Source organism: Acidovorax sp. GW101-11A03 (genome assembly GCF_059424825.1).
Genome location: NZ_JBWKZU010000009.1, coordinates 1 through 102003, shown reverse-complemented (window position 1 = coordinate 102003; position 102003 = coordinate 1). Strand labels below are relative to the sequence as shown.

The 102003-nt window shown below is 66.1% G+C and carries 89 protein-coding genes and 1 riboswitch; of the genes, 30 read left to right on the top strand and 59 right to left on the bottom strand.

Annotated features, from left to right (window positions below; all coding sequences use genetic code 11):
* Positions 1–167, bottom strand: a 167-nt coding sequence (locus tag AC07Z7_RS06470; protein WP_494765721.1) for a hypothetical protein, incomplete at its 3' end; no start/stop codon positions are given.
* 402 nt (positions 168–569) lie between these two features.
* Between AC07Z7_RS06470 and AC07Z7_RS06465 the strand changes: the two genes are divergently transcribed.
* Positions 570–860: a co-chaperone GroES gene (locus tag AC07Z7_RS06465; RefSeq protein WP_056173280.1), complete on the top strand. Its 291-nt coding sequence runs from the start codon at positions 570–572 to the stop codon at positions 858–860.
* A 95-nt stretch (positions 861–955) separates the two neighbouring features.
* Entirely contained in the window at positions 956–2602 is a 1647-nt protein-coding gene (groL, locus tag AC07Z7_RS06460; RefSeq protein ID WP_094286405.1) for a chaperonin GroEL, read from the top strand.
* A 123-nt stretch (positions 2603–2725) separates the two neighbouring features.
* Here groL and AC07Z7_RS06455 read toward each other — a convergent pair whose 3' ends face one another.
* The 3 genes from AC07Z7_RS06455 to edd form a co-directional block, all read right to left on the bottom strand.
* The gene (locus tag AC07Z7_RS06455; protein WP_094286403.1) at positions 2726–3025 is read right to left on the bottom strand and encodes a DUF805 domain-containing protein; all 300 of its coding nucleotides are present in this window, start codon (positions 3023–3025) and stop codon (positions 2726–2728) included.
* 223 nt (positions 3026–3248) lie between these two features.
* The gene (gene eda, locus AC07Z7_RS06450) at positions 3249–3905 is read right to left on the bottom strand and encodes a bifunctional 4-hydroxy-2-oxoglutarate aldolase/2-dehydro-3-deoxy-phosphogluconate aldolase (protein ID WP_494765715.1); all 657 of its coding nucleotides are present in this window, start codon (positions 3903–3905) and stop codon (positions 3249–3251) included.
* Positions 3896–5665 carry a phosphogluconate dehydratase gene (edd, locus tag AC07Z7_RS06445; RefSeq protein WP_494765714.1) on the bottom strand — a complete coding sequence of 590 codons (1770 nt, stop codon included), beginning with the start codon at positions 5663–5665 and terminating at the stop codon, positions 3896–3898. The genes eda and edd overlap by 10 nt, the downstream gene beginning before the upstream one ends.
* Before the next feature lie 99 nt (positions 5666–5764).
* Here edd and AC07Z7_RS06440 point away from each other — a divergent pair, with 99 nt between their 5' ends.
* The gene (locus tag AC07Z7_RS06440; RefSeq protein WP_494765713.1) at positions 5765–6694 is read left to right on the top strand and encodes an SMP-30/gluconolactonase/LRE family protein; all 930 of its coding nucleotides are present in this window, start codon (positions 5765–5767) and stop codon (positions 6692–6694) included.
* 48 nt (positions 6695–6742) lie between these two features.
* On the opposite strand, the gene AC07Z7_RS06435 is transcribed toward AC07Z7_RS06440, so the two are convergent.
* From AC07Z7_RS06435 to pgi, 3 genes are all read right to left on the bottom strand, one after another.
* Positions 6743–7258: a GNAT family N-acetyltransferase gene (locus AC07Z7_RS06435; RefSeq protein ID WP_494765720.1), complete on the bottom strand. Its 516-nt coding sequence runs from the start codon at positions 7256–7258 to the stop codon at positions 6743–6745.
* 46 nt (positions 7259–7304) lie between these two features.
* Positions 7305–8546, bottom strand: coding sequence for an AGE family epimerase/isomerase (locus AC07Z7_RS06430; RefSeq protein ID WP_494765712.1), 1242 nt, complete (start codon positions 8544–8546; stop codon positions 7305–7307).
* Positions 8547–8657: 111 nt separating this feature from the next.
* Positions 8658–10220 carry a glucose-6-phosphate isomerase gene (gene pgi / locus AC07Z7_RS06425; RefSeq protein WP_494765719.1) on the bottom strand — a complete coding sequence of 521 codons (1563 nt, stop codon included), beginning with the start codon at positions 10218–10220 and terminating at the stop codon, positions 8658–8660.
* Positions 10221–10401: 181 nt separating this feature from the next.
* Between pgi and zwf the strand changes: the two genes are divergently transcribed.
* Positions 10402–11856, top strand: coding sequence for a glucose-6-phosphate dehydrogenase (gene zwf / locus AC07Z7_RS06420; protein WP_462388861.1), 1455 nt, complete (start codon positions 10402–10404; stop codon positions 11854–11856).
* A 47-nt stretch (positions 11857–11903) separates the two neighbouring features.
* On the opposite strand, the gene gloA2 is transcribed toward zwf, so the two are convergent.
* The 7 genes from gloA2 to AC07Z7_RS06385 all read right to left on the bottom strand — a co-directional run bounded on the left by gloA2 (position 11904) and on the right by AC07Z7_RS06385 (position 18983).
* The gene (gene gloA2, locus AC07Z7_RS06415) at positions 11904–12341 is read right to left on the bottom strand and encodes an SMU1112c/YaeR family gloxylase I-like metalloprotein (RefSeq protein ID WP_205734084.1); all 438 of its coding nucleotides are present in this window, start codon (positions 12339–12341) and stop codon (positions 11904–11906) included.
* Positions 12338–13315 carry a glucokinase gene (glk, locus tag AC07Z7_RS06410; RefSeq protein ID WP_252659232.1) on the bottom strand — a complete coding sequence of 326 codons (978 nt, stop codon included), beginning with the start codon at positions 13313–13315 and terminating at the stop codon, positions 12338–12340. Before glk ends, gloA2 begins: the two co-directional genes overlap by 4 nt.
* Positions 13316–13544: 229 nt before the next feature.
* Positions 13545–14612, bottom strand: coding sequence for an ABC transporter ATP-binding protein (locus AC07Z7_RS06405; RefSeq protein WP_094286391.1), 1068 nt, complete (start codon positions 14610–14612; stop codon positions 13545–13547).
* A gap of 14 nt (positions 14613–14626) precedes the next feature.
* Complete coding sequence (locus AC07Z7_RS06400; RefSeq protein WP_494765711.1) at positions 14627–15496, bottom strand: carbohydrate ABC transporter permease; 870 nt, start codon at positions 15494–15496, stop codon at positions 14627–14629.
* Positions 15486–16367 carry a carbohydrate ABC transporter permease gene (locus AC07Z7_RS06395; RefSeq protein WP_094286387.1) on the bottom strand — a complete coding sequence of 294 codons (882 nt, stop codon included), beginning with the start codon at positions 16365–16367 and terminating at the stop codon, positions 15486–15488. Before AC07Z7_RS06395 ends, AC07Z7_RS06400 begins: the two co-directional genes overlap by 11 nt.
* A 123-nt stretch (positions 16368–16490) precedes the next feature.
* Complete coding sequence (locus AC07Z7_RS06390; protein ID WP_494765710.1) at positions 16491–17675, bottom strand: carbohydrate porin; 1185 nt, start codon at positions 17673–17675, stop codon at positions 16491–16493.
* Positions 17676–17732: 57 nt separating this feature from the next.
* Positions 17733–18983, bottom strand: a complete 1251-nt coding sequence (locus AC07Z7_RS06385; protein WP_094286382.1) for an ABC transporter substrate-binding protein — start codon at positions 18981–18983, stop codon at positions 17733–17735.
* A gap of 168 nt (positions 18984–19151) precedes the next feature.
* Here AC07Z7_RS06385 and AC07Z7_RS06380 point away from each other — a divergent pair, with 168 nt between their 5' ends.
* Both AC07Z7_RS06380 and AC07Z7_RS06375 read left to right on the top strand, forming a co-directional pair.
* Positions 19152–19868, top strand: a complete 717-nt coding sequence (locus AC07Z7_RS06380) for a response regulator transcription factor (protein WP_063460119.1) — start codon at positions 19152–19154, stop codon at positions 19866–19868.
* A gap of 137 nt (positions 19869–20005) precedes the next feature.
* The gene (locus tag AC07Z7_RS06375) at positions 20006–21400 is read left to right on the top strand and encodes a sensor histidine kinase (protein WP_094286380.1); all 1395 of its coding nucleotides are present in this window, start codon (positions 20006–20008) and stop codon (positions 21398–21400) included.
* A 195-nt stretch (positions 21401–21595) separates the two neighbouring features.
* Here AC07Z7_RS06375 and tal read toward each other — a convergent pair whose 3' ends face one another.
* From tal to AC07Z7_RS06355, 4 genes are read right to left on the bottom strand one after another with little or no spacing between them, the layout of a single operon-like run.
* Entirely contained in the window at positions 21596–22546 is a 951-nt protein-coding gene (tal, locus tag AC07Z7_RS06370) for a transaldolase (protein WP_494765709.1), read from the bottom strand.
* A 7-nt stretch (positions 22547–22553) separates the two neighbouring features.
* Entirely contained in the window at positions 22554–23636 is a 1083-nt protein-coding gene (locus AC07Z7_RS06365) for an ABC transporter ATP-binding protein (protein ID WP_494765708.1), read from the bottom strand.
* Positions 23637–23662: 26 nt separating this feature from the next.
* Complete coding sequence (locus AC07Z7_RS06360; protein ID WP_494765707.1) at positions 23663–25894, bottom strand: ABC transporter permease; 2232 nt, start codon at positions 25892–25894, stop codon at positions 23663–23665.
* Positions 25894–26919, bottom strand: coding sequence for an ABC transporter substrate-binding protein (locus AC07Z7_RS06355; RefSeq protein ID WP_494765706.1), 1026 nt, complete (start codon positions 26917–26919; stop codon positions 25894–25896). Before AC07Z7_RS06355 ends, AC07Z7_RS06360 begins: the two co-directional genes overlap by 1 nt.
* Positions 26920–27155: 236 nt before the next feature.
* On the opposite strand from AC07Z7_RS06355, the gene AC07Z7_RS06350 reads away from it, so the two are divergent.
* Positions 27156–28001 (top strand): MurR/RpiR family transcriptional regulator, encoded by an 846-nt coding sequence (locus tag AC07Z7_RS06350; RefSeq protein WP_063460113.1) that lies wholly within the window; start codon positions 27156–27158, stop codon positions 27999–28001.
* Positions 28002–28124: 123 nt separating this feature from the next.
* Here AC07Z7_RS06350 and AC07Z7_RS06345 read toward each other — a convergent pair whose 3' ends face one another.
* The 9 genes from AC07Z7_RS06345 to AC07Z7_RS06305 form a co-directional block, all read right to left on the bottom strand.
* Positions 28125–30047 (bottom strand): bifunctional metallophosphatase/5'-nucleotidase, encoded by a 1923-nt coding sequence (locus tag AC07Z7_RS06345; RefSeq protein ID WP_494765718.1) that lies wholly within the window; start codon positions 30045–30047, stop codon positions 28125–28127.
* 284 nt (positions 30048–30331) lie between these two features.
* Positions 30332–31369: an ABC transporter ATP-binding protein gene (locus AC07Z7_RS06340; protein WP_494765705.1), complete on the bottom strand. Its 1038-nt coding sequence runs from the start codon at positions 31367–31369 to the stop codon at positions 30332–30334.
* Entirely contained in the window at positions 31366–32370 is a 1005-nt protein-coding gene (locus AC07Z7_RS06335) for an ABC transporter ATP-binding protein (protein ID WP_494765704.1), read from the bottom strand. Before AC07Z7_RS06335 ends, AC07Z7_RS06340 begins: the two co-directional genes overlap by 4 nt.
* Before the next feature lie 29 nt (positions 32371–32399).
* Complete coding sequence (locus AC07Z7_RS06330) at positions 32400–33311, bottom strand: ABC transporter permease (RefSeq protein WP_094286368.1); 912 nt, start codon at positions 33309–33311, stop codon at positions 32400–32402.
* Positions 33312–33428: 117 nt separating this feature from the next.
* Entirely contained in the window at positions 33429–35009 is a 1581-nt protein-coding gene (locus AC07Z7_RS06325) for an ABC transporter substrate-binding protein (protein ID WP_094286366.1), read from the bottom strand.
* A gap of 89 nt (positions 35010–35098) precedes the next feature.
* Positions 35099–36316, bottom strand: a complete 1218-nt coding sequence (locus AC07Z7_RS06320) for a M20 aminoacylase family protein (RefSeq protein ID WP_094286364.1) — start codon at positions 36314–36316, stop codon at positions 35099–35101.
* A 171-nt stretch (positions 36317–36487) separates the two neighbouring features.
* The gene (locus AC07Z7_RS06315; protein WP_094286361.1) at positions 36488–37468 is read right to left on the bottom strand and encodes an ABC transporter permease; all 981 of its coding nucleotides are present in this window, start codon (positions 37466–37468) and stop codon (positions 36488–36490) included.
* A gap of 138 nt (positions 37469–37606) precedes the next feature.
* Entirely contained in the window at positions 37607–39187 is a 1581-nt protein-coding gene (locus tag AC07Z7_RS06310) for an ABC transporter substrate-binding protein (protein ID WP_494765703.1), read from the bottom strand.
* Between the two features lie 513 nt (positions 39188–39700).
* The gene (locus tag AC07Z7_RS06305; protein WP_094286357.1) at positions 39701–40747 is read right to left on the bottom strand and encodes a porin; all 1047 of its coding nucleotides are present in this window, start codon (positions 40745–40747) and stop codon (positions 39701–39703) included.
* A 314-nt stretch (positions 40748–41061) separates the two neighbouring features.
* Between AC07Z7_RS06305 and coq7 the strand changes: the two genes are divergently transcribed.
* Positions 41062–41679, top strand: coding sequence for a 2-polyprenyl-3-methyl-6-methoxy-1,4-benzoquinone monooxygenase (gene coq7 / locus AC07Z7_RS06300; RefSeq protein ID WP_494765702.1), 618 nt, complete (start codon positions 41062–41064; stop codon positions 41677–41679).
* Between the two features lie 36 nt (positions 41680–41715).
* Here the strand turns inward: coq7 and AC07Z7_RS06295 are convergent, their stop codons facing one another.
* The gene (locus AC07Z7_RS06295; RefSeq protein ID WP_494765701.1) at positions 41716–42165 is read right to left on the bottom strand and encodes an OsmC family protein; all 450 of its coding nucleotides are present in this window, start codon (positions 42163–42165) and stop codon (positions 41716–41718) included.
* Positions 42166–42523: 358 nt separating this feature from the next.
* Between AC07Z7_RS06295 and ilvA the strand changes: the two genes are divergently transcribed.
* The 3 genes from ilvA (at position 42524) to AC07Z7_RS06280 (ending at position 45559) form a co-directional block, all read left to right on the top strand.
* Complete coding sequence (ilvA, locus tag AC07Z7_RS06290) at positions 42524–44083, top strand: threonine ammonia-lyase, biosynthetic (protein ID WP_494765700.1); 1560 nt, start codon at positions 42524–42526, stop codon at positions 44081–44083.
* Between the two features lie 85 nt (positions 44084–44168).
* The gene (locus AC07Z7_RS06285; RefSeq protein WP_494765699.1) at positions 44169–44975 is read left to right on the top strand and encodes an adenosylcobinamide-GDP ribazoletransferase; all 807 of its coding nucleotides are present in this window, start codon (positions 44169–44171) and stop codon (positions 44973–44975) included.
* On the top strand, positions 44972–45559 hold the full coding sequence (locus AC07Z7_RS06280; RefSeq protein WP_494765698.1) for a histidine phosphatase family protein: 588 nt from the start codon (positions 44972–44974) through the stop codon (positions 45557–45559). The genes AC07Z7_RS06285 and AC07Z7_RS06280 overlap by 4 nt, the downstream gene beginning before the upstream one ends.
* 46 nt (positions 45560–45605) lie before the next feature.
* Here AC07Z7_RS06280 and AC07Z7_RS06275 read toward each other — a convergent pair whose 3' ends face one another.
* Entirely contained in the window at positions 45606–46061 is a 456-nt protein-coding gene (locus tag AC07Z7_RS06275; RefSeq protein WP_494765697.1) for a type II secretion system protein N, read from the bottom strand.
* A gap of 72 nt (positions 46062–46133) precedes the next feature.
* Between AC07Z7_RS06275 and gspG the strand changes: the two genes are divergently transcribed.
* The 10 genes from gspG to AC07Z7_RS06225 all read left to right on the top strand — a co-directional run bounded on the left by gspG (position 46134) and on the right by AC07Z7_RS06225 (position 55850).
* Positions 46134–46574, top strand: coding sequence for a type II secretion system major pseudopilin GspG (gspG, locus tag AC07Z7_RS06270; RefSeq protein WP_094286345.1), 441 nt, complete (start codon positions 46134–46136; stop codon positions 46572–46574).
* A gap of 137 nt (positions 46575–46711) precedes the next feature.
* Positions 46712–47143 carry a prepilin-type N-terminal cleavage/methylation domain-containing protein gene (locus tag AC07Z7_RS06265; RefSeq protein WP_494765696.1) on the top strand — a complete coding sequence of 144 codons (432 nt, stop codon included), beginning with the start codon at positions 46712–46714 and terminating at the stop codon, positions 47141–47143.
* The gene (gene gspI / locus AC07Z7_RS06260) at positions 47140–47514 is read left to right on the top strand and encodes a type II secretion system minor pseudopilin GspI (protein WP_252659216.1); all 375 of its coding nucleotides are present in this window, start codon (positions 47140–47142) and stop codon (positions 47512–47514) included. The genes AC07Z7_RS06265 and gspI overlap by 4 nt, the downstream gene beginning before the upstream one ends.
* Positions 47514–48332, top strand: coding sequence for a PulJ/GspJ family protein (locus tag AC07Z7_RS06255; protein WP_205734083.1), 819 nt, complete (start codon positions 47514–47516; stop codon positions 48330–48332). The genes gspI and AC07Z7_RS06255 overlap by 1 nt, the downstream gene beginning before the upstream one ends.
* A gap of 98 nt (positions 48333–48430) precedes the next feature.
* The gene (gene gspK, locus AC07Z7_RS06250) at positions 48431–49408 is read left to right on the top strand and encodes a type II secretion system minor pseudopilin GspK (RefSeq protein WP_494765695.1); all 978 of its coding nucleotides are present in this window, start codon (positions 48431–48433) and stop codon (positions 49406–49408) included.
* A gap of 83 nt (positions 49409–49491) precedes the next feature.
* Complete coding sequence (gene gspL / locus AC07Z7_RS06245; RefSeq protein WP_494765694.1) at positions 49492–50778, top strand: type II secretion system protein GspL; 1287 nt, start codon at positions 49492–49494, stop codon at positions 50776–50778.
* Positions 50775–51332, top strand: coding sequence for a type II secretion system protein M (locus tag AC07Z7_RS06240; RefSeq protein WP_494765693.1), 558 nt, complete (start codon positions 50775–50777; stop codon positions 51330–51332). The genes gspL and AC07Z7_RS06240 overlap by 4 nt, the downstream gene beginning before the upstream one ends.
* 128 nt (positions 51333–51460) lie before the next feature.
* Entirely contained in the window at positions 51461–52192 is a 732-nt protein-coding gene (gene gspN / locus AC07Z7_RS06235; protein ID WP_494765717.1) for a type II secretion system protein N, read from the top strand.
* 4 nt (positions 52193–52196) lie between these two features.
* On the top strand, positions 52197–54443 hold the full coding sequence (gspD, locus tag AC07Z7_RS06230) for a type II secretion system secretin GspD (RefSeq protein ID WP_494765692.1): 2247 nt from the start codon (positions 52197–52199) through the stop codon (positions 54441–54443).
* Between the two features lie 18 nt (positions 54444–54461).
* Positions 54462–55850, top strand: coding sequence for a GspE/PulE family protein (locus AC07Z7_RS06225; RefSeq protein WP_494765691.1), 1389 nt, complete (start codon positions 54462–54464; stop codon positions 55848–55850).
* 97 nt (positions 55851–55947) lie between these two features.
* Here AC07Z7_RS06225 and AC07Z7_RS06220 read toward each other — a convergent pair whose 3' ends face one another.
* The 4 genes from AC07Z7_RS06220 to lpxC all read right to left on the bottom strand — a co-directional run bounded on the left by AC07Z7_RS06220 (position 55948) and on the right by lpxC (position 61092).
* Complete coding sequence (locus tag AC07Z7_RS06220; protein WP_494765690.1) at positions 55948–57600, bottom strand: methyl-accepting chemotaxis protein; 1653 nt, start codon at positions 57598–57600, stop codon at positions 55948–55950.
* Positions 57601–57792: 192 nt separating this feature from the next.
* On the bottom strand, positions 57793–59697 hold the full coding sequence (gene thiC / locus AC07Z7_RS06215; protein WP_494765689.1) for a phosphomethylpyrimidine synthase ThiC: 1905 nt from the start codon (positions 59695–59697) through the stop codon (positions 57793–57795).
* A gap of 113 nt (positions 59698–59810) precedes the next feature.
* Positions 59811–59934: riboswitch (TPP riboswitch) on the bottom strand.
* 50 nt (positions 59935–59984) lie between these two features.
* Positions 59985–60161, bottom strand: coding sequence for a hypothetical protein (locus AC07Z7_RS06210; RefSeq protein WP_165773891.1), 177 nt, complete (start codon positions 60159–60161; stop codon positions 59985–59987).
* A 7-nt stretch (positions 60162–60168) separates the two neighbouring features.
* Positions 60169–61092: a UDP-3-O-acyl-N-acetylglucosamine deacetylase gene (lpxC, locus tag AC07Z7_RS06205; RefSeq protein ID WP_494765688.1), complete on the bottom strand. Its 924-nt coding sequence runs from the start codon at positions 61090–61092 to the stop codon at positions 60169–60171.
* 219 nt (positions 61093–61311) lie between these two features.
* Here lpxC and AC07Z7_RS06200 point away from each other — a divergent pair, with 219 nt between their 5' ends.
* The gene (locus AC07Z7_RS06200; protein ID WP_494765687.1) at positions 61312–63087 is read left to right on the top strand and encodes a methyl-accepting chemotaxis protein; all 1776 of its coding nucleotides are present in this window, start codon (positions 61312–61314) and stop codon (positions 63085–63087) included.
* A 180-nt stretch (positions 63088–63267) separates the two neighbouring features.
* On the opposite strand, the gene ftsZ is transcribed toward AC07Z7_RS06200, so the two are convergent.
* The 21 genes from ftsZ to AC07Z7_RS06095 all read right to left on the bottom strand — a co-directional run bounded on the left by ftsZ (position 63268) and on the right by AC07Z7_RS06095 (position 88691).
* A complete protein-coding gene (gene ftsZ, locus AC07Z7_RS06195; RefSeq protein WP_494765686.1) occupies positions 63268–64509 on the bottom strand; it encodes a cell division protein FtsZ in 1242 nt (413 codons plus the stop codon).
* A 151-nt stretch (positions 64510–64660) separates the two neighbouring features.
* Positions 64661–65890, bottom strand: a complete 1230-nt coding sequence (gene ftsA / locus AC07Z7_RS06190; protein ID WP_063460085.1) for a cell division protein FtsA — start codon at positions 65888–65890, stop codon at positions 64661–64663.
* Between the two features lie 107 nt (positions 65891–65997).
* Entirely contained in the window at positions 65998–66816 is an 819-nt protein-coding gene (locus AC07Z7_RS06185; protein WP_094288641.1) for a cell division protein FtsQ/DivIB, read from the bottom strand.
* The gene (locus AC07Z7_RS06180; protein WP_494765685.1) at positions 66816–67805 is read right to left on the bottom strand and encodes a D-alanine--D-alanine ligase; all 990 of its coding nucleotides are present in this window, start codon (positions 67803–67805) and stop codon (positions 66816–66818) included. Before AC07Z7_RS06180 ends, AC07Z7_RS06185 begins: the two co-directional genes overlap by 1 nt.
* Positions 67802–69235, bottom strand: a complete 1434-nt coding sequence (gene murC / locus AC07Z7_RS06175) for a UDP-N-acetylmuramate--L-alanine ligase (protein WP_494765684.1) — start codon at positions 69233–69235, stop codon at positions 67802–67804. Before murC ends, AC07Z7_RS06180 begins: the two co-directional genes overlap by 4 nt.
* Positions 69232–70302: an undecaprenyldiphospho-muramoylpentapeptide beta-N-acetylglucosaminyltransferase gene (gene murG, locus AC07Z7_RS06170; RefSeq protein WP_494765683.1), complete on the bottom strand. Its 1071-nt coding sequence runs from the start codon at positions 70300–70302 to the stop codon at positions 69232–69234. Before murG ends, murC begins: the two co-directional genes overlap by 4 nt.
* Positions 70299–71567, bottom strand: coding sequence for a putative lipid II flippase FtsW (gene ftsW, locus AC07Z7_RS06165; RefSeq protein WP_094288650.1), 1269 nt, complete (start codon positions 71565–71567; stop codon positions 70299–70301). Before ftsW ends, murG begins: the two co-directional genes overlap by 4 nt.
* Complete coding sequence (gene murD / locus AC07Z7_RS06160; RefSeq protein WP_494765682.1) at positions 71564–73573, bottom strand: UDP-N-acetylmuramoyl-L-alanine--D-glutamate ligase; 2010 nt, start codon at positions 73571–73573, stop codon at positions 71564–71566. The genes ftsW and murD overlap by 4 nt, the downstream gene beginning before the upstream one ends.
* Positions 73570–74748: a phospho-N-acetylmuramoyl-pentapeptide-transferase gene (mraY, locus tag AC07Z7_RS06155; RefSeq protein WP_094288654.1), complete on the bottom strand. Its 1179-nt coding sequence runs from the start codon at positions 74746–74748 to the stop codon at positions 73570–73572. Before mraY ends, murD begins: the two co-directional genes overlap by 4 nt.
* A gap of 39 nt (positions 74749–74787) precedes the next feature.
* On the bottom strand, positions 74788–76227 hold the full coding sequence (locus AC07Z7_RS06150) for a UDP-N-acetylmuramoyl-tripeptide--D-alanyl-D-alanine ligase (RefSeq protein ID WP_494765716.1): 1440 nt from the start codon (positions 76225–76227) through the stop codon (positions 74788–74790).
* 17 nt (positions 76228–76244) lie between these two features.
* Positions 76245–77756: a UDP-N-acetylmuramoyl-L-alanyl-D-glutamate--2,6-diaminopimelate ligase gene (locus tag AC07Z7_RS06145; protein ID WP_240515655.1), complete on the bottom strand. Its 1512-nt coding sequence runs from the start codon at positions 77754–77756 to the stop codon at positions 76245–76247.
* Positions 77753–79498, bottom strand: coding sequence for a peptidoglycan D,D-transpeptidase FtsI family protein (locus AC07Z7_RS06140; protein WP_494765681.1), 1746 nt, complete (start codon positions 79496–79498; stop codon positions 77753–77755). Before AC07Z7_RS06140 ends, AC07Z7_RS06145 begins: the two co-directional genes overlap by 4 nt.
* A complete protein-coding gene (gene ftsL / locus AC07Z7_RS06135) occupies positions 79495–79803 on the bottom strand; it encodes a cell division protein FtsL (RefSeq protein ID WP_494765680.1) in 309 nt (102 codons plus the stop codon). The genes AC07Z7_RS06140 and ftsL overlap by 4 nt, the downstream gene beginning before the upstream one ends.
* Position 79804: 1 nt before the next feature.
* A complete protein-coding gene (gene rsmH / locus AC07Z7_RS06130) occupies positions 79805–80734 on the bottom strand; it encodes a 16S rRNA (cytosine(1402)-N(4))-methyltransferase RsmH (RefSeq protein ID WP_094288663.1) in 930 nt (309 codons plus the stop codon).
* A gap of 2 nt (positions 80735–80736) precedes the next feature.
* The gene (gene mraZ, locus AC07Z7_RS06125) at positions 80737–81165 is read right to left on the bottom strand and encodes a division/cell wall cluster transcriptional repressor MraZ (RefSeq protein WP_063460073.1); all 429 of its coding nucleotides are present in this window, start codon (positions 81163–81165) and stop codon (positions 80737–80739) included.
* Between the two features lie 252 nt (positions 81166–81417).
* A complete protein-coding gene (gene hslU / locus AC07Z7_RS06120) occupies positions 81418–82743 on the bottom strand; it encodes an ATP-dependent protease ATPase subunit HslU (protein WP_494765679.1) in 1326 nt (441 codons plus the stop codon).
* Positions 82744–82842: 99 nt separating this feature from the next.
* On the bottom strand, positions 82843–83406 hold the full coding sequence (gene hslV / locus AC07Z7_RS06115; RefSeq protein ID WP_094288667.1) for an ATP-dependent protease subunit HslV: 564 nt from the start codon (positions 83404–83406) through the stop codon (positions 82843–82845).
* A 47-nt stretch (positions 83407–83453) separates the two neighbouring features.
* Entirely contained in the window at positions 83454–85202 is a 1749-nt protein-coding gene (locus tag AC07Z7_RS06110; RefSeq protein ID WP_494765678.1) for an STAS domain-containing protein, read from the bottom strand.
* Between the two features lie 58 nt (positions 85203–85260).
* A complete protein-coding gene (gene dksA, locus AC07Z7_RS06105; protein ID WP_094288671.1) occupies positions 85261–86088 on the bottom strand; it encodes an RNA polymerase-binding protein DksA in 828 nt (275 codons plus the stop codon).
* 179 nt (positions 86089–86267) lie between these two features.
* On the bottom strand, positions 86268–87329 hold the full coding sequence (locus tag AC07Z7_RS06100; RefSeq protein WP_494765677.1) for a CobW family GTP-binding protein: 1062 nt from the start codon (positions 87327–87329) through the stop codon (positions 86268–86270).
* 126 nt (positions 87330–87455) lie between these two features.
* Positions 87456–88691, bottom strand: a complete 1236-nt coding sequence (locus AC07Z7_RS06095) for a class I SAM-dependent rRNA methyltransferase (protein ID WP_494765676.1) — start codon at positions 88689–88691, stop codon at positions 87456–87458.
* A gap of 202 nt (positions 88692–88893) precedes the next feature.
* Here AC07Z7_RS06095 and AC07Z7_RS06090 point away from each other — a divergent pair, with 202 nt between their 5' ends.
* The 3 genes from AC07Z7_RS06090 to AC07Z7_RS06080 all read left to right on the top strand — a co-directional run bounded on the left by AC07Z7_RS06090 (position 88894) and on the right by AC07Z7_RS06080 (position 92940).
* The gene (locus AC07Z7_RS06090) at positions 88894–89421 is read left to right on the top strand and encodes a chemotaxis protein CheW (RefSeq protein WP_494765675.1); all 528 of its coding nucleotides are present in this window, start codon (positions 88894–88896) and stop codon (positions 89419–89421) included.
* Positions 89422–89453: 32 nt separating this feature from the next.
* Entirely contained in the window at positions 89454–91229 is a 1776-nt protein-coding gene (locus AC07Z7_RS06085; RefSeq protein WP_494765674.1) for a methyl-accepting chemotaxis protein, read from the top strand.
* Between the two features lie 73 nt (positions 91230–91302).
* Positions 91303–92940, top strand: a complete 1638-nt coding sequence (locus AC07Z7_RS06080; protein WP_494765673.1) for a methyl-accepting chemotaxis protein — start codon at positions 91303–91305, stop codon at positions 92938–92940.
* 31 nt (positions 92941–92971) lie between these two features.
* Here AC07Z7_RS06080 and AC07Z7_RS06075 read toward each other — a convergent pair whose 3' ends face one another.
* From AC07Z7_RS06075 to dapF, 3 genes are all read right to left on the bottom strand, one after another.
* Positions 92972–93955: a tyrosine recombinase XerC gene (locus AC07Z7_RS06075; RefSeq protein ID WP_494765672.1), complete on the bottom strand. Its 984-nt coding sequence runs from the start codon at positions 93953–93955 to the stop codon at positions 92972–92974.
* 119 nt (positions 93956–94074) lie between these two features.
* Entirely contained in the window at positions 94075–94767 is a 693-nt protein-coding gene (locus tag AC07Z7_RS06070; protein WP_494765671.1) for a DUF484 family protein, read from the bottom strand.
* Positions 94764–95645 (bottom strand): diaminopimelate epimerase, encoded by an 882-nt coding sequence (gene dapF / locus AC07Z7_RS06065; protein WP_494765670.1) that lies wholly within the window; start codon positions 95643–95645, stop codon positions 94764–94766. The genes AC07Z7_RS06070 and dapF overlap by 4 nt, the downstream gene beginning before the upstream one ends.
* A 94-nt stretch (positions 95646–95739) precedes the next feature.
* On the opposite strand from dapF, the gene AC07Z7_RS06060 reads away from it, so the two are divergent.
* Together AC07Z7_RS06060 and AC07Z7_RS06055 are read left to right on the top strand one after the other, a co-directional pair.
* On the top strand, positions 95740–96444 hold the full coding sequence (locus AC07Z7_RS06060) for a glutathione S-transferase N-terminal domain-containing protein (RefSeq protein WP_494765669.1): 705 nt from the start codon (positions 95740–95742) through the stop codon (positions 96442–96444).
* A 113-nt stretch (positions 96445–96557) separates the two neighbouring features.
* Positions 96558–96755, top strand: coding sequence for a hypothetical protein (locus tag AC07Z7_RS06055; RefSeq protein WP_494765668.1), 198 nt, complete (start codon positions 96558–96560; stop codon positions 96753–96755).
* A gap of 25 nt (positions 96756–96780) precedes the next feature.
* On the opposite strand, the gene AC07Z7_RS06050 is transcribed toward AC07Z7_RS06055, so the two are convergent.
* Entirely contained in the window at positions 96781–97665 is an 885-nt protein-coding gene (locus AC07Z7_RS06050) for a LysR substrate-binding domain-containing protein (RefSeq protein WP_494765667.1), read from the bottom strand.
* Between the two features lie 123 nt (positions 97666–97788).
* On the opposite strand from AC07Z7_RS06050, the gene AC07Z7_RS06045 reads away from it, so the two are divergent.
* Positions 97789–98991: an MFS transporter gene (locus AC07Z7_RS06045; RefSeq protein WP_494765666.1), complete on the top strand. Its 1203-nt coding sequence runs from the start codon at positions 97789–97791 to the stop codon at positions 98989–98991.
* 7 nt (positions 98992–98998) lie between these two features.
* Here AC07Z7_RS06045 and AC07Z7_RS06040 read toward each other — a convergent pair whose 3' ends face one another.
* Positions 98999–99868: a LysR substrate-binding domain-containing protein gene (locus tag AC07Z7_RS06040; protein WP_494765665.1), complete on the bottom strand. Its 870-nt coding sequence runs from the start codon at positions 99866–99868 to the stop codon at positions 98999–99001.
* 101 nt (positions 99869–99969) lie between these two features.
* Between AC07Z7_RS06040 and AC07Z7_RS06035 the strand changes: the two genes are divergently transcribed.
* Positions 99970–100932 (top strand): Bug family tripartite tricarboxylate transporter substrate binding protein, encoded by a 963-nt coding sequence (locus AC07Z7_RS06035; protein WP_494765664.1) that lies wholly within the window; start codon positions 99970–99972, stop codon positions 100930–100932.
* Between the two features lie 92 nt (positions 100933–101024).
* On the top strand, positions 101025–101777 hold the full coding sequence (locus AC07Z7_RS06030; RefSeq protein ID WP_494765663.1) for a maleate cis-trans isomerase family protein: 753 nt from the start codon (positions 101025–101027) through the stop codon (positions 101775–101777).
* Positions 101778–102003 lie beyond the last annotated feature (226 nt).

Here is a 102003-nt window from a genome sequence, read left to right as displayed (position 1 = left end):
TGGCAGTCAGGCAGAAAGGCGACCGACGTCTGTCGGGTTATCAGCACCTTCTTCGGCCCCTCGTCGGTGGCCAGCCAATACTCGATCTCGGTGCCGTCTGGGAGGTCCCGCCAGTTGCGAGTGAGAAGGAAGCCCCGGAGTTCGGTGGTTGCGAGGGCTGAGGGCATCAGGTGGAGCAGGGGACGCTGGCGCGGCAATTCTGATGCCTAGGGCGAGATGGTGGAGAGGTGCGGTGGCTCTTGTGCATGATACTGATTTTTTATACAGTATCGTAAAACTGCCACCAAGAAGGCCATGCACAAACCATCGCGCTATGTATTCCGCCCTGCCCGGCCAGCACCCGCATTGCTACGGCGCATTTGGGCGTGGTTCTGAGGCGGCGCTGCTGCGCTACAGCACTTCTCCCCCATGTTCTGAGGGGGTGTCTTGAAACGGCCACAAATGCCCGTATCATTAGCACTCACCGCAGACGAGTGCTAACACCGCACTCGCATGCCGGAAGTTTGGGAGCGCCTGGGCATCCAGGCGCTGAGTACGTCAGCTTTTTTACTGAAAACAGGAGCATTGCAATGAACCTTCGCCCTCTGCACGATCGCGTGATCGTCAAGCGTATCGAAAGCGAAACCACGACCGCCTCCGGCATCGTGATCCCTGACAACGCCGCTGAAAAGCCCGATCAAGGTGAAGTGCTGGCCGTAGGTCCCGGCAAGAAGAACGACAAGGGCGAAGTGCTCGCCCTGAACGTGAAGGTCGGTGACCGCGTTCTGTTCGGCAAGTACTCGGGCCAGACCGTCAAGGTCAACGGCGACGAGCTGCTGGTCATGAAGGAAGACGATTTGTTTGCTGTGGTCGAGAAGTAATTTCTCATCCCTGCGTTACTCATCTTTTCATAGCTGCTGACGCTTGATTGACAGGCACCAGCAGCAAATTTGAACCTAATTTTCAGGAGCCAAAAATGGCAGCAAAAGACGTAGTTTTCGGCGGCGAAGCCCGCGCTCGCATGGTTGAAGGCGTGAACATCCTGGCCAACGCGGTCAAGGTCACGCTGGGCCCCAAGGGCCGCAATGTGGTGCTGGAGCGCTCGTTCGGCGCCCCCACCGTGACCAAGGACGGTGTGTCCGTGGCCAAGGAAATCGAACTCAAGGACAAGCTGCAGAACATGGGCGCCCAGCTCGTGAAGGAAGTGGCTTCCAAGACCAGCGACAACGCTGGTGACGGCACCACCACCGCTACTGTGCTGGCCCAGGCCATCGTGCGCGAAGGCTCCAAGTACGTGGCCGCTGGCCTGAACCCCATGGACCTGAAGCGCGGTATCGACAAGGCCGTGCTGGCCCTGACCGAAGAGCTGAAGAAGGCTTCCAAGCCCACCACCACCTCCAAGGAAATCGCCCAAGTGGGTTCGATCTCCGCCAACTCCGACGAATCCATCGGCAAGATCATTGCTGACGCCATGGACAAGGTCGGCAAGGAAGGCGTGATCACCGTGGAAGACGGCAAGTCCCTGCAAAACGAGCTGGATGTCGTGGAAGGCATGCAGTTTGACCGCGGCTACCTGTCGCCCTACTTCATCAACAACCCAGAAAAGCAAGCCGCTCTGCTGGACAACCCCTTCGTGCTGCTGTTCGACAAGAAGATCAGCAACATCCGCGACCTGCTGCCCACGCTGGAACAAGTCGCCAAGGCTGGCCGTCCGCTGCTGATCATTGCTGAAGAAGTCGAAGGCGAAGCCCTGGCTACGCTGGTGGTCAACACCATCCGCGGCATCCTGAAGGTCGTGGCTGTGAAGGCTCCTGGCTTCGGTGACCGCCGCAAGGCCATGCTGGAAGACATCGCCATCCTGACGGGCGGCAAGGTCATCGCTGAAGAAGTGGGCCTGTCGCTCGAGAAGGTCACGCTGGCCGACCTGGGCCAAGCCAAGCGCATCGAAGTGGGCAAGGAAAACACCATCATCATCGACGGTGCTGGTGCCGCTGCCGACATCGAAGCCCGCGTGAAGCAAATCCGCATCCAGATCGAAGAAGCGACCAGCGACTACGACCGTGAAAAGCTGCAAGAGCGCGTGGCCAAGCTGGCTGGCGGCGTGGCAGTGATCAAGGTGGGCGCTGCGACCGAAGTCGAAATGAAGGAAAAGAAGGCCCGCGTGGAAGACGCCCTGCACGCTACCCGCGCTGCGGTGGAAGAAGGCATCGTGGCTGGTGGTGGCGTGGCCCTGCTGCGCGCACGCCAAGCGGCTGGCGAGATCAAGGGCGACAACGCTGACCAAGACGCTGGCGTGAAGCTGATCCTGAAGGCCATCGAAGCCCCTCTGCGCGAGATCGTTTACAACGCTGGTGGCGAGCCATCGGTGGTGGTGAACGCCGTGCTGAACGGCAAGGGCAACTACGGCTTCAACGCTGCCAACGACACCTATGGCGACATGATCGAAATGGGTATCCTGGACCCCACGAAGGTGACCCGTACAGCCCTGCAGAACGCCGCTTCCGTGGCTTCGCTGCTGCTGACGACCGAAGCCATGGTGGCCGAGGCTCCGAAGGACGACGCACCTGCTGCTGGCATGCCCGACATGGGCGGCATGGGTGGCATGGGCGGCATGGGCATGTAATTGCCCGGCCCCTGCGCAGCAGCCCGGTGCTCGCTGCGCAGTCCACAACACAAAAGCCCGCAGGCCTTACGGTCTGCGGGCTTTTTTATGGCGGCCTTGTTGGGGCCGCTTGCAGCGGTGGCTTTACTCCCCGCTGGGCTGCACCCACCAGTAGATCAGCACCAGCGAACCGATACCGGTGAGTGACAGCAGCTGCCACCAGCCCGACCGGCCAATGTCATGCAAGCGGCGCGCCCCCACGGCCAGGGCGGGCAACAACAGGGCCAGCGCCACAATGCCGTACAGCACCTCGCTCACAAAGCCGGTCACCACCAGCACCACCACCTGGAACAGGGCAAACCACCAGAACTCCGAGCGTGGTGCGCGGCCCGAAAAGCCCGCGTACTGCGCGAAGCAGCTTTTGACAGCAGAAACAAAATCCATAGTGCACTCCCTCTCTTGGTTGAAAAAACAAACCAGCGATGTGGGGGACCGAGCCCCCCGCGCCATGATAGGGGCGCTCTACGTCAGATCCGGGTGGAAATTGACTGGCGCTACCGCGTGGTGCGGGTGGCACGCAATACGCTTGAAGTACTTACTATGTTTTTTATAGCTACAAAGGCTTACTCATCAGGCGCAAGCAGCCATTTTTTCTTGGGTTTCTAACTCAATCCGCGTTGCGCAGCGCCTGCGTGGCGCGTGCCAGCTCGGTGATGCGCGCCCAGTCGCCCGCGCGCACCGCATCGGTGGGCGTGAGCCACGAGCCGCCCACGCAGCGCACATTGGGCAGCGCCAGGTAGTTGGGGGCGGTGGCGTTGGTGATGCCGCCCGTGGGGCAAAAGCTCACCTGGCCAAACGGGCTGGCCCAGGACTTGAGCAGCGGAATGCCCCCCACGGCCTCGGCCGGGAACAGCTTGAGGAACGAGAACCCGTCGGCCAGCGCCGCCATGATCTCGCTCGACGTGGCCACACCGGGCAGCAGCGGCAGGTTCAGGCCCTTGCAGGCACTGCCCACTGCCGACGTGTAGCCGGGGCTCACGGCAAACCGTGCACCGGCTTCGCTCGCGCGGCGGGCGTCATCGGCGTTGAGCACTGTGCCCACGCCCACCACGGCCTCGGGCAGATGGCGGGCGATGGTTTCGATGGCGGGCAGGCCCGCAGCGGTGCGCAGTGTCACCTCCAGCACCTTCACGCCACCGGCCAGCAGGGCCTCGGCCAGGGGCAGTGCGTCTTCCACGCGGTCGATCACGATGACGGGGATGACGGGGCCATGGCTGGCGATGTCGAGAGGATTCATGGGGGTGGAAGCAGGGGTTACAGCCATGTGCAGGCTCCTTGTTCGGCACCGCCTGCGTGGCGGCGAAAGTTGGTGAAGAGTTCGCGGCCAAAGCCGGTTTGCGCAGGTGCGTTGTAGGGCGAGGGTGTGCGTGCGGCCCAGGTGGCGTCATCGACCAGCACATCGAGAGTACCCGCCACTGCATCGACGCGCACCATGTCGCCATCGCGCACCTTGGCCAGCGGGCCACCGGCCAGCGCCTCGGGCGTAACGTGGATCGCGGCGGGCACCTTGCCCGATGCGCCGCTCATGCGCCCATCGGTCACCAGCGCCACCTTGAAGCCCTGGTTCTGCAGCACAGCCAGCGGGGGCGTGAGCTTGTGCAGCTCGGGCATGCCATTGGCCTGCGGGCCCTGGAAGCGCACCACAGCCACCATGTCCTGGTTCACATCGCCTGCGCTGAAGGCGGCGAGCAAAGCCTCTTGCGAATCGAACACGCGGGCGGGTGCTTCGACGATGTGGCGATCTTCCGGCACGGCAGAGACCTTGATCACCGCACGGCCCAGTCGCCCCTGCAACAGGCGCAGGCCGCCCGTCGGCGAGAAGGGCTTGAACACAGGGCGCAGCACGCTTTCGTCGCCCGACTGGGCCGGTGCGCCCTGCCCGCCTGCGGCAATGCCACCTGCGTTCACGCTCATCACATCGGGGTGCATGAAGCCACCCGCCAGCAGCTCGCGCAGGATCCACGGCGGGCCGCCCGCTGCCTGGAACTGGTTCACGTCGGCATCGCCATTGGGGTACACGCGGGCCAGCAGCGGCACCACGGACGAGAGTTCGTCAAAGTCCGTCCAGTCGATCAGGATGCCCGCGCTGCGCGCAATCGCCACCCAGTGGATCAAGTGGTTGGTGGAGCCACCCGTGGCCAGCAGGGCCACCATCGCGTTGACGATGCAGCGCTCGTCCACCAGCTTGCCAATGGGCGTGAAGCGGTTGCCGCGCTTGCCGATGTCGAGCACCGTGCGCAGCGCCTGGCGCGTGAAGGCCTCGCGCGCCTCGGTGCCGGGCGATTCAAACGCCGCGCCGGGCACATGCAGGCCCATGGCTTCCAGCAGCATCTGGTTGCTGTTGGCCGTGCCATAAAACGTGCAGGTGCCGGGGCTGTGGTACGCGGCCGACTCGGCCTGAAGCAGTTCGTCGCGGCCCACCAGGCCCTGTGCGTACTGCTCGCGCACCTTGGCCTTGTCCTTGTTCGACAAGCCCGTGCCCATGGGGCCTGCGGGCACAAACACGCAGGGCAGATGCCCGTAGTGCAGCGCGCCAATCAGCAGGCCCGGCACGATCTTGTCGCACACGCCCAGCAACAGCGCGCCATCGAACACATCGTGGGACAGCGCTACCGCCGTGGCCATAGCAATGGCGTCGCGGGAGAACAGCGACAGCTCCATGCCGGGCGTGCCCTGCGTCACGCCGTCGCACATCGCAGGCACGCCGCCCGCCACTTGCACGGTGGCCCCCAGCCTAGCGGCTTCATCGCGCAGGATGGCAGGGTAGCCCTGGTACGGCTGGTGGGCCGAGAGCATGTCGTTGTAGGCCGTGACGATGCCGATGTTGGGGGCCTTCTCGACCGTGACCTTGAACTTGTCAGAGCCCGGCAGCGCCGCATAGGCGTGGGCCAGGTTGGCGCAGCCCATGCGGTCTTGGGCGGGCTTGCGGGCGATCATGGCGTCAATGCCAGTAAGGTAGGCGCCGCGCGTGTCTGCGCTGCGCTGGACAATGCGCTGGGTCACGCGCGCTACAACTGGGTGCATGGAAGTCTCCATCGGTGGGTGGCAAGGCCCCGTGCATGGCGCCGGGGCTCAGTATCTGAGGCCCTAGAATGTAACTCGATAACCACCCCGCTTCAACCCATGTCCCTGCAAACCTTGCCCTTGCCGCCGTCCGAACTGGGCGAATCCCCCTTCTGGCACCCCACGGAAAAATCCCTTTACTGGTGTGACATTCAGGGACAAGCGGTGCACGCATGGCATCCCGACAGCGGCCGCCACCGGCAATGGCGCATGCCCAGCGAGCCCGGCTGCTGCGCGCCAGCGGCGGGTGATCGATTGGTAATCGGGTTACGAAACGGTTTCTATCTTCTGGATATCGCGAAGGACAGCGCCGACCCCACCGCCCTCACCTGCCTGGCCTTGCTGCCCGCTGACCTGCACGACACCGCTGTGCTGCGCCTGAACGATGGTCGCTGCGACACGGCAGGCCGTTTCTGGGCGGGCTCGGTCATCACGCCTCGCACCGCGCCGAATGCGGCACTTTGGTGCCTGCAGGCCGACCCGACCAGCGCCACCGGCTACCGCGTGCGCCACATGGCAGGCGACAACTTCACCGCCAACGGCCTGGCCTTCAGCCCCGACAACCGCACGATGTACTGGTCGAACACGCCGGAGCACCGCATTGACCAGTTCGACTTCGATGTAGCCACGGGCGAAATCACCAACCGCCGCCCTTGGGTGCAGTTCGATCGTAAGGTGGAAGGCCAGCCCTACGGAGGGCGGCCCGATGGTGCGGCGGTGGATGTGGAAGGCAACTACTGGGTGGCGATGTACGAAGGCGCGTGTGTGTTGCAGCTTTCGCCAGCGGGTGAGGTGCTGCAGCGCATTTCGGTACCGGTGCAGTGCCCGACCATGGTGTGTTTTGGGGGGGAGGACTTGCGGACGTTGTTCATTACATCGGCGCGGGCGGGAAGGCCTCTTCAAGAACAGCAGGCAGCGGTTGCGGCAGGGTCACTGTTCAGCAGGCACGTGGAAGTGGCGGGGCTACCGGTGAATTTCTTCAAGGGGTGAAAAGCGACGGGCAACTGATCACAGTGGGACACCAAGGCCAGCGCGCCACTACCAAGCCGCCAACGCGCCGATCTCCTCACGCACGATCCGATAGCTGAGGCGGTCGCTGACTAGCCTTGCACCCAGGCTCTCGTAAAACGCTATGCCCCGGGCGTTGGACGATTTGACCGACCAGTCGATGCGGCCACAGCCGTTGTCCAGCGCGTATCGCGCCGCCCATTGCATCAAAGCCAGGCCAACGCCTTGGCTCCGATGGGCCGGAGAAACAAACAGCTCTTTGAGTACGCACTGCCGCTGGTGGGCAGGCTCGGGCTCCACGAGCGAATACACCAGGTAAATGGCCGCAAACCCCAACAACTCGCCGCCAAGTTCTGCTGTCACCAGTCGAATCTGAGAGTGAGGTCCACACAGGTTGTCCACCAGGTGGTTGCGCACAAGGGCCCGGTCGAGCGCACGGCCTGGGTGGTAGTGGTCATGCAGCGCGAGCAGCAAGTCCACCATCTGCTCTTGTTGCGCCGGGGTCAGCAAACCGACTTCCATGTTTCCTCTCCTGCTGGACCGGATGGTTTCGATGGGGTGAGCTTACGTCGACCAGGCGACTCTCTGGCGCTTAGCCCGTCTCAGCCCCCATCCCGAGCACTCCCAACACGTCATAACACGCACCCATGTTGTGATAGTCCACCTTCCCCGCATTGCTCTTTTCGCGAGTGGTGTTGCGGTTGTCGCGGTACAGGATGCGAAACCATGCGCCGTGTTCGTGGTCAACAAAGTGCTCCCAACAGTAGGCCCAGATGCGGTCGTACCACTGCCAGTAGCGGTCATCCCCCGTGCGCACGGCCAGCACCGCAGCGGCGGCCAGGCTTTCGGCCTGCACCCAGTGGTATTTGCCATCGTCGCAGATGCTGCCGTCGGGCGCCATGCCGTAATACAGGCCGCCGTGTTCGGCGTCCCAACCTCGCGCCACGGCGGCATCAAACAGGCGCTGCGCGCAGGGCAGGTGCCAATCAGCAGGGTGCAGGGCATTCAGTTGCAGCAGCAGCTTGGCCCATTCGGTCTGGTGGCCGATCTGGTAGCCCCAGGGGCGGAAGATGTTGCTGCGGTCATGGCGGTTGTAGTCCCAGTCCACGGACCAGTCGGCATGGAAGTGCTCCCACACCCAACCTTCGGCAGCGGGCGCAAGGGCGCGGGTGGACAACGCGGCCTGCCGCTGGCAGATACCTTGTGCCAGTTGTTCGGCACGCTCGATGTAGCGACGCTCGCCCGTGGCGCGGAAGGCAGAGATCATGGCCTCGCAGGCATGCATGTTGGCGTTCTGGCCCCGGTAGCTGGTGAGTTGCCAATCGGGGCTGGCCTCGTCGGCATACAGGCCTGCGGCGGGTTGCCAGAAATGCTGTTCGGCGGTATCAAAGGCCTGGGCCAGCCACGCGCGGGCTTCGGGTACTCCGGCCTCAAAAGCGCGGGCGTAAGCCAGCATCACAAAGGCCATCCCGTAGCAGTGGCGCGTGGCGTCTTGCACGGTGGCGCGGCCGTCACTCCAGTCGATCAGCCACGCGTAGCCGCCCGTGGCGGGGTCATGGAACGCAGTGCGCAGAAACTCCAGCGCGTGCCGCATGCCCACCTGGTAGCGTGCCTCGCCCGTGGTGCGGTAGAGCATGGCGTGCGTGACCACAAAGCGCGTTGCGCTGACGAGGTGGCGGGTGCGCGTGTTGTAGACCGTGCCATCGTCCAGAAAGAAGTGGTACTGCCCGCCGCTCGCGTCGGTGGCCACGGGGTCGTAGAACGCCATGGTGGCCCGCAGATGCTGGCGCAAAAAGGCTGCGGAGCGGAAGTCCGGATAGGGCGGAATCGCCATGGGGGGTGTCTCCTGATGCGTTAGCTGTAGGCCAGAAACCGTGCCGGTCTCTGCCGGTGGGGGGCCTGGTCTACCGCCAGCGCTGCCCCAAGAAAAGCAATGTTCCGGGGGTCAGGCCGCGCTGCGCAACAGGCCCAGCAGGCCCGCCGTGGAGCCATCGAGCCCGGCCACATCGCCGCTCTCCAGCCGTGCCTCCAGGTCCTTGGCCAGCACCTTGCCCAGCTCCACGCCCCACTGGTCAAAGCTGTTGATGCCCCACAGGCTGCCGCTCACAAACACGCGGTGCTCCTGCAGCGCAATCAGCGCACCCAGCGATGTGGGGGTGAGCGATTCGAGCAGCATCAGGGTGCTGGGCCGGTTGCCCGGAAAGTGCCGGTGGCCGTCGTCGCTGGCCTTGCCCACCATCAGCGCCTGCGTTTGCGCCAGCGCGTTGGCCAGCAGCTTTTGCTGGTGGCCCGGCAGCGGGTGCGATGCCTTGCGCACGGCCACGATCTCCAGCGGCAGCACGTCGGCGCCCTGGTGCAGCATCTGGAAGAACGCATGCTGGCCGTTGGTGCCGGGCTCGCCCCACAGCACGGGCGATGTGACGCAGGCCAGCGTGCTGCCGTCTTGCGCCACGCGCTTGCCGTTGCTCTCCATCTCCAGCTGCTGCAGGTAGGCCGAGTAACGGCCCAGCGCGGCGTGGTACGGCGCGATGCAGCGGCTGGTAAAGCCATGGAAATTGCGGTACCAGACATCGAGCAGACCCAGGCGCACCGGCAGGTTCTGCACCAGCGGCGCGGTGCGGAAATGCTCGTCCATGGCATGCGCCCCCGCGAGGAAGTCGCGGAAGCCTTGCGCACCAATCGCGATAGCAATGGGCAGGCCAATGGCCGACCACAGCGAGTAGCGGCCGCCCACCCAGTCCCAGAAACCAAAGGTGGTGGTGATGCCCAGGGCCGCTGCGGCTTCGATGTTGGTGGTGAGTGCGGCAAAGTGGCGCGCCACATCGCGCCCGCCCTGGGCGTCGAACCACGCCAGCGCAGAGCGCGCATTGGTCATGGTCTCGGCCGTGGTGAAGGTCTTGGATGCGACCAGGAACAGCGTGCTCTCGGGCCGCAGACCCTTGAGCACATGGTGCAGCTCATGCCCGTCCACATTCGACACAAAGTGAAAGCGCTTGCCCGGTGTACGGAACTCTTCGAGCGCACGCACGGCCATGTGCGGGCCCAAGTCCGATCCGCCGATGCCAATGTTCACCACGTCGGTGATGGCGGCATCGCTGCGCACCTGCTCGGCGTACTGCAGCATCGCATCGAGCGTGTGGTGCACGTCGGCCAGGCGCTGCGCGGTTTCGGGCACATCACCGGGCAGGGCCACGCCGGCCGGACGGCGCAGCAGCGTGTGCAGCACGGCGCGGTTTTCGGTGGTGTTGATGGCCTCGCCCGCCAACATCGCATCGCGGTGCTGTTCCACCCCGCAGGCGCGGGCCAGATCCAGTAGCAGGGCTTCGGTCTCGCGGCTCCACAGGTTCTTGGAGAGGTCGGCAAACACGTGGGGCGCCTGCTGGCTGAAATGCGCAAAACGGCCCGCGTCTTGCGCAAAGGCCTGGCGCATGTCCAGGCTGCGGCCCTGGGCGTCAAAGTGGGCCGCCAGCAGGGGCCAAAGGGCAGTCTGGTCGCAACGGGTGGGCATGAGGGTCATGTCGTCTGGGGTTGGAAATGCGCCGGAATGGTAACTTGATTACAGAAATTCAACGAGTTTTACGGATTCTTTTGGGTTACAAGCAGCAGGAACATAGCAAAGAAGGCCACAAATTTATGTAACGTGATTACAATTCCACGCAGCAAAACGACACACCCACCACGGAGACACCATGAGTTTTGACCTCGTCCTGTTCGGCGGCACCGGCGACCTTGCCTGGCGCAAGCTCATGCCCGCATTGTTTCAGGCATTCCGCCATGGCACGCTGCCCGAGGGCGGGCGCATCATCGCCGTGGCGCGCGACGACCTGAGCGACGAACAATACCGCAGCCTGATCCAGTCGCGGTTCGACAGCGTGGAACTGGCCAAGCGCCCCACACCGGACGAGTTTGCGCGGTTTGCGGCCTTGCTGAATTACCTGCGCATGGACCTGTCCAAAACCCAGGACTACGAACGCCTGGCCGAGACGCTGAAAGCGCGCGGCGCCGACTCGGTGGTGATGTATGTGGCCACCGCGCCCAGCCTGTTCACCAACGTGTGCGAGCAGATCGCCGCCGTGGGCCTGAACGGCCCCACCACCCGCGTGGTGCTGGAAAAGCCCCTGGGCCACGACCTGCAGTCCAACCGCGCCATCAACGACACCCTGCGCCGCGTGCTCAAGGAAGAGCAGGTCTTCCGCATCGACCACTACCTGGGCAAGCCCTCGGTGCAGAACCTGTTTGCGCTGCGCTTTGGCAACGCGCTGTTCGAACCCCTGTGGCGCCGCGAGACCATTGCCAACATCCAGATCACGATTGCCGAGGAGCTGGGCGTGGAGTCGCGCGGCGCGTTCTACGACCAGACCGGTGCGATGCGCGACATGGTGCAGAACCACGCGCTGCAGCTCTTGTGCGCGATCGGCATGGAGCCGCCCATCAACTCCAGCGCCAACGCGATCCGCGACGAAAAGCTCAAGGTACTGCAGTCGCTCAAGCCCTGGACGCTGGAAACCATTGGCCAGCATGTGATCCGCGGCCAGTACGCGGCGGGCAACCACCAGGGCCAGCCCGTGCCCGGCTATGCACAAGAAAAAGGCGTGGCCCCCGGCAGCGCCACCGAGACCTTTGTGGCGCTGCGCACCGAAATCAGCAACTGGCGCTGGGCGGGTGTGCCGTTTTACATCCGCACCGGCAAGCGGCTGGCGGGGCGCGACGCGCACATCGTCATCAACTTCCGCCCCGTGCCCCACCCCATCTTCAAGACGCCTGCAGGCGCTGCCAACCGCCTGGTGATCAACCTGCAGCCCAAGGACGGGCTGGAGCTGCACCTGATGGCCCAGGGCGCCGCCCAGCACCAGACGGAACCCGCGCTGTCGCAGGTGCACCTGAACCTGGACTTTGACCAGCGCTTTGGCACCGAGCGCGTGGGCGCCTACGAGCGCCTGCTGCTTGATGTAATTGCAGGCCGCCTGAACCTGTTCGTGCGCAGCGACGAGCAGGAAGAAGCCTGGCGCTGGGTGGAACCCATCCTGCAATACTGGAAGAACGACCCGGCAGGCCCCCGCCCCTACCCTGCGGGCAGCTGGGGCCCGCGTGCGGCCAGCGCGATGATTGCGCGCGACGGGTATTGCTGGAGTGAAGAGATGTGACACGGAAAAAGGCCCACCAGGGCCTTTTCTTTCTTGGGTGAGTGCAATCAGCGCGGCATGGCGCTGGTCGCAGGCCCGACCAGCTCGATCGGCAGCCCGTCCGGGTCGGCAAAAAAGGTGAACAGTGCACCGGTGAACGGATCCACCCGCACCGGCTCCACGGCCACGCCATGCGCCACCAGCGCGGCCACGCTGGCCTCCATGTCGGCTACGCGCAACGCCAGATGGCGCAGGCCACAGGCCTCAGGGTAGGACGGGCGCGGCGGCGGGTTTGGAAAGGAGAACAGCTCCACCTGCGTGCCATCGGGCAGTTGCAGGTCGAGCTTGTGCGACTGCCGCTCGGCGCGGTAGTGCTCGTGCACCACCTGCAGGCCCAGCACCTCGGTGTAGAAGTGGCGCGAGCGCGCGTAGTCACTGGCGATGATGGCCACGTGGTGCACACCGGTGGGCCGGAGCATGGGCGGTGCTGCGCTGTCGCTACTCATGCGTCCGAGCCCGCAATGTCCAGCGCGCGCGATGCACCGTGCAGCGCGGGCGTGGCGCCGGGGTCGATCACCCAGCAGGGAATCGTCGCCAGGTAAGACTGGAAGCGCCCCTTGGATTCAAACCGCGCGCGGAACGGCGACTGGTCAAACCAGGTGCCCAGGCGCGGCACCATGCCGCCGCCGATGAACACGCCGCCGCGCGCCCCCAGCGTGAGCGCCAGGTTGCCCGCCACGCTGCCCAGGAAGCCACAGAACAGCTCCAGCGCCTCCAGCGCCAGCGGGTCGTTGGCTTGCAGGGCCAGCTCAGTCACCTGTGCGGCCGAGCTGATCTCTTTGCCGCCACGCTGGGCCAGCCGGCGCAGCGCGTGGTACAGGTCCACCAGCCCGGCGCCACACACGGCGCGTTCGGCCGACACATGGCCGTAGCGCTCTTGCAGGATGCCCAGCACATCAAATTCGCGCTGGGTCTGCGCGGCCAGCGTGACATGGCCGCCCTCGCCCGACAGCGGCACCCCCAGGCTGGAGCCCGGCGGAAACACCAGGCCCGACACCCCCAGGCCCGTGCCCGGGCCCAGCAGCGCAATCGCGGCGCCCGGCACGGCCGCGCCGCCGCCCACGGGGCGCAGCTGATCGGGCGTGAGCAGTGGCAGCGCCAGCGCGAGTGCGGTGAAGTCGTTGATGACCACCAGCCGCTCAAAACCAAACGCCTCGCGCACGGCGCGTTGCGAGAAGCTCCAGCTGTGGTTGGTCATGCGGATGGCGTCGCCAGTGACGGGGTTGGCGATGCCAAACGCTGCCTCGCGCGGCGTGGGCACGCCCACCTCTTGCAGGTAGGCCGATAGCGCTGCGTCCACCGTGGGGAACTGCGCACAGGGCAGCACCCGTGTGTCGTTGAGCGGGCCCGTGGGCGATGCCTGCCAGGCCAGGCGGATGTTGGTGCCGCCAATGTCGGCAAGAAGGCGCTGCGGGTGCATAGATCGACGAAAAGAATCCCAAACGGTCCGAAGAAAGGCCGGGCGGGCAGAACGTGCCACCCGCCCGGCTGTAGGAGAGCCAGCGGCTGTGGCCCTCATTAGCTATATTATTGATAGCTTAAAAAGCATGCCGGCCGCGCGCAGAAGCCTGTTTTTACTTCAAATCCTTGCGCTGACAAAGACCAAAGTCGGGTGGCGGCGCCTGCGCCGCAGGTTCACGCGTTTTCTCTCAGGCCACCAGCCGCTCTTCGGACTGCGCATCGAACCAGTGGGCATGCGCGGGCGCCAGGGCCAGGCCCACATGCTCGCCGGGCTGCACGCGGGTCTGGGCGTCGGTGCGCAGCGTGACGCTGCCTGCGGCGGTGTCCACCATCACATAGGTGTCCGGGCCCGTGGGCTCCACCACGCTGACCCGGCCGCGCCAGGGGGCGGTCTCCTGCATCACCAGGTGCTCGGGGCGCACGCCCAGCAGCACCTCGTTGGCACTGGATGGTGGAGGCGCCAGGTTCAACGCCGCACCCTGGATGCCAAACTGCCCGCCCGTGACCGCGCCGCGCAGCAGGTTCATGGTGGGCGATCCGATGAAGGTGGCCACGTAGGTGTTGGCCGGGCGGTTGTAGATCTCGTCGGGCGTGCCCAGCTGCTGCACCACGCCGCCCTTCATCACCGCGATGCGCGAGCCCAGCGTCATGGCCTCGACCTGGTCGTGCGTGACGTACACGCTGGTGATGCCGCTGGCCTGGTGCAGGCGCTTGATCTCGGCGCGCATCTCCACGCGCAGCTTGGCGTCGAGGTTGGACAGCGGCTCGTCAAACAGGAACAGCTGCGGCTGGCGCGCCAGCGCCCGGCCCATGGCCACGCGCTGGCGCTGGCCGCCCGAGAGCTGGCTGGGACGGCGGTCGAGCAGGTGGCTGATCTGCAGCATGGCGGCCACTTCGTCGATGCGCTTTTGGCGCTCGGCCTTGGGCATCTTGCGCATCTCCAGCGCAAAGCCGATGTTGTCGGCCACGGAGAGCGTGGGGTACAGCGCATAGCTCTGGAACACCATGGCGATGTCGCGGTCGCGCGGGGGCATGCCCACCACGTTTTTGCCGCCGATGCGGATCTCGCCCTCGGTGGGCTCGTCCAGCCCAGCAATGATGTTGAGCAGCGTGGACTTGCCGCAGCCCGAGGGGCCGACGAGGATGAGGAACTCGCCGGGCGCGACGTGGATGTCCACCTTGCGCAGCACTTCCACGCTTTTGTCGCCCTTGCCAAAGCGCTTGTTGATGCCTGCGATGTCGAGTGATGACGCCATGATTTCTTACTCTCTTAACCTTTGACGGCGCCAGCAGTGAGCCCGCGCACAAAAAACTTACCGGCCAGCACGTAGATCACCATGGTCGGCAAGCCCGCGATGATCGCGGCCGCCATGTCCACGTTGTAGGCCTTCACACTGCTGCTGGTGTTGGCCAGGTTGTTCAGGCCCACGGTCACCGGCTTGGAGTCGGTGCCCGAGAACACCACGCCGAACAGGAAGTCGTTCCAGATGTTGGTGAACTGCCAGATCAGCGTGACCATGATGATGGGCGTGGACAGCGGCAGCACGATGCGCCAGAAGATCTGGAAGAAGCTGGCGCCATCCATGCGCGCCGCGTTCACCAGCTCCTTGGGGATGGCCGCGTAGTAATTGCGGAAGAACAGCGTGGTGCCCGCCAGCCCTGCCAGGCAGTGCACCAGCACAAGCCCGGTGATGGAGCTGGACAGACCCAGCCAGCCCAGCACCTGGCTCATGGGCAGCAGCACCACCTGGAAGGGCATGAACACGCCGAACAGCAGCAGGCCAAACAGCGCATCGCTGCCGCGAAACTTCCACAAGCTCAGCACATAGCCGTTGACGGCGCCCCACACAGTGGAGATCAGCACGGCGGGCACAGCCATGGCCACCGAGTTCATGAAGAACGGGCGCAGGCCATTGCAGTCCACGCCAGTGCAAGCGCTGGACCAGGCCGTGCCCCAGGCCGACCAGTTCAGCGAGCCCGGCAGCGCCAGCAGCGAGGTGCTGCGGATCTCTTCTGCGTCCTTGAACGAGGTGACCAGCATCGCGTAGAGCGGCAACAGAAAGAAGGCGGTGGCCAGGGCCAGCACCGCGTAGACGAGCAGACGGCCCACGGAGGGGAACAAAGAGGGCTTAGCGGTCATGGGCTTTGGTCCGCAGTTCGCTGTAAAGGTAAGGAATCACCAGGGCTGCCACGGTGGCCAGCATCATGGTGGCGCTGGCCGCGCCCAGGCCAATCTGGCCCCGCGAGAACGACATGGTGTACATGAAGGTGGCGGGCACGTCGGTGGCAAAACCGGGGCCGCCAGCCGTGAGCGCCATCACCAGGTCAAAGCTCTTGATCGCCAGGTGCGACAGCACCATGAGCGTGGAGAAGAACACCGGCCGCAGCGCGGGCAGCACGATGCGCCAGTAGATGCGCGGCAGCGAAGCGCCATCGACCTGGGCGGCCTTGATGATGCTGTCGTCGATGCCGCGCAGGCCCGCCAGGAACAGCGCCATCGCAAAACCTGCGCTCTGCCAGATGCCCGCGATGACCACGCAGTAGATGGCCATCTCGGTGTCCACCAGCCAGCCAAATTCAAAGTTGGGAAAGCCCCAGTCGCGCACCATTTTCTCGATGCCCAGGCCCGGGTTGAGCAGCCACTTCCAGGCCGTTCCGGTCACCACAAACGACAGCGCCATGGGGTACAGGTAGATGGTGCGCAGCGCGCCTTCGGCGCGGATCTTCTGGTCCAGCAGCACGGCCAGCACCACGCCGATGGCGAGCGAGCCACCCACATAGCCCACGCCGAAGATGCCCAGGTTCTTGAGGGCCACCCACCAGCGGTCCATCTCCCACAGGCGCTCGTACTGCGCCAGGCCCGCCCATTCGTAGTTGGGCAGCATGCGCGAGACGGTGAGGCTGAGCACGCCGTTCCACACCATCAGGCCATAAATGAAGGCGAAGCCCAGCACAAAGGCAGGCGCTACGACCAGCTTGGGCAGCCATGTTTCAAAGGTGTTCTTGCTCATGGCCACGGTATGTGTTTGTCATCGTCCTGCATGGAAAAAAAGCGGGGGACACGCAGGAGTGCCCCCCCAAACTGAACAAAGTAACCTCTGGATAACTCGCTATCTCACTACCTCCTCAACGGATCACCACCACACCTCGTACTGCACGCCCACCAGCGTGCGCGAGGTCTTGCCATTGGCGCCAAAGCTGCCCGCGTTGGCTGCGGCGGCGGCCTGGTTCCAGTTGGCCTTGGTCACGTACAGACGCAGCTCGGGGCGCGACCAGAAGTCTTCCGACAGCGCCAGGGCACCTGCCAGCGTGGCCTTGGACAGGCGCTGGTCCGGGCCGCTGCCCTTGCGGGTGGTGGTGGACAGTTCCACCAGGCCCTTGAAGTTCTTGCTGAACGCATACGAGCCCCGGCCGCCCAGCGAGAAGTCCTTGGTCTCCACACCGGTCAGGTCGGCCTTGTTGGTCTGGTAGCCAATGAGGGCCTGGCCGCCAAAGGGGCCGCTTTGCCAGTTGATGGAGTCGGCAATGCGCGTGGAGCGGCGGCCAGCGCGCGTGCCGTCGATGGCTTCGAACTCGCCGTCGATGCGGGCATGGCCGCGCGAGGTCTGCAGGTAGAAGGTGTTGCTGATGCTGGGCAGCAGGAATTCCTTTTGCGTGTGCATGAAGGAGATGCCCGAGCCCGAACCACCGTTGACCTGGCCCTTGCCGCCCACGGCCGTGAGCAGCACGCGCAGCTTGCCGCCGGGGTTGGTGTTGATCTCGGACAGGTCGGCGTTGATACGGTGCGCCTTCACATTGTTGGGCAGGCCGCCGTCGAACTTGTCGCCGGTGAACACACCCACGCCCAGCTTCATGCCGCCCACGGGCACATCCGTCACACCGGCGCCGATGTTGTCGCCGTAGTTCAGCAGAAAGTAGTCAACGATGTGCACATCCTGGATGCGCAGGCGGCGCTGGCCGGCCCAGAACTTGGCTTCGGGGGCGAACGAGAAGCCGCTCATTTCCACAAACGCCTGCTCGGTGCTGATGTCGCCGCTGCCCCACTTGGCGGGCATGTAGTTCACCTTCCACTTCACGCCACCGGCTTCGAAGGTGCGCGCAAAGTTGACTTCGATGCCGTTGTCGCCCTCGTTGCCCAGGCGGAACTTCTGCAGCTCGCCGCCGAGCGACAGGTTGCCCTTGACGCCGTCGGAGTGGTTGAACACCGGGCCACCGCGCGAGTAGCCGTTGAACTCAAAGCCTGCTACTTCCATAGCAAAGGCGCCATTCGCGCATGCGGCGGCCAAAGCCACCGCCGTGAGGCGGTTTCTTGTCTTCATGATGGGATCCCTCTGGGGTTGGTTTTAGTGCGTGTGTGCGCGTGTGTCTGGCACGGCTTACTTGGTTTTCGCGGCGGCCGCGATCTTCTTCATGGCATCGGCGACGCTGACCTTGTCGTCGTTCCAGAACTGGCTGACCACGTCCTTGATGGCGCCTTCGGTGGCCGGGGCAATCGCCATGCCGTGGGCCGCGCTGGGCACCAGGCCGCCGCTCTTGGCGGTGTCCACAAAGTCCTTGGCCGAGGCCTTGGCGCAGTCGTCGAACTTGTCCATCGGCTGGCCCGCACGCACGGGGATGGAGCCCTTGTTCAGGTTGAACACTTCCTGGAAGGCCGGGCTCATGATGGAGCTGGCCAGGTCGCTCTGCGCCTTCTGTGCGGCTGCGTCCTTGAGCTTGAACAGGATGAACGAATCGACGTTGAAGGTGAACGCGTTGGCCGAGCCCGGGGCAGCGGAGCACAGGAAGTCCTTGCCCGGCGCCTTGCCTGCCGCCAGGAACTCGCCTTTGGCCCAGTCACCCATCAGCTGAAAGCCCGCCTTGCCCTGGATCAGCATGGCCGTGGCCAGATTCCAGTCGCGGCCGGGTGCGCCGGGGTCGGTGTAGCCCTTGATGCGGCGGAAGGTCTCGAGCGACTTCTTCATGTTGTCGCTGGTGAGCGCAGAGTTGTCGAGCTTGACGAGCGCGTCCTGATAGAACTTGGGTCCACCCACGCCGAGCACCACGGACTCAAACGTGGTGAAGTCCTGCCAGTTCTGGCCGCCATGGGCCACCGGGATCAGGCCAGCAGCCTTGAGCTTGTCGGCGGCGGCGAAGAACTCGTCCCAGGTCTTGGGCATGGCGGCCACGCCAGCCTTCTTCAGGGCCTCGGAGCTGCCCCACATCCAGTTGACGCGGTGCACATTGACGGGGGCGGCCACGTAGGCGCCCTTGTACTTCATCACATCGGCGACCACCTTGGGCAGCAGCTCGTCCCACTTCTCGGCCTTGGCCAGCGTGTCCATGTTGGCCAGCACGCCTTCCGACGCCCATTCCTGGATGGCCGGACCCTTGGTCTGCGCGGCCGAAGGGGGGTTGCCCGAGATCACGCGGCTTTTCAGCACCGTCATGGCGCTGTCGCCACCACCACCGGCCACGGCAAAGTCGCGCCAGGTGTGGCCCTTGCCCTGCATGATCTTCTTGAGTTCGGCCACCGACTTGGCCTCGCCGCCCGAAGTCCAGTAGTGCAGAACCTCGACCTCCCCCGCGCTGGCCGACATCGCTGCCGCCAGGCCCACCGCCACTGCGGCGATTTTTGTCATCTTCCACATACCCGTGTCTCCTCGATGTTTGAATCCGTTTGGTGCGCCGCAATTCGGTGCTGTTCAGCGCAGTCGGTACTTTAATTACAATAATTAATTTAATTCTCAGGGCTTTCCCTGAGAGTCGCAACCGGGCCACAAAGGCTTGGCTGCGGGGCCCTTTGATATGCTCAATCCATGGCCACGCTACTCATTGTCGAAGACGACGCTCTCTTGCTCGACGCACTTTCCGGCCAACTCAAGCAACTCGATTACAGCGTCTGCACCGCCAGCAGCGTGCCGCAGGCCATGGCGCTTTTGCAGATGCAGGCAGTGGACGGGATCATCCTGGACCTGGGCCTGCCGGGCGCCGATGGCATTGAGCTGCTGACCTGGGCGCGCGCCCACATTGCGGGCCTGCCCGTGCTGATCCTCACCGCCCGCGACGGCGTGGAAGACCGCGTGCAGGGCCTCAACGCCGGGGCCGACGACTACCTCACCAAGCCCTTCAACATGCAGGAGTTGCAGGCCCGCCTGCAGGCCATGCTGCGCCGCGCGCGCCAGCCGGCATTTACCCAGGCCAGCAGCACCCAGGGCCCGCAACTCACCACCCTGGGCCCGCTGGTGCTGGACCACGCGGGCCAGGCAGCCGCGCTGAACGGCGACCCGCTGGACCTGACCCAGCGCGAGTGGGAACTGCTGGCCCTGCTGGCCCACCGTGTGGGCGAGGTGGTCACGCGCGACGACGTGCTGGCCGCCTGGCGCGCCAGCCCCACCGAACCCGGCCAGGCCGCAGCGCCATTGGCCTCGAATGCGCTGGAGGTGTATGTGCACCGCCTGCGCAAGAAGCTGGACGCCTCGCCCCTGAACATCCGCAATATCCGGGGGCTGGGGTACATGCTGAATAGACCATGAAGCCCCCCCTGAGATGCTTCGCATCTTCCCCCCGTGGGGGGGACGCCGCCAGCGCGGCGGGGCGGCCCTTGCGCGGCGGCACTGGCCTCGGTCGCGCCAGTTGCAAGCCGCGCGCCACTTGATTTTTACGGTCATTCATGCGCCACGTTCCCGGGGTTTCTCTTCAACGCAAGCTGCTGCTGTGGCTGTTGCTGCCGCAGCTGGTGTTGTGGCTGTCCGGCGGGTTTCTGGCGTGGCGCATTGCGCTGCAGAACGGCGAGAAGGGGATTGACCAGACGCTGACGCAGTCGGTGCGGGCGCTGGCGCGGCAAATCAAGCCGATTGGCGACGGGCTGCTGGTGGACTTTCCGAAGGCCGCGCAGGACATCCTGGAGCAAGACCCGGCCGACCGCATTACCTACATGGTGTCGTCCCCACCCGGGCGCTTTCTGCTGGGCAACGCCCAGCTGCCGCCGCCGCCGCCCGTCGATGTGCGCGTGGGCGACCCCTACCTGTACCACGCCCGCGTGGACGACCGCCCCGTGCGCGTGGCCCTGCTGGACGTGGACTACGGCACCGCCTCTACCCGCCAGCGCCTGCGCGTGCAGGTGGCCCAGAGCCTCACGGTGCGCGAGCGCATTGCGCAGGAGCTGCTGGAGCAGATGGTGTTCCCGATGGGCCTAATGGGCCTGGCCCTGAGTGCCGTGGTGTACGCCGGCGTGCTGCGCGGCCTGCAGCCCCTCAAGCGCCTGGAGGCGCAGATCGAACGCGCGGGCGCCCAGCCCCACACGGGCACCACACCGCTGCTGCCGATCGAGCTGACATCGGCCCCGCAGGAGGTGCATTCGCTGGCCAGCACCATCAACCGGCTGCTGGAAACCGTGGCACGCGGTCAGCAAAAGGAAAAGCGTTTTCTCAACGACGCCGCCCACCAGTTGCGCACCCCGCTCGCAGGCCTGATCGGCCAGACCGAGCTGGCCTTGCACGAAAGTCACGAACCGGCAGTGCAGGCCCGCCTGCAGAAGGTGCTGTCGGCCGCCCAGCGCAGCGCCCACCTGGTGCACCAGCTGCTGCAGCTGGCGCGATCTGAGTCGAACGTGGAGATGCAGTCCATCGACCTGGCCGCCCTGGCCCGCGAGGTGGCCCGCGAATGGGCCGCCCGCGCCCTGGCCCAGGGCATGGACCTGGGCTACGAGGGCGACGACAGCCTGCCCGTGCAGGGCCACCCGCTGCTGCTGCGCGAGGCGCTGAACAACCTCATCGACAACGCCCTGCACTACGCAGGCCCCGGCGCCACCGTGACGGTGCGCGTAGGCCACGAGGAGCCCGGCCGCTGGGCCTTGCTGGTGGTGGAGGACGACGGGCCGGGTGTACCGGCCGAGCACCTGGGCGATCTGTTTGCGCGGTTCTGGCGCGGGTCCGACAAGGCGGGCGGCTGTGGGCTGGGCCTGTCGATCGTGGAGGAGATTGCACTGCGGCACGGCGGCCGGACGGTGGCCGAGGGGGTGGTGCCGAAGGGATTGCGGGTGGGGATGCGGGTGCCTGCGGGGTGATTTTTTGAGATTTTTTGGGCTTCTCCGCGCTCTGGATATATCTTTACAGCTCTTTTTTTGATAGCAGATAGATCTAAAAGGCTGAGTTTTCGAAGCCTGGGCGCCACCTCGGAACCGTTCGGGCTGAGCTACAAAAAACAAAGCGGCTGGCGCTCCCAAAACAAGCACCAGCCGCCCAAAAAACCAAAAGCAACTTCAAGCAGCCAGGATCAGCTTCTCCAGCTTCACCGCATCCGCAGCAAACGCCCGAATCCCCTCAGCCAGCTTCTCCGTCGCCATCGCGTCCTCATTCAACGCATAACGGAACCCCGCCTCGTCATAGTTCACCGCAGGCAAGTCCATCGCCTTGGCAGCCTCCGCATCCAGCGCCCGCTGCAACGGCGCCTCGCTCGCCGCCAACTGCGCCAGCAGCTCAGGCGCAATGGTCAGCAGGTCGCAACCAGCCAGCGCCGTGATCTGCCCCACGTTGCGGAAACTCGCCCCCATCACCTCGGTGGCAATGCCAAAGCGCTTGTAGTGGTTGTAGATCTGCGTGACCGACTGCACCCCGGGATCGTTGGCACCGGCGCGCGCGGCCTCGTCCCAGCTGGCGCCTGCCTGCTTCTTGTACCAGTCGTAGATGCGGCCGACAAAGGGCGAGATCAGCTGCACCTTGGCGTCGCCGCAGGCCACGGCCTGGGCAAACGAGAACAGCAGCGTGAGGTTGGTGTGGATGCCCTTGCGCTCCAGCTGGGCGGCGGCCTGGATGCCTTCCCAGGTCGAGGCGATCTTGATGAGCACGCGGTCGATGTGGATGCCTTCGGCCTGGTACAGCTCGATGATGCGTTCGGCACGTGTGACGGTGGCGCTGGTGTCAAAGCTCAGGCGGGCATCCACTTCGGTGGAAACACGGCCAGGCACATGGGTCAGAATCTCGCAGCCAAAACGCACCAGCAGGCGGTCGATCACCTCGTCCATCGCGCGCCCTTGCCATTTGGCGACGGTGTCCTTGAGCAGCGGCGCGTATTCGGGCTTCTGCACCGCCTTGAGAATCAGCGAGGGATTCGTCGTGGCGTCCTGCGGACGGAACTGGGCCAGTTGCAGAAAGTCGCCGGTGTCGGCAACCACGGTGGTGAACTGTTTGAGGGCGTCGAGTTGGTTCGTCATGGCGCCATTATTCCGCATTGGTCCGGACAACTTCGGTACTACCAACCACCGATACGCCGTGGGCACCCAGGCTCAGTTGCACCTCGTCGCCAACGGCCAGCACATCGTCCAGGTCGGACGAGACCACAAAGATATGGCCCAGCGCGGTGTCGAAGGTGTATTCGTGCACCGCGCCCAGGTAAGCGCGCTTGGCCAGCCGTGCGGGCAGCAGGCCCGCGCCCTGGCGGTGAATGCGCCAGGCCTCGGGGCGCACCGCCACCTTCACCGGGCCGCTCTTCACCTCCACGCGCGGGCGCAGCACCAGCGGGCCGAGCGCCACCGTGCCGTCAGCGTCGGCCACGGCCGGGAACAGCATGGCCTCACCCATGAAGCCCGCCACAAACTCGCTGTGCGGGGTTTCGTACAACGCGCGGGGCGAGCCCTTTTGCGCAATCAGGCCCTGGTTCATCACGATGATCTGGTCGCTCACGGCCATGGCCTCGGCCTGGTCGTGCGTGACGTAGGCCACGGTGAGCGACAGGCGCTGCTGCAGCGCGCGGATTTCTTCGCGCATCTCGCGGCGCAGGCGGGCGTCGAGGTTGGACAAGGGCTCGTCGAACAGCAACACCTCGGGCTCCAGCACCAACGCGCGGGCCAGCGCCACACGCTGCTGCTGCCCACCCGAGAGTTCGCTGGGCAGGCGGTCGTCAAACCCCACCAGGCCCACGCCGCGCAGCGCCTCCACGGCTTTGGTGCGCGCCTGCTCCTTGGGCTGGCCTGACATGCGCAGGCCGTACATCACGTTCTCCACCACATTCATGTGCGGGAACAGCGCGTAGCTCTGGAACATCATGCTCACGTTGCGCTGCGCGGGGCCTAGCGTGGTCACGTCCTTGCCGCCGATGAAGATCTCACCGGAGGTGGGCGACTCCAGCCCCGCAATCATGCGCAAGGTGGTCGTCTTGCCGCAGCCCGAGGGGCCGAGGATGGTGGTGAGCGTGCCGCGTGGCACCTCGAAGCTGATGCCCTTGACAGCCAAGGCCGCACTGCTGTCAGTGCCGTAGCGCTTGGTGATGTTGCGGAACACGATGCCCGCGTCGCTGTGGTTCATGGCGTTGTTCTTCTTTTGGAGAGGGGTCAGTGCGCGGCGGGTGCGGCTGCACGCCGCCCAAGCTTGCGGTCGCCGACGAGCAGTTGAATGAGTCCGATGGAGGCCGACATGAGGATGATGAGCACCGTGCAGTACGCCAGCGCCACGCCATAGTCGCCATTGCCCACACGGCCGATGATGTAGGTGGTGGCCAGCTCGTTCTCGGCCGTGACCAGGAAGATCACCGCGCTCACGGTGGTGATGGCGCGCACGAAGCTGTAGACCAGGGCCGCCACCAGTGCGGGCTTGAGCAGCGGCAGCACCACATGGCGCAGCGTCTGCACGCTGCCTGCGCGCAGCATGACGGACGCTTCGTCCAGCGACCGGTCGAGCTGCTTGAAAGCCGCCGTGCCCGCCCGCACGCCCACCGGCAAATTGCGGAACATGAAGCACAACACAATGATGAGCGCCGTTCCCGTCAGCTCGAACGGTGGCACGTTGAACGCCAGGATGTAGCTCACACCCAGCACCGTGCCGGGGATGGCAAAGGCCAGCAGCGCAGCAAACTCAAACGCACCCTGCCCCCGGAACTCGGTGCGTGCCAGCAGCCATGCAATGGCAATGCCCAGCGTGGCCGTGAGTGGCGCGGAGATGGCAGCGAGCTTGAGGGTGGTGAAGAACGAGTTCCACGCGGTGCCCGCCCACACCACACCAAACTCGCCCCATTCCACGCTGAACGCCGTGCGAAAGTGCGCCAGGGTGATGGTGTAGTCGCGCCCCCAGGTCTGCACAAAACCACCGGCCAGCGCAAACAGGTACACGATGAGCGTGAACGCCATCCAGGGCAGCGCAACGGAGTGCACCACGCGGCGCACGCCTTGGGGCAGCGGCATGGCAATGCCTGCATCGCCCTTGCCCGAGACGGTGGTGAAGTTCTGCTTGCCCAGCAGCCCGCGCTGAATGGCGAACACGGTGAGCGCGAACAGCGTGAGGATCCAGGCCAGCGATGCGGCACGGCCCTGGTCGTACTGCGCGCCCACGATGGCGAAGAAGATTTCGGTGGACAGCACCGAGAACTGCCCGCCCACCACGATGGGGTTGCCGAAGTCGGCCATGCTCTCGATGAAGCCCACCAGGAAGGCGTTGGCCAGGCCGGGCTTGAGCAGCGGCAGCGTGACGGTCATGAAGGTCTGGTGCGGGCTGGCGCGCAGGGTTTGCGCGGCCTCTTCCAGGCTGGGGGCCACGCCCTGCACCACGCCGCGCATGATCATGAAGGCGATCGGCGTGAAGGCGAAGGTCTGTGCCACCCACACGCCGAACCAGCCGTAGAACCAGCGCGTGGGCGTGATGCCAAATGCGTACTCCAGAAACTGGTTGAACACCCCCGCGCGGCCGAACAGCAGGATGAGCCCCAGACCCACCACAAAGGGCGGCGTGATGATGGGCAGCAGCGCCAGGATGTTGAGCGGCCGGGCATAGCGGCGCGAGGCACGCTCGGCCATCAGCGCCATGAAGGTGCCCAGCAGCGTGGTGCTGGTCGCGGTCATGAGGCCCAGGAACAGCGTGTTCCACGCCACGCCGCAGCGCTGCCCGCCCCCCAGGCAGGCCAGGCCAAAGTTGCGCTCGTGTGCGATGCGCTCCCACATCACGGCCAGCGAGAACGGGCCGTCCTCCAGAAAAAACGCGGCTGACAGCGCCTTGAGCACCGGGAACACGATGAACAGCCCCAGCAGGCTGCCACAGCCCAGCACGGCTGCGGCCACAAACAGGTCTCCCTTGAAGAAACCGCGCCGTGCAATGCCGAATGACATCAGCACCAGCAACGCCGACAGCACCACAAAGCCACCCCAGCCCATGCCGGGCTGGCGCGTGCCCAGTTCGCCCAGGCTGGCATTCATCCACTCAAACGCCCAACCGCGCGCGCCGATGATGAAACCACTGAGCAGCAAGGCTACCAGCCCTAGCGCACCGCCAGCGATCAGCGTGGCGCCTTGCTGGCGGCCTGCAGGCAGCGCCGCGCCCACGCCCGCCACGGCCAGGCCCAACAGACCCAGCCACAGCCAAGGCCGCCCATGCTGTGCGGCCTGCAGCAGGCCATTGGCGGCCTGCGCATCGCCCCACACCTGGCCCACGGCCAGCAGGCCGTTGGCGTCCTGCTGCGCATACCAAGGCAACAGCAGGTAGCCCAGCACGCCGATCAGTACCCAGGCCCACAGGGGCCGGTTGGCCGCCACCGCCCGCCGGGGCGCGGGCCCCATTGCCACAGACGCGGCCGCCATCAGCGGGCCGCGTTCTGGACTTCTTTTTCCCAGCGCGCAATCAGGCGGCGGCGCTCGGCGCTGGCACCGTACTTGGCGTAGTCGTAGTTGATGAGCTTGATCTTGGCGGGGTCGGTCATGCGCGGGTCTTTGGGCACCTGCGTGTTGCTGGGCAGCTGGAACTGCTTGGCCGCCAGGCCAAACTGCTGGCCGCCGGGCGTGAGCGCCCATTCGTAGAACTTCTTGGCGGCCTCGGTATTGGGGCCGTTCTTGACGATGCTCATCGAACCCACTTCGGCGCCCGTGCCTTCAGACGGGGTGACAGAGCCCACGGGAAAGCCGTTGACCGCCTCGGTGGTCACGTCGTGCACAAAGCTTACCGAGATGGTGGTCTCGCCGCGCGCCGCCGCCTTGACGGGCGCCGTGCCCGAGCGGGTGTAGGTGCTGATGTTGGGGTGCAGGGCCTTGAGGTATTCAAAGGCCTTTTCCTCACCCATGATCTGCACCAGGGTGGCGATCATTGTGTAAGCCGTACCGCTGGATGCGGGGTTGGCCATCTGCACCTCGCCCTTGAACTCGGGCTTGAGCAGGTCGGCCCAGGACTGCGGGGCTTTCAGCTTGCGCTTGGCCAGCAGCTCTGTGTTGTAGCCAAAGCCCAGCGGGCCCAGGTACACGCCCACGGTGCGGTATTTGGAGTCCACCGCCTGCTTCTGCGCCCAGGGGTGCAGCTGCGCGAGCAGGTTCGATTTGTATTCGAGCGTCAGGCCCTGCTCGGCCGCCTGCAGGTGCGGGTCGCCCGTGCCGCCAAACCAGATGTCGGTCTTGGGGTTGGCCTTCTCGGCGTTGAGCTGTGCGAGCGCTTCGCCCGAGCCTTTGGCCGTCATGTTGACCTTGGTGCCGGTGGTCTTGGAATACACGGTGGACATCAGGTTGCACCACTCGGCCTGCACCGAGCAGATGATGTTGACCTGGCCTTGGGCATAAGCGCTGGAGGCCAGCAGGGCCAGGGCGGCAGCGGCAAAGGTGTGGGGGATGGGCTTGCGCATCGGGGGCTTCCGTTCCAATCAAATATGACAATGAAGTTTCAGTTCATCCTAGAGCCGGGCCACGCCCCCGGCCACCGGGATAACACGCAGGGTTTGCATGCACAGGTGAACGCAGGGGCACACGCAGAGGGCTCCGGCCAGATTGAGCCGCCCTCGTGGTAACTCATGACCCACTTTGCGTGAAACGCAGTTACCATTTCTTTCTCTGCCGCCGCCCCACCAGGAAACCTGCCCCCATGCTCGACCGCATCACCGCCTCGCTCTCGTCCCTGGCCCCTGCCGAACAACGTGTGGCCAAGCTGGTGCTGGCCGACCCCCGCAGCTTTGCCCGCCTGCCCGTGCGCGAACTGGCCGAGCGCGCCCATGTGAGCAAGCCCACCGTGGTGCGGTTTTGCCGCAGCATGGGGTATGACGGCCTGGCGGACTTCAAGCTCAAGCTCGCGGGCAGCGTGAGCGAGGGGGTGCCCTTCATCCACCGCAGCGTGGACGTGGACGACAAAACCGGCGACGTGCTGGTGAAGGTGGTGGACAACGCCGTGGCGGCGTTCCTGCAATACCGCAACGCCGCCAGCACCGTGGCGCTGGAGCGCGCGGCCGAGGCCATTGCCGCCACCTGGCAAACCGGCAAGCGCATCGAGTTCTACGGCGTGGGCAACTCCGGCATCGTGGCGCAGGACGCGCAGCACAAGTTCTTCCGCCTGGGCGTCACGTCCATCGCCACCAGCGACGGCCACATGCAGGTGATGAGCGCCACCCTGCTGGGCCCGGGCGACTGTGCGGTGATCATCTCCAACTCGGGCCGCACGCGCGACCTGATGGACGCGGCCGACATTGCACGCAAGAACGGCGCCACCACCATCGCCATCACCGCCAGCGGCTCGCCCCTGGCCAGCACCTGCCAGATCCACCTGGCCGCCGACCACCCCGAGGGCTACGACCGCTACAGCCCCATGGTGTCACGGCTCATGCACCTGCTCATCATCGATGTGCTGGCCACCTGTGTGGCGCTGCGCATTGGCGGCTCGCTGCAGCCCATCCTGCAGCAGATGAAGGAGAACCTGCGCGCCAAGCGCTATGCCTAGCCGCCCGGCCGCCTGACATCAGGTCACGCCGAAGGCGTGGGGCACGGGCACTATAAAAACCATAGCTACCAGTGCTCACCCATCAGGCGCAGGCAGCCATTTTGGCTTCGGATTCCGACGCACTCAGTTCGCAAAACTCCGGGTGCTGTACAGCTCCACCGGCAGGCGCTGGAGCAGCGGCAAGCCTGTTGCCGTGTCCTTGGCCTGCTTATCGATGTAGCTGAGGAACACGTCAGCATCCAGCACGCCAATGTCCAGGCGGCGCGCGGCGGGCACGGCGGCCAGGGTCTTGTAGCCGTCACCGCCGGTGGCGTTGAAGCTCAGCACGAACAGCTTGTAGGTCTTGGCGGTGTCCAGCGCACCCCACGCACCCGTGGCGGGGTTGCGCACCTCGATGTTGCCCACGCGGCTGCCGAAGGCGGCCTTGGTGTTCACGTCGTAGCGCAGGCCGCCGGTGTAGGGGTAAGGGCCGGTGGAACCGCCCGCGCCGTACACGGCTTCCAGACCGTCTTCGAGCATGCCCTTGACCTCCTGGCCCGTGATGTCCAGGCGGAACAGCATGTTGCCGAACGGCAGCACCTGGATCACCTGCGCAGCCGTCACTGTGCCCTGCAGCGGAATGCGCACGCCGCCGCCGCTTTGCAGCGTGATGTCGGCGCCGCCGTATTTCTCGTTGGCCACCTCCAGGTAGGCCTGGGCCACCAGCTGCTGGATGTCGCCGCCGCGCACGCTCACGCTGCCTTCGGCGTTACAAGCCGCGCTGGAGCGGCTGTAGTCCACCGAGCCCACACCGCCGGGCACACGGCGCGAACACAGCTCCTGCGGCACCACGGCCACCTGGGTCTTGTTGAACACGGCCACGCGGTCCTTGAACGGTTGCAGGGTCGTGGTGGCGGGGGCAGATGGCGTGGTGATGCGCAGCACGCCGGTGGCGGCGGCACTGGCCTTGATCGCCGCCTTTTCTGCATCGGTGGCGGCCTTGCCGCCGAGGGTGAAGCTGTCGCCGATCAGCACATGGGGCGTGCCCGCGCACTGCGTGACCTCGCCCTGCGCGTTGAAGCTCACCTTGAGTTCACCCACCACCTGCGCGTATTCCCAGGCCTGCACCACACACACGGGCTTGCCGTCCTTGTCGGTGGTGCGGGTGGGGTAGGCCCCGGCGGGCGAGCCCACGCCACTGGTGCGCAGGGCGTCAGGCCCCAGCAGGGTGTGCGAGTCGCCACCCACCACCACGTCCACGCCTGACAGGCGTGCCGCCACCTGCTTGTCGTACTCGTAGCCGATGTGGCTGAGCAGGATGATCTTGTTGACGTTCTTGGCGCGCAGTGCGTCGATCTCGCGCTGGGCGGCGGCAGTCTCGTCCTGGAAGGTGGTGTCCGCGTCGGGGCTGGACGATGCCTTGGTCTTCTGCGCAATGGTCAGGCCCACGATGCCGATCTTTTGCCCGTCGCGCTCGACCACGGAGGAGGGGCTGACGTAGCCCGCTGCGCGTGTAGGGTTGAGGGCAGAGCCTGCGCCGAACTGCACGTTGGCGCTGAGCACGGGCGTCTTGCAGGCCCCCTTGCGCAGCAGGTCCAGAAAGCCCTTGAGGCCCGTGTCGCCCTTGTCGAACTCGTGGTTGCCCAGGGTGAAGGCATCGAAACACACGGTGTTCATCAGGGCTGCGTCGGCCTCGCCGTCGGCCCCGGCGCGGTTGAAGTACAGCGTGCCGGTGAGCGCGTCGCCCGCGTGCAGCTTGAGCACATGGGGGGACTGGGCCGCCAGCTCGCTGATGGCGGCCGTGACGCGGGGAAAGCCACCGGCGTCCACCGCCACATCCACGGTCGATGCACCACCGGCCGAGAGCTTGAGCGTCTTGGTCCGGGACTCCAGCGTGGAGTGGTGGTCGTTGATGTGCAGGATGGTCAGCTCCAGCGGCTTGGCCTGATCGCCGCCGTCGGAGCCGCCACAAGCGGCCAGCGCGCTGGCGGCCGCCAGCGCCAGCAGGCCCACGCGTGCTCGGTGCAGTGCGCGGTGCACCTGCTTCTGAATTGCCCACAAACCCATTGTCATGTTCCAGCCCCTGTCTGTGTATCGTTGTGGTGGTTCGCAAAAGCCTGCATGGTGGGCAGACCGCGTGACAGGGGCGTGAAACCGCACCGGGCTTCGCCCAAGGCAAAAACGCCACAGGCCCCCGAAGGAGCCTGTGGCGTTGCATGGCGTGGAACCCACCGCGCTGGATGGGCGCGGGACGGATGTATTCTGGACGGGACAGGGGAATTTTCTAAAGGAAAAAGCCCCTTACCGCGCGTCCATCATGCCTTTATAGCTACATAGTTAATAGCAAACTATCAAACACGGCCCTCTTCCACCGCGTGGCAGGCGATGCGGATGCCGCCGATGCTCAGCAGCTTGGGGCGCTCGGTGCGGCAGCGGTCGTTCACATGCGGGCAGCGGGGGTTGAAGGCGCAGCCGGGCGGCGGGTTCAGCGGGTTGGGCACCTCGCCCTGCACGGGGGTGCGCGCTTTGCCCGTGTCGTGCATCTTGGGGATGGCATCGAGCAGCATGCGCGTGTAGGGGTGGCGCGGGCTGTTGAACAGCTGGTGCTTGTCGGCCAGCTCCACCAGGCGGCCCAGGTACATCACGCCGACCTGGTCGCTCACGTGGCGCACCACGGCCAGGTTGTGGCTGATGAACAGGTAGGTGAGCTGCCGCTCGCGCTGCAGGTCCTTCATGATGTTGAGCACCTGGGCCTGCACCGACACGTCGAGCGCCGAGGTGGGCTCGTCGCACACGAGGAACTCGGGCTCGGTGGCCAGGGCGCGCGCAATGGAGATGCGCTGGCGCTGGCCGCCGGAGAACTGGTGCGGGTACTTGACCATGTCGAGTGGCGACAGGCCCACGGACTTGAGCAGCTCACCCACGCGGGCCTTGAGTTCGGCCTTGTCGGTGATGAGGCCATGCTCGCGCAGCGGCTCGCCGATGATGTCTTCCACCAGCCAGCGCGGGTTCAGGCTCGCGTACGGGTCCTGGAAGATCATCTGGATGCGGCGGCGCATGGCGCGGGCGTCGTTGCCCTTGAAGGCCGCATGGGCGTCCTGGTTGTCGAACGTGAGGCCGCCGCGTGTGGGCTCGTACAGGCCCACCAGCAGGCGGGCCACAGTGCTTTTGCCGCAGCCGGACTCGCCCACCAGGGCCAGGGTCTTGCCCTTCTCGATCTCGAAACTCACGCCGTCCACAGCGTGCAGCAGGGTGCGCGGCTTGCGCTCGATCACGCGGTTGAGCCAGGGGGCGGAGACGTCGAAGGTCTTGGCCAGGTCATGGGCCTGGACCAGGGCCTTGCTCTTGGCGGGTGCGGATGCCGCAGTGGTGGTGGTAGCGGCGCTCATGCGTTCACCCTGGCTTTCGTGGCGGTATTGGCGGTCGTGGACGCACCGGCGTGCAGCCAGCAGGCGGCACGGGTGGAGCCCGCTGGCATCAGTTCAGGGCGTTCGGTCATGCAACGGTCAAAGGTGTTGGGGCAGCGGGGGTTGTAGGCGCAGCCCTTGGGGATGGCATTCAGGCGCGGCATGGCGCCGTCGATCTGGTTCAGGCGCTCGCGGTCCTGCTCCATGTCGGGGATGGAGGCCATGAGGCCGCTGGTGTAGGGGTGCGAGGGCTTGTTGATCACGTCGTGCACCGGGCCGATCTCGGCCACACGCCCGGCGTACAGCACGGCCACGCGGTCGCAGGTCTCGGCGATCACGCCCATGTCGTGGGTGATCAGCATCACGGCCGCGCCGCGCGATTTGCAGATGTTTTTCAGCAGCGTGATGATCTGCGCCTGGATGGATACGTCGAGCGCCGTGGTGGGCTCGTCGGCCACGATGAGCTTGGGCTCGGCGGCCAGGGCCAGGGCAATCACCACCCGCTGGCGCATGCCGCCGGAGAACTGGTGCGGGTAGTGGTCGATGCGCTCCTCGGCCGCCGGAATGCCGGTGTCCTTGAGCAGTGCAATGGCCCGCTGGCGCGCCTCGGCGGGAGTGACCGGCAGGTGGGCCAGGATGGTCTCGGTGAGCTGGCGGCCCACGGTGTACAGCGGGTTCAGCGAGGTCAGCGGGTCCTGGAAGATCGCGCCGATGCGGCGGCCACGGATGTGGCGCATTTCCTCGTTGCCGAGGTTGTCGATGCGCTGGCCTTCCAGCAGGATCTGGCCCGAGGCCACGCGGCCTGGCGGCTCCAGCAGGCCAATGATGGCCGCGCCGGTGAGGGATTTGCCCGCACCGGACTCTCCCACCACGCCCAGGATCTCGCCGGGTGCAATGGAAAAGGAAATGTCGTCCAGGGCGCGCAGGGTACCGCGGCGGCCAGGAAATTCAACAACGAGGTTTTTGACTTCGAGAAGACTCATGGGAATGTCGCTTTTCTTGTTTTTCTTGTTCAACGCAGGCGTGGATTGAGCGCGTCGCGCAGCCAGTCGCCCAGCAGGTTCACCGACAGGGCAATCAGCACCAGCATGGCGCCAGGGAACACGGTGATCCACCATTCGCCCGAGAACAGGTAGTCATTGCCGATGCGGATCAACGTGCCCAGCGAGGGCGAGGTGGGCGGTGCGCCCACGCCCAGGAAGGACAGCGTGGCTTCGGTGATGATGGCTGTGGCCACCTGGATGGTGGCCAGCACCAGCACCGGGCCCATCACGTTGGGCAGCACATGCTTGCGCATGATGCGCAGGGGCGATACCCCGGTGACGCGGGCGGCCTGCACGTATTCCTTGTTGCGCTCCACCAGCGTGGAGCCACGCACCGTGCGCGCATATTGCACCCAGCCGGTGAGCGAGATGGAGATGATCAGCACGCCAAAGGCCAGGGACTCGTGCGCGTTGGGAAACAGCGCGCGGCCCACGCCAGCGATCAGCAGGGCCACCAGGATGGCGGGGAAGGACAGCATCACGTCGCACAGGCGCATGAGCAGGCCATCGATCCAGCCACCCTTGAAGCCAGCCAGCAGGCCGAAAGCCACGCCCACCAGCACCGACAGCACCACGGAGGCCAGGCCCACGACGAGGGAGATGCGGGCGCCATAGATCAGCGCGGACAGGATGTCGCGGCCCTGGTCGTCGGTACCCAGGGGGTACTTCCAGGTGCCCATTTCGCTCCAGGCGGGAGGCAGACGGGCGTCGCTCAGCTCCAGCGTGGCCAGATCAAAGGGGTTGTGGGGGGCGACCCATCCGGCAAACACCGAACAGAACACACAGATCAGCGCAATCGCGGCAGCGACCATCGCCATGGGCGATGTGCGAAAGCTGTAGCCGACATCGCTGTCAAGCCAGCGGGCAAGGGTTGTTTTCATTGTGGGAACCAGTAAACAAACACCACCGCCTGGCCCGGGTAGCAGCCGGGCGGTGGTGCGAACTTTCAAGAGAACCGGTTGTTCTCTCTTTCTTCTCTTCGATCTTTGCGGACAGACTTACTTGTTGATGCTCATCCACTTGAAGGGCATGAAGTTGTCCGCCAGCTGCACCAGCTTGACGTTCTTGTTCACGCCCCAGGCCAGGGCCTGCTGGTGCAGCGGGATGTGGCCCACATCGGCAGCATGCAGGTCAAACGCTTCCTTGATCATGGCGTTGCGCTTGGCCTTGTCGGTCTCGGACTGGATCTTGAGGGTCAGCTCGTCCACCTTGGGGTTGCAGTACGAACCCAGATTGAACTGGCCCGCCCCCTTGTCGTCCACGCAGCGCACCAGCGCATTCAGGGCGTTGTGCGAGTCGTAGGTGGCGGGGGTCCAGCCCAGCATGTAGAAGCTGGTGTCGCGGCGCAGGATCTTGGGGAAGTAGGTACCCTTGGTTTCGGCCTGCAGGTTGACCTTGACGTTGATGCGCGAGAGGTTGGCGGCCACGGTCTGGCAGATGCGGCCGTCGTTCACGTAGCGGTCGTTCGGGCAGTTCATGGCCACTTCAAAGCCGTTGGGGTAGCCCGCTTCGGCCAGCAGCTTCTTGGCGGCTTCCACGTCGTAGGGCAGGCGCTTGGCATCGGGCTGGAAGCCGTTGATGCCGGGGCCGACCAGCAGGGCCGAGGGGTTGGAAGCGCCGCGCATCACCGTGCGCTTGATGCCTTCGATGTCGATGGCCTGGTAGAAGGCCTGGCGCACGCGCTTGTCCTTGAAGGGGTTCTTGCCCTTGACGTTGGAGTACAGCAGCTCGTCGCGCTTCTGGTCCATGCCCAGGAAGATGGTGCGCAGCTCGGGGCCGGTGATGGCGCGGGTGTTGGCGCCGCCGTTCACGCGGTCGATGTCCTGCACGGGCACGGGCTCCATCACATCCACCTCGCCCGACAGCAGGGCCGCCACGCGCGTGGCATCGTTGCCGATGGGGGTGAACACGACTTCGGTGGCGTTGCCTTCGATCTTGCCCCAGTAGGTACCGTTGCGGGTGAACACCGAGCGCACGTTGGGCTGGCGCTCACGCAGGCGGAAGGGGCCCGTGCCGTTGGCCCGGAACGAGGCCGCGTTCTCGATGCCCTTGCGGCGGTCCACCGGACCCAGGGCCTGGTTGGTCTCGCACCATTTCTTGCTCATCATGTACACGAGCGAGATCACGTCGGGCAGGATGGGGAACGGGGTCTTGGTTTCGATCTCGACCGTGTGGTCGTCGATCTTGCGCACTTCCTTGAAGTCGTTGGTGTAGCTCTTCATGTCCGAGCCTTCCACCTGGGTGCGCGCGAAGCTGAACACCACGTCGTCGGCGGTGAACGGCGTGCCGTCATGGAATTGCACGCCCTTGCGCAACTCGAAGCGCCAGACGGTGGGCGAAGTCTGCTTCCAGGACGTGGCCAGCGCGGGCGCCAGGCTCAGGTCCTTGTTCCGGCCGACCAGGGGCTCGTACACGTTGCCGGTCACGCTCAGCTGCAGCGACTCGTTGAGCGAGTGCGGGTCCATCGACAGCGAGTCGCCCTGGTTGGCAACCCGGATGGTCTGCGCATTGGCAACCAGGCTGGCCGTCGCCATGGCGGCAAACAAGGTGGCAAGGGCAACTTTCTTCTGGAATTTCATCGGAATCTCCTCGTGAAAAAAAGGATACGAAAGGGGGACATCCAAGGGGATGGGGTGTGGCGTTGCGTGGAGAAACGAGAGGCGCGCTCTCAGGGCATGGCCAGTGGCATCGATTGCTCGATCAGGCTCGCATGCAATGCAGAGCCCAACGGCAGGATGTCGTCGTTGAAGTCATAGCGGCTGTTGTGCAGCGCACTGCCGCTGGCCCCCGTGCCCTGACCCAGGCGCAGGTAGGCGCCGGGGCGGGTCTGGAGCATGAAGGCGAAATCCTCGGCGCCCATGCTGGGTTCCAGGTCACGCACGACGTGGTCGGCGCCCAGCAGCGATTCGGCAACATCACCGGCAAAGAGGGCTTCGCTTTCGCTGTTGATGGTGGCCGGGTAGATGCGTTCGTAGTGCACGGTGGCCGTCGCGCCAAAGCCCAGGGCGATGGCATTGCACAGCTCCTTGAGGCGCTTTTCCACCATCTCCTGCACCACAGGATCGAACGTACGCACCGTGCCCACCAGCGTGGCAGAACCCGGCAGCACACTGAAGGCCCCCAGATCGCCCGCCTGCGCGGCACAGATGCTGACCACAGCGCTTTCGATGGGGCGCACATTGCGCGACACGATGGTCTGCGCCGCCGTGATGATGTGGGCCGCCACGACCATCACGTCCACGGTCTGGTAAGCGTGGGCGCCATGGCCGCCGCGACCGGTGATCTCGATGGTGAAGCGATCCGCAGCCGCCATCATGGGGCCCGAGTTGATGCCCACCGTGCCAGGCTTCATCGCAGGCCAGTTGTGCATGGCATAGATGGACTGCACCGGGAAGCGGTCAAACAGGCCGTCTTCCATCATCACGCGGGCACCCGCAAAACCTTCTTCGCCGGGCTGGAACACCAGCACGGCCGTGCCGTCGAAATTGCGGGTCTCCGCAAGATAGCGCGCAGCGCCCACCAGCATGGCAGTGTGGCCATCATGGCCACAACCATGCATCAGGCCGGGTTTGCACGACTTCCAGGAGAAGTCGTTGTGCTCGGCCAGAGGCAACGCATCCATATCGGCGCGCAGGCCGACCATGCTGCCGCTGGACGTGCTGCGCCCCCGGATCACACCCACCACACCGGTGCGCCCGATGCCCTCGTGGATCTCGTCCACACCGCAGAGCGCCAAGGCTTCCTTGACGCGTTTGCTGGTGTAGACCTCCTCGAACCCCAGCTCGGGGTGGGCGTGCAGATCACGCCGCAATGCCGTCAGCTCGGGATGGAACTGGGCGATATGTGCAAACGCCCGTCCACCCGCTTTGTATCGAAGCGACTGCATTTCAGTAGTCCACAGAGCTGCACGCAACCCACAATGCGTGAAACTGGCGCGGCCCAGGCCAGCGCCCCCGCGCAAGGGCCGCCCCGCCGCGCTGGGGGCGTCCCCCTCCCGCATTGCAACGCAATGCGAGAGAGGGGGAAGGCGCGAAGCGACTCAGGGGGAGCTTCATCTCTAGTGGCCTCCCGCCTTGCCCACGCGCAGGCGGGGGTCCACCGCAAAGTACAACAGATCCACCACCAGATTGATGACCACAAAAATCAGGGCAATCAGGCAGAGGTAGGCGGCCATCACAGGGATGTCGGCAAAGGTCACGGCCTGGATGAACAGCAGGCCCATGCCCGGCCACTGGAACACGGTCTCGGTGATGATGGCAAACGCGATCAGGCCACCAAGCTGGAGGCCGGTGATGGTCATCACAGGCACCAGCGTGTTCTTGAGCGCATGGCCGAAGTGGATCGCCCGGTTGGACAGGCCCCGTGCGCGCGCAAACTTGATGTAGTCGGTGCGCAGCACCTCCAGCATTTCAGCCCGCACCAGCCGCATGATCAGCGTGAGCTGGAAGATCGCCAAGGTGACGGCCGGCAGGATGATGTGGTGCCAGCCCTTGGCCTTGAGCAGGCCTGTGCTCCACCACCCCATCTGCACCACTTCACCACGTCCAAAGCTGGGGAACCAGCCCAGGGTGACCGCAAACACCAGGATCAGCAGGATGCCAATCAGGAAGGTGGGCAGCGACACGCCCAGCAGGGAGATGGTCATGAACAGCTGGCTGGTGAAGGTGCCGCGCTTGAGGGCGGCATACACCCCCATGGGCACGCCAATCACCAAGGCCAGGAAGGCAGCCACCAGGGCCAGCTCCAGCGTGGCGGGAAACCGCTCCGCGATCAGTCGCGAGACCTTCGCGCCCTGGCGCAGGCTCAGGCCGAATTCGCCTTGGGCTGCGTTCACCAGGAAGTGGCCAAACTGCACAAAGAAGGGTTTGTCCAGACCGAGTGAGGCGCGCAGCTCACGGATCTGTTCAGGGGTGGCATCCTGGCCCAGCAGGAACACCACGGGATCTCCCACATACTGGAACAGCATGAAGGAGATGAAGGCCACCGTGATCATGACAATCACAGCCTGGATCAGGCGGCGCAATATAAAGGCAAGCATCGGAAAGTCGAGTGAGTGTTCGATAGGAGCGCCGCAGCCACTTTTGATGGCCAGGGCGCCGGTGGGCGAAACGTCTTCAATCTAAGTCAAAAAAGAGCAAGGACCACAGGGCCCTTGCTCTCTTCAGGCTGAGGGAGATCAGTTCACCTTGACCGTACGCATGTCCACGCGGTTATCGGCACGGTGGACCAGTTCCACGTTCTTCTTCATGGCCCATGGGATCACCTGGTCATGCAGCGGAATGTGAGACACCGTGTCGTTGGACAACTGCAGCGCTTCGGTCAACATGCGCGAGCGCACGGGCGCATCGGTTTCCGCCTTGATGCGATCCACCAGGTAGTCCATGCGCTGGTTGCTGTAGCGGCCCACGTTGTAGTTGCCGTCGCCACCCTGGCCCACAGTGCGCACCAGCGACTGCAGGCTGTACAGCGCGTCGAAGGTCGGCACGCCCCAGCCCAGCATGTAGATGCTGGCTTCGTAGCGCTGGATCATCGGGAAGTAGTTCACCAGCGGCAGCGTGCGCAGCTTGGCCTTGACCCCCACGCGCGACCACATGGCGGTCACGGCCTGGCAGATGGCTTCATCGTTGATGTAGCGGTTGTTGGGGCAGGCAAAGTCCACTTCAAAACCATCGGGGTAGCCCGCTTCGGCCAGCAGCTTCTTGGAGGCTTCCACGCTGTAGGGGAAACGCTTGCCCACCGCTTCGGTGTAACCCGCCACCTGGGGCGACACCAGGGTTCCCGTCGGCTTGCCCAGGCCGCGCATGATGTTGCGCGAGATCGTTTCCGCATCAATGGCCTGGTACAGCGCCTTGCGCACGCGCACGTCCTTGAGCGGATTCTTGCCCTTGATGTTGGAGCCCGGGAGTTCTTCACGGAACTGGTCCATGCCGAGGAAGATGGTGCGGTTTTCCACACCGTCAATCACCTTGAGGTCAGGGCTGGCGCGCAGGCGGCCCAGATCCTGGGGCGTGGGATCCAGCACCATGTCCACTTCGCCCGACAGCAGCGCCGCAATGCGTGTGGCAGCCGACTTGATGGGCGTGTAGACGATCTCGGTCACATTCCCGTCCATCTTGCCCCACCAGTTGGGGTTGCGCTTGAACACCATCTTCACATCGGGCTGCCACGATTCCAGCGTGTAGGGCCCCGTGCCCATGGCATTGCGATGCGCAAAATTTTCGTCCGTGCCCTTGATGTCCTTGGGCTCGACCGACTTGTTCTTTTCTGCCCATGCCTTGCTCATGATGCGCAGCTCGGTCATCTGGCGCAGCAGCACCGGATTGGGGGCCGACAGGATCACATCGAAAGTCTGGGCATCGACCTTGGCGACCTTGCTGATGCCCTGGACATAAGGCGTGAAGTTCGAGGTCTTGGCCATGGCACGCTGGATCGAATACACGGCATCGTCCGTGGTCAGCGTGGAACCATCATGGAACTTGACACCCTGACGCAAGGTAAAACGCACCTGCGTGGGGCTGACTTCCTTCCAGGCGGTTGCCAACACAGGCTCCACCTCAAATGTCTTGCTGTTGTAGTAAACCAGGCTCTCATACACGTTGGCGTGAATGCCATTTTGCAGGGCATTGTTTTGAGAGTGGATATCCCACGTGGCGATTTCTCCCTGGCTCGCCCATTTGAAGGGCTTGGCATGCACCACAGGTGCACACAACAGCGCGGCAGCTGCAGCCACCGACAAAAGACTGTATTTGAGTTTCATGGAACCCTCTTGAATAAAAGTTTTACTATGCAGTAATGATTGCTCTATAGCCAACGGGAAATCCCTGAATCCCGGGTACACCGAAGGGCCAATCCACGCTGCTTTCGGCAAGCATCCCATGCAAGGATGGTGCCAATCGGCTGACATCCTTTACCCCAAAGAGATTGCAGCTGAAATAGGGTTACAAGGGACCACAACCCGCAGCAACACAGGACCAACATCCCTCATGTGGCGCTCGAAGCACCAGAGCTTTCCCAACCTTGCCTCCAGCGCTCTGCACCATCTACAAACCCAAACAGCAGGGATCGAGGAACTACCACCTCCACACCATCAGAATTCATCACACAGCATTAGCAGCGCCACACCCAACAGCGATTCACACGTCGGTCACCGTAAATAAACAATACCCAAAACCAGCAACCCCAATCGCAGGATCCGCACAAGCAAAAAAAAGCCGCCCGAAGGCGGCTTTTTCGCTTTTGTATCGACCACTGGCATAAGCCAGCGTAGATATTAGAAGCTGTGACGGATACCGAAGTCGTAACCGGTCGAGTTGCGGTTTGCAGCAGTCACGGAACCGTTCAGAGCTTGAGCAGCGCCGTTCTTGTTGCTCACGCGAGCGAACGTGGTGTACAGAGCGGTGCGCTTGGACAGGTTGTGCACGTAGCCCAGAGCGATCTTGTTCGAACGGGGATCAGCACCCACGGTGTCGATCTTGTACGTGGAGTAAGCCAGACGAACTTCGCCAGCGCCCACGGGGATCAGACCACCGATCAGGAAGCCAGTGCCTTCGTTGCCGTTCTTGATGTCGTCGTTGCTGTAGTGAGCCATGATCTTGGCCACGCCCAGATCGTACTGACCACCCAGGTTCCAGGACTTGATGTTGCCAGTCAGGAACTTGGTTTCGGAGAAGGCGATAGCGGCGTTGATAGGGCCGTTGGCATAGCCAGCGCGCAGAGCCAGGCCGTTGCCGTCCTTCTTGTTAGGCGTGCCGCTGTTGTTCTCACCCATGTAGTACTGGGCTTGACCGTAGAAGCCGCCCAGGTTGCCAGGCAGGAAGTAGCCAATAGCGTTCGAAGCGCGAACGGTGGTAGGGCCACCCAGGCTGGAGTTCAGGGTTTGGGTCGTGCCCACGCCGTTCGTGCCGAACGGATCGAACACGGTCAGGTTCCAGAATTGGGGGGTGTAATCACGGCCCAGACGCACTTCACCGAAGCCGCCGTTCAGGCTGACCGTCGAACGACGGTTGAAAGTCAGGCCGCCGCCGGTGCTGGTAGCTGCTTGGTTGTTGGTGTTGGTAACGCCGCCGGTGCCGTTGTCGTTGTTCACGCCAGCTTCGAGCCAGAACGAAGCGGACAGACCGCCACCCAGATCTTCAACGCCACGGAAACCCAGACGGCTGCTGTTGTAGCCGGAGTTCGTCAGTTGCGACTTGTTAGAGACGCTGCCGGAACCGTAGGCATAGGTTGCGTCAACCACGCCGAACAGGGTCACGGAAGATTGAGCCATTGCAGCGCCGGAAGCAGCCAGCACAGCCAGGGCAATCAGGGATTTTTTCATTGCGAGTTACTCCAAGGTTAAACATCGGGCTCCGGTACGGGGGGTCTATGGTGAAAGCACCTGCACAGTCCCGCCGGTTTCCCGGGCCAACCTCCTGGTGGGGAAGTTGCTCTTATTGCACCAGACCCGGCCGGGTTTCGCAAAGGAATTCACCCACAATCGCCCCGAAAGGGAAATTCCGTTGCAGTGTTGCAACATTCCAGTGCATGGGGGCAGAATCGCCTTTGGCCATGCAACTCCCGTGCCCCGCACATTGATTTTTTGTATCAAGGTGCAATTTGTGTTTCGACACACCTTCGCACCCCAAGCTCTCCATGGACGCTTTTTTTACAGCTGCAGACAGCGCGCTGCGCACCCTTTTTGCCTCACCCCGTGCGGCCGAAAAGACGCCCGCCCACGGTATGGCAGAAGCCGCGCTGGAGCCCGCAGAAAAGCGGCTTGCCGGCGCCCTGATGCGCGTGAACCACGTGGGCGAGGTGTGCGCACAGGCGCTTTACACCGCACAGGCCGCCGTGACCCGTGACCCCGCCTTGCGCGCGCACCTGCAAGAGGCGGCGCGCGAAGAAACCGACCATCTGGCCTGGACCCGGCAGCGGCTGGACGCACTCGAAGCCAGGCCCAGCCTGCTCAACCCCCTGTGGTTTGCGGGCGCATTTGCCCTGGGCCTGGCGGCGGCCAAAGTCAGTGACCGGGCCAGCCTGGGGTTTGTGGTGGAAACGGAAAACCAGGTGGCCGCCCACCTGCAAAGTCACCTGGACCGGCTTCCTGTGCGGGACCTCGCCTCCCGGGCTGTGGTGGCACGCATGAAAGACGACGAGGAACGACACGCCGCACAGGCCCGTGCATCCGGCGCGCTGGAACTGCCCGCGCCGGCGCGCCTGGCCATGAAGGCGGCGGCCAAGGTCATGACCACCACCGCCCATTACCTCTGAGCAGCAGCTTCCGGGACTTCACCGCCCCGGCAGGCCTCAGGCCTCCAGCACCTCGAACCCGGTGGTGATGTCCGCCGTTTTCCCCAGCATGATGCTGGCCGAGCAGTATTTGTCGTGGCTCATGGCAATGGCGCGCTCCACGGCCGCCGCCGGAATGCCCTTGCCGGTCACTGTGAAGTGCATGTGGATCTTGGTAAACACCTTGGGGTCGGCCTGGGCGCGCTCGGTGGTCAGCTTGACGCTGCAGCCACGCACATCATGGCGGCCGCGCTTGAGGATCAGCACCACGTCATAGGCCGTGCAGCCGCCCGTGCCCGCCAGCACGGTTTCCATGGGCCGGGGCGCCAGGTTCTGCCCGCCATTGGCAGGGTTGGCCGCATCCGGGGCGCCGTCCATGGCCAAAACATGGCCGCTGCCGGTTTCGGCTACAAACCCCATGCCCGAGCGGGTGCCCGCTCCGCCGGTCCAACTGACTGTGCATTCCATTTGTGTTTCTCCTGTGTGACACGTGGTTTTTTTCGCACGGAAAACCGAAACGAAAAGAATTTGATGCGAATTTTGCTGCATCGCAACAAGACTCGCGCTAAACTTCGCCCAAGCGCTGCCGCTTTCGAACGGAAAAGAAGCGGCAGACGGCAAGAAGCCCGGAACCCGGCACTTGCCCTGCACCGATTGTCTCCTCCATCTCCTCAAAGGATGGATTAGCCCCAGGCCTCACGGCCCGGGGCTTTTTTTTGGCTGAACCGGTCGTGTGGCGGGCCCCGCCGGCAAATCGGCCCACGAAAAACGACCCCCTATGATGTGGGCCCCGCCGCTGCCCCGTGGCGGCCCCACCTGCCCTGCCATGACCCAGAACCTCACCCCCGCCGACTACCTCAAGAAGATCCTGACCGCCCGCGTGTACGACGTGGCGGTGGAGTCGGCCCTGGAACCCGCCAAGAGCCTCAGCCGCCGCCTGCACAACAAGGTGCTTTTGAAACGTGAGGACCAGCAGCCCGTGTTCAGCTTCAAGCTGCGCGGCGCCTACAACAAGATGGCGCACCTCACGTCTGAGCAGCTCCAGCGCGGCGTGATCTGCGCCTCGGCCGGCAACCATGCCCAGGGCGTGGCCATGAGCGCCCACAAGCTGGGCACGCGCGCCGTGGTTGTCATGCCCACCACCACGCCCCAGCTCAAGGTGGATGCCGTCAAAACCCTGGGTGGCGATGTGGTGCTGCACGGCGAGAGCTATTCCGACGCCTACGACCACGCCGCCCGCCTGCAGAAGGAACAGGGCCTGACCTTTGTGCACCCCTTTGACGACCCGCTGGTCATCGCGGGCCAGGGCACCATCGCCATGGAAATCCTGCGCCAACTGCAAAGCCTGGGCAGCAACCAGCTCGACGCGGTGTTCGTCGCCATAGGAGGCGGCGGCCTGGTGTCCGGCGTGGCCAACTACATCAAGGCCGTGCGGCCCGAGATCAAGGTGATCGGCGTGCAGATGAACGACTCGGACGCGATGATCCAGTCCGTCAACGCCCACCAGCGCGTCACGCTGCCCGACGTGGGCCTGTTCTCCGACGGCACGGCCGTCAAGCTGGTGGGCGAGGAAACCTTTCGCGTGGCCCAGGGCCTGGTGGATGAATTCGTGACGGTGGACACCGACGCCGTCTGTGCCGCCATCAAGGACATCTTTGTGGACACGCGCAGCATCGTCGAGCCCGCAGGCGCCTTGGCCGTGGCCGCCATCAAACAATATGTGGCCAAGAACAAAACCAAGGGCGAGACCTACGCCGCCATCCTCTGCGGCGCCAACATGAACTTCGACCGCCTGCGCTTTGTGGCGGAACGCGCCGAGGTGGGCGAAGAGCGCGAAGCCCTGTTCGCCGTCACCATCCCCGAAGAGCGCGGCAGCTTCCGCCGCTTTTGCGAGGTGGTGGGCGGCCTGCCCGGTGGCCCGCGCAATGTGACCGAGTTCAACTACCGCATCAGCGATGCCGCCCAGGCACATGTGTTTGTGGGCCTGACGACCAATGGCAAGGGCGAATCGGAAAAGATCGCCAAGAACTTCGGCCGCCACGGCTTCGAAGCGCTGGACCTGACGCACGACGAACTGGCCAAGGAACATCTGCGCCACCTCGTGGGCGGCCACTCGGCGCTGGCGCAGGACGAACGCCTGATGCGCTTCACCTTCCCCGAACGGCCCGGCGCGCTCCTCAAGTTCCTGAGCCTGATGCAACCCACCTGGAACATCAGCCTGTTCCACTACCGCAACCAGGGCGCAGACTACGGCCGCATCCTCGTGGGCATGCAGGTGCCACCCGAAGACACCGCCACCTTCGACGCCTTCCTGGCCACGCTGGGCTACCCCTATGTGGAAGAGACGCTCAACCCGGCCTACCGGCTGTTCCTGCGCTCAAAATAATGCTCAAAATGGTCGTCACCGCCTGATACAAGGGCGTTGATAGCTATCAAAACAGAAGCAAACCCCAACCCACCTACCGCACGCCATGCAAGCCCTGCGCCACTACCTGCTGGCCGTGCAGTTCTTCACCCGCATTCCCGTCACCGGGCGGTTGGCGGACTGGGTGGGCTACAGCCCCGCCATGCTGCGCGCCAGCGCCGCGCACTTCCCCGGCATCGGCTGGCTCGCGGCCCTGCTGGCGGCGGGGGTGTATGGCGGCCTGCACTGGGCGCTGGCCCCCAACTCCTTTGCCCCGGCCGTGGCCGCCGTGCTCAGCACCGTGGCCACCGTGCTCATGACAGGCGGTTTCCATGAAGACGGCCTGGCCGACGTGGCCGACGGCCTGGGCGGCAGCGCCCAGCGCGAACGTGCGCTCGACATCATGAAAGACTCGCGCATCGGAGCCTTCGGCGCCATGGCGCTGGTGCTGGCCCTGTTGTCCAAACTCAGCCTGCTCGCATTGCTGGGTGCGCACAGCCTGGCCGTCGCGTTGTCGGCCCTGGTCGGCGCGCATGTGCTGTCGCGGCTGTGGCCGCTGTTCATCGTGCGCAGCCTGCCGCATGTGGGCGACACGGCACGCTCCAAAAGCAAACCGCTGGCCGACCAGATCTCGAGCGGCGCCCTCGCCACAGCCGTTGCATGGTGTTTTGTGCCGCTAGCGCTTGTCTGGCATGCCCAATCAGCTATCTTCTTAATAGCATCCGTCACATTGAGCGCAGCAGCCGCCGCGTGGATGGCACACTGGTTTGCACGGCGCCTGCAGGGCTTTACCGGCGATTGCCTGGGCGCCACCCAGCAGGTGAGCGAAATCGGCTTCTACCTGGGCGCGGCGCTCGCCCTGCGCTGGGCATGACGCCCCACGCACCGGGCGCCCGCCTGTGGCTGGTGCGCCATGCCGCCCCCCAGGTGGCCCCGGGCACCTGCTATGGCGCGCTGGATATGCCCGCCGACCCGGCCGCCACCCAGGCCGCCGCGCGGCGCCTGGCCGCCGCCCTGCCCCCAGCGCCAGGGGTGTTTTGCTCAACGCTACAAAGATGTGAGCAGCTGGGGCAATCCCTGAGAGCGGAAAGGCCCGATTTGGCGCCGATTCCTGACGTCCGGCTGCGCGAAATGGACTTTGGCGCCTGGGAGGGCCGGGCCTGGAACACCCTCGCCAAAGGCGACATCGATGCCTGGACGGAAGACTTCGCCCACCACGCGCCCGGCGGCGGCGAGCCCCTGTCCCACATGCTCGGCCGGGTGGCGCTGGCGCTGCAGGCGGCCCGCCACTGGAGCGCCCAGCATGCCGGGGCTGATGTCGTGTGGATCACCCACGCAGGCGTGGCGCGCTGCGTGGCCTGGCTGCAGCAGCATGGCGAAGGCGTGATGCCCCGGCCAGACAACTGGCCCGTGGCAGCCCCAGGCTGGGGCGAATGGGAAGTGCGGGATCTGGCCTGAGCCCAGGCTCACCACCAGGCGCCAGTGCCAGGCCTCAAAAGCGGGCTCAGTTCTTGAGCGGCATGTCCAGCGTCAGCGTGGCGGGCCCACCCATCTGGCCGCCCAGCTGTGCCTGCCGGGGGCCCAGCGCCTGCAGCACCAGACCCTCATCCACCGCAGCCCCCACACGGAAGGGCTTGGCGGGTTTGCCATCCACCGCGATCAGGGCCGCCCCGCCGCCGCTGCTGCGCCCCGACAGCACCCCGATCAGCGTGAAGCGGCTGGCCGCTGAGGCCACGGGCGCCACAGGCGCGGCGCCCGGCACCGACGGCTGGGCGCCCAGCAAACGCGCCAGGGCCTGGGCATCGGGCACCACAGGGGCTTGCGCCACCGCCGGACCCACCGCAGAGGCGGAAGGCGCCGACAAGCGCAGCCCCCAGAACACCACACTGGCACCGGCCACGGCCCAGAGCCCCAGCGTGCCCAGACGGACGCCCCATTTGCTGTACGAATTGGTCACCATGCGGCGATTATGATTCACGCGATTCGACCCACCGAGAGATCGCCTGCAGTGAACACTTCCCTCCCCCTCCTCGTGCGCTCCGCCCCCCGCCGCCTGGCCCGTACCGTGGCCCGGGGCTTCACCCTCATCGAGCTGATGGTGGTGCTCGTCATCATCGGCGTGCTGGCCGCCCTGATCGTGCCCAACGTGCTCGAGCGCGCCGACGACGCCCGCGTGACGGCCGCGCGCACCGACATCACCAACATCATGCAGGCGCTCAAGCTCTACCGCCTGGACAACCAGCGCTACCCCACGGCCGAGCAAGGCCTGCAGTCGCTGGTCATCAAGCCCAGCGCCGCCCCGGTGCCCGGCAACTGGAAGCTGTACCTGGAAAAGCTGCCCAACGACCCCTGGGGCCGCCCTTACCAGTATCTGAACCCCGGCATCAAGGGCGAGATCGACGTGATGTCGTTCGGCGCCGACGGCCAATCGGGCGGCGAAGGCAAGGACGCCGATATCGGCAGCTGGCAATAAATGGCCCCCACGGTCGCGCACTGCGTGTCGCTCCCTGCCCCCCGAGGGGGCCGGGCCTTGCTTGGGGCGGCCCGGCGCTGCGGCCGCACGCCTTCTAGAAACGCCGTGACCATTGCAACCAAGCGCCGCACCGGCCCATGAACCATTCACGCGGCTTCACCCTGTTAGAGCTGCTGGTGGTCCTCAGCATCGTCGCGCTGGCCACCGCCGGTGCGGGCCTGGCCATGCGCGACAGCGGGCAGACGCAGCTGGAGCGCGAGGCCGCGCGGCTGGCTGCGCTGCTCGAATCCGCACGCGCGCAGTCGCGCGCCGGGGGCCTGCCCGTGCGCTGGCGCGCTCTGCCCCAGGGGTTCCGGTTCGAAGGCCTGCCGCCCAGCGCCCAGGCGGCGCTGCCCAACCAGTGGCTGGACAGCGGCACCACCGTGCGCGGCCCGGCCGTGCTGCAGCTGGGGCCCGAGCCCCTGATTGGTCCGCAGCAGGTGCTGATCACCCACCAGGCGCACCCTGAGCGGGTCTTGCGCATCGCCACCGATGGCGTGCGCCCGTTTTCTGTGGACGCGGTGCAGTGACCGCCCACCGCCTTCACATCCGACACCGCGGTTTCACGCTGGTGGAAGTGCTGGTGGCGCTGGCCATCGTGGCCATTGCGCTCATGGCGGGCCTGCAGGCCACCTCGGCACTCACGCGCAATGCGCTGCGGCAATCCGACATCGTGCTGGCCCAGCTCTGCGCCGAGAACGAGCTGGTGCGCGCAAGGCTCTCGCGCCAGATGCCCAGCGTGGGCGACAGCACCCAGCCCTGCGAGCAGGCCGGGCGCCAGCTGCAGGTGCTGACCGTCGTGCGCCCCACGCCCAACCCGAGCTTCCGGCGCATCGACGCCCAGGTGCTGGATGGCGAGAACTCCATCCTTCGCATCTCCACCATCATCGGAAGGTATTGATGGAACACCCCCCTGAGGCCCTGCGGGCCTTCCCCCCGCTCTCGCATTGCTGCGCAATGCGGGCAGGGGGACGCCGCCAGCGCGGCGGGGCGGCCCTTGCGCGGCGTCCGCTGGCCTGGGCCGCGCCAGTTGCTCAGGCCTCGCGCCGGCGCCTCGGCAGTGGGGGCACGGCCCCGCGCGGCTTCACCCTGGTCGAGCTGCTGCTGGCGATTGCCGTGATGAGCCTGCTGGCCATCCTGAGCTGGCGCGGGCTCGATGGCATGGTGCGGGCGCAGGAGATCACACGCCAGCGGGCCGATGAGATGCTGGTGCTGCAGGCCGCCCTGGGCCAGTGGGGCACCGACCTGGATGCGCTGATGCCCATCGCCAACACCACACCGCTGGACTGGGACGGCCAGGTGCTGCGCCTCACGCGCCGCAGCAGTGCCGTGCCCGACGAGGGCGCGCTGGTGGTGGCCTGGACCCGCCGCAATACCAACACGGGCGGCCAGTGGCTGCGCTGGCAGTCGCCTCCGGTGCGCACCCGCGCAGACTGGCAACAGGCCTGGCAGCAGGCGGCCCAATGGGCGCGCACACCGGGTGATGCCGAACGGCGCTACGAAGTGGCGCTGCTGCCGCTTGAAAACTGGCAAATCTTCTATTACCGGGGCGGCGCCTGGTCCAATCCGCTGTCCAGCACCGGCACCACGCCGGGCGACAGCTCGGCGGCGGTCCCCGACGGCGTGCGCCTGCAGATCACGCTGCCGCCCGGCCAGGCGCTGGCGGGCCAGCTCACGCGCGACTGGGTCAACCCGGTGCTGGGGGGAGGCAGATCGTGAGTCCCCCCCTGAGCGGCTGCGCCGCATCCCCCCAAGGGGACGCCACCCGTGGCCTTGCAAAGCCAGCTCCACGGTGGCACTCGCTGTTGCAGCGCCCATTGCACAGGCACAGGGCGCGCGGTGCCGCGCTGCTCGCCGCCATGCTCACCGTCACCCTGGTGGCCACGTTCGCCGCCGCCGCCATGTGGCAGCAGTGGCGCGCGGTGGAGGTCGAGACGGCCGAGCGAGGCCGGGTGCAGTCCACCTGGATCCTGATTGGCGCACTCGACTGGTCGCGCCTGATCCTGCGCGAAGACGGGCGCTCGGGCGGCGCAGACCACCTGGCCGAGCCCTGGGCCGTGCCGCTGGAGGAAGCCCGGCTGTCCACCTTTCTGGCCGCCGAAAACAACGTGAGCCAGGTCGATGACGCCAGCACCGACACCACCGAGGCGTTTCTGTCGGGCCAGATCACCGACATGCAGGGCCGCCTGAACATCACCAACCTGGCCGAGGGCGGGCAGGTGCAGGCCGTGGCGCTGCGGCAGTTCACCCGCCTGTTCGAACGCCTGGGCCTGCCCCCGCAGCAGCTCACGCGGCTGGTGGACGGCCTGCGCCGGGCGCAGGCGGGCGTGGGCAGCGACGGCAATACCGCGCCGCTGCTGCCCCCCACCATCAGCCAGCTGACGTGGCTGGGCCTGAGCCCGGCCACCGTGGCCGTCCTGGCCCCCCATGTGACCCTGCTGCCGGTGCGCACGCCGGTCAACCTGAACACCGCCGACATCGACGTGCTGATGGCCGCCATCGACGGGATGGACAGCGCCACCGCGCAGAAGATGGTGCAGGCGCGCGAGGCCCGCCATTTCCGCACCCTCAGTGAGGTGCGCGACCTGGTGGGTGCCAGCATCGACATCCCCGACGGCAGCCTTGCCGTGGCCTCGTCCTACTTTGAAGTGCGCGGCCGCCTGCGCCTGGGCGATGCGATGGTGGACGAACGCTCGCTGGTGCGCAAACAAGGCATCGACGTGACCACACTGTGGCGCGAGCGGGGCGCGTCTGACCGCGAAAACGCCCTGGCCACGGCGCCGCCGTCGCGATGAGCTGCAGCACATTGGCGACACCCGCGCAGCGACTGGCTGCCAGTGTCAAGTCCGCCCCCTAAAATGGCCCGCAAAACCTGCCCATGAGCACCCTCATCCTTTTCCTGCCGCCGGTCCGTCCGGGCCCCGCCACCGAGTACAGCTACACGCTGACGGCAGACGGCCACACCGCCCTTCGCCACGCCACTGCGCCCGCCGCTCTGCTGCCCGAGCCTACCCGCCCCGGGGGCGAGGTGGTGGCCGTGGTACCCGCCCGTGCGCTGTCGTGGCAGCGGGTGCAGATGCCCGCCGGTGTGCCCCTGGGCGCGGGCCAGCAGACACCCCGGCTGCGCTCGGTGCTCGAAGGCCTGCTCGAAGACCGCCTGCTCGACGATGCCACCCAGCTGCACTTTGCATTGCAGCCCGGCGCCCACGGCCTGGCCCAGGGCGGCGAGCCCGTGTGGGTGGCCGTGTGCGACCGGGCCTGGCTGCGCGAGAACCTGCAGGCACTGGAGGCCGCAGGCCGCCGCGTGTCCCGCGTGGTGCCTGAGTTTGCCCCCGGCCCCACGGCCAGCGGCGGCCCCGAGCTCTGTGCGCTGGGCACCCCGGAAGAAGCCTTTGTGGTGCTCTCCGGCCAGGGCACCGACCAGGGCGTGGCCGTGTTGCCCCTGACCCCCATGGCTCTGACACTGGCCCGCGCGGGGGCGCCCATGGCCAGCGCCACAGCTGAACAAGATGGCAACACGCTTCCCGTGCGCGCCGAACCCGCCGTGGCCGCCTTGGCTGAACGCACGCTGGGCCAGCGCGTGGCGCTGCACACTGCCAGCCAGCGCGCCCTGGATGCCGCCCGGGGCGACTGGGACCTGGCCCAGTTCGACCTGGCCAGCACCGGCCGCACCCGGGCCCTGCGCAAGGCGGGCAGCGCACTGAGCGCGCTGCTGAACGCGCCCCAATGGCGCGCCGCGCGCTGGGGCGTGGGGCTGCTGGTGGTGGCCCACCTGGTGGGCCTGAATGCCTGGGCCTGGCAAGAGCGCCAGGCGCTGGCCGCCAAACAGGCCGCCGTGCGGGCAGCACTCACCCAGACCTTCCCCAAGGTGCAGGTGGTGGTCGATGCCCCCGTGCAGATGGAGCGCGAACTGGCCCAGCTGCGGCAGGCGGCAGGCAGCGTGTCGGCCCGCGACCTGGAGCCCCTGCTCGCCGCTGCCGGGGCCGCACTGCCCGACGGCCGCCTGCCCACCAGCATCGAATACACCCCCGGCGAGCTGCGCCTGCGCGGCGTGACGCTGGCCCCTGACGAAGAAAGCGCGCTCTCGGCCCGCCTGCAGGCTGCGGGCTACCGGGCGCGGCTGGATGACGGCAGCCTGCTGCTGCGCACCGAGGTGAGCCCATGACCCCCCCCATCCCAGAGTCGGCACTGAAAGCCCGCTGGCACGCGCTGGCCCCCCGTGAACAGAACCTGGTGCTGGCCGCCGCCGCCCTGGTGGGCCTGGCCCTGCTGTGGTGGGTGGCCGTGGCCCCGGCGCTGGCCACCCTGCGCGCCGCCCCTGCTCGCCACACGGCGCTCGACGCCCAGTTGCAGCGCATGCTCAGTCTGCAGGCCGAAGCCCAGCAGCTGCAGGCCGCGCCCGCCACCAGCCCTGGCGATACCGTCGGCGCCTTGCGAGCGGCCCTCACGCAGCGCCTGGGCACCACAGCCCAGCTCAATGTGGTGGGTGACCGCGCCACCATCACCCTCAAAGGCGCATCGGCCGATGCGCTGGCGCAGTGGCTGGCCCAGGCTCGCAGCAATGCCCGCGCCACCCCCGTCGAGGCCCGCCTGACCCGCAGCGCCACCGCCGCCACGCCCGCAGGCCAAACCCCGGTCACCCTGGGCCGCCCCGTGGTGGCCATGCCCCGCTGGGACGGCACCCTGGTGCTGGCCCTGCCCACGGCACCCAACCGGTGAACCCGGTGAGCCCCTTGAACCGCCCCGCAACAGTGAACCGATCTCCCCGCACGCACCGCAGCCCCCGAGGCCGCACAGCCACGGCCGCCGCCCCCCGCCCCGCCTGGGGCTGGGCCCTGGTGGGCGCCATGGCCGGGGTGCTGCCCGCCGTGATCGCGTTTGCGCCCGCGCACTGGCTGGCCAACGGCGTGGCACGCGCCACCCAGGGGCAGGTGCAGCTGCTGCAGGCGCGCGGCACGGTCTGGACCGGCTCGGCCCAGCTGGTGCTGACCGGTGGCGCCGCCAGCCGCGACAGCGCCGCCCTGCCCGGCCGCGTGGACTGGCAGCTGCGCCCCAACTTCGATGGCCTGCGCGTGCAGCTGCACGCCGCCTGCTGCACCCCCGCCCCCTTGCAGGCCCGGGTGCAGGCCAGCTGGGCGGGCATGACCCTGAAGGTGGCCGACGGCCAGAGCCAGTGGCCGGCCGCGCTGCTGGCGGGCCTGGGCACCCCCTGGAACACGCTGCAGCCCCAGGGCCAGCTGGCCCTGCAGACCCAGGCGCTTGCCCTGCGCTGGGCAGCGGGCCGCATGGTGCTGTCTGGCCAGGCGCAGCTGGATGCACGCGCCATGTCGTCGCGCCTGTCCACACTGCGCCCCATGGGCAGCTACCGGCTGGCCCTGCAAGGCGGCGAAGCGCCGACCCTCACGCTCAGCACCCTGGACGGCGCGCTGCAGCTCAGCGGCACGGGCCAGTGGGTGGGCCAACGCCTGCGGTTTGCGGGCGAGGCCAGCGCCGCCCCCGAGCGCGAGGCCGCCCTGTCGAATCTTCTGAACATCATCGGACGGCGCAATGGCGCGCGCTCCATCATTACCGTGGGTTGAATCTATGACCTCCTTGTTGTCTCCACGCCTGCGTTTTGCTCTCAAAACAATAGCTGCAAGTGCTTTACTAGCAGGCGGTAGCGGCCAAATTTTTGCCCAAACCGCGATCGACACCCGCACTGGCAGCGTGCGCCCGAGCGAACCCGTCACGCTGAACTTCGCCAACGCCGAGATCGAGGCCGTGGCGCGCACCATGGCCACCATCACCGGCCGCAACGTGGTGGTGGACCCGCGCGTGAAAGGCCAGCTCAACCTGGTGACCGAACGCGCCGTCACCCCCGCGGCTGCGTTCCAGCAGTTCCTGGCCGCGCTGCGCCTGCAGGGCTTCACGGTGGTCGAGGCCGCAGGCCTGTACAAGGTGGTGCCCGAGGCCGACGCCAAGCTGCAAGGCGGCAACGTGAGCGTGGTGCAGGGCAGCAGCGGCAACGCGCCCAGCGGTGGGCAGATCGTCACGCAGATCTTCAAGCTCAACTTCGAGAACGCGGCCAACCTGGTGCCGGTGCTGCGCCCACTCATCAGCCCCAACAACACCATCAACGTGAACCCCGGCAACAACTCGCTGGTGATCACCGACTACGCCGACAACCTGCAGCGCCTGGCGCGCATCGTGGCAGCCATGGATGTCTCCAACGCCAGCGACGTGGAAGTGATTCCGCTGCGCAACGCCATCGCCGCCGACATGGCGCCCCTGGTGGCCCGCCTGATCGACGGTGGCAGTGCGCCCGCCGCCACTCCCGGCCAGGCCGACACCTCGTTCAAGACCACGCTGATCGCCGAGCCGCGCAGCAACTCGCTCATCCTGCGCGCGGCCAACCCGGCCCGCGTGGCCCAGGTGCGCGCCCTGGTGGACCGGCTGGACCAGCCGCCCGCCCCCGGCAGCAGCGCCGCCAGCGGCAACATCCATGTGGTCTACCTCAAGAACGCCGATGCCACCAAGCTCGCCACCACCCTGCGCGCCGCCATGGCGGCCATGGGCACGGGTAGCCCCACCGGGGCCGGTGGCGGCGCCAGCCCGGCAGCGGCCCCCAGCACGGGGCTGAGCGGCGGGGGCAGCAGCGGCAACATGCTGTCCACGGGCAGCGGCCTGTCGGGCTCCGGCAGCAACAGCGGGCTCGGGTCTGGCAGCAGCGCCATGGGCACCAGCGCCACCAACAACAACCAGCCCTCCACCGGTGGGCAGATCCAGGCCGACCCCACCACCAATTCGCTCATCATCACGGCCCCCGAGCCGCTGTACCGCCAGCTGCGCGCCGTGATCGACAAGCTCGATGGCCGGCGCGCGCAGGTGCTGGTGGAGAGCCTGATCGTCGAGGTCGCTGCCAACAAGGTGGCACAGTTCGGCATCCAGTGGCAGGGCATCCTGGGCAAGCAGGGCGACGGCACCATTGGCGTGATCGGCACCAACTCTGGCGCGGCAGGCTCCAACATCATTGGGCTGACAGCCGCGTTAGCGTCCGGCAGCGCCACCAGCATCGCCACGGCTGCCACCGGCCTGGGCGCGGGCATGAACGTGGCATTGGCGCCGCGCATCAACGGCCAGTACTACCTGGGCGCGCTGGCCAACTTCCTGCAGAACAGCGGCGACGCCAACGTGCTGTCCACCCCCAACATCATGACGCTGGACAACGAAGAGGCCCGCATTCTCATCGGCAACAACGTGCCGTTTGTGACCGGCTCTTACGCCAACTCCACCGGCAGCAGCACCGTGAACCCCTTCACCACGGTCGAGCGCAAGGACGTGGGCCTGATGCTCAAGGTGCGCCCGCAGATCGGCGAGAACGGCACGGTGAAGATGGCGATCTACCAGGAGATCTCCAAGATTGACGACTCCACGCGCAACAATGCCAACGGCCCCAGCACCAGCAAACGCTCGGTCGAATCCAACGTGCTGGTGGATGACGGCAGCATCATCGTGATTGGCGGTCTGCTGGAGGACACCTACTCGCAGGGCGAGGACAAGGTGCCCCTGATGGGTGATTTGCCCGTGGTGGGCAACCTGTTCAAGAGCGAGAACCGCAAGCGCAACAAAACCAACCTGATGATCTTCCTGCGCCCCATTGTGGTGCGTGACACCGCCACCAGCGATGCACTGGTGGTGGACCGCTACGACGCCATCCGCGCACTGCAGCAGAACACGCAGCCTGCACCCAGCCTGATGATGGGCACCGTGTCGGGCGCCCCCGTGCTGCCGCCGTTGCCCGCACCCGCCGCCAAGCCCGCCCCCCCGGTGGCGCCCCAGCCGCAGCAATAAGCAGGCAGACCGACGACCATGCGCCACCCCCTGCCCTACGCCTTTGCCCGCACGGCCCAGCTGCTGCTGGAGGATGACGGCCACCAGCTTGTGCTGTGGCATGGCCCGAGCCCCGACGCGGGTGCGCTGTCCGAGGTGCTGCGCAAGCACCCCGTGCAGCAGTTGCTGCCGCTCGATGCCCCCGGCCTGGCCCAGCGCATCAGCGCGGCCTACTCGCACAGCGAATCGAGCGCCGCCACGGTGGTCAGCGAGGTCGAGAGCGATGCCGACCTCTCGCGCATGATGCAGGAGCTGCCCGCTGTCGAGGACTTGCTGGAGTCGGCGGGCGATGCGCCCATCATCCGCATGCTCAACGCGCTGCTCACGCAGGCGGCGCGCGACGGCGCAAGCGACATCCACATCGAACCCTACGAGCGGCATTCGAGCGTGCGCTTTCGGGTGGACGGCACGCTGCGCGAGGTGGTGCAACCCAACCGCGCACTGCACGCGGCCCTGATCTCGCGCCTGAAGATCATGGCCGACCTCGATATCTCGGAAAAACGCCTGCCGCAAGACGGCCGCATCAGCCTGCGCCTGGGCACCCGCGCCATCGACGTGCGCGTGTCCACCCTGCCCAGCGCCCATGGCGAACGCGCGGTGCTGCGCCTGCTGGACAAAAGCGAAAGCAAGCTCAGCCTGGAATCCGTGGGCATGCAGGGTGACACGCTGCAGCGCTTCGAGGGGCTGATCAGCCAGCCACACGGCATCATCCTGGTGACCGGGCCCACGGGTTCGGGCAAGACGACCACGCTGTATGCGGGCCTGGGGCGCCTGGACGCCACGCGCAACAACATCATGACGGTGGAAGACCCCATCGAATATGAGCTGCCTGGCGTGGGCCAGACGCAGGTCAACAGCAAGATCGACCTGACGTTTGCCAAGGCCCTGCGCGCCATCCTGCGGCAGGACCCGGACATCATCATGATTGGCGAAATCCGCGACTTCGAGACCGCGCAGATCGCCATCCAGGCCTCGCTCACCGGCCACCTGGTGCTGGCCACGCTGCACACCAACGACGCGGCCAGCGCCGTCACGCGCCTGACCGACATGGGCGTGGAGCCCTTCCTGCTGTCGTCTTCCTTGCTGGGCGTGCTGGCCCAGCGGCTGGTGCGCAAATACTGCACCCACTGCCACGGTGCGGGCTGCGATGCCTGCGGCCACACGGGCTACGCGGGCCGCACGGGCGTGTTCGAGCTGCTGGTGACCAACGACGCCATTCGCGCACAGATCCACAACCAGGCGTCCGAAGCCGACATCCGCACTGCGGCTATGGCCGATGGCATGGCCCTGATGCGGGAGGACGGCGAGCGCCTGATCGCAGCGGGCATCACCAGCCGCGAAGAAGTGCTGCGGGTGACGCGGGATTGAAGCGGAATCTGTGCAGAACCGAATTGCTATATATTTAATAGCAGTTGAGACATACTGGCCGCGCGCAGACGGCCTAAGAAGCCTGAAGAATCCGCAGTTACCGGATCCGCAGCGCTGATCGGCGGGCCACCTGGGCCACGGCGGGGGCGGGCGATGCCACCGGTGCGGGCGCGGCATACGCCGAGACCACGCCATCCTGCAGCTTGAACTGGCTGACCGCATTGGTCAGGTGGTGCGCCTGCTCTCGGAGGGATTCGGACGCGGCCGTGGACTCCTCCACCAGCGCCGCGTTCTGCTGCGTCATCTGGTCAAGCTGGGTGACCGACTGGCTGATCTGGCCGATGTTGTCGCTTTGCTCGGCCGACGAGGCGGTGATCTCGGCAATGATGTCCGACACGCGGCGCACGCTGCTCACGATCTCGGTCATGGTCTGGCCCGCCTGGCTCACCAGGCGCGAGCCGTCTTCCACCCGCTCCACCGACGAACCGATCAGGCCCTTGATCTCCTTGGCCGCCTCGGCGCTGCGCTGCGCGAGGTTGCGCACTTCGCTGGCCACCACCGCAAAACCGCGGCCCTGCTCACCCGCGCGTGCGGCCTCCACGGCGGCGTTGAGCGCGAGGATGTTGGTCTGAAACGCGATGGAGTCGATCACGCCCGTGATGTCGGCAATCTTGCGCGAGCTGGTGGTGATCTGGTCCATGGTGGTCACCACTTGCGACACCACGGCGCCGCCGCGCGCGGCCACTTCGGCGGCCGACGAGGCGAAGTCGCTCGCCTGGCGCGACGACTGGGCGCTTTGCTGCACCGTGCTGGTCAGCACTTCCATCGACGAGGCGGTTTCTTCGAGGTTGGCGGCCGTCTGCTCGGTACGGTGGCTCAGGTCGTGGTTGCCGCTGGCGATCTCGGAGCTGGCCGTGGAGATGTTGCCCGCAGCATCCTGCACTTCGCGCACCAGGCTGCGCAACGCATCCTGCATGCGGCCCATGGCACCCACCAGCTGGCCCACCTCGTCCTGGTTCATGGGCGCCACATCGCGCGACAGATCGCCGCTGGCGATGCGTTCGGCCAGTTCCTGGGCTTGGCCCAGCGACTTGGTGATGGAGCGTACGCTGAAGAAGGTGAGCGGGATCAGCACCGCCAGCCCCAGCACCAGCCCGATGCCGATCAGCGCCGACATGGTGGAGGTGCGCGACTCGACGCCCGCGCGGGCCTCGTCCATCTGCGTGCGGGCCGAGCTGGCCAGGCTGGAGAACAGCTTGTCGGTGGCCTCCATGTGCACCTTGAGGCGGTCGGCATAGGCCCCGCCGCCGGCACCGTCCAGCTGCGCACCCTCGATCTTCTCGAAGATGGGGGAGATGCCGGTTTCGTACTGCTTGATCTCGTCCAGCGACTTGTCGATGGAGGCCACAAACGCCGCGTCGCCCGACTGCACCTGCCGCACCTCGGCCAGGCTCTTGCGCAGCGAAGCCAGGGTCTTGGCCCAGGACTCGCGCAGGGCAGACACCTCGACCGAGTTGTTGAAATTGATGATGATGTCTTTTTCGGTCCGGCGCAGGTCACCCAGGGTAGTGCGCAGCTCGGACATGTCGGTCAGCGTCTGCACCCGCTCGGAGAACAGCACCTGCAGCGTGCCACGCGTGCGGTCCAGGGCCACATAACCCATCGCACCAATGACGACCAGAAGAATCAGGGAAAAGACGGTTCCGAAATAGAGACGCGTGCGGATGGAGAAGCGGCCGAGAGCATTCATGGCTCTTCCTTACAATTTTTAACAGACTACCCAGCATAGCAAATTTGGTGCCACACCCACCAACCGGCCTTCTGGGCCGGACGTTGGGGGAAATATAGGCCCAGCCGCCGCCCCCGCCGCACAGGGTAAGCACGGCCCCATGGCCCTTTTGTAGGGAAACCACGGGGCCAGTAGCCGCTCTTATCCGGCCGTTCAGACGGGCTTGAGGGGAATGTAGAGTTCGCCGCCGCCGCGCTGAAACTCCGCCGCCTTGGACTCCATGCCCTGGGCCAGCGCATCGGCCTCTGCCACGCCCTTCTGCTTTGCAAAGTCGCGCACTTCCTGCGTGATCTTCATCGAGCAGAACTTGGGCCCGCACATGGAGCAGAAATGCGCCACCTTGGCCGAGTCCTTGGGCAGGGTTTCGTCGTGGTACTCCTTGGCCGTCTCGGGGTCCAGGCCCAGGTTGAACTGGTCCTGCCAGCGGAAGTCGAAGCGCGCCTGGCTCAGCGCGTCGTCACGCGAGCGGGCGCCCGGGTGCCCCTTGGCCACGTCGGCCGCGTGCGCGGCGATCTTGTAGGCAATGATGCCTTGCTTCACATCGTCACGGTCGGGCAGGCCCAGGTGCTCCTTGGGCGTCACGTAGCAGAGCATGGCCGTGCCCATCCAGCCGATCATGGCCGCGCCGATGGCGGACGCAATGTGGTCGTAGCCCGGTGCGATGTCGATGGTCAACGGGCCCAGGGTGTAGAACGGTGCTTCGTGGCAGGTCTTGAGCTGCTCGGTCATGTTGGCCTGGATCATGTGCATGGGCACATGGCCGGGACCTTCGATCATGGTCTGCACGTCGTGCTTCCAGGCCACCTGGGTCAGCTCGCCCAGCGTGTGCAGCTCGGCAAATTGCGCTTCGTCATTGGCGTCCGATGCGCAGCCGGGGCGCAGGCCATCGCCCAGGCTGAACGACACGTCGTACGCCTTCATGATGTCGCAGATGTCCTCGAAGTGCTCATACAGGAAGCTCTCGCGGTGGTGTGCCATGCACCACTTGGCCATGATGGAGCCGCCGCGCGAGACGATGCCCGTGCGCCGCTGCGCCGTGAGGTGGATGTAGGCCAGGCGCACGCCAGCATGGATGGTGAAGTAGTCCACACCCTGCTCGGCCTGCTCGATCAGCGTGTCGCGGAAGATTTCCCAGGTCAGGTCTTCGGCCACGCCGCCCACCTTTTCGAGCGCCTGGTAGATCGGCACCGTGCCAATCGGCACCGGCGAGTTGCGCACGATCCAGTCGCGTGTGGTGTGGATGTTTTTGCCGGTGGACAGGTCCATCACGTTGTCGGCACCCCAGCGGATCGCCCACACGAGCTTTTCCACTTCCTCTTCAATGCTGGACGTGACAGCCGAGTTGCCGATGTTGGCGTTGATCTTGACCAGGAAGTTGCGGCCAATCGCCATCGGCTCCACCTCGGGGTGGTTGATGTTGGCGGGGATGATGGCGCGGCCCCGGGCCACTTCGTCGCGCACGAATTCGGGGGTGATGATGCGCGGGATGCTCGCACCCATGGGGTTGCCCATCAGGCGCTGCTCACGGCCTGCATCGGCCATGTACTGCTCCATCCATTCGCGCTTGCCGTTTTCGCGGATGGCCACGTATTCCATCTCGGGGGTGATGATGCCCTTCTTGGCGTAGTGCATCTGCGTGACGTTGGCACCGGCCTTGGCGCGCAGGGGCTTGCGCTGCAGGGCGGCAGCCTCGGCGCGCAGCTGGGCCAGGCGGGCGGCGTCTTCGCTCTTCTGGCCATCGTCCAGCGCCACGGGGGCACGGCCTTCGTAGTGCTCCACGTCGCCACGGCCGGTGATCCAACCGCCGCGCACACTGGCCAGGCCCTGGCGCACATCGATCACGGCTTCAGGGTCGGTGTAAGGGCCGGAGGTGTCGTACACGCTGACCAGCTCGCCGTTGGTGAGCGCGATGTCGCGCACGGGCACACGCAGGTCGGTGTGCAACTGGCCGGGGATATAGGCCTTGCGCGATGCAGGAAAGGGTTCGCGTGTGCGTGCCAGCAGCTCGGCAAACTTTTCAGGGGCGGCGAGCTTGGCGTGGGGATCGGGGGCGTTCATGGGCAGGTCTCCTGGTTCCGGTGGCGGTGGGGTCTGCTCCGGAACGGACCTGTGCGCCCCCCAGGTACGGCAGCGCCTGGGGCATGGCGTGCCAGCAAAAACTGCGGGCACGGGACAAGGAGGTCGGCTCTTCTTCCGCCGGTATGAACCGGATCAAGTTCGTCGGGTTCGCAAGCTCGCCTGAATTCCTTCAGGACCCTTGCATCTCAGCGCATCAGCACACCCCGGAGCAGGCGCGAGTATAGGGCAGAGGAAAACCGGGGTGGCAATGCACCCGCATCAGGGGATCAGGCCAGGCGGCCAATGAAGATCACCGCAAAGAAGAAGACGGTCGCAATCACCGTCCATTTGAGGATGACCAACCCCAGGCGCTTGTAACGCGCCTGCCCGGTACCGGCATAAAACGCAAACGACACGGCCGCCGCCAGAAGCAGCAGCATGGCCAGCCAGCGGAAGATCAGCATCGCAGCACTACCAGGCGCGCACGGGCTGCGCAAAACCGGTGGGGGCCTGGCGTTCGTCCTCGAAGGTGACCACCTCCCAGGCATCGCGCTGGGCCAGCAGCTCGCGCAGCAGCAGGTTGTTCATGGCATGTCCCGACCGGAACGCGCTGTAGGCCGCCAGCAGGGGCTTGCCAATGAGGTACAGATCGCCCATGGCGTCCAGGATCTTGTGCTTCACGAACTCGTCGTCATAACGCAGGCCGTCGCTGTTGAGCACCTTGTAGTCGTCCATCACGATGGCGTTGTCCAGCCCGCCGCCCAGCGCCAGGCCGTTGGAGCGCATCATTTCCACATCGCGTGTGAAGCCGAAGGTGCGCGCGCGGGCGATGTCGCGGCTGTAGTTGCCCTTGCCCAGGTCAAACTCCACACGCTGGCCGGTGGAATCCACGGCCGGGTGGTCAAAGTCGATTTCAAAGCTGAGCTTGTAGCCGTGGTACGGCGTGAGGCGCGCCCACTTGGCATTGGCGCCTTCACCCTCGCGCACCTCCACGGGCTGGGTGACGCGGATAAAACGCTTGGGGGCGTTCTGCAGCTCCACCCCGGCGCTTTGCAGCAGGAACACGAAGGAGGCCGACGACCCGTCCAGGATGGGCACTTCTTCGGCCGTGATGTCCACATACAGGTTGTCGAGCCCCAGGCCCGCGCAGGCCGACATCAGGTGCTCCACCGTGTGCACCTTGGCGTTGCCCACCGCGATGGTGGAGGCCAGCCGCGTGTCCGTGACGGCCTCGGCCCGGATCGGAATGTCCACGGGCTGGGGCAGGTCCACCCGGCGGAAGACGATGCCGGTGTCCGGCTGGGCCGGGCGCAGCGTCAGTTCGACCCGCTGGCCGCTGTGCAGTCCGACGCCGACGGCGCGGGTCAATGTCTTGAGGGTGCGTTGCTGGAGCATCCGCGCATTTTAGTTTCTGCCCCCCTGCCCCGCACACACTGAGGTTTTGCGCGCTCGCGCATGCCGGGTAGGTAGAGCTACCGCAGCGTTTTCACCTACTGCGCCCGGCCCGGCCTTCGCCGCACAATCCTCTGGCGGCAGCGCCCCGGCGCACCCTGCAAATACAAAGTGACAGCCTACAGAGACCGACAGACGCCGCCCCACCGGAGAAAGCACACCATGAGCAAGCTCAGCTTCAAAATGAAAATCATGCTCATGATCGGCACCGCACTTGCTGCGCTGCTGATCATGGCCATCATGTCCCTGCTGCAGGAGCGCCGGCTCATCAGTGAATCGCGCAAAGACCTGCTGACCACGGCCGTCCAGTCCGCCCACAGCATCGTGGCGGCCTACCAGGCCAAGGCTGCCAGCGGCGCCATGCCGCAGGAGGAAGCCCAGAAGGCCGCCAAGGAGGCCCTGCGCCTGGCGCGCTACGGTGGCCCCGAGGGCAAGACCGAGTACTTCTATATCTGGACCACCGAAGGCGTGGGGGTGATGCACCCCTTCAAGCCCGAATGGGATGGGCAGGACATGCTGGGCAAGGTCAAGGACGGATCGGGCGTGGACATCATCGGCCTGCTTGTGAACGGCATGCGCAGCAGCAAGGATGGCAAGGCGTTTGTGCCCACCATGTTTGCTCGCCCCGGCCAGACCACGGCCGTGCCCAAGCTGCAGTACATCGTGCGGGTGGACGGATGGAACTGGATGGTGGGCTCGGGCCTGTACACCGATGACGTGGATGCCCTGCTGCAAAAGGCCCTGTGGTCCAGCCTGGCGCTGGTGGTGGTGGTGTTCCTGGTGGTGGGAGCCATCGGCCTGATCGTGTCGCGCTCGGTGCTGCGCCAGATCGGTGGCGAGCCCACCGAGGCCATCGCCATCATGCAGGAAGTGGCCGAAGGGAACCTGGATGCGCAGATCCCGACCTCCCATCCAGGCTCGATGCTCGACGGCCTGGCCCACATGGTCACCTCGCTGCGCAAGCTGGTCACCGAAGTGCGGTCTGCCACGGACAGCATTGCCACGGCGTCGGGCGAAATTGCCCAGGGCAACAACGATCTGGCCCACCGCACCGAAGACACGGCCAGCAACCTGCAGACCACGGCCAGCAGCATGGAAGAGCTGACCAGCACCGTCAAGCAGACCTCGGACTCGGCGCAGACCGCCAACCAGATGGCGACATCCGCTGCCGCCGTGGCGGCACGGGGCGGCGAGGTCGTGTCCCGCGTGGTGTCCACCATGCAGGACATCAACGCCAGCAGCAACAAGATCAGCGACATCATCGGCGTGATCGACGGCATCGCGTTCCAGACCAACATCCTGGCGCTCAACGCCGCCGTCGAGGCCGCCCGCGCAGGCGAACAGGGGCGCGGGTTTGCGGTGGTCGCCAGCGAGGTGCGCAGCCTGGCCCAGCGCAGCGCAGCAGCCGCCAAGGAGATCAAGGCCCTGATCGATGCGTCTGTGGAAAAGGTCGCATCGGGCACGCAACTGGTGGGCAACGCAGGCGCCACCATGACCGAGATCGTGGACAGCGTGCAACGCGTGACGGACATCATTGGAGAGATCCGCTCGGCCACTTCCGAGCAGAGCCAGGGCATTGCCCAGGTCAACACCGCCGTGAACCAGCTGGACCAGATGACCCAGCAGAATTCGGCGCTGGTGGAGCAGTCTGCTGCAGCCGCCGACAGCCTGCGCGAGCAGGCCATGAAGCTCACCCAGGTGGTGGCGCTGTTCCGCGTGAATGGCAGCACGGCGGCCCCCGCTCCAGCCAGCCGCCCCGCGCCCCGGCCCCCAGCAACCGCCCCTGCCGTGCGTGCCGCCGCGCCCCGCCCGGCCCTGGCCAAAGCCCCGGCAGCGCGCCCCGCAGCCTCGGCGCCCAAACCGGCAGCGGCCCTGCCGCCCAAGGCCAGCAGCCCCAAACCTGCGGCAGACAACAACGACGACTGGGAATCCTTTTGAAGGTCTGATATTGAACGGCTGAAGCAGTGACTTCGCCGCGCGGGTGCCTTCGCCCCCGCAAAGCCAGCCACCGCATCCATCCCGCCGCCACCAAAAGAAAAACCCTGCCAGCGTGAGCTGGCAGGGTTTTTTGATGGAGGCTTGCTCAGCCCCGGGAGCACCGGAGCCGCAGCCCACCAATCAGTCGGCTTGCTTGCGCAGGAAGGCCGGGATCTCCAGGTCATCCATGCCGCCGGACGACAGGGCATCCACGCGGGCTGCTGCCTGCGTGCGGTTGGTGCGCCACACGCTGGGCACCGACATGCTGCCGTAGTCGGCCTGCGCGCTGCCTGCATGACCACCTTGCACGCCCACGGTGCCGCCCATCGTGCCCACGCCCGCCACGGGCATCTGGTAGGCCATGTTGTCCGTGCCCGTGCGCAGGCCGCCCTGCACCACCGAGATCGGCTGGCGGCGTGCATTGGCGCGGGACAGGCCCGTGGCCACCACGGTCACGCGGATCTCGTCGCCCAGGGTTTCGTCGTAGGCCGCACCGAAGATCACATGTGCGTCGGTCGATGCATAGGCGTTGATGGTGTTCATGGCCTGGCGCGACTCGGACAGCTTGAGGCTGCCCTTGCTCGCCGTGACCAGCACCAGCACGCCCTTGGCGCCCGACAGGTCGATGCCTTCGAGCAGCGGGCAGGCGATGGCCTGCTCGGCGGCGATGCGCGCACGGTCCGGGCCGCTGGCCGTGGCCGTGCCCATCATGGCCTTGCCGGGCTCGCCCATCACGGTGCGCACGTCTTCGAAGTCCACGTTCACCTGGCCGTACTCGTTGATGATTTCAGCGATGCCGCCCACGGCGTTCTTGAGCACGTCGTTGGCGTGCGCAAAGGCCTCGTCCTGGGTGATGTCGTCGCCCAGCACATCGAGCAGCTTCTCGTTGAGCACCACGATCAGCGAGTCCACATTGGCTTCCAGCTCAGCCAGGCCTTCGTCCGCGTTCTTCATGCGGCGGCCGCCTTCCCAGTCGAACGGCTTGGTGACCACACCCACGGTCAGGATGCCCATTTCCTTGGCGATGCGCGCGATCACCGGGGCTGCCCCGGTGCCCGTGCCACCGCCCATGCCCGCCGTGATGAACAGCATGTGCGCGCCCGAGATGGCGTCGCGGATGTCTTCCACTGCGGCTTCGGCGGCATCGCGGGCCTTTTCAGGCTTGCCGCCTGCACCCAGGCCACTGTTGCCCAGCTGGATGACCCGGTGGGCCGAGCTGCGCGTGAGCGCCTGCGCGTCGGTGTTGGCACTGACAAACTCCACGCCCTGCACGCTGCGCGAGATCATGTGCTCGACGGCATTGCTGCCGCCGCCGCCCACGCCGATCACCTTGATCTGGGTGCCCTGGTTGAATTCTTCGGCTTCGATCATTTCGATGGTCATCTTGGAGCTCCTGTTTCTAAATTCGTATGCAATTGCCAAATGGGGGTTGGGGTACCGGGTACGGGAGAGCGTGGCGGTCCTGTACATCGCCATCGCTCACGCGGCGTTTGATGGGGACTCCCTCGCGCCAGCCAGAGTGGGTATTTCATGGTCAGAAATTCCCCACGATGAAATCTTTAAAGCGCCCGAACGCAGTCTTCATGGACCCGCTCTTTTGCGCCACCTTGAAGCCGCGCAGGCGCGCCAGCCGGGCTTCTTCCAAGAGCCCCATGACCGTGGCCGCACGGGGCTGGGCCACCATGTCCGCCAGCGCGCTGGAATACTTGGGAATGCCCCGCCGCACGGGCTTGAGGAAGATGTCCTCGCCCAGTTCGATCATGCCGGGCATCACCGAGCTGCCGCCCGTGAGCACGATGCCCGACGACAGCACTTCTTCATAGCCCGACTCGCGCACCACCTGCTGCACGAGCGAGAAGATTTCTTCCACGCGCGGCTCAATCACACCGGCCAGCGCCTGCTTGCTCAGCATGCGCGGGCTGCGGTCGCCCAGACCCGGCACTTCCACTTGAGCTTCTGGGTCGGCCAGCAATTGCTTGGCATAGCCGCTTTCGACCTTGATGTCTTCGGCGTCCTTGGTGGGGGTGCGCAGCGCCATGGCGATGTCGCTGGTGATGAGATCGCCCGCAATCGGGATCACCGCCGTGTGGCGAATCGCGCCGCCCGTAAAGATGGCCACGTCGGTCGTGCCCGCGCCGATGTCCACCACCACCACACCCAGTTCGCGCTCGTCGTCGGTCAGCACGGCCTGGCTGCTGGCCAGCGGGTTCAGCATGAGCTGCTCGACCTCCAGGCCGCAACGGCGCACGCACTTGATGATGTTCTCGGCCGCGCTCTGTGCGCCGGTCACGATGTGGATCTTGGCTTCGAGGCGGATGCCGCTCATGCCGATGGGTTCCTTCACATCCTGCCCGTCGATCACAAACTCTTGCGGCTCCACCAGCAGCAGGCGCTGGTCGCTGCTGATGTTGATGGCCTTGGCGGTTTCGACCACACGCGCCACGTCGGCGGACGTGACTTCCTTGTCCTTCACCGCCACCATGCCGCTGGAGTTGAGCCCCCGGATATGGCTGCCGGTGATGCCGGTGTACACGCGCTGGATCTTGCAGTCGGCCATCAGCTCGGCTTCTTTCAGCGCCTGCTGGATGCTCTGCACCGTGGCGTCGATGTTCACCACCACGCCACGCTTGAGGCCGTTGCTGGGCGCCACGCCCAGGCCAGCCAGTTTCAGCTCGCCGCCGGGCAGCACCTCGGCCACCACGGCCATGACCTTGGCCGTGCCGATGTCGAGCCCCACCACCACGTCTTTGTACTCTCTTGCCATATCAGCCTCTGCCCTTTTCTGTTCTGTCCCGCTGACCATCCCACCGCGTGCTCAACCGCCCGATGGCCTGCCCCGCACTTTGTGTTGCCTTGCTGCACCGCATCGCATCACCTCCTGCGCACACCGCCGGTGGCACCCGCCACGGCCCCTGCGGCGTCCGGGATCACCGTAGTGACACCCCGCAACCGCAGCGCATAACCCCCGGCGTGGCGCAAGTCGGCCGACTCCAGCGCATCCACACGCCGCCCGTACTGCGCCGCCACCTGGGTCAGCGTGCGCGCAAACCGCTGCGTGCGCTGCACCACCTCTTCGGGGGTGCCACCGCCCAGCTCCACCACGGCATCGCTGTCCAGCCGCGCACGCCAGCCACCCCGGCCAGTGAGCTCCAGCTCTTCCACCTCCAGCCCCAGCGGCCGGAAAACGGGCTGCAGCAGCCCCACCATCTTCAGAGCCTCGGCAGATGAGCCCTGGGGGCCGAGCAGCCGCGGCAATCCCTCCTGCTCGACATCACCCACGTTGGCCTCGAACACCTCGCCGTGGCTGTTGACCATGGCCGAGCCGGATTCCGGCCCCCAGAACGCCACAGCGTCATGCTCCTGCAGCTCCACCCGCAGGCTGGCGGGGTACACACGGCGCACCTGGGCGCTGCGCACCCAGGGAACCTGCTCGAAGGCCTCGCGGGCGGTGCGCAGGTCCACCGTGAAGAAGTTGCCCACCAGGTGCGGCCCCACATTGGCCCGCAGCGTGACGGCGTTGTTGTGCACCAGCTCGCCCTGCACCACGATGCGCGCAATCGCAAAGCCCGGATAGCGCAGCACCCACCAGGCCCCCGCTGCCAGCACGGCCAGGGCGAAGCCCACGAACAGGACCGACGCGGTCAGGTTCATGAGCTTGACGTCCAGGGGTGCGGGCAGGGTGCTGGTCATCAGACAGCCTTTGGCCTTGCGGGCGTATCCAATGCCGCGCTCGCCAGAATGCGCAGGCACAGTTCTTCGTAGCTGATGCCCGAGGCCCTTGCCGACATGGGCACAAGCGAGTGGCCCGTCATGCCCGGCGAGGTGTTCATCTCCAGCAAGAAAGGCTTGCGGTCGCTGGCGCGGATCATCAGGTCGGCACGGCCCCAGCCCCGGCAGCCAAGCGCGCGGTAGGCCTCCAGCACGATGCGCTGGATCTCGCGCTCCTCGGCTTCGGGCAGGCCGCTCGGGCACTGGTACTTCACATCGTCGGTGAAGTATTTGTTCTGGTAGTCGTAGGCACCATCAGGCGCCACGATGCGGATCACCGGCAACGCGCGGGCACCGGCGCCCTGGCCCAGCACGGGGCAGGTGACTTCTTCACCCTCAATGAATTCCTCGCACAACACGTCGGGGTCGTACTGGGCCGACAGCTGCACGGCCTCCTGCATGTCCGAATAGCCGCGCACCTTGGTCACGCCGATGGACGATCCTTCGCGGGGCGGTTTGACGATGAGCGGCAGGCCCAGCTCGTCCGGTACGGTACGCACCACTTCGCGCTGCTGCCGGTCGGGGGCCAGCCACATGTAGCGGGGCGTGGGCAGGCCCTCGGCCAGCCACACCCGCTTGGTCATGACCTTGTCCATGGCGATGCTGGACGCCATCACGCCCGGGCCGGTGTACGGGATACCCAGCAGTTCGAGCGCGCCCTGCACCGTGCCGTCTTCGCCATGGCGACCATGCAGTGCGATGAAGCAGCGCGCATAGCCGTCGCGCTTCAGGTCGCCCAGCGCGTTCTGCGCCGGGTCGAAGGCATGGGCATCCACCCCGCGCGAGCGCAGCGCCTGCAGCACGCCGCTGCCCGACATGAGCGAGACCTCGCGCTCGGCCGAGTCGCCGCCCATGAGCACGGCCACCTTGCCCAGGGATTTCACATCAATATTGGAATCAAAAGAGGTCATACCGCTCTCCCCTTCAGCGCTTTAAGCTCACTATTTTGTAGCAAATCTACCACCTTGCCCGGCACTGCACCGATGGAGCCGGCCCCCATGCACATCACCACGTCGCCATCCTTGGCGTTGTCGGCGATGGCCTGGGGCAGGTCGGCCACGTTGTCGATGAACACGGGCTCCACCCGGCCCGCCACGCGCAATGCGCGGGCCAGAGAACGGCCGTCAGCCGCGACCACAGGCGCCTCGCCCGCTGCGTACACTTCGGTCAGCAGCACGGCGTCGGCGTTGCCGATGACCTTGACAAAATCTTCGAAACAGTCGCGCGTGCGGCTGTAGCGGTGCGGCTGAAAGGCCAGCACCAGGCGGCGCCCCGGGAATGCACCGCGTGCAGCCGCCAGCGTGGCGGCCATCTCCACCGGGTGGTGGCCATAGTCGTCGATCACGGTGAACGTACCGCCGTCCTTCGCGGGCAGTTCGCCATAGCTCTGGAAGCGCCGGCCCACGCCCTTGAAGCCTGCCAGCGCGCGCTGCACGGCTTCGTCGGGGATGTTCAGCTCCACCGCCACGGCAATGGCCGACAGCGCATTGAGCACGTTGTGTTCGCCCGCGAGGTTGAGCACGATCTCCATGTCGGGCAGCGTGACGCCGTTGCGCCGCTGCACCGTGAAGCGCATCTGGCCTGCCTCGGCGCGCACATTGATGGCGCGCACCTGGGCGTCTTCCGAGAAGCCGTAGCTGGTGATCGGGCAGGTCACGCTCTGCAGGATGTCGCGCACGGCCGGGCTGTCCACACACAGGATGGCCGTGCCGTAGAACGGCATGCGGTGCAGGAAATCGACAAACGCGCCCTTGAGCCGGCCGAAGTCGTGGCCGTAGGTCTCCATGTGGTCGGCGTCGATGTTGGTGACCACCGCCATCACAGGCAGCAGGTTCAGGAACGACGCGTCGGACTCATCGGCCTCGACCACGATGTAGTCGCCGCTGCCCAGCTTGGCATTGGCGCCCGCGCTGTTGAGCTTGCCGCCGATGACAAAGGTCGGGTCCAGCCCGGCCTCGGCCAGCACGCTGGTCACGAGACTGGTGGTGGTGGTCTTGCCGTGTGTGCCCGCAATGGCAATGCCCTGCTTGAGGCGCATCAGCTCGGCCAGCATGAGTGCGCGCGGCACCACGGGAATCTTCTTCTCGCGTGCGGCCAGCACTTCGGGGTTGTCGGGTGTGACCGCGGTGGACGTGACCACGGCATCCGCTCCGTCGATGTGCGCCGCAGCATGGCCCAGGCAGGTCTGGATGCCCAGGCCCTGCAGGCGGCGCAGCGTGGCACTGTCGGCCAGGTCCGAGCCCGAGATGCGGTAGCCCAGGTTGAACAGCACCTCGGCGATGCCGCTCATGCCGGCGCCGCCCAGGCCGACAAAGTGGATGTGGCGAATGGCGTGTTTCATGGTTGGGCCAACTCCTCGCAGGCAGTCACCACTTCGCGGGTGGCGTTGATTTTTTGCATGTTTTTGGCCTTCTGCGCGCTATCCACCAACGTGGAGCGCTCTAAATTCAATAGCATCCGCGACAGCCCTTCGGGCGTGAGGTCGCGCTGCTGCACCAGCCAGCCGCCGCCCGCATCCACGAGGAACTGCGCGTTGGTGGTCTGGTGGTCGTCCACGGCCGAGGGGAAGGGCACAAAGATGGATGCGGCGCCCACGGCGGCAATTTCGGTCACGGTGCTGGCACCGGCACGGCAGACGATGATGTCGGCGGTGGCAAACGCGCTGGCCGTGTCGTCGATGAACGGCGTGCATTCGGCCTCGACCCCGGCCGCCGCATAGTTGGCGCGCAAGGCGTCGATCTGCGTGGCGCCGCTCTGGTGGACCACGGTGGGCCGTTTTTCGGCAGGCATCAACGCCACGGCCTGCGGCACGATCTCGTTGAGCGCACGCGCGCCCAGACTGCCCCCCACCACCAGCAGGCGCAGCGGGCCGCTGCGGCCCGCAAAGCGCTCGGCCGGGCCGGGCTGCTGCGTGAAGGCGGTGCGCAGCGGGTTGCCCACCCACTGCCCCTGCTTGAACACATTGGGAAAGGCGGTGAACACGCGGTCGGCCACTCCAGCCAGCACCTTGTTGGCCATGCCGGCCACCGAGTTCTGCTCGTGCAGCACCAGGGGCTTGCCCGCCAGCACGCCCATCATCCCGCCCGGAAAGGTGATGTAGCCACCCAGGCCCACCACCACATCGGGCTTGACGCGGCGCACCACCTGCAGCGCCTGCCAGAACGCGCGCAGCAGGCGCAGCGGCAGCAGGGCCAGCGTAGCGATGCCTTTGCCGCGCACACCCGAAAAATCGATGAGTTCCAGCGCAAAACCGTGCTGCGGCACGATGCGCGACTCCATGCTGCCAGGCGCGCCCAGCCAGTGCACGCGCCAGCCACGTGCGCGCAGCTCTTCGGCCACGGCAAGGCCGGGGAAGATGTGGCCGCCGGTGCCGCCGGCCATGATGAGGGCGGTCTTCTGCGCGCTCATACGCGGCCTCCGCGCATGAGAAGCTTGTTTTCATAGTCCACCCTGAGAACCACTGCCAGCGCCACGAGATTCATCAGGATCGCCGACCCGCCAAAACTCATCAGCGGCAGCGTGAGCCCCTTGGTCGGCAAGGCGCCCAGGTTCACGCCCATGTTGATGAAGGCCTGGAAGCCGATCCAGATCGCCACGCCCTGCGCGACGAGGCCGGAGAACACGCGGTCCAGCGCAATCGCCTGGCGGCCGATGTGCATGATGCGGCGGATCATCCAGAAGAACAGCACGATGAGGGCCAGCACACCCACCAGACCAAATTCCTCGCCAATCACGGCCAGCAGGAAGTCGGTGTGGGCCTCTGGCAGCCAGTGCAGCTTTTCCACACTGCCGCCCAGGCCCACGCCAAAAATCTCGCCCCGCCCGATGGCGATCAGCGAGTGCGACAGCTGGTAGCCCTTGCCCAGCGCGTGCTGTTCGCTGAACGGATCGAGGTAGGCAAACACGCGCTCACGCCGCCAGGGCGAGCTGGCGATCATGATGGCGAAAGCGCCCACCAGAACGCCTGCGATCAGGAAGAACATGCGGGCATTGACGCCACCCAGGAACAGGATGCCCATGGCGATCACCGCCACCACCATGAAGGCGCCCATGTCGGGCTCGGCCAGCAGCAGCACCCCCACGATGGCCACGGCCGCGCCCATGGGCAGCACGGCGCGGAAGAAGCGTTCCTTCACCTCCATCTTGCGCACCATGTAGTCAGCCGCGTAGATGAGCACGGCAAACTTGGCCACCTCAGAGGGCTGGAAACCAATGGGCCCGATGGACAGCCAGCGCCGCGCCCCATTGACCACCTTGCCCACACCGGGGATCAGCACCGCCACCAAAAGCAGCAGCGCCACCACAAACAGCCAGGGCGCGACCCGCTCCCACAGCGCCATGGGCACCTGGAACGCCAGCAGCGCCGCCACAAAACCTACCACCAGATACATCATGTGGCGTGTGAGGAAATGGGTGGGCGAGTAGTTGGCAAACCGGGGGTTGTCCGGCATCGCAATCGACGCCGAGTACACCATCACCAGCCCCCAGGCGAGCAGCGCCACCACCACCCACAGCAGGGTCTGGTCAAAGCCCAGCACACTCGCGGGCGTGCTGGACGACTGGCGGTATTCGGTGCCGCCCACACGCACGGGCAGCACATCGGCCGCCTTGCCGGGCAGGCCGCCGAACCAGCCGGTCAGGCGTTGCAAGAGGTTGCTGGCGGGTGCGGTCATGCCATGCCCTCCGCCGACTGGCCGGCATCGTCGGCCATGGACCGCACCGTGTCGCAGAAAACCTGGGCACGGTGTTCGTAGTCCTTGAACATGTCAAAACTGGCACAGGCGGGCGACATCAGCACCGCGTCGCCCGCATGGGCGCGCTGGGTGGCCAGTGCCACGGCCTCGGGCAGCGTGGCGGCGTCCAGCAGCGCCACGCCGGTGTCCTGCAGCGCGGTGCGGATCAGGGGCGCATCGCGGCCGATCAGCACCACGGCGCGCGCATAGCGCGCCACGGGGGCAGCCAGCGGTGCAAAGTCCTGCCCCTTGCCCTCGCCGCCCAGAATGACCACCAGGCGGCGCTCAGCGCCCAGCCCGACCAGGGCGGCCGCCGTGGCGCCCACGTTGGTGCCCTTGCTGTCGTCGAAATACTCGACGCCCTGGATGATGGCCACGGGCTCCACACGGTGGGGTTCACCCCGGTATTCGCGCAGGCCGTACAGCATGGGCGCCAGCGGGCAGCCGGTGGCCGAGGCCAGGGCCAGTGCAGCGAGTGCATTGGTGGCGTTGTGGCGGCCCCGGATGCGCAACGCATCGGCGGGCATGAGCCGCTGGATGTGCAGGTCTTCCTCCACCTCATTGCGGCCGCGCTTGCGGGTTTCGTCAGCGTCCATGGCGCGCACCAGCCAGGGCATGCCGCTCACGACCTCGATGCCGAAGTCGCCCGGGCGCCGGGGCATGTCGGCACCAAAGGTGATGTGGGCACGCACCTGGGGCTTTTGCAGCTTGACCTTGACGGGCGGGGGCAGCATGCCCATCACAGCGCTGTCTTCGCGGTTCAGCACCATGAGCCCGGTCTGGCCGAAGATGCGGGCCTTGGCGGCCGCATAGGCCTCGATGCTGCCGTGCCAGTCCAGGTGATCCTGGGTGATGTTGAGCACGGTAGCGGCCGTGGGCTCGAAACCGGTGACGCCATCGAGCTGGAAGCTCGACAGCTCCAGCACCCACACCTCGGGCAGCGTGCCCGCATCCAGGTGCGTGGCCAGCGTGTCCAGCAGCGTGGGGCCGATGTTGCCCGCCACCGCCACGCTTTTGCCGGCGCGCTCCACCAGCTGCCCGGTGAGCGAGGTCACGGTGGTCTTGCCGTTGGTGCCGGTGATGGCCAGCACCGCAGGCGCGTACGCATGCGAGGCGCGCAGCGCGGCCAGCGCATCGGAGTACAAGCTCAATTCGCCCCCTGCGCGCATCCCATTTGCCTCAGCAGCTCCCAAAACAGGAGCAACCTGCTGTGGACTCAGCCCGGGCGAGCGGTAGACGGCCTGCAGGTTCTGCCCCACGACCAAGCTGGCATCAAAGGCGCCTGCCACAAAGCGGACCTGGGGCATCTCCTGCTGCAGCGCAGGCAGTTGGGGTGGGGCGGCGCGGGTGTCGGCCACGGTGACCTGTGCCCCGCAGCGCACACACCAGCGTGCCATGGCCATGCCCGAGGCCCCCAGGCCCAGGATCAGGATGTTCTGGCCCTGCAGCAGCTGGGCCATGGCCTCCGCGGCGCTCACCAGGGGTTCCGCGGGTGCGGCTTCCTCCCCCACGTCCGCGTCTTGCACGGCATCGGGCTCGGCAGCGGCGGGCCCTTCGGGAGCAGACACCTCGGCAAAAATCTGCGCCACAAAATCGGCAGCGGCCTTGGCCGCCGAGACGGCAGGCACGGCCTCAGGGTTCCAGGCGGCGCTGGGGGCTGGGGCCGTGGCGGCAGGGGCCTCGGTGGCGGGCGATGGAGCCTCGGTATCGGAAGAAGGCTTCAGTTCAAGAGCCGGCTCTTCGGGCTGGCCCATGTCCGTATCCACACTGGCATCTACATCCGCTTCGGCGGCCGGAGTTGTGGGCAACTCGGGCGGCGCCATCCCATCGGGCGTGGGCCCGACGCTTGCAGCACCGGGCGCGCCCACCCCCAGCCCCGCCTCGATCGGCGTGGCCTCAGGCACATCCGGAGTGCCAGGGACGGTGGAGGGATCGTTCGGGTTCATCGCAGTTTCAGGGTGGACAGGCCAATCAGGCACAGCAGCATGGTGATGATCCAGAAGCGCACGACGACCTGCGTTTCCTTCCAGCCGCTCTTTTCAAAATGGTGGTGCAGCGGCGCCATCTTCAGCAGACGACGGCCTTCGCCATAGCGCTTCTTGGTGTACTTGAACCAGGTCACCTGCAGCATCACAGACAGGGCCTCGACCACAAAGATGCCGCCCATGATGGCCAGCACAATCTCTTGACGCACGATCACGGCGATGGTGCCCAGCGCGCCGCCCAGCGCGAGCGCGCCCACGTCGCCCATGAACACCTGCGCAGGGTGGGCGTTGAACCACAAAAACGCCAGGCCCGCACCGGCCATGGCCGCGCAGAAGATCAACAGTTCGCCCGAGCCCGGGATGTGCGGGAAGAACAGGTACTTGGAGTACACCGCGCTGCCGGTGACATAGGCGAACACGCCCAGGGCCGAACCCACCATCACCACGGGCATGATGGCCAGGCCGTCCAGGCCGTCGGTCAGGTTCACCGCGTTGCTCGAACCCACGATGACAAGGTAGGTCAAGACCACGAAGCCCAGCACGCCCAGCGGATAGCTGATCTCCTTGAAGAACGGCAGCTGCAACCCGGCCTTGGGGGGCAGGTCGAGCGAAAAGCCGGACTGCACCCAGGCCACGAAAAGCTCCCACACCTTGGCGTTGGAGCTTTCAGAAATGCTGAATGCGAGGTACAGCGCAGCGATCAGGCCGATCACCGATTGCCAGAAGTACTTCTCGCGCGAGCGCATGCCCTCGGGGTCCTTGTTGACCACCTTGCGCCAGTCATCCACCCATCCAATGGCACCGAAGCCCAACGTGACGATGAGCACGATCCAGACGAAGCGGTTGGACAGGTCAAACCACAGCAGGGTCGAGATCGCGATCGACAGCAGGATCAGCACCCCGCCCATGGTGGGCGTGCCGCTCTTGGACAGGTGCGACTGCATGGCGTAGCCCCGGATGGGCTGGCCGATCTTGAGCGATGTGAGGATGCGGATCACCTTGGGGCCCGCCACCAGGCCGATGAGCAGCGCCGTCATGGCCGCCATCACCGCACGGAAGGTGAGGTACTGGAACACGCGGAAAAAGCCGAACTCGGGCGACAGCCCTTGCAGCCATTGCGACAGCATCAGCAGCATGCGGCACCTCCGGCCAGGGCGGGCACCACGCGGGCAATGTCAATGTGTTGCGCCATGGGGTCCCTCCGGTGATTCCATCGTCTTTTGTTGTTCTGTGGGTGGTGCAGCGGCGGCAATGGCACCCACCACCTGTTCCATCTTCATGAATCGCGATCCCTTGACCAGCACGCTGCCCACCGTGGGCAGGGCCTGGCGCACCGCATCCAGCAGTGCGCCCATCTCGTTGAAATGCCGGGCGCCGCTGCCGTAGGCCGAAGCCGCGTGCACCGACTGCGCACCCAGCGCAAACAGCAGAGGAATACCCGCCGAGTGGGCGAGTGCCCCGGCCTCTGCGTGAAACTCCGGCCCCTGGTCGCCCACCTCACCCATGTCGCCCATCACCAGCAACTGCGGGCCGGGCAGTTCGGCCAGCACCTCGATGGCGGCGCGCATGGAGTCGGGGTTGGCGTTGTAGGTGTCGTCCACCACCGTGACCTCGCGGCCCGCCACCGCCACGCTGAACGCGCGCGAGCGGCCCTTGACGGGCGTGAAGTCGCGCAGCCCCTGGGCAATGGCGGCCAGCGGTGCGCCCGCGGCCAGCGCGCAGGCGGTGGCGGCCAGGGCGTTGGTCACGTTGTGGCGGCCGGCAATGTGCAGGCGGGTGGCGACTTCACCCCGGGGCGTGGCAATGGCGACCGCCCAGGCGCCACGCTCCCAGGCAGCGCGCGCGCAGCGGACATCGCCGCCCTCGCCAAACGTGAGTGCGCGGCGGCCCGGCTGCGCCAATGCCAGCGACTGCCACAGGCCCGTGTAGGCATCGCCCGCCGGGAACACCGCCACGCCATCGGCGGGCAGGCTGGCAAACACCGAGCCGTTCTCGCGTGCCACGGCCTCGACGGTGTGCATGAACTCCAGGTGCTCGCGCTGCGCGTTGTTGACCAGCGCCACCGTGGGCCGCGCCATGGCAGCGAGCTGGGCAATTTCGCCCGGGTGGTTCATGCCCATCTCGATCACGGCGGCGCGGTGTACGGGCGTGAGGCACAGCAGCATCAGCGGCACGCCAATGTCGTTATTGAAATTGCCCTGGGTGGCAAAGGCTGCCTCGCCCTGCCAGGCGCGCAGGATGGACGCAATCATCTGCGTCACCGTGGTCTTGCCGTTGCTGCCCGTCACACCGATCAGTGGCAGGTTGAACTGCGCGCGCCAGCCCGTGGCCAGCGCCCCCAGGGCGGCCAGGCTGTCGGGCACCTCAATGCCCGGCAGGCCCGCTGCCGCGAGGCCGCCATGGGCAATGGCCGCTGCAGCGCCCCCGGCGCGTGCGTCGGCCAGGAAGGCATTGGCGTCAAAACGCTCGCCCTTGAGCGCCACGAACAAATCGCCCGGCTGCAGGGTGCGCGTGTCGGTGTGCACGCGGGCCAGGGCCGTGACGCCCTCGCCCACCAGGCGCGCGGCGGGGATCTGCGGCTGCAGCAGCGCCCAGGCCTGTTGAAGGGTGAGCATGGTGCCGGGGGTGGCGCTCATGGACGGGCTCCTCGGGCCTGCAGCGCACCAAGCGCATGGGCCATGTCGGAGAACGGCTGGTGCACACCCGCCGTCTCCTGGGTGTTTTCATGGCCCTTGCCGGCAATCAGCACCACATCGGCAGGCGCGGCAGCGGCCACGGCCAGGGCGATGGCGGCAGCGCGGTCGGGCTCGGCCTGCACAGCGGTGCTGGCAATGGTGCCTTGCAGGATCTGGTGCAGGATGGCGGCGGGGTCTTCGCTGCGCGGGTTGTCGCTGGTCACGACCACCTGGTCGGCCTGCTGCTGCGCCACGGCGCCCATCAGCGGACGCTTGCCCGCATCGCGGTCGCCACCACAGCCAAAAACGCACCACAGCTGCCCGCCGCGCTCGGCAGCGATGGGGCGCAAAGCTTGCAGGGCCTTTTCCAGGGCATCGGGCGTGTGGGCGTAGTCCACAGCCACCAGGGGCTGGCCGCTCTGGTGGATCTGCTCCATGCGGCCCGGCACAGGCGAGAGCTGGGCGCAGGCGTACAGCGCGTGCTCCAGCGGCACGCCCAGCGCGCGCAGCCCGGCCAGCACGCCCAGCAGGTTGGAAACGTTGTACAGCCCGATCACGCGCGTCTGCAGCACATGCGCCTGCACACCTTCGGCCACGGTGAAGCGCAGGCCACCGTCGCCCATGCCGATGTCGCGCGCCGCCAGCCGGGCAGGGCCGGTGATGGAAACACTCCACAGATCCAGGTTGCGCCCGGCGAGCGCGGTGTGCAGCTCGGCCCCGCGTGCATCGTCGATGTTGACCACGGCGGCCTGCAGGCCCGGCCAGTCGAACAGCATGCTCTTGGCTTGCCAGTAGGCGGCCATGCCCGCGTGGTAGTCCAGGTGGTCCTGCGTGAAGTTGGTGAACAACGCCACCCGAATGCGGGTGCCCACCATCCGGTGTTCGGCGAGACCAATGGACGAGGCCTCGATGGCGCAGGCACCACGGCCCGCATCGGCAAACTGGCGGAACGCGCGCTGCAGGCGGACCGGGTCGGGCGTGGTCATGCCCGTGCTGGTGAGCGCTGGGGGCGTTCCCATGCCCAAAGTGCCTACCAGCGCGCAACCACCTTGCCCGAATAGCTCATTTTTCGATAGCACATTGAGGGCTTCAGCCAGCCACCAGCTGGTGCTGGTCTTGCCATTGGTACCCGTCACGGCGAGCACGTCCAGGCTCTGCGTGGGGTGCTCGAACCAGTCGGCGGCAATGAGTCCCGTGGCGGCCTTCAGCCCGTGCAGTGCGGCAACGGGCAACCCCGCCAGCGCAAATGCTTCGGCACCTTCGTGCTCCACCAGGCAGGCCACGGCCCCGCGTGCCAGCGCATCGCCAATGTGCGCGCGGCCGTCGGTGGCGGCACCGGGCCAGGCGATGAAACCATCGCCCGGGCGGATCTGGCGGCTGTCGGTCTGCAGCGTGCCCGTGACACGCTCGCGCAGCCAGGCCACGGCGTCGTGCACCGAGGTGAGCAGGGGCAGTGGTGTGGCCGTCACAGCGACTCCTCCACCGCATTGGCCACGATCTGCGGCTTGACGGCCATGTCGGGCTGCACGCCCATCATGCGCAGCGTCTGCTGCACCACTTCGCTGAACACCGGCGCGGCCACGGCGCCGCCGTAGTACACGCCGTTGCTGGGCTCGTCGATCATCACGGCCACCACGATGCGCGGCTTGTCGATGGGCGCCATGCCGGTGAACCAGGCGCGGTACTTGCCCACGGCGTAGTTCTTGCCGACCTGCTTGCGTGCCGTGCCCGACTTGCCGCCCACGGAGTAGCCCACGGTCTGCGCCTTCTGGCCCGTGCCGCCCGGGCCTGCGGCCATCTGCAGCATCTTGCGCACCTGGTCGGCCGTGCGTTCGGAGAACACGGGCACGCCCACGGCAGGCTGCGCGGACTTGAGCATGGTCGCGGGGATCACGCGTCCACTGTTGGCGAACACGGTGTACGAACGCGCCATCTGGAAGAGGCTGGCCGACAGGCCGTAGCCATAGGACATGGTGGCCTGCTCCACCGGGCGCCAGGTCTTGTACGGGCGCAGGCGCCCGCTGACCGCACCGGGGAAGTCGATCTGCGGCTTCTGGCCAAAACCTGCGGCCGAGAAGGTCTCCCACATCTCGCGCGCGGGCATCTGCATGGCGAGCTTGGTGGTGCCCACGTTGCTGGATTTCTGGATCACGCCTTCCACCGTGAGCACGCCGTAGTTGTGCGTGTCCGAAATGGTGGAGCCCGTGATGTTGATGCGGCCGGGCGTGGTGTCCACCACGGTCTCGGGGCGCACCCGGCCGCTTTCGAGCGCCAGGCCGATGGTGATGGGCTTCATGGTCGAGCCCGGCTCGAAGGTGTCGGTGAGCGCACGGTTGCGCAGCTGCTCGCCGGTCAGGTTCTGGCGCTTGTCGGGCACATAGCTGGGGTAGTTGGCCAGTGCCAGCACCTCGCCCGTGTGGGCATCGAGCACCACCACGCTGCCCGCCTTGGCCTTGTGCGCCGTGACCTGGTCGCGCAGCTTCTGGTACGCAAAGAACTGCACCTTGCTGTCGATGGACAGCTGCATGTCCTTGCCGTCCACCGGCGGCACAGTCTCGCCCACGCCCTCGACCACGCGGCCCAGGCGGTCCTTGATCACCCGGCGCGAGCCCGGCTTGCCCGCCAAGTCCTTGTTGAAGGCCAGCTCCATGCCTTCCTGGCCATGGTCTTCCACGTTGGTGAAACCCACCACGTGGGCAGCGGCCTCGCCCTCGGGGTACTGGCGCTTGTATTCCTTGCGCTGGTAGATGCCCTTGATGTCGAGCTTGGCGATCTGCTGGCCCACGTCCCAGTCGAGCTGGCGTTTGACCCAGACGAAGGTCTTGTCCTCGTCGGCCAGCTTTTTCATCAGCTCGGCCTGGGGCATGTCGAGCAGCTTGGCCAGCTGCTTGAGCTTGGCGCGCACCTCGGGCTTGTCCTGGTCCACATCCTCGGGGATGGCCCAGATGCTGGCCGCCGGTACGCTGGACGCCAGAATCAGGCCGTTGCGGTCCAGGATCTTGCCGCGGTTGGCGGGCAGCTCCAGCGTGCGGGCAAACCGCACCTCGCCCTGGCGCTGGAAGAAGGCATTGCCGAACACCTGCACATAGGCCGCACGCGCGCCCAGGCCCACAAAGCCCAGCGCGATCATCGCCACGATGAACTTGCTGCGCCAGACCGGTGTCTTGCTGGCCAGCAGGGGGCTTGCGGTGTAGACCACGCTGCGGCTCATGGCTGTGCGCTCCCGGGCTGCGCCGCCGCGCTGGCCGCACCCTGCGGGTCGGACACGTACTGCGTGATGGCCGGAGTGGCCGTGCGCATTTTCAGCTGGTCGCGGGCAATCTTCTCCACGCGCAGCGGCGTGGCCTGCGCACGTTTTTCCACCTGCAGGCGTTGGTGCTCGGTTTCCAGGCGGCGCGCCTCGGCAATCGCGCGGTCCAGTTCAGTGAACAGGCGGCGCGACTCGTACTGGGTGTGTACCAGATAGATGGCACTGGCCAGCACGGCCAGCAACAGGACGAGGTTGAGCCGGGTCATATCAGACGGTGGCAGTGCGTTCGGCCACGCGCATGATCGCGCTGCGTGCGCGGGGGTTCGCCTCAACCTCGGCGGCAGAGGGCTTGATGCGGTCCAGCGCCACGAGCTTCATGGCCTGCGGCTTGGCAAAAGGCGCACGGCGGTCGTACACCTCCTTGGAGTGCTTGGCGATGAACTGCTTGACGATGCGGTCTTCGAGCGAGTGAAAGCTGATCACCACCAGGCGCCCGCCGGGCTGCAGCACCGAGAGGCTGGCCTCTAGCGCCTGTTGCAGCTCTTCAAGCTCGGCGTTGATGAAAATCCGAAGAGCTTGAAATGTGCGCGTTGCAGGGTTCTGGCCCGGCTCGCGGGTTTTGACCGCGCCAGCCACGAGATCGGCCAGTTCGGCGGTGGTTGCAAGAGGGCCCCGCTCTTCGCGCCGAGCAACAATCGCCTTTGCAATGGGGCCAGCAAACCGTTCTTCACCGTAGTCACGTATCACCTCCGCAATCTGACCGACTTCGGCCGTGGCCAACCAATCGGCCACGCTTTCGCCGCGCGTGGTGTCCATGCGCATGTCCAGCGGGCCGTCAAAACGGAAACTGAAACCCCTCTCGGGGCTGTCGATCTGGGGCGAACTCACGCCCAGGTCCATCAGCACGCCAGCGGCGCTGGCGGGCGGCAAATCGGCCAGATGGCGAAAACCCTCGTGCCGAATGGAAAAACGCGCATCGGTGATGCGCGTTGCTTCGGCGATGGCTTCGGGGTCCTTGTCAAACGCGACAAGACGCCCTTGGGGGCCCAGCCGCAGCAGGATCCGCCGCGAGTGCCCTCCCCGCCCGAAGGTGCCGTCCACCCAGGTGCCCGCAGGCTCGGGGCCCGCGCCGCCCAGCAGGGCGTCCACGGCTTCTTCGAGCAGGACGGTGGTGTGTTGCAAAGGAGTGGATGTCATGGTCAGAAGGAGAAATCCTTGAAGACATCCGGCATCTCGCCCTGCATGGCCTTGGCCTCCTGCTCGTCGTAGGTGGCCTTGTCCCAGAGTTCGAAGTGGTTGCCCATGCCCAGCAGCATGGTGTCCTTGGAAATACCGGCCGCCTCGCGCAGCTCGGGGGAAATCAGCACGCGGCCGGTGGCGTCCATCTCCACGTCCATCGCATTGCCCAGAAAGATGCGCTTCCACCACTGGGCGGACATGGGCAATTGGGCAATGCGCTCGCGGAACTTCTCCCACTCAGGGCGGGGGAACACCATCAGGCAGCCATGCGGGTGTTTGGTGATCGTGAGCTGGCCCGCTGCGGTGGCCGCGAGCACGTCACGATGCCGGGTCGGCACGGACAGCCGACCCTTCGCATCGAGACTTAGCGACGAGGCACCTTGAAACACGGACAGATTCCCAGTTTGGTTTTGCGCCTCGCAGGCCCGGGAACGGACTTTGAGGGCACTTTTCACCACTTAATTGCACTTTTTTGCACTGTAGCAGGAAAAGCACACCGAACAAGAGGGTGTCCACCAAACTTTGGTAATGAAATCAACAACTTAGGCGCGACTTTGCAGCCCAAAAAGAGCCAAAAGTTGTTGAAAAAGAAGAACTTACGGAAGCCTATGAAAGTGACCTCTCAAGGCTGGGCCGTATCGTCACAGGATGTAGCGCGACAGGTCTTCGTCCTGGCTCAGGGTCTGCAGGCGGGCATCCACGTAAGCCGCATCCACGGTCACCGTCTGCCCCGACAGGCGCGCCGCATCAAAACTGACCTCGTCAAGCAAGCGCTCCATGACGGTGGACAGCCGGCGCGCACCGATGTTTTCGGTGCGCTCGTTCACCTCGAAGGCAATGTGTGCGAGGCGGGTGATGCCTTCGGGCGCAAACTCCAGCGTGACTCCCTCGGTGGCCAGCAGCGCCTGGTACTGCTTGACCAGCGAGGCATGGGTCTGCGTGAGGATGGCCTCGAAGTCCTGGACCGACAACGACTCCAGCTCCACACGGATCGGGAAACGCCCCTGCAGCTCCGGGATCAGGTCGCTGGGCTTGGACAGGTGGAACGCGCCCGAGGCGATGAACAGGATGTGGTCCGTCTTGATCATGCCGTACTTGGTGGAGACCGTGGTGCCCTCCACCAGCGGCAGCAGGTCGCGCTGCACCCCCTGGCGGGACACGTCCGCGCCGCTGCTTTCCTGCCGCGCGGCCACCTTGTCGATTTCGTCGATGAAGACAATCCCGTTCTGCTCCGCGTTTGCCACCGCGCGGGTCTTGATCTCTTCCTCGTTCACGAGCTTGGCAGCCTCTTCATCGGTGAGCAGCTTCAGCGCTTCCGCGATCTTGAGCTTGCGCGCGCGGCGCCGGTCCTGGCCCATCTGGCTGAACATGCCGCGCAGCTGCTCGGTCATTTCTTCCATGCCCTGCGGGCCCATGATCTCCAGCGGCGCGCGGGCCTCGGCCACATCGATCTCGATCTCCTTGTCGTTCAAGGCACCTTCGCGCAGCTTCTTGCGGAACACCTGCCGGGCGGTGCTGTCGGCCGCGGGCTCGGTGCCGGTGGCGGCGCGGGCGGGCGGGATGAGCACGTCCAGGATGCGCTCCTCGGCGGCATCTTCGGCGCGCATGCGCACCTTCTTCATCTCCGCCTCGCGCGTCTGCTTGACGGCCATTTCGGCCAGGTCGCGGATGATGGAATCCACGTCCTTGCCCACATAGCCCACTTCCGTGAACTTGGTTGCCTCGACCTTGATGAAGGGCGCATCGGCCAGCCTCGCCAGGCGCCGCGCGATCTCGGTCTTGCCCACGCCAGTGGGTCCGATCATGAGGATGTTCTTGGGCGTGATCTCGTGGCGCAGGCTGCCTTCGACCTGCTGGCGGCGCCAGCGGTTGCGCAGCGCAATCGCCACGGCGCGCTTGGCGCTGGCTTGGCCCACGATGTGGTGGTCGAGTTCGGAGACGATTTCCTGAGGAGTCATGGAGGACATGCGGGGCCTGCCTTCAAATTCAAAGCAAAAATCAGCCGTCTGCGCGCAATGGATAAGCGCAAACAGCTATCAAAATGTGAGTAAACGCACCTCGCCGCCTTACAGCGTTTCGATGGTGTGGTTCATGTTGGTGTAGATGCAGAGCTCGCCCGCGATTTCGAGCGACTTCTTCACGATCTCCTGCGCGGACAGATCGGTGTTCACCAGCAGCGCCTTGGCAGCCGAATGCGCGTAGGCGCCGCCCGAGCCGATGGCCACGATGCCCTGCTCGGGCTCCAGCACGTCGCCATTGCCGGTGATGATGAGCGAGGCGCTCGCGTCGGCCACGGCCAGCATGGCTTCGAGACGGCGCAGCACACGGTCGGTGCGCCAGTCCTTGGTGAGTTCGATGGCCGCGCGCGTCAGGTGGCCCTGGTGCTTTTCGAGCTTGGCTTCAAACCGCTCGAACAGCGTGAAGGCATCGGCCGTGGCCCCCGCAAAACCCGCCAGCACCTTGCCGTGATAGAGCTTGCGCACCTTGCGCGCCGTGCCCTTGACCACGATGTTGCCCAGGGTGACCTGGCCGTCGCCGCCAATGGCGACCTGGATGCCTGTGGGCGTCTGGCGGCGCACACTGAGGATGGTGGTGCCGTGGAACACCGGGGATTCGCTGTGATTTTCCATAGCCGCGCAAGTGGGGGCACGGCCACCGTTTGCAAGCCAGCGGCCCGTCAATTCTTGCGTGGAACCACCCAGGCGTGTTCGTTGATGCCGATCACGTTGAAGAAAATCGCCACCAGCCGCTGCAGGTTGTGGAACTGCACCACATGGCCATGGCCTTGTTGCTCGGCCGCCCAGTTGAGCACCGAGCCTGCCGCCGCAAAATCCACGCGGATGAGCTTGTCGCAGGCAATGGTCAGGGGCACGCCAGGCCGCAGGAAGGCCTCGAAGGGCTGCAGCAGTGGCGTGGCATCGCCGTCGATGTGGCCACTGAGTTGGGCCACAGGCCCCGACTCCAGCGGTGCGGGCGCGGACAGCTCCCCCAGGTCGGAGGCCATGAAGTCGCTGTCGGCCGCCAGGGGCGCGGCACCGGAGGACACACCTTCGTTGTCGGAATATCCGCAACGCGGCGACACCCAGGACGGGGGCGAGACCTCGTAGGTCACGCAGTAGTCCAGCGCCACCAGCTCGAACTCGTCGGGCTTGCCCATGAGCCGCATCATGGCCATGCGCAAACGCCACCACTCAGGGCTGTTGGACCGGTCGCCGGACTGGGTTTTGGCGTCAAGCAGGGCATTGAGCTTTTCCACCCCTGAAAACACCAGCTGGCCTTCGCGGTCGGACCACTGCGAGACCAGGTCCGCCAACAGGGGCACCGCCGCCTCGTCGATGCCGGTGAGGCGCGACCAGGACAGCGTCCAGGGGGAGGCAGCGCGCGCCAGCGAGGCCTGCAGGGCTGCTACCGATGACACCGCCAGGGTCGGGGGCGCATTCCAGCTGAAATCACGGCGCATGCCGGGCGCTGGCGCGGCCTCTGCCGCAGCGGGCGCGGCCGCTGCCGCCATCCCGAGCATCTCCGGCATCGAGAACCACAGGGGGGCCGAGCGGCTGTACTGGGCCGCAAAGTCAATGGCCAGCGCATCAAAACGGTCGTGTTGCCCGGTGGCGCGGTACAGGTCAAACAGCGTCATCCAGATTTCGAGCTGCTGCTCGGGCTCGTCCTGCTGGTGCTGGGCCAGCACATCCAGCAGGCCAGACTCTGCACCCGCATGGTCACCGTTGGCAAACCGGATGGCGGCTTCTTCTAGATCGGGTTCGTGCACGAATTCCTCCGGTTCGAATGCGGTCGCGGGCGCTGCCGCTGGGGCCGCAGGGCTGAAGGACGCCTCGACAGGCTGGTGGCTGCCCCCGAGCATCTGTGCATCGGTGCCGCCAAACTTGCCAATGGCCATGCTGTCGTCGGCAAACAGCGGCTGGACTGCGGCCTTGTTGTCCAGCGGCGCAGGCAGGCTGCCGGGGGCCGTGGGGGCATAGGCCCGGGCATGCGCGGAGTCGGAGGGCTCCGCGCTGGATTCGGGCATCACACCAGGTTGGGTGGGCGCATCGGCCCCTTGCTTGCTCTTCCACCACTGCTGCGACATCTGCGCCTCGATCTCGTCGATCTTCTTGAGCGTGACGGCGCGCTCGTCGGGCGAGGCCATGCTGCTTTGAAAAAACGAGGGGCGACCGGCAGCGTCTTCCACGCGCTGGCCTTGCAACACTTCACGCTGGCGCAGCTTGCGCAGCTGATCGAACTCGCGGCGCCGCACAAAGTCGTTGCGGCGCTTGCGCTCGATCATCTCCTTGAGCATCTGCTTGCTGTACTGGCTTTCCCGGTCATCCTGGATGGAGTCCAGCTCCGTCCAGTTGACCGTGGGATTCTTCACGAACCGAACCACCTTCGATAGCAGGCCGCCGGGGGTGGTTTCTTCCTTGCTCATGGCTCAGGGTACAGGGGAGAGTGCGCAGCGATGATCGTCATCAGGCCGTAGGGCCCGATCAGTCTCCGAACATCTTCTGCTTGAGTTCGCGGCGCTGCTGCGCTTCCAGCGACAGGGTGGCCGTGGGACGGGCGATCAGGCGGCCCACACCGATGGGTTCGCCGGTCTCGTCGCAGTAGCCGTAGTCGCCAGCGTCAATGCGGGCGATGGACTGTTCGATCTTCTTGAGCAGCTTGCGCTCGCGGTCGCGGGTGCGCAATTCCAGGGCATGCTCTTCCTCGATCGTGGCGCGGTCGGCCGGGTCGGGCACCACCACGGTGTCTTCCCGCAGGTGTTCGGTGGTTTCGCCAGCGCTGTTGTGGATGTCCTGCTTGAGCTGAACGAGCTTGAGGCGGAAAAACGCCATCTGCTTGTCGTTCATGTACTCGCTGTCGGGCATGGCCATGACTTCAGCGTCGGTCAGCTCGGCGGCGGACTTGGTTTTCCAGTTGTTCGCCAGCTTGGGGTCTTTTTTGGCAGCCGTGAAAGTAGGCTGCGCTTGCGCGGTCGTGGGCATGGTATGTAGATAACTGGCTTTGGCAGCGGTGGACGCCACTGCCTGTGCCATGGATGGTACGGTCAATTGGGCCAATCGGGAAGAAGGCCGGGTTGTGCGCACGGGTACCTGCAACTCGGCCGGTGCGGCAGGGCTGGGCGCCGGTGCTGCCACAGCGGGACTGGCCGCCTTGGCCACAACAGCTTTGGGGGCCGCTGCCGCTTTGGGTGCAGCTGCTGCCACTTTGGCCGCAGCGGCTTTGGCGGCTGGCTTGGGCGCCGCCGCAGGGGCTGCAGCGGCGGGCTTGGTTGCCTTCGTGGCCGCCTTGGGTTTGCTGGTGTCGGCTTTCACTTCCTGGTCTCCTCGCTGTACGGGCGGGCCCTTGGCCGCTCTCACGGCCCGGGACTGGTGGCAAGCCTTGGGTGGTTTTACCGGGGCGCGATTGTATCGACCTGGGCTGACGCAAACAGAAACGTTGCGGATACAACACAGATCGGGCCGAATCGACGCCCCGACACCGGCGAAGGGGGTCAGACCAGGCTCTGCTCCAGCCCCTGCAGGAAGATGTCCTTGGGCAGGTCGATGCCAATGAAGACCATCTTGCTCACCCGTGGCTCGCCCTCCGCCCACTGGGGGCCCAGGTCACTGCCCATGAGCTGGTGCACACCCTGGAAGATCACCTTGCGCTCGGTGCCCTTCATATTAAGCACGCCTTTGTAGCGCAGCATGCGCGGGCCATAAATGTTGACAATCGCCCCGAGAAAGTCTTCGAGCTTGGCCGGGTCGAAAGGGCGCTCCGAGCGGTACACAAAACTCTTCACATCGTCGTCATGGTGATGGTGGTGGCCATGCCCATGGTCGTGCTGGTGCGAGGGGTGGTTGCAGTGCTCGCCATGTTCATGGTCGTGATCATGGCGGTCATGGCCGTGCTCTTCTTCCTTGAGGAAGTCCGGGTCGATGTCCAGCTTGGCATTGAGGTTGAAGCCGCGCAGATCCAGCACCTCCTTGAGCGGCACTTCGCCAAAATGCACGGCTTTGATAGGCGCGCGCGGGTTCATGTGTTTCAGGCGGTGGATCAGCGCATCGGTTTCCTCGGCGCTGACCAGGTCGGTCTTGGACAGGAAGATCTGGTCCGCGAAGCCCACTTGGCGGCGCGCTTCCTGGCGGTCATTGAGCTGCTGGGGCGCATGCTTGGCGTCCACCAGGGTGATGATGGAGTCGATGAGGTAGGTCTCGGCGATTTCTTCGTCCATGAAGAAGGTCTGCGCCACGGGGCCCGGGTCGGCCACGCCCGTGGTCTCGATCACGATGCGGTCGAACTCCAGCAGGTTCTTGCGCTTCTTGGCGGCCAGCAGCTGCAGGGTTTCGCGCAGGTCTTCGCGGATGGTGCAGCAGATGCAGCCGTTGCTCATCTGCACGATCTGCTCCTTGGACTCGGTCACGAGGATGTCGTTGTCGATGTTTTCTTCACCGAATTCATTCTCGATCACGGCAATCTTCTGGCCATGGGCTTCGCTCAAGAGACGCTTGAGCAGCGTCGTTTTGCCCGAGCCCAGGAAGCCGGTGAGGATGGTGACGGGGATCAGTGCCATAAATCTGTCTTTCAAGGGGGTCAAATACTTGCGCTGCAGCCCGGTGCCGCAGGCTGCAGAGCCCCGCACAGGGGGCGTTTTTTCAGTGTACCGAGGCTGTCAAGCCCCTGCCGGGCGTTGCCGGGTTCACCCTTTGCGCATCACGACCAGGCCCTTGAGGTACTCCCCTTCCGGGAACTCCAGCGTCATCGGGTGGTCGGGCGCGCCGCCCAGGCGCTCCAGAATGAAGCCGTCCACGCCCGCATCGGCCCCGGCCGAGGCCACGATCTTGTGGAACAGGTCGGCGCTGATGCCGCCTGAGCAGGAGAAGGTGAACAGCACGCCGCCGGGCGATAGCAGCTGCAGCGCCAGCCGGTTGATGTCCTTGTAGGCGCGCGCGGCGCGCTCGGCGTGCGCCGCCGTGGGCGCAAACTTGGGCGGGTCCAGGATGATGGCGTCAAAGCGCTGGCCTTCCTTGAGGAACTGGCGCAGCGAGGCGTTCACGTCGGCATCGAGGAAGGTGGCCCGGTTCGGATCAAAACCGTTGAGCGCGACATGGGCGCGGGCGCGCTCCAGGGCCGGGCCCGAAGAGTCGATGGAGGTCACATGCCCGTCGGCCACGGTGCCTGCCGCGCGCATGCCCGCCAGCGCCGCCACGCTGAAGCCGCCGGTGTAGCAGAAGCAGTTGAGCACATGCTTGAAGCCCAGGCGCTGCGCGTAATCGGCAAACCGCTTGCGGCTGTCGCGCTGGTCCAGGTAGAAGCCGGTCTTGTGGCCCTCGGCGATGTTGAGGGTCAGGCGCCACTGGTGTTCCTGGATGGTGAGCTCCAGCGGCGGCCCTTCGCCGTCGCCCAACGCCCCCGTGGGCCCGCCGCGCAGCCAGCCGGTGGCGGGCTGGAGGCCCTCCAGCGCACGCACGCTGGCATCCGAGCGCTCGTACAACTTGGTCAGACCCGTCTCGCGCAGCAGCGCATCGGCAATCACGCCTTTCCAGCGCTCGGTGCCCGCACTGGTGAACTGCGCCACCAGCGTGTCGCCATAGCGGTCCACGATGAGCCCGGGCAGGCCGTCGGACTCGCCGTGCACCAGGCGCACGCCGTCGCTTTGCACATCAAAACGGGCTCTGGCGATGATGGAGCGTGCGCAAGCAGCTATGAAATACGGAGCATCGATGCGCTGCGCCTCGTCAAAGCTCCACACCCGCGCACGGATGCGCGAGCTGGGGCTGAAAGCCGCCCAGGCCAGGAACTGGCCCTCGTGCGACTCCACACGCACGGTCTCGCCGCTGTCGCCGCCGCCTTTGGCGATGGCCGATTCAAAGATCCAGGGGTGACGGCGCAAGAGCGAGCGCTCTTTGCCAGGGCGAAGGCGAAGGGTTTTCATGCCCCGGATTGTGCGGGTTGGGAGCCCGCCTCACCCCCTGGGCCGCGCAAAAACAGCGATGCAGCCTCCCAAACCCACCAAGCCCTGCAACAGCTGGCGGTGCGCTGCCTCTCCTGAATTTATCAATTTACAATCTATTTATTTGACAAAAATGATTGCCCATAGTTAGAATTGCTGAAATTATCATTTTTATCAAAAAACCATGCCTGCGACCCACACCCAAATTCCCGCCACCCGACTGGCACCTGCGCCCGGCACCGCCCAGGCCACGATGACCGGCCTCCGCGAGTTCCTGGCGTTCAAGATCGGGAACGAGGAATACGGGGTGGACATCCTGCGCGTGCAGGAGATCCGTTCGTACGAAAAGCCCACCACCATCGCCAATGCCACAGGCGAACTCCAGGGCGTGATGAACCTGCGCGGCGTGATCGTTCCGATCATCGACCTGCGCCTGAAGCTGGGGCAAACCGCCGTGCAATACGACCCCCTCAAGGTCGTGATCGTGCTGAACATCGGCCAGCGCATGGTGGGCGCGGTGGTGGACGGCGTCTCTGACGTGCTCACGCTGGAGCGTGAACAGATGCGCCCCATGCCCGCCCTGCGTGGCGACATCGCCCCCGAGCATCTGCTGGCCATTGGCTCGGTCGGCCAGCGCATGTTGATCCTGCTCGATATCGAAAAATTTCTTGCCAATTCTGTGGCGAGTGGTACACCTGCTGCCTGCCACTGAGCTGCAGCACAACCTACAAGGAACTGCACACCATGAACTTCAACGACCTGAAGATTTCTACCCGGCTCACACTGGGCTTCGGCCTGATGGGCCTGCTCATTGGCATCATGGGCACGCTGTCCATGGGGCTGGCCCACCGCGCGGACAACGCCTTCCACTCCATCATCGACGATCGCTTCCCCAAGGTGCTGAACCTGCACGTGGCCAAGGAAGACGTGACGGCTGTGGAACTGGCCCTCACGCAGATGCTGCTGGATACCCGTCCCGAAAACCTGCAGCGCCACCAGGCCCTGGTCAACAGCAAGCGGCAAGAGATCACACAACTCCTCGATACCCTGGGCCAGCAGATCACTTCGCCCGAAGGCAAGGCCGCGCTGGCCGAGACCCAGCGTGCGCGCAGCGACTATGCAGCGCAACTGCAACGCTACTCCGAACTGGCCAACGCGGGTCAGCTGGACGAGGCCCGGACCATCCTCACAGGTGCCATGGCGGCGCCACGCGCCACCTACTTTGAGGCGCTGGACAGGCTGATCGCCTACCAGGAGTCGCTGGCCAAGAACGCCCAGGCCGAGGCGGTGGCCGCTGTGTCCACCATGAATGTGTTTGTGCTGTCGCTTACGGGGCTGTCCCTGATCGCGGGCGCCGTGATTGGCCTGCGCATCGTCCGCTCCACCACCGAGCCCCTGCGCCGCGCCGTGGATGCCGCGCGCGCCGTGGCCGCCGGAGACCTGAGCCTGCCCATCACCTACCGGGGCACCAACGAAACCGCACAGCTGCTCAAGGCCCTGCTGGAGATGCAGCAATCGCTGGTGCATCTGGTGGGCCAGGTGCGGCACAACAGTGACAGCGTCTCCAACGCATCGGCCGAAATTGCCCAAGGCAACAACGACCTTTCGGCCCGCACCGAGCAGCAGGCCAGTGCGCTGCAGGAAACCGCCGCGTCCATGGAGCAACTCAACACCGCCGTGCGCAACAACGCCGACAACGCACAGCGGGCCGACGCCATGGCGCGCAGCGCCAGCGAAGTGGCCGCACAGGGCGGCAGCGTGGTGGCCGAGGTGGTCCACACGATGAAAGACATCAATGAAAGCAGCCGCCAGATTGCGGACATCGTGGGCGTGATCGACTCCATCGCTTTCCAGACCAACATCCTGGCGCTCAACGCCGCGGTGGAAGCCGCCCGCGCCGGTGAACAAGGCCGGGGCTTCGCGGTGGTGGCCACCGAGGTGCGCATACTCGCCAGCCGGTCGGCCGAGGCCTCGCGCGAGATCAAGAGCCTGATCGGCACCAGCGTGGAGCGCGTGGAAGCAGGCACCGCCCTGGTGGACCGCGCCGGGCAGACCATGAGCGAAGTGGTCGCCTCCATCCGCCGCGTGACCGACATCATGGGCGAGATCAGCGCTGCCAGCACCGAGCAGAGCCAGGGAGTGGACCAGATCAACGAGGCCGTCACACAGATGGACCAGGCCACCCAGCAGAACGCCGCCCTGGTCGAAGAAATGGCCGCTGCCGCAGCCAGCCTCAACCACCAGGCCACGGATCTGGTGAACACGGTGGCCACCTTCCGCCTTTCAGCCCAGGACGAAACCACGGCCCTGCCACCGCCCTCCCGGACAAAAGCACTGGCCCACACTCAGCACACCCCGCAGGCCGCGCAGCCGCGCGCCGCGGCCCGTCCGATGGTGGGCAAGCACGACACCCCACGCCCCGCCCTGGGCCACCGGCCCCGTACCACCACCGCCCTGAAGCCCACAGCCGTTGCGCTGGCAACTGCAAGCGGGGGCGACGCAAACTGGGAAAGCTTCTGACGCGTCACAAGCGCGACATGGCCCCCGGTCCACGGTGGGGACAGCGGTCTTTTTACCAAGGAGGGCGTTCACCATGAACTTCAAGCAGCTGAAAATTTCTACCCGCCTGTCGCTGCTGCTCGCAGCGCTGTGCCTGCTCACCACCGTGATCGGCAGCGTGGGCCTGGCGGGCATGCAACGCGCCAACGCGGGCTTGAACACCGTGTACCAGGACCGGGTGGTACCCCTCAAGCAGATCAAGCTGGTGTCCGACGCTTACGCCGTGAACGTAGTGGACACGGCCCACAAGGTGCGGGACGGCGCCTTCACGCCCCAGCAGGGGCTGGACTCCATCGCCAAGGCCAAAAAAGAGATCAGCGACAACTGGAGCGCCTACCTGGCCACCGAGCTGGTGGCCGACGAGGTGCGTCTGACCGCGCAGTTCAAGACGCTGCAGCCCCAGGCCGACGGTGCCGTGCGCACCCTGGAGGAACTCATCGGCCGCAAGGACCTGCCAGGCCTCACCGCTTATGCCGCCAAAGAGATGTACCCCGCGCTCGACCCCTTGCAGGACGTGCTAGGCGCGCTGGTGCAGGTGCAGCTGGACACGGCCCGCAAGGAATACGACCAGGCCGTGGTGTCGTACGCCAATACCCGGCTGTTTGTGGTCCTGGCGATTGCAGGCGGTGTGCTGTTTGCCCTGGGTTTTGGCACCCTGGTGGCGCGCAGCATCGTGGGCGAGCTGGGCACCGAGCCCGGCACCGCTGCCGCGCTGGCACGCAGCGTGGCGCATGGCGACCTCACGGTGGCGATCCACCTCAAGCCCGGTGACACCACCAGCCTGATGGCCCAGCTCAAGCGCATGCAGGACAGCCTGGTGGCGATGGTGGCCATGGTGCACCAGAGTTCGGTCAACGTGGCCAGCGCGTCCGAGCAGATTGCCCAGGGCAACAACAGCCTGTCGTCCCGCACCGAGGAGCAGGCCAGCGCGCTGGAGGAAACCGCTGCGTCGATGGAACAGCTCAATGCCACCGTGCGGCAGAACGCCGACAGCTCGCGCCAGGCCAACCAGCTTGCACACAGCGCCACCACCATTGCCATGCAGGGCGGCGCGGTGGTGGCCGACGTGGTGCGCACGATGAAGGACATCAACGACAGCAGCAGCAAGATCACCGAGATCATCGGCGTGATCGACTCCATCGCCTTCCAGACCAACATCCTGGCGCTCAACGCGGCGGTGGAAGCTGCCCGCGCCGGGGAACAGGGCCGGGGCTTTGCCGTGGTTGCCACCGAGGTGCGGGTGCTCGCCAGCCGCTCGGCCGAGGCCTCGCGCGAGATCAAAGGCCTGATCGGCAACAGCGTGGAGCGCGTTGAAGCAGGCACCGCCCTGGTGGACCGCGCCGGGCAGACCATGAACGAAGTGGTCGCCTCCATTCGCCGCGTGACCGACATCATGGGCGAGATCAGCGCCGCCAGCACCGAGCAGAGCGAGGGCATGGACCAGATCAGCGAAGCCGTCACCCAGATGGACCAGGCCACCCAGCAGAACGCCGCCCTGGTCGAAGAGATGGCCGCTGCCGCCGCCAGCCTGAACCACCAGGCCGGGGAACTGGTGGACACCGTGGCCACCTTCAAGCTGCCCGAGGTGTATGAACACCGCGCCGCCCTGCCCCACCAGCCTTCGCGCCGCAACCTGCTGGGCCACGGCCCGGCGGGCATCGCTGCGGCCTGACGCGCCCCGGCGTGTCCGGCCGCGGCGGCCTTTAGCCGCCTGGCTTCTTCCGGCGAGCGCGGGGATGCGCCGCGTCATACACCCTGGCCAGGTGCTGGAAATCGAGCCGTGTATAGACCTGCGTGGTGGTGATGTTGGCGTGGCCCAGCAGCTCCTGCACCGCACGCAAGTCGCCGCTGCTTTGAAGCAGGTGGCTGGCGAATGAATGGCGCAGCATGTGCGGGTGCACCGGCGTGGTCAGCCCGGCCTGCTGGCTGCGCTGGCGCAGGCGCAGCCAGATGGCCTGCGCCGTGAGCCGCGCGCCCCGCTGGCCCACAAACAGTGCAGCATCGAGCCGCGCTGCGCCCTCACCGCCAAACGGCGTGGCGCGGAGGGCCAGCCAGGCCTGCAACGCAGCCGTGGCGGCACGGCCCACCGGCACGCTGCGGCGCTTGCTGCCTTTGCCAAACACATGGGCCTCGCCCGCCTGCAGATCCACCCAGCCGCGCCCCAGGCGATGGGTGTCGGCGTTGGGGATGGCATCCAGTCCAGCCAGCTCGCCCACGCGCAGGCCACAGCCGTACAGCAGCTCGACCATGGCGGCATCGCGCGCCTCCAGCCAGGGGTCGGCGCCGGTGTTGTCAAACTCGGCCAGCCGCACGGCGTCGTCCACGCCCAGGGCCTTGGGCAGGGGCTTGGGGGCCTTGGGTGCGCGCACGTCCTGCACCGGGTTGTGCGGGATCAGCCCCTGCCGCCCGGCCCAGGTGAAGAACCCCCGCCAGCCCGAGAGGATGAGTGCAATGCCCCGCCCGCTGCGCCCCGCGCTGTGCATCTGCGCCACAAAGCGGCGGATGTGGGCGCTCGTGAGCTGCAGCAGCGGCACGTTCACCGCCGCCGCCAGCTGCGCCAGCCTTTCCAGGTCCAGGGTGTAGAGCGTGAGGGTGCGCGCGGCCAGCCGCTTTTCAACGCGCACATGCTCCAGGTAGCGCAGGACATGCGGGTCTGCGGGGATCTGCGTGGGCGGCGCGTCGGGCATGGAGCACTACCCCAGCAACGGGCGCGCCCCCAGGCCAGCGCCACCGTGGAACCGGCTTCGCCGGGCCCGGGGTGGCGCCCCCCCGCAAGGGGGAAGCGGCGCAGCCGCACAGGGGGGCATCATTTCAGGCGCAGCAGCGCAGCGCTGGCCAGCTCGGCCATGCGCGACAGGAAGTCGGTGCCCATGGTGGCGTCAAAGCGCTGCGGATCGTGCGAGCCCAGCACCAGCAGGCCAAACGCGGGCGTGGGGCTGTCGATGGCGCCTGCGCGCAGCGGCAGCAGGGCCAGCGACTGGGCGGGCTCGCCGCTTTCCTGCGCCAGCCAGCCTGCGGGCTCAAAGCCCAGGTTGGGGCCGCAGAACGGCATGGTCAGCGACGAGGCGAACGCGCGCGCGTCTTCGCTCGCGCCCTGGGTGAAGTCGGCGTCGATGTACGGCGCAGCCACTTCCCACACCCGCACGGCCGCCTGGGGCACGTCGAACAGGGTGCGCACGCCATCGACCACCGCCTGCGGCAGGTCAAACGGGTCGCGCACCTCCAGCAGGCTGCTGGTCCACTGGTGCACCTTGTGGGCAATGGCCGCGTTTTCGTTGCTGTTGCGCACCATTTCCATGATGCGCTGCTCCAGGCCCTTGATCTTCTCGCGCAGCATCTCGGCCTGGCGCTCCTGCAGGCTCACGGCGCGCGCGCCGTGGGGGCTGGTGATCTGCACGCTGGCCAGCACCTCGGCATGCCGCTCGAAGAAGCCGGGGGTGTTGGTCAAAAACTGGGCGATGTCGTCTTCGGTGATCGGTGGGATGTGGGAGGTCGTCATACGAGGGTGTCAGGAACGTCGATCTGGCCTTCGAACACCGTGGTGGCGGGGCCGGTCATGAAAACGGAATCGGCCGCCTGGCCGCTCCAGGCTATGGTGAGGCGGCCGCCGCGCGTGTCCACCTGCACCTCGGGGTCGAGCAGGCCCAGGCGGATGCCCGACGCCACCGCCGCGCAGGCGCCGGTGCCACAGGCCAGGGTCTCGCCCACGCCGCGCTCGAACACACGCAGCCGCACGTGGGCACGGTCCACGATCTGCAGGTAACCCGCATTCACCCGCTGCGGAAAGCGCGGGTGGCTTTCGATGAGGGGGCCGGTTTCTTGCACGGGCGCGGTGTCCACGTTGTCCACCAGCTGTACGGCATGGGGGTTGCCCATGGACACAACCGCTACCAAAGCGATAGCTGAAAGCGCTTTACCATCGGGCGGTAACGGCCATTTTTGCCCCAAACCTTGCGCCACGGGCACTAGGCCGGACGCATCAAAGGGCACCTTGGCGGGGTCGAACTCGGGGCGCCCCATGTCCACGGTGACACGGCCATCGGCCGTGAGGCGCGGGGCGATCACGCCGCTTTGGGTCTGCACCCGGATCTGGTCCTTGCCGGTCAGGCCCTTGTCATGCACAAAGCGCGCAAAGCAGCGCGCGCCGTTGCCGCACTGCTCCACCTCGCCGCCATCGGCGTTGTGGATCACGTATTCGAAATCAATGCCCTCTGCCGGGGAGGGACGTACGGTGAGTATCTGGTCGGCACCCACGCCAAAGTGGCGGTCGGCCAGGAAGCGGTACTGCGCCGCAGACAGCCCCAGACGGCCCTGGGTTTCGTCGAGCACCACGAAATCGTTGCCCGCGCCTTGCATTTTGGTAAAGCGAATCTGCATGGGACGGGATTATGGCCCCGCCCCTGCGCCAAACCGCGTGCGGGCGTACGCTTGGCAGCTTCTCTTGATTCCCTCGGCTTTTCAGGAACCGCGCATGACCGATCTTTCCGCTTTTGCCATCACCCGCAAGTGGCCAGCCCAGCATCCCGACCGCCTGCAGCTCTATTCGCTGCCTACGCCCAACGGCGTGAAGGTGTCGATTGCCCTCGAAGAACTGGGCCTGCCCTACGAGCCCCACCTGGTGAGCTTCGAGACCAACGACCAGACCTCGCCCGAATTCCTCTCGCTCAACCCCAACAACAAGATTCCGGCCATCCTGGACCCGAACGGGCCGGATGGAAAGCCGCTGGCGCTGTTCGAGTCCGGCGCCATCCTGGTGTACCTGGCCAGCAAGACCGGCCAGCTGCTGCCGCAGGACACCGCCGGGCGCTACGAAGCCCTGCAGTGGGTGATGTGGCAGATGGGTGGTGTGGGCCCCATGTTTGGCCAGCTCGGCTTTTTCCACAAGTTTGCGGGCAAGGACTATGAAGACAAGCGTCCACGCGACCGGTATGTCGCTGAATCGAAGCGCCTGCTCAAGGTGCTGGACGAGCGCTTGGCGGGCCGCCAGTGGGTGATGGGCGACCGGTACACCATCGCCGACATCGCCATCCTTCCCTGGGTGCGCAACCTGGTGGGCTTTTACGGCGCGGGCGACCTGGTGGAGTTTGACCAGTTCAAGGAGGTGCAGCGCGTGCTCGCCGCCTTCGTGGCCCGCCCGGCGGTGGCCCGGGGGCTGGCAATTCCGGCACGCGGCTGACGGCTAGGGCGCCGGGTTTCTCATCCGCCCTTGATCTTGATCATGCCGCGCAGCCCGGCACCTGGCCGCCACGCACCTACCATGGGCCTCCTCAAAAAAACAGGGAGCACCCCATGGGATTGACCGTTGATGTTCTTCAGGATCTGGACCTGCACGACCTGCAGGCTGCCGCCCGCGCAGCGCTGCAGGAGACCAACGCCATCGCGCTGATCGAGTTGCTGGAAATGCTGTGGAGCTGCGATGTGGAGGGCGCCAACGCCGTCATCGACGCCGTGCTGCAGCGCCTGCAACAACTGCGCGCGATGCGCTGACGGCTGGCCTGCAAGGCAGGCCTGCTCAGCCCAGACGCTCCTGCAGAAAATCCAGAAAACACGCGATGCGTGCCGCCAGCTGCGTGTTGCGGTAATACACCGCGCTGATGGGCTGGCGCACCTCCACCGTGTCCTTGACCAGCACCTGCACCAGATCGCCGCGCGCGCGGTCGCCAGCGGTCATGAAGTCCGACAGGCACACGATGCCCACCCCCTGCAGCGCGAGCTGGCGCAGTGTCTCGCCGCTCGATGCTGTGAGGCTGGGCACGATGGGCCAGGCATCACCATGCGCGCCCCGCAGCGGCCAGTGGTTGAGCGACTCGGGCTGGTTGAAGCCCAACAGCGTGTGCCGTGCCAGGTCCGCCACGCTCTTGGGCCTGCCCGTCCGCGCCAGGTAGTCAGGGCTGGCCAGCACCCGCAGGCGGCTGGTGCACAGGGGGCGCGCGTGCAGGGTGGAGTCGGGAAGCTGCCCGATGCGAATGGCCACGTCCGTGCGCCGCTCCAGCAGGTCGATGTATGTCTCGTCCGTGTCCAGCTGCAGCGTGATTTGCGGATAGGCCTTGCGAAACGCCGGCACCAGGGGCACCACGGCGTGCAGCATGAAAGGCGTGGCCGCATTCACGCGCAGGCGGCCGGCGGGCTGCTGGCGGCGCGCGGCCATGTGCTCCTCGGCGTCGTCGATGGAGGCCAGGATGGCGCGCGTGCGCTGCAAAAAGGCCTGCCCCTCCTCCGTCAGCTCGGTGCGGCGCGTGGTGCGGCGCAGCAGCGTGGTGTCCAGCTTTTTCTCCAGCCGCGCCAGCGCACGGCTGATGCCCGAGACGGTCTGGCCCAGCGTGTCGGCTGCGGCCGTGATCGAACCGCCGTCCACCACGGCCACAAAGGCCTGCAGTTCTTCCAGCGTGGTTTTCATGGGAGCTCCTGGTGCCTGATTGTTGATTTCAAATCAATTATCAATGGCACTTAACGATCTTTTTCTGCAAGACCCAAACGCCCACACTCCACAGCCCGAAAGCCTGAAAACTGGAGTGCTCCCATGCCCATTGCCTTGCTCGCGCTGACGCTCAGCGCTTTTGCCATCGGCACGACCGAGTTCGTGATCGTTGGCCTGCTGCCCACCGTGGCGGCAGACCTTTCCATCAGCATCCCCTCGGCGGGCCTGCTGGTCAGCCTTTATGCCCTGGGGGTGGCCGTCGGCGCCCCGGTACTCACCGCACTCACCGGCAAGCTGCCGCGCAAGGCACTGCTGTTGGCGCTGATGGCACTGTTCACCGCCGGCAACCTGCTGGCCTGGCAGGCCCCCAGCTATGAGACGCTGGTGGCCGCGCGCATCCTGACCGGGCTCGCACATGGCGTGTTCTTCTCGATCGGCTCCACCATCGCCACCGGCCTGGTGCCGCGCGAGAAGGCCGCGAGCGCGATTGCCATCATGTTCACCGGCCTCACGGTGGCCCTGGTCACCGGCGTGCCACTGGGCACTTTCATCGGCCAGCATTTCGGCTGGCGCGAGACCTTCCTGGCCGTGGCGGCGCTGGGCGTAGTGTCGTTCATCGGCAGCGCCCTTTTTGTGCCGCGCCATCTGGCCCACACACCACCCGCCTCGCTGCTGCAGCAGGCCCAGGTGCTGGTCGAGCCCCGCCTGCTGCTGGTGTACGCCAAGACGGCCATTGGCTACGGCGGCACCTTCATTCCGTTCACCTTTCTCGCCCCCATCCTCACCGACATCTCGGGCTTCAGTGCCAGTGCAGTGGGCTGGGTGATGCTGGTGTATGGCGTATCGGTGGCTGTGGGCAACCTCTGGGGCGGCAAGCTGGCCGACCGGCTGGGCCCCATTCCTGCGCTGCGCATCATCTTTGCGCTGCTGGCGGCCGTGTTGCTGCTGCTGCAGTTCACCGCGCCCCACCCCTGGCTGGCTGTGGGCACCGTGCTGCTGTGGGGCGCCGTGGCATTCGGCAATGTGCCGGGTCTGCAGGTGTATGTGGTCAAGCAGGCCGAGCGCTTCACGCCGCAAGCGGTGGACGTGGCGTCGGGCCTGAACATTGCCGCCTTCAACCTGGGCATTGCGGGCGCCGCCTGGGCCGGGGGCCTGATCGTGACGCACTGGGGCCTGCAGCACACGCCGTGGATCGGTGCGCTGGTGGTGCTGGTGTCGCTGGCCCTCACGCACTGGAGCGGTGTGCTGGACCGGCGCAGCGGCATCCCCGTGCGTGCCGCTGGTGTGGTGCCTGCGGGGCACTGAGCCCCCTTCAGCCCGCCATCACCCGCACAAAGGCAGGCACCACGCCCAGCAGATCGTCGCGCCGTTGCACCGCATGCACATCGGCGCGCGGTGCCTTGGCGCCCAGGGGCTTGAACACCACGCGCGGCCCGAACAGCATGCCCAGGGACGACGGCACCAGGGCCACGCCCAGCCCAGCCGCCACCAGGCTCAGCACGGCCGCCAGCTCCACCGTGGTCTGCGCCACGCGGGGCGCGAAGCCCGCCTGTACGCAGCACTGCACCATGTGCTCGGCATGGGCCGATGAATCACGGCGCAGCATCACGAAGGGCTCGCTGCGCAGATCCTTCAAAGCCAGCGCCTTGCGCGCTGCCAGCGGGTGGCCGGGCAGCAGGGCCGCGACCACAGGGTCGGGCCACAGCAGGGTGCTGGCGAGCTGGTCGTCATTCACTGCCGTGCGCGAGATGCCCACATCGATGCGTTTGTCGCGCAGTGCCGCCTGCTGCAGCGAGGGCTGCATCTCGTGCAGCACCACGTCCACGCCCGGGTGGCTTTGCCGGTAGCGCGCCAGCGCCGCCGGAAACGGCCCGAGGAAATGTGAGCCCGACAGCCCCACCTCGATGCGCCCGGCCTGCCCCTGGCCGATGGCCGCCACACGCTGGCGCGCCGTGTCCAGCCGCTCCAGAACCGCGCGTGCATCCACAAGATAGGCCTGGCCCGCGAGCGTCAGCTCCACGCGCCGGCTGGTGCGCACGAACAACTGGGCGCCCAGTTCTTGTTCCAGCTGGGCGATCTGCAGGCTCAGCGGCGGCTGCGAAACATGCAGGCGCTGCGCGGCACGTGTGAAGCTCAGCTCTTCAGCCAGGGCGACGAAGTAACGCAGGTGGCGCAGTTCCATTGATACTTTCTCGGTCTAAATCAAGACCAACAATATATTGGACTGTAAACCCCGCCGTTTCGACAATACGCCCAGACCACAACAAACCGGCGGAGACAACCATGAAGATTTCACACAGCCTGATGGCAGCCACCCTCGCTCTTTCCAGCCTGGCCATGGCGCAAGACAACTACCCCAGCAAAGCCATCACGCTCACCGTGCCCAACCCGCCCGGCGGTGTGGTGGACACCTCGGCCCGCCTGCTCAACGAGCCGCTGGCCCGTGTGATCGGCCAGCCCGTGGTGATCGACAACAAGGCAGGCGGAAGCGGCAACGTGGCCTATGGCGCCGTGGCCCGCGCAAAACCCGATGGCTACAACCTGCTGATCTCGTACTCGGCCTACCACGTGGGCAACCCGGCGCTCACCCCCAGCCTGCCCTGGGAGGCCAAGGACTTCGCCCCTGTGGCACTGCTCACCGTGGCCACGAACGTGATTGCCGCCCACCCCTCGGTGCCAGCCAACAACCTCAAGGAATTCATCGCCTACCTCAAGGCCAACCCGGGCAAGGTGAACTACGCCTCGCAGGGCAACGGATCGCTCTCGCACATCGGCACCGAGATCTTCAAGCAGCAGAGCGGCACCTTCATGACCCACATCCCCTACCGTGGCTCGGGCCCTGCGGTGGCGGACGTGCTGGCGGGCCAGGTGCAGGTGTTCATCACCACGCCACCGTCGGTCATGCAGCATGTGGTCAGCGGCAAGCTCAAGGCCTTTGCCGTGACCGGCACCAAGCGCCACCCCGGTCTTCCCAACGTGCCCACCGTGGCCGAGGCCGGCATGCCCGACTTCAAGCTCGAAGCCTGGGTGGGCCTGTTCGCCCCGGCCGCCACGCCACCCGCCGTGGTGGCCAAGCTCACAGCCGATGTGAAGAAGGCGCTGGACATGCCCGAGACACGCCAGCGCGCCGACGCGGCGGGCATCGAACTGCGCTACCTGCCGCCAGACGCGCTGGGTGAGCTGGTGAAGACCGAAACCGCCTACTGGGCCAAGACCATCAAGGCCGCCGGTATCAAAGCCGACTGACCGGCCCACAGACATCCCCTGCGCGATCCCATTTCCGGCGCTCCGCGCGCCGGGCGGGCAGCGCTTTGCCCATTGACTTCTGAAAGACCACCATGCAACGCACCTACCGCATCGGGCAGATCGTGCCCAGCTCCAACACCACCATGGAGACCGAGATCCCGGCCATGCTGCGCGCCCGCGAGCAGATCCTGCCCGAGCGCTTCAGCTTCCACGCTAGCCGCATGCGCATGCAAAAGGTCACCAAGGAAGAGCTGGCCGCGATGGACCGCGACTCCGACCGCTGCGCGCTGGAGCTGTCGGACGGCAAGATGGACGTGATGGGCTATGCCTGCCTCGTGGCCATCATGAGCATGGGCCTGGGCTACCACCGCGCATCCGAAAAGCGGCTGCACGAGGTCACCGTGGCCAATGGCAAGCCCGCGCCCGTGGTGTCCAGCGCAGGCGCGCTGATCGAAGGGCTCAAGGCCATGGGCGCGAAGAAGGTGTCGGTGCTCACGCCCTATATGAAGCCGCTGACCCAGCTGGTGGTGGACTACATCGAGCACGAGGGCATTGCCGTGCACGACAGCCTGTCGCTGGAAATTGCCGACAACCTGCAGGTGGGCGCGCAGGACCCCGCCGCCCCGGCCCAGCTGGTGCAACGGCTGGACACGCGCGGCGTGGACGTGGTGGTGATCTCGGCCTGCGTGCAGATGCCCTCGCTGGCGTCCGTGCAGATGGCACAGGACCAGTTGGGCATTCCTGTCGTGTCCGCCGCCGCATGCACCACCTGGGCCATGCTCAAGCGCCTGGGGCTGGAAACGCGGGTACCCAACGCAGGCGCGCTGCTCTCCGGCGCCTACTGATCCCTGCGCGGAGCAAAAGGCTTCGTCTTTGGCGGAAGCCGAAAGCAGCTAGGGCGTGTCATCAATCAATCCCCCCACGCGCTGACCCCGCAATGCGGATGGATGCGCGAAGCGGGGCGCAGCCCATAGTCATCTATGGGCAAGCCACGCGACAAAGCAGACGCCGCATTGCGGGGTCAGCCCGGAGGGAAAGCCATCCAGGCCGCGCATTGCGTCGTTGCCCTTC

Excerpts from the sequence above, each read along its gene's own strand:
- AC07Z7_RS06465 (WP_056173280.1), top strand. The coding sequence starts at position 570 with ATGAACCTTCGCCCTCTGCACGATCGCGTGATCGTCAAGCGTATCGAA.
- groL (WP_094286405.1), top strand. The coding sequence starts at position 956 with ATGGCAGCAAAAGACGTAGTTTTCGGCGGCGAAGCCCGCGCTCGCATG.
- AC07Z7_RS06455 (WP_094286403.1), bottom strand. The coding sequence starts at position 3,025 with ATGGATTTTGTTTCTGCTGTCAAAAGCTGCTTCGCGCAGTACGCGGGC.
- eda (WP_494765715.1), bottom strand. The coding sequence starts at position 3,905 with ATGGCTGTAACCCCTGCTTCCACCCCCATGAATCCTCTCGACATCGCC.
- edd (WP_494765714.1), bottom strand. The coding sequence starts at position 5,665 with ATGCACCCAGTTGTAGCGCGCGTGACCCAGCGCATTGTCCAGCGCAGC.
- AC07Z7_RS06440 (WP_494765713.1), top strand. The coding sequence starts at position 5,765 with ATGTCCCTGCAAACCTTGCCCTTGCCGCCGTCCGAACTGGGCGAATCC.
- AC07Z7_RS06430 (WP_494765712.1), bottom strand. The coding sequence starts at position 8,546 with ATGGCGATTCCGCCCTATCCGGACTTCCGCTCCGCAGCCTTTTTGCGC.
- pgi (WP_494765719.1), bottom strand. The coding sequence starts at position 10,220 with ATGCCCACCCGTTGCGACCAGACTGCCCTTTGGCCCCTGCTGGCGGCC.
- zwf (WP_462388861.1), top strand. The coding sequence starts at position 10,402 with ATGAGTTTTGACCTCGTCCTGTTCGGCGGCACCGGCGACCTTGCCTGG.
- gloA2 (WP_205734084.1), bottom strand. The coding sequence starts at position 12,341 with ATGAGTAGCGACAGCGCAGCACCGCCCATGCTCCGGCCCACCGGTGTG.
- glk (WP_252659232.1), bottom strand. The coding sequence starts at position 13,315 with ATGCACCCGCAGCGCCTTCTTGCCGACATTGGCGGCACCAACATCCGC.
- AC07Z7_RS06405 (WP_094286391.1), bottom strand. The coding sequence starts at position 14,612 with ATGGCGTCATCACTCGACATCGCAGGCATCAACAAGCGCTTTGGCAAG.
- AC07Z7_RS06400 (WP_494765711.1), bottom strand. The coding sequence starts at position 15,496 with ATGACCGCTAAGCCCTCTTTGTTCCCCTCCGTGGGCCGTCTGCTCGTC.
- AC07Z7_RS06395 (WP_094286387.1), bottom strand. The coding sequence starts at position 16,367 with ATGAGCAAGAACACCTTTGAAACATGGCTGCCCAAGCTGGTCGTAGCG.
- AC07Z7_RS06390 (WP_494765710.1), bottom strand. The coding sequence starts at position 17,675 with ATGAAGACAAGAAACCGCCTCACGGCGGTGGCTTTGGCCGCCGCATGC.
- AC07Z7_RS06385 (WP_094286382.1), bottom strand. The coding sequence starts at position 18,983 with ATGTGGAAGATGACAAAAATCGCCGCAGTGGCGGTGGGCCTGGCGGCA.
- AC07Z7_RS06380 (WP_063460119.1), top strand. The coding sequence starts at position 19,152 with ATGGCCACGCTACTCATTGTCGAAGACGACGCTCTCTTGCTCGACGCA.
- AC07Z7_RS06375 (WP_094286380.1), top strand. The coding sequence starts at position 20,006 with ATGCGCCACGTTCCCGGGGTTTCTCTTCAACGCAAGCTGCTGCTGTGG.
- tal (WP_494765709.1), bottom strand. The coding sequence starts at position 22,546 with ATGACGAACCAACTCGACGCCCTCAAACAGTTCACCACCGTGGTTGCC.
- AC07Z7_RS06365 (WP_494765708.1), bottom strand. The coding sequence starts at position 23,636 with ATGAACCACAGCGACGCGGGCATCGTGTTCCGCAACATCACCAAGCGC.
- AC07Z7_RS06360 (WP_494765707.1), bottom strand. The coding sequence starts at position 25,894 with ATGGCGGCCGCGTCTGTGGCAATGGGGCCCGCGCCCCGGCGGGCGGTG.
- AC07Z7_RS06355 (WP_494765706.1), bottom strand. The coding sequence starts at position 26,919 with ATGCGCAAGCCCATCCCCCACACCTTTGCCGCTGCCGCCCTGGCCCTG.
- AC07Z7_RS06350 (WP_063460113.1), top strand. The coding sequence starts at position 27,156 with ATGCTCGACCGCATCACCGCCTCGCTCTCGTCCCTGGCCCCTGCCGAA.
- AC07Z7_RS06345 (WP_494765718.1), bottom strand. The coding sequence starts at position 30,047 with ATGGGTTTGTGGGCAATTCAGAAGCAGGTGCACCGCGCACTGCACCGA.
- AC07Z7_RS06340 (WP_494765705.1), bottom strand. The coding sequence starts at position 31,369 with ATGAGCGCCGCTACCACCACCACTGCGGCATCCGCACCCGCCAAGAGC.
- AC07Z7_RS06335 (WP_494765704.1), bottom strand. The coding sequence starts at position 32,370 with ATGAGTCTTCTCGAAGTCAAAAACCTCGTTGTTGAATTTCCTGGCCGC.
- AC07Z7_RS06330 (WP_094286368.1), bottom strand. The coding sequence starts at position 33,311 with ATGAAAACAACCCTTGCCCGCTGGCTTGACAGCGATGTCGGCTACAGC.
- AC07Z7_RS06325 (WP_094286366.1), bottom strand. The coding sequence starts at position 35,009 with ATGAAATTCCAGAAGAAAGTTGCCCTTGCCACCTTGTTTGCCGCCATG.
- AC07Z7_RS06320 (WP_094286364.1), bottom strand. The coding sequence starts at position 36,316 with ATGCAGTCGCTTCGATACAAAGCGGGTGGACGGGCGTTTGCACATATC.
- AC07Z7_RS06315 (WP_094286361.1), bottom strand. The coding sequence starts at position 37,468 with ATGCTTGCCTTTATATTGCGCCGCCTGATCCAGGCTGTGATTGTCATG.
- AC07Z7_RS06310 (WP_494765703.1), bottom strand. The coding sequence starts at position 39,187 with ATGAAACTCAAATACAGTCTTTTGTCGGTGGCTGCAGCTGCCGCGCTG.
- AC07Z7_RS06305 (WP_094286357.1), bottom strand. The coding sequence starts at position 40,747 with ATGAAAAAATCCCTGATTGCCCTGGCTGTGCTGGCTGCTTCCGGCGCT.
- coq7 (WP_494765702.1), top strand. The coding sequence starts at position 41,062 with ATGGACGCTTTTTTTACAGCTGCAGACAGCGCGCTGCGCACCCTTTTT.
- AC07Z7_RS06295 (WP_494765701.1), bottom strand. The coding sequence starts at position 42,165 with ATGGAATGCACAGTCAGTTGGACCGGCGGAGCGGGCACCCGCTCGGGC.
- ilvA (WP_494765700.1), top strand. The coding sequence starts at position 42,524 with ATGACCCAGAACCTCACCCCCGCCGACTACCTCAAGAAGATCCTGACC.
- AC07Z7_RS06285 (WP_494765699.1), top strand. The coding sequence starts at position 44,169 with ATGCAAGCCCTGCGCCACTACCTGCTGGCCGTGCAGTTCTTCACCCGC.
- AC07Z7_RS06280 (WP_494765698.1), top strand. The coding sequence starts at position 44,972 with ATGACGCCCCACGCACCGGGCGCCCGCCTGTGGCTGGTGCGCCATGCC.
- AC07Z7_RS06275 (WP_494765697.1), bottom strand. The coding sequence starts at position 46,061 with ATGGTGACCAATTCGTACAGCAAATGGGGCGTCCGTCTGGGCACGCTG.
- AC07Z7_RS06265 (WP_494765696.1), top strand. The coding sequence starts at position 46,712 with ATGAACCATTCACGCGGCTTCACCCTGTTAGAGCTGCTGGTGGTCCTC.
- AC07Z7_RS06255 (WP_205734083.1), top strand. The coding sequence starts at position 47,514 with ATGGAACACCCCCCTGAGGCCCTGCGGGCCTTCCCCCCGCTCTCGCAT.
- gspL (WP_494765694.1), top strand. The coding sequence starts at position 49,492 with ATGAGCACCCTCATCCTTTTCCTGCCGCCGGTCCGTCCGGGCCCCGCC.
- AC07Z7_RS06240 (WP_494765693.1), top strand. The coding sequence starts at position 50,775 with ATGACCCCCCCCATCCCAGAGTCGGCACTGAAAGCCCGCTGGCACGCG.
- gspN (WP_494765717.1), top strand. The coding sequence starts at position 51,461 with ATGGCCGGGGTGCTGCCCGCCGTGATCGCGTTTGCGCCCGCGCACTGG.
- gspD (WP_494765692.1), top strand. The coding sequence starts at position 52,197 with ATGACCTCCTTGTTGTCTCCACGCCTGCGTTTTGCTCTCAAAACAATA.
- AC07Z7_RS06225 (WP_494765691.1), top strand. The coding sequence starts at position 54,462 with ATGCGCCACCCCCTGCCCTACGCCTTTGCCCGCACGGCCCAGCTGCTG.
- AC07Z7_RS06220 (WP_494765690.1), bottom strand. The coding sequence starts at position 57,600 with ATGAATGCTCTCGGCCGCTTCTCCATCCGCACGCGTCTCTATTTCGGA.
- thiC (WP_494765689.1), bottom strand. The coding sequence starts at position 59,697 with ATGAACGCCCCCGATCCCCACGCCAAGCTCGCCGCCCCTGAAAAGTTT.
- AC07Z7_RS06210 (WP_165773891.1), bottom strand. The coding sequence starts at position 60,161 with ATGCTGATCTTCCGCTGGCTGGCCATGCTGCTGCTTCTGGCGGCGGCC.
- lpxC (WP_494765688.1), bottom strand. The coding sequence starts at position 61,092 with ATGCTCCAGCAACGCACCCTCAAGACATTGACCCGCGCCGTCGGCGTC.
- AC07Z7_RS06200 (WP_494765687.1), top strand. The coding sequence starts at position 61,312 with ATGAGCAAGCTCAGCTTCAAAATGAAAATCATGCTCATGATCGGCACC.
- ftsZ (WP_494765686.1), bottom strand. The coding sequence starts at position 64,509 with ATGACCATCGAAATGATCGAAGCCGAAGAATTCAACCAGGGCACCCAG.
- ftsA (WP_063460085.1), bottom strand. The coding sequence starts at position 65,890 with ATGGCAAGAGAGTACAAAGACGTGGTGGTGGGGCTCGACATCGGCACG.
- AC07Z7_RS06185 (WP_094288641.1), bottom strand. The coding sequence starts at position 66,816 with ATGACCAGCACCCTGCCCGCACCCCTGGACGTCAAGCTCATGAACCTG.
- AC07Z7_RS06180 (WP_494765685.1), bottom strand. The coding sequence starts at position 67,805 with ATGACCTCTTTTGATTCCAATATTGATGTGAAATCCCTGGGCAAGGTG.
- murC (WP_494765684.1), bottom strand. The coding sequence starts at position 69,235 with ATGAAACACGCCATTCGCCACATCCACTTTGTCGGCCTGGGCGGCGCC.
- murG (WP_494765683.1), bottom strand. The coding sequence starts at position 70,302 with ATGAGCGCGCAGAAGACCGCCCTCATCATGGCCGGCGGCACCGGCGGC.
- ftsW (WP_094288650.1), bottom strand. The coding sequence starts at position 71,567 with ATGACCGCACCCGCCAGCAACCTCTTGCAACGCCTGACCGGCTGGTTC.
- murD (WP_494765682.1), bottom strand. The coding sequence starts at position 73,573 with ATGAACCCGAACGATCCCTCCACCGTCCCTGGCACTCCGGATGTGCCT.
- mraY (WP_094288654.1), bottom strand. The coding sequence starts at position 74,748 with ATGCTGCTGATGCTGTCGCAATGGCTGCAAGGGCTGTCGCCCGAGTTC.
- AC07Z7_RS06150 (WP_494765716.1), bottom strand. The coding sequence starts at position 76,227 with ATGCTCACCCTTCAACAGGCCTGGGCGCTGCTGCAGCCGCAGATCCCC.
- AC07Z7_RS06140 (WP_494765681.1), bottom strand. The coding sequence starts at position 79,498 with ATGAGCCGCAGCGTGGTCTACACCGCAAGCCCCCTGCTGGCCAGCAAG.
- ftsL (WP_494765680.1), bottom strand. The coding sequence starts at position 79,803 with ATGACCCGGCTCAACCTCGTCCTGTTGCTGGCCGTGCTGGCCAGTGCC.
- rsmH (WP_094288663.1), bottom strand. The coding sequence starts at position 80,734 with ATGACATCCACTCCTTTGCAACACACCACCGTCCTGCTCGAAGAAGCC.
- hslU (WP_494765679.1), bottom strand. The coding sequence starts at position 82,743 with ATGTCCTCCATGACTCCTCAGGAAATCGTCTCCGAACTCGACCACCAC.
- hslV (WP_094288667.1), bottom strand. The coding sequence starts at position 83,406 with ATGGAAAATCACAGCGAATCCCCGGTGTTCCACGGCACCACCATCCTC.
- AC07Z7_RS06110 (WP_494765678.1), bottom strand. The coding sequence starts at position 85,202 with ATGAGCAAGGAAGAAACCACCCCCGGCGGCCTGCTATCGAAGGTGGTT.
- AC07Z7_RS06100 (WP_494765677.1), bottom strand. The coding sequence starts at position 87,329 with ATGGCACTGATCCCCGTCACCATCCTCACCGGCTTCCTGGGCTCGGGC.
- AC07Z7_RS06095 (WP_494765676.1), bottom strand. The coding sequence starts at position 88,691 with ATGAAAACCCTTCGCCTTCGCCCTGGCAAAGAGCGCTCGCTCTTGCGC.
- AC07Z7_RS06090 (WP_494765675.1), top strand. The coding sequence starts at position 88,894 with ATGCCTGCGACCCACACCCAAATTCCCGCCACCCGACTGGCACCTGCG.
- AC07Z7_RS06085 (WP_494765674.1), top strand. The coding sequence starts at position 89,454 with ATGAACTTCAACGACCTGAAGATTTCTACCCGGCTCACACTGGGCTTC.
- AC07Z7_RS06080 (WP_494765673.1), top strand. The coding sequence starts at position 91,303 with ATGAACTTCAAGCAGCTGAAAATTTCTACCCGCCTGTCGCTGCTGCTC.
- AC07Z7_RS06075 (WP_494765672.1), bottom strand. The coding sequence starts at position 93,955 with ATGCCCGACGCGCCGCCCACGCAGATCCCCGCAGACCCGCATGTCCTG.
- AC07Z7_RS06070 (WP_494765671.1), bottom strand. The coding sequence starts at position 94,767 with ATGACGACCTCCCACATCCCACCGATCACCGAAGACGACATCGCCCAG.
- dapF (WP_494765670.1), bottom strand. The coding sequence starts at position 95,645 with ATGCAGATTCGCTTTACCAAAATGCAAGGCGCGGGCAACGATTTCGTG.
- AC07Z7_RS06060 (WP_494765669.1), top strand. The coding sequence starts at position 95,740 with ATGACCGATCTTTCCGCTTTTGCCATCACCCGCAAGTGGCCAGCCCAG.
- AC07Z7_RS06055 (WP_494765668.1), top strand. The coding sequence starts at position 96,558 with ATGGGATTGACCGTTGATGTTCTTCAGGATCTGGACCTGCACGACCTG.
- AC07Z7_RS06050 (WP_494765667.1), bottom strand. The coding sequence starts at position 97,665 with ATGAAAACCACGCTGGAAGAACTGCAGGCCTTTGTGGCCGTGGTGGAC.
- AC07Z7_RS06045 (WP_494765666.1), top strand. The coding sequence starts at position 97,789 with ATGCCCATTGCCTTGCTCGCGCTGACGCTCAGCGCTTTTGCCATCGGC.
- AC07Z7_RS06040 (WP_494765665.1), bottom strand. The coding sequence starts at position 99,868 with ATGGAACTGCGCCACCTGCGTTACTTCGTCGCCCTGGCTGAAGAGCTG.
- AC07Z7_RS06035 (WP_494765664.1), top strand. The coding sequence starts at position 99,970 with ATGAAGATTTCACACAGCCTGATGGCAGCCACCCTCGCTCTTTCCAGC.
- AC07Z7_RS06030 (WP_494765663.1), top strand. The coding sequence starts at position 101,025 with ATGCAACGCACCTACCGCATCGGGCAGATCGTGCCCAGCTCCAACACC.